The sequence below is a fragment of the Caulobacter sp. Root1472 genome (genome assembly GCF_001426985.1).
Lineage (GTDB): Bacteria > Pseudomonadota > Alphaproteobacteria > Caulobacterales > Caulobacteraceae > Caulobacter > Caulobacter rhizosphaerae.
On record NZ_LMFX01000045.1, the window covers coordinates 52206 to 165511 of the forward strand.

Sequence of the window (113306 nt, forward strand, 5' to 3'; positions counted from 1 at the left end):
AGTTGCTCAGGCGGGTTCGCGTGAAGTCGAAGACGATCGTGTCGCCGCTTCGGCGGGCCACGGCCACGTCGTCGTCGGTCAGCGGGAAGGTCGTGACGCCCGCCGGGCCGGCCGTAGGCTTGCCCTCGGGCGCTAGGCTGCAACTGGTGATCTCCGAGGCGCCCTTGGTCGAGGCCAGGTAGTCGAAGCCCGTCACCCGCTCGCCCTCGACCGTCGCCGACAGGTCGTGGGTCACCGGGCCCTTGGTCGCCGAGCACCGCCAGGTCTCGGCGCCGGCGATGGCGGGCGCGGCGGCCAGGGCGAGGCCGAGAAGGGCGGGAACGAAGGTAGGGTAGGGCATTCGTGTCCTCAGCTTATCCCGGTCGCGACGCCAGGCGAGGCCAAGCTTACGCCGCCGCGATCGCGCCCGGCAGGTACAGCCGCATCGGCCGCACCTCGTAGGCCCCTCCGGGATTGGCCACGCCCAGCTCGCGGGCGATGTCGAGGGCCTCATCCATGTCGGCGACGTCCAGCGTGTAGAAGCCCAGGAACTGCTCCTTGGTCTCGGCATAGGGGCCGTCGACCACGAAGGGAGCCTCGGTCTTGACCAGGGTCTTGGCGGCCGTGGTGCCCTGCAGCCGGCCCGACGGTCCCATCTTGCCCTCGGCGACCAGGCGATCATGGACGACCGACAGCCGACCCATGACCGCGGCGTCCTGTTCCGGGGTCCAGCCCAGGACCTCGGTCTCGTTGTTATAGCACAGCAGCATGTACAGCATTCGCGGCCTTCCCCGGCGTGATCGGCGAGGCAGAGATAAGGCAGGGCGGCGCGCGAAGGAAGACCGGTGTTTTCCGGAACAGCGATACTTTGGGGAAAACCTACCCCCGCCGCCGGGCCGCCTCGGCCAGATAGTCCTCCAGATTGGTCCAGCCGTCGCTGTCGCGGTCCAGCGCGCCGTCGGCCTTGCGCGGGTTCAGGCCGTGGGCCTTTTCCCAGGCGTCGGGCATGCCGTCGCCATCGGTGTCGACCGCCGCGACGCCCGGCGGCAGGGCCGGCCAGCCGCCGACCTGGGCCTGGCTGTCGATCAGCCGGCCGGTCCGGTCGCGCACCCCGGCCACGATCCGGGCGTCGACGCTGTCGCGGAACACGCTGGCCCCGGCGTGGGCCAGCACCTGCTCATAGGCCGAAGCCGCTGGATCGGTCTTGACCGGCGCCACCGCGATCGGCGCGGCCTGACGATAGCCCGGCGCCTGCAGCCCGCTGACCAGGCTCCACGGATCGGCGGGCGCGACGCCGTTCATGCTGTTGCCGGCGAAGAAGGCCTTGGCCAGGCTGTTGCTTTCGTTGAAGGCGATGGGCTTTTCGCTGTCGGGGCCCATGACATAGGCGTTGTCGACGAAGCTGTAGGCCGCCAGGGCCGCCTTGTCGGCGTCGTAGCCGGCGTGGCCCTTGCCCCAGTTGTAGAAGACGTTGGAGCGGAACTCGAAGAAGGCCCCGACCGGGTCCTTGTCCGGCCCCTCATAGTTGCCCGGGCGGGGCATGCGGGCCAGGTGGTTGGCCCACAGGTTGTGGTGGAAGCTGATCTTCGAACCGTTCCCGCCGCGGATCAGGCTGCCATAGCCGTGGTCGCCCTTGGCGTGGATCGAATGGCGCAGGCTCTCGGCGATGATCGACCACTGAACGGTCAGATCGTAGAACCCCTGGCCTGGCGCGTCGTAGCGGGCGCTGGCCGACAGGGTCTCGTCCACCGACCAACTGGCCGAGACGTGGTCGAGGATGATCCGTCGGCCGGAATTGATCCAGATCGCGTCGCCTTCGGTCCTGCTCTCGTCGCCCAGGCGCGAGCGGATGAAGCGGATGACCACGTCGTCGGCGGCCACCACCAGGGTGTGGTCGCGCAGGGTGATCCCACCGCCTGGGGCGGTCTGGCCGGCGAGGGTGATCCGGCCGTTGGCGATCTTCAGCTCTCGCTTCAACGGGATCGTGCCCGCGACCTCGAAGACCACCGTGCGCGGTCCGTTGGCCTCGACAGCGGCGCGTAGCGAGCCGGGACCGGAGTCCTGGAGGTTGGTCACCTTGATCACCGTCCCGCCGCGCCCGCCCGCCGACAGCCGTCCCGCGCCCTCGGCCCCGGGAAAGGCCAGGACCTCGCGCGGGGCGGCCTGGGCCAGGGGCGCGGCGGCGGCCAAGGCGGCGGCCAGGACGGCGGTGGTGCGGATCATCGTGTTTCCCCCTTTTTCGCCGCTCATCCCCGGCGAATGCCGGACCTAGATCCCATGGCGGTGTGGATGACCTGGACGCGCTCAACGCCTTTGGCGTCAGCGCCGTCGCCATTCCATCTGGGTCCCGGCATTCGCTGGGATGAGCGGATGTTGGAGGGCATCATCCCCCGTCCAAAAATCTCTGTCCACCGGTGTCATCGCCGTACGGCAAGGCTTCGCGCGCATCGTCGAGCGACAACCCGCTCAAGCCTTGATGATTAATCAGGCAAGGATTGCCGCCAAACCGCGCATTTCCCGCCCCGGCGGGCCGCCAAACCGTCCACAGGGCGCGGCAGATTGTCCGGCCCCCGTTCTGAAAGCTGGCGGCGGTGTCATGCTCGCCCGTCTGGCGAATGATTCGGCTGTTCCGGGTCCCGCCGCCGGTTTCGGGGGAAACCACCATGGCAGGACCTTTGGCGAGCGACGACGCCAGCCTCCGCCCAGAACGCATCCTGGAGCTCAGCGAGCGCCTCAGCGCCGTGGCCGGCGAGAAGATCGGCGAGATCGCCTATGTCAACCGCTCGGCCAAGATGCTGGCGATCAACGCCCTGATCGTCGCCGCCCGGGCCGGCGAGGCGGGGCGCGGCTTCGCGATCGTCGCCGAGGAGTTCAAGACCATCTCCACCCAGATCGATGTGGTGGCCGCCGCCCTGGAGAGCCAGGTGCGGGCCGACCTCGACGAGCTGACCGCGATCGGCGGCGCGATCCTGGGCCATCTGCGCGGCCAGCGCCTGGTCGACCTGGCCCTGAACGCCATCGAGATCATCGACCGTAACCTCTATGAGCGCACCTGCGACGTGCGCTGGTGGGCCACCGACAGCGCCGTGGTCGACTGCGTGGCCGCCCCTTCGCGCGAGGCCGCCACCTACGCCAGCCAGCGGCTGAAGGTGATTCTCGACGCCTACACCGTCTATCTGGACCTGTGGATCGCCGACCCCTCGGGCCGGGTGATCGCCAACGGCCGCCCCGACCGCTATCCGGCCGCCCGCAACACCTCGGTGGCCGACGCGCCCTGGTTCCGCGACGCCCTGCGCACCAAGTCGGGCGACGACTTCACGGTCTGCGACATCCAGCGGGTCAAGGCCCTGAACGACGCCCCGGTCGCCACCTACGCCACGGCCATCCGCGAGGGCGGCCAGGCCAACGGGCGAGTGCTGGGTGTGCTGGGCGTGCATTTCGACTGGAAGCCCCAGGCCCAGGCGGTGGTCGACGGCGTGCGCCTGACCGACGAGGAAAAGACCCGCTCGCGGGTGCTGCTGCTGGACCAGAACCACAGGGTGCTGGCCAGTTCGGACGGTAAGGGCGTGCTGGAGGAGACCTTCCAACTCGACACCTCGGGCGGCGACATGGCCAGCTACGCCGACGGAGCCCGCACCATCGGCTACGCCCTGACGCCGGGTTACGAGACCTATCGGGGCCTGGGCTGGTACGGCTGCCTGGTCCAGACGGCGGAGGCGGAGAAGGTCTCCGCCACCTTTCGCGCGGGGGTGAAGGCGGCTTGACCTATATTCCCTCTCCCTCTGGGAGAGGGCGACTAAGCCTCCCAGAACCGGAACGCCTGGTAACCCGCGCCGATGTCCGGCCGCGACACGCCGAACAGGTCGGTGATCGTCAGCACCACGCGAAACAGGGCGTGGTTGACGCCGGGGATGAAGAAGATCGCCAGGAACAGGCCGATGAACACCAGGCCGCCGACCTTCATCGCCTGCTGCTGGACCGCTGGCGGCAGGTAGGGGCGGATCACGCCGAAGCCGTCCAGGCCCGGCAGGGGCAGCAGGTTCAGCACCAGGGCGAAGCCCTGCAGGAAGGCCAGGAAGGCGGCGGCGCGCGACAGTGGGCTGGTCTCGACGCCGAACGCCCGGTCGGCGGCCAGGCAGACGGCCAGGCCGACCAGCACCGCCAGGGTGCCCAGCGGCCCGGCCAGCGAGGCCAGGGCCCGGCCGCGCCGGCTGCGCATCAGGTCGTCGCGCAGATAGACCGCCCCGCCGGGAAAGCCGATCCCGCCCATCGCCAGCACCACCAGCGGCAGGATCAGGCTGGTCCCCAGGTCGGTGTATTTCAGCGGGTCCAGGGTCAGGTAGCCCTTCTGGGCGATGGTGTGGTCGCCGGCCTTGTAGGCCACATAGGCGTGGGCGAACTCGTGCACCACCACGCTGAGGATCCAGCCCACCACCACGAAGGCGAAGGTCAGCACGCCGGGCGGCTGGTCCATCCGCGCCAGGGCGAAGGTCAGGGCGGCGAAGATCCCCGTCAGGATCAGGGCGTTGGCGCTGATCGGGGCGGGCTTGGACGGACGGATGTCGGTGATGGCCATGCGACCTTGTACGCGGAGAGCCCGGCGCCGCCCAAGCCTTCTCTCCTCGTCCGTGCGCGGGGAGGATCACAGCCGGTCGCGCAGGGCGTACCAGCTCAGCCCGGCCACGGTCAGCGGCCAGCGCAGCAGCCGGCCGCCCGGGAACGGCGGGACGGGCAGGCGGGCCAGCAGGTCGAGGCCTTGGCGGTCGCCCAGGGCGGCGTCGGCCAGCAGCTTGCCGAACCAGGGGGCCAGCACCACCCCCTGGCCCGAATAGCCGGCGGCGATCCGCACGCCGGGGGCCAGTTCGCGGACGAACGGGGCGCGGTGAACGGTGATGCCCAGGGTCCCGCCCCAGGCGTGGGTCACCTCGACGCCGGCCAGGTCCGGATAGACCTTCAGCATGTGCCGCCGCACGAAGGCCTTCAGGTCCGGCGGGAAACCCGGCCGGTAGTTCTCGCCGCCGCCGAAGATCAGCCGGCCGTCGGGGCTCTTGCGGAAGTAGTTGATCACGAACCGGCTGTCGGCCACGGCGGCGCCCGAGCGGATGATGCTGTCCGCCCGGGTCCCCAGCGGCTCGGTGGCCAGGATGAAGTTGTTGATCGGCATCACCCGGGCCCGCGCCGTCCCACCCACGAGCTCGTCCAGATAGCCGTCGCCGGTCAGGATCAACTGGTCGCAGGTCACGCGGCCCTCGCCGGTGTCCACCACGATCGAGCCGCCGTCACGCCGCCAGGCCGTGGCGCGGCTGTGCTCGAAGATCATGGCCCCCGCCGCCATCGCCGCCCGCGCCATGCCCAGGGCCAGGTTCAGAGGATGAAGGTGGCCGCCGCCGCGATCGACCAGGCCGCCGTGATAGACGTCGGTTCCCAGCTCGTCCGCCAGCTCGGCCTCGCCGACCAGGGCCAACTGGTCGTAGCCGTAGCGGCTCTGCATGAAGTCGACATGGGCTGCGTCCTGCGCCTCGCCGCCCTTGCGGTGGCGGGCGTGGATCATGCCAGGGCGGAAGTCGCAGGCGATCTGGTGCTGGGCGATCAGGGCCAGCAGGTGGGCGCGGGCGTCCTGGCTCATTGTCCACAGGCGCAGGGCGTCGTCGCGGCCGACCGCCTTCTCCAGCCAGGCCTGATCGTTGCGCTGGCCGACATGGACCTGGCCGCCGTTGCGTCCCGACCCGCCGGACCCGACCTGGGCGGCCTCGAGGACGACGACGCGGACGCCGCGCCTGGCCAGCTCCAGCGCCGCGCCCAGGCCGGTGTAGCCCGCGCCGACGATGCAGACGTCGGCGCGGGTGTGGTCGCTCAGGGCGGGGAGCGTCGGGAAGGGCGTGGCGGTCTGGGCGTACCAGGAGGTCGCGGGGTGGCCGGTGTTCATCTCACCCTCTCCCATGGGGAGAGGGAGGGGCCCGCCGCGCAGCGGTGGGAGGGTGAGGGGGTGGTGAGGTCGACGGCGTGCCGGCGCGCCGGCCGGCGGCGTAACCCCTCATCCTCCCACGCCTGCGGCGCGGGCCCCTCCTTCTCCCTCTGGGAGAAGGTGAAGCAAACGTCCCTAGACATTCAGCAGCAGGAACTCCCGCTCCCACGGGCTGATCGTGCGCATGAAGGTCTCGTACTCGGCCTGTTTCACCGTGGCGTAGGCGCTGCAGAAGGTGGAGCCCAGGATCTCGACCAGGGGCTTGGCCGCCTCGAACAGCGACACCGACTCCAGCAGGCTGCGGGGCAGTTCGATGCCGCGCACACTGGCGTCGGTGTCGACCGGGGCGGTGGGCGACAGGTTCTGGGTCATGCCCAGATAGCCGGCGGCCAAGGTCGCGGCGATGGCCAGGTAGGGATTGGCGTCTGACGACGGGATGCGGTTCTCCAGCCGCCGGTTGGCCGGGTCGGACGGCGGCACGCGCAGGCCGCAGGTGCGGTTGTCGTAGCCCCACTGGGTGTTGACCGGCGCGCCGGAGTCGCGGGCGATCCGTCGGTAGCTGTTCACATAGGGGGCCAGGATCGCCATGATCGCCGGCAGGTAGCGCTGCTGGCCGGCGATGAAGGCGTAGAACAGCGGCGTGGCGTCGCCGGTCTTGGGGTCGGAGAACAGGTTCTCGCCGTCGATTCCCAGGATCGACTGATGGATGTGCATGGCGCTGCCGGGCTCGGCGGCCATCGGCTTGGCCATGAAGGTGGCGTAGATCTCGTGCTCCAGCGCCACCTCGCGGATGGTGCGCTTGAACATGAACACCTGGTCGGCCAGCTCCAGCGGATTGCCGTGCCGCAGGTTGATCTCCATCTGGGCCACGCCGCTCTCGTGGATCAGGGTGTCGATCTCCAGGCCCTGGCGCTCGGAGTACTCGTACATGTCCTCGAACAGGGCGTCGAACTCGTTGACCGCCGCGATCGAATAGCCCTGGCGGCCGGTTTCCGGCCGGCCCGACCGCCCGATCGGCGGCTTCAGCGGGTAGTCGGGGTCGGTGTTCTTGTCGACCAGGTAGAACTCGATCTCCGGGGCCACCACCGGGTCCCAGCCCTTCTCGCGATAGAGGGCCATCACCCGGCGCAGCACCTGGCGCGGGCTCTCCTCGACCGGCCGGCCGTCGGGGTGGAAGGCGTCGTGGATCACCTGGGCGGTCGGGTCCTGGGCCCAGGGCACCACGGCCAGGGTGGCCAGGTCCGGGGTCAGGAAGATGTCGGTGTCGGACTGCACCGCATTGACTGCCCCCTCGAACTCGGGGAAGTCGCCCGTGATGGTCTGGTAGAACACCGCCAGCGGCAGGTTCATCGACGGCGCGCCCAGGAACTTGCGCACCGGCATGATCTTGCCCCGCGCCACCCCGGCCAGGTCGGGCACGACGCACTCGATCTCCTCGATGTTCTGCCGCGCGAACCAGTCCTTGGCGTCCTCGAGCGACGCGACCCCGCGGGTCGTCTTGGGGGCGGGCTTGGATTTCTTTTCTTTGTACTTCATGGGGCGCTCCTCGCGCTTTTCGAAGTGTAGTCTCTTGAGCTTCGGCGACAATCTCACCCGAGGGGCGGCGGACGGGTGGGCGTCAGGAGGTGTTTCTGCTACTCTTTGGCATGGCCGAGCCCGAACCTACGATTTTCGACGCCATAGACGACGAGGCCGACCGCCTTGCCGAGGCCGCCGCCGACGCCGACGCTGAAGCTGGTCGAGTGGTTCCCCACGCCCGGGTTCGAGAATGGCTCAAGACGCTCGGCACACCGGACCAGCAGCCCGTTCCGTATTCGTGGCGGAAGTAGTTTGGACCGATCGCGCGCTGGCCCACGTTGAGGCCATCGTCACCTACATCGTGAACCAGCACAGTCCTTTGGCGGCGCAACGCCTCGGCCAACGCCTGTTGACGGCGGGCGACACGCTGGAAACTTCGCCCGACAGAGGTCGCCCAATTGCACGCGGCCGTCGTGAACTGACGGTGATCGCACCCTATTTGATCCGCTACAGGCTTAAGGGCGACAGGGTCATCATCCTTGAAGTTCGCCATGGCATGCGGCGACCAAACCTTTAAGCCATCAGGCGTCACGCCGCCGCCTCCGGCTTCAGCGCCCTAAGCACCGGCTCCGCCTCGTCCAGCGACTTGCGGATGATCCCCACCAGTTCATCAATCTGAGCGTGGGTGATGATCAGCGGCGGGCAGCAGACGATGCTGTCGCGGATGGCGCGGACCATCAGGCCGTTGCTGATGCACAGATCCCGCACGATCGGCCCCGCCTCGCCCTCCTTGTCGAGGAAGCGGTGGTTGGTCCCCTTCTCGCGCACGATCTCGACCGCGCCGATCAGGCCCAGCGACCGGGTCTCGCCGACCAGGGGGTGGTCGTTCAGCGAGGCCAGGGCCTTGGCCAGGTAGGGGCCGGTGTCGTCGCGGGTGCGCTCGACCAGACTCTCGCGCTCGATGATTTCCAGGTTCTTCAGGGCCACCGCCGCGGCCGTCGGGTGGCCCGAATAGGTGAAGCCGTGGATGAAGTCGCCGCCCTTCTCGCGCAGCTCGGCGACGATGTGGTCGGCCACGCCGACGGCGCTGATCGGCAGGTAGCCGGACGACAGGCCCTTGGCCATGGCGATCATGTCCGGCTTGATCCCGTAATGCTGGTGGCCGAACCACTGGCCCAGCCGCCCGAAGCCGCAGATCACCTCGTCGCAGACCAGCAGGATCCCGTACTTGCGGCACAGGGCCTCGACCGCCGGCCAGTAGCCGTCCGGCGGGATGATCACCCCGCCCGCCCCCTGCACCGGCTCGCCGATGAAGGCGGCGACATTCTGGGGGCCGACCTCCAGGATCTTGTCCTCGATCTCCTTCACGGCCCGGTCGCGGAAGGCGGCGGGATCCTCGCCGAAGCCTTCGCCGAACGGATAGGGCTGCATGACGTGGTGCACGCCGGGGATCGGCAGGTCGCCCTGCGCATGCATGTGCTTCATGCCGCCCAGCGAGACCCCGGCCACGGTCGAGCCGTGATAGGCGTTCCAGCGGCTGATGAAGGCCGTGCGGCTTGGCTCCCCTTTGAGCTTCCAATAGTGGCGGGCCAGGCGGAAGACCGTGTCGTTGGCCTCCGAGCCCGACGAATTGTAGAAGACGTGGGTCAGATGGCCGCCCATCTTTTCGGCGATCTTGGCGGCCAGCTTCACGGGCGGCGGCGTCGCGGTCTTGAAGAAGGTGTTGTAGTAGGGCAGCTCCAGCATCTGGTCGTAGGCGGCCTGGGCCAGCTCCTCGCGGCCGTAGCCGACATTGACGCACCACAGGCCGGCCATGCCGTCCAGGATCTGGCGCCCCTCGCCGTCATGGATGTAGACGCCGTCGGCTCGGGTGATGATCCGGCTGCCGCCCAGCTCGTGGATGACCTTGTGGTCGGCCTGGGCCGGCAGGTGGTGGGCCAGGTCCAGGCGCTTGAGCTCGGCGATGTCGTGGTTGCGGATCGGGACGGTCATCTGGGGCTCCTGGTCTTTTCTTGTTTTCAAAGTCCGCTCATCCCGACGTTCGCCGGGATGAGCGGAACGAGGGGTTGGCTCCGCAGCGCCCGGCCGAACAGCTGGAAGAACGCCTGGCTCTGCGGGTTGCGCTCGGTCTTCCATTCGGGATGCCACTGGACCGCCAGGACCGGTGCGCCGTTGACCGTCGCCGACACCGCCTCGACCACGCCGTCGGGCGCGCGGGCCTCGACGGCGAGGCCTTCGCCCAGCCGGTCGACGCCCTGGTAGTGCACGGAATTGACGGTCGCGGCCTGGGCGCTGAACGCGGTGGCCAGCACCCCGCCGGGGGCCAGGTCGACGCGGTGCTCGTGGTCGAACAGGCCGTCGAAGTCGACCTCGTCGGGGGCGTGGTGGGGGATCAGTTCATCAGCCGCCGCCATGTCCCGCCGCAGCGTGCCGCCGAACGCGACATTGATCTCCTGGAAGCCGCGGCAGACGCCGAACACCGGCCGGCCCAGGTCGAGCATGGCCCGGATCAGGTCGGCGGTCATGGCGTCGCGCGCCGCGTCGAACGGACCGGCAGCGTCGGGAACGGCCTCGCCGTAGCGGGCGGGGTCGAGGTTGGACGGGCTGCCGGTCAGCATCAGGCCGTCCAACCGCGCGGCGACCTCCGAGGCCTTCATCAGCTCGGGCATCGACGGCACCAGCAGGGCCGCGGCGTCGGCATATTGCATGGCGCTGGCCACATAGCGGTTCATCACCGCCTGGGCCGGCTCGACCCCGACGGTGCGGGTGCAACAGATGATGCCGGCGACGGGTCTCATCCCGTGCCTCCTGTGGACCGCAGTCCCTCCCCCTGTGGGGGAGGCGATCGCGTAGCGATCGGTGGGGGGAGTTGTCGGATCGAAGATCGTAGACCCGGCCGGCTGCCGATCACGCCCCCCTCCGTCGCCCTGCGGGCGACACCTCCCCCACAGGGGGAGGGACTTGGCCTGCGCAGCCGCCAGGTGGGGGCAAGGGCGTGAGCCACGAAAATCACGACAGCAGCACCGCCGGCGAACAGGCATGCCAGCCCAGCCACACCGCCTCGCCCAGCTTGAAGTCCTCCTGGTCCCAGCGGGTCAGGTTCTGGCGGACGACCTTGATCCGGCGGCCGCTCTGGATCTCCACCTCGTAGACGCTCTGACCGCCCAGATAGGCCTCGTGGCGGATCACCCCGGCCACGGCGTTCTGGCCGACCGGGCAGTCGCCCATGTTGGGCGGGGCGGCGCCGTCGGGACGCTTGTGCAACTCGATCTTCTCGGGCCGCAGCGCCGCCCAGACCGTGCCGCCACGCGCGCCGGTGACGCCATGGTCCAGGAAGATGTCGCAGTCCAGGTCCGGCGACCTGACTACCGCGTGGCTGGGCTCGTCGACGGCCAGCACGCCCTCGAACAGGTTCACGCTGCCGATGAAATCGGCCACGAAGCGGCTGTTGGGGAACTCGTAGAGGTCGTTGGGCGCGGCCACCTGCTGCAGCAGGCCCCGGTTCATCACCGCGCAGCGGCTGGCCAGGGCCAGGGCCTCGTCCTGGTCGTGGGTGACCATGATGAAGGTGATCCCGACCTTCTCCTGAAGCGTCGACAGCTCGGTGCGCATCTGGTCGCGCAGCTTGGCGTCCAGGGCCGACAGCGGCTCGTCCAGCAACAGCACGCGGGGGCGTTTCACCAGTGCTCGCGCCAGGGCGACCCGCTGCCGCTGGCCGCCCGACAGCTGGTCGGGCTTGCGCTGGGCCAGGCCGTGCAACTGGACCAGGTCCAGCGCCTCCTCCACCCGCCGGTCGCGCTCGGCCTTGCTCACCCGGTCGACCTTCAGGCCGTAGGCGACGTTGTCGGCCACGCTCATGTGCGGGAACACGGCGTAGGACTGGAACACCATGTTCACCGGCCGCTTGTTGGGCGGCACGGTCGAGACGTCCTGGCCGTCGATCAGGATCCGGCCTTCGGTTGGCGTCTCGAACCCGGCCAGCATTCGCAGCAGGGTGGTCTTGCCGCAGCCCGATGGCCCCAGCAGCGAGAAGAACTCGCCCTCCTGGATCGACAGGGAGACGTTGTCGACCGCCACCATCTTGCCGAAGCGCTTGGTGACGTTCTCGAAGGTGATGATGGGTTGGTTGGTCACCTGAATTCCCCCGAGCATCTCGCCATAGAGCTGCTCCCCCTGTGGGGGAGCTGTCGCGGAGCGACTGAGGGGGGAGCGAAAGGCGCCGCCAACTCCCCCCTCCGGCCCTTCGGGCCACCTCCCCCACAGGGGGAGGACCTATTCCACACGCCCATTACGCCTTGTCCCCATGCCCGGCCACGCCCGCGGGGTCTCCCTGCAGCTTCAGTGCCACCGCCGTCAGGATCACGGTCAGCACGATCAGGATCGTCGAGGCGGCGTTGACCTCCGGCGTCACCGAGAAGCGGACCATCGAATAGACCTTGACCGGGAAGGTCACTGTGTCCGGGCCGGCGGTGAAGAAGGTGATGACGAAATCGTCCAGGCTGAGGGTGAAGGCCAGCAGGGCGCCGGCCACCAAGGACGGAGCCATGTGCGGCAGGATCACGTCCCAGATCGTCCGCCACTCGCCGGCCCCCAGGTCGCGGGCCGCCTCCTCCATCTCGCGGTTGAAGCTGGCCATCCGGGCGCGGACCACCACCGCCACGAACGGGAACGAGAACGACACGTGGGCGATGGTGATGGCCCCGAGATTCAGCGGCCAGGGCAGGCCCACGGGCCAGGGCAGGACCTTGGCGAAGAACACCAGCATGGCCACGCCCATGCAGATCTCGGGCACCACGATCGGCAGGGCCAGGGCTCCGTCCAGCACCGTCTTGCCGGGGAAGCGGAACCGCCACAGCACCAGGGCGACCATGGCCCCCAGGGCGACGCTCAGCACCGTGCACAGGGCGGCGATCGTCAGGCTGTTGACGAAGGCCTCGATCAGCGACGAGTCGTTGAAGGCCTTGTCGTAATATTTGAGCGTGAAGCCCTTCCAGACGATGTTGCGCCGGCTGTCGTTGAAGCTGAAGGCCATCAGGGCGATCAGCGGCGCGTAGAGAAAGACGCCGACGGCCGCCAGCCAGGCCTGCATCTGCCAGCGGCGGAGGTATTCGAGGGGACCGGGGGGCGATTTGCGGGTCATCGACCGGCCCCGCGGATGGATTGATAGGGTTGGGGACAGGCACATGTGCCTGTCCCCGTCCGTTGCACGGCGTCAACGAAGCTCATGCCGTCGCCCCTTTCCGGCCCTTGCTCACCAGCGCCTGCACGGCGATGGCGACAAACGTCAGGTACATCAGCAGGAACGACAGGGCCGCGCCGAAGGGCCAGTCGTTGGCGCGCTTGAACTGGCGCTCGATGACGTTGGCGATCATCTGGCTGTCGGGGCCGCCCAGCAGGTCGGGGGTCAGATAGGCGCCCAAGGCGGGGATGAAGGTGATCAGCACGCCGGAGGCGATGCCCGGCAGGGCCAGCGGCACGACCACCTTGAACAGGGTGCGCATGTGGCCCGCGCCCAGGTCGAGGCTGGCCTCCAGCAGCGACTTGTCCAGCCGGTCCAGCGCCGAATACAGCGGCAGCACCATGAACGGCAGGTGGACATAGACCAGGCCGACGATCACCGCGAAATTGGTGTGCATCATCTCCAGCGGCTGGAACGGCTGCAGCGGCATGACCTTGGCGGCCAGGTTCCATCCCGCCTCCAGGCCCTTGTTGATGTAGCCCTCGTTGCGCAGCACGGCGATCAGGGCGTAGGTGCGGATCAGGAGGTTCGTCCAGAACGGCAGCATGATCAGCAGCAGCAGCCAGGTCTTGGCCCTCTGCGAGGCGAAGGTGATGGCCAGGGCGACGGGGAAGCCGACCACCAGGCACAGGCCGGTGGTCAGGGCCGCCACCCCGGCCGACTTCAGGAAGATCTTCAGGTACAGCGGCTCGATCGCCCGGGCGTAGTTCTTGAACGTGCCGGTGATGGCGATCTGGGTCAGGCCCTCGTTGTGGCCGAAGCTGTAGGCCCAGACGATGGCCAGCGGGATCAGGAAGAACAGCACCAGCCACACCAGCGGCGCACTGAGCGCCGTGGCGAAGACGGCTTTCGCCTGTTTCCAGCTCTGCTCCATGGCGTGGCTCCGTTTCCCCAAAGATCCTCCCCCTCTGGGGGAGGTGGCCCAGAGGGCCGGAGGGGGAGCGGCGTCGGCCGCAAACCCCCTCAGTCGCTCCGCGACAGCTCCCCCAGAGGGGGAGCATCGCCTGTGCCAGCCGCCCCTAAGCCGCCCGCACGCGGGTGATGACTTCCTCGTAGAGACTGGCCTTCTCGGCCCCCTCGAACGCCCCGTACTCGCACTTGGACATGATGTCCGCCGGCGGGAAGATCACCTTGTTGTCGCGATAGGCCGGCGGCATCAGCGCCTTGGCCGCGGCGTTGGGGGTCGGGTAGAGGATCGTCTTGGAGATCGCGGCCCCGGCCTGGGCGTCCAGCAGGTAGTTGATGAACTTGTGGGCGTTGTCCGGCCGCGGCGCGCCTTGGGGGATGCACAGGGTGTCGGAATTGATCAGCGACCCCTCCTTGGGAATCACGAAGTCGATGTCGGGATCGTCCTTCATCACCTGGGCGATGTCGCCGTTGTACTCCAGCACCAGGTCGACATCGCCGGCCACCAGCATGTCCTGGCCGTTGTCGTCGTGGAACGCCTTCACATAGGGCTTCTGGCGGATCAGCATCTGCTCGATCTTGGTGACCAGGTCCGGCGGGATGTTGTTGACGCTGTGGCCCAGGTACTTGGCGGCCAGGCGCACCAGGTCGGCGCTTTCCGACAGCAGGGCGATGCGGCCGTTGTACTGGGCGCTGTCGAACAGGTACTTCCAGCTGTCGGGCACGCCCTGCACCTTGGACTTGCGATAGCCGATGCCCAGCACCAGCCAGGTATAGGGCATCGAGAACCGGCGGCCTGGGTCGTAGTCGGGGTTCACGAAGGCCGGGTCGACGTTCTTGAAGTTGGGGATCTTGCCGTGGTCCAGGGTCTCCAGCATGCCCGCCTGGCTCATGCGGGTGACGAACTCGTTGGACGGCACGATCACGTCGTAGCCGGCGTTGCCGGCCTTCAGCTTGGCGAACAGTTCGTCGTTGGTGGCGAACAGGCTCATATTGACGTCGACGCCCGTGGCCTTCTTGAAGTCGCCCAGGGTCGTCTCGCCGATATAGGTGTCCCAGTTGTAGAAGTTCAGCTTTGGCTCTTCGCCGTTGGCCGACTTGGCGGCCGAGCCCTCGGGCTTCTGGCCGCAGGCGGTGAAGCTGATGCCGATGGCCGCGGCGCCCATGGCCGTCAGCAGCGAGCGGCGGGTCCCGAGAATACGGTTGGTGCTCATGGTGTCTCCCCTCGAATTTGTGTGATCTTGCCTAGCGAGAAATCCAGTTCGGTAGCGAAACGTCGACGCCGATGTTGGCGGCGATGGTCAGTCCAACCCAGGCGACGACGGCGACAAGCGCGACAATCGGAACCGCGACAACAAGACGAGCGCGTAGGGTCGGCGACGTTCCCATGTTCCAAATCCTAGACCTGATCTTCAATCCTCGAAAACTTTACTCCACACAGCCGGCCAGATGCCGACCCAAGTCCTGGTTCGAGCGCCCCGCCATCAGGCGTTGCGCAGATACCAGTCATAATCCAGCGCCGTGACCACCTCGGCGAAGCGCGCCTGCTCGGTGCGCTTGACCGAGACGAACATCTCCACGAACCGATCGCCCAGATAGTCGCGCAGCACGTCAGAGGCCTCGAACAGATTGACCGCCGTATACCAGTCGGTGGGCAGGCGGACCTTCTCCTTGGCCGCCGCCGCATAGCCGTCGCCGACCACCGCCGGGCCGGGGTCGATCTGGTGGCTGATCCCGTGGTGGGCGCAGGCCAGCAGCGCGGCCAGCACCAGGTACGGATTGGCGTCGGCCCCGGCCACCCGATGCTCGACATGGCGGGTCGGCGGCGGGCCGGCGGGCACCCGCAACGACACCGTGCGGTTGTTGACGCCCCAGGTCGGGGCCACCGGCGCGTAGCTGTTGGCCTTGAAGCGGCGATAGGAATTGGCGTTGGGCGCCAGGATCGCCATGCAGTCGGCCATCAGCGCCTTCATGCCGCCGATCGCATGCTTGAGCAGGTCTGAACCTTCCGGGTCGTCGGCGGCGCAGAGGTTGTTCCCGGCCGCGTCGTTGAAGCTGACATGGACGTGGAAGCCGTTGCCGGCCTGGTCGGCCCAGGGCTTGGCCATGAAGGTGGCCTCGCAGCCATGGCGCAGGGCTACCCCCTTGGCGGCCCGCTTGTAGCGCAGGGCGTCGTCGGCGGCCTCCAGGGCGTCGGGCTTGTGCTTGAGAGTCAGCTCCACCTGGCCCGGGGCGAACTCCGAGATCGCCCCCTCCAACGGCACGCCCAGCACGTCGCAGACGTCCCACAGCTCGCGCAGGAACGGCGAGATCGCCTCCAGCTCCGGCAGGCCATAGACCTGGATCCCCTGTGGCCGCTCGCCGGTCTGCAGCGACCGGGCGGGCAGCAGCTCGCCGCCGGGGCCGCGATGCTGGTCGACCAGGTAGTATTCCAGCTCGCAGGCCGCGACCGGCGTCAAGCCGTCGGCGGCGAAGCGGTCCAGCACGCGCTTAAGCACATGGCGGGGGTCCAGGTCGTTGGCCGTCCCGTCCAGCTCGTACAGCGACAGCATCACCTGGGCCATGTCCGGCCCCAGCCACGGCGCCAGGGTCAGGGTCCCCGGCACGGGCCGGGCGCGGCGGTCGGCGTCGCCGTCCTCCCAGACCAGGCCCGTGTCCTCGCAGTCGGCGCCTTGCGTGTCGACCACCAGGATCGAGCCGGGCAGGAAGCGGCCGTAGTCGTAGATCGCCTGCAGCTCGTGGACCCGCAACCGCTTGCCGCGCGGCACGCCGGTCATGCTGGTGAAGAACACGTCGACATACTTCACCTGCGGATGGGCGGCGAGGAAGTCGCGGCACTCCTGGGGATCGGCGACCGAAGGGAGCGTCATGGGCGCACTCCTCCCTTTCTTGAACCCTCTCCCWYKGGGAGAGGGTCTCAAGATGCGAAACGCTCATGCCGCTAACCCCTCCAGCGCCCCGGCGAACCCGTCCACGGCGGCGATCAGTCGGTCGATCGCCGCGTCTTCCGTCACCGGCGAAACCAGCATCATGGTGTGGAAGGGCGCGATCAGCACCCCTCGGTTGATCAGCCACAGATGAAGCGCATGCAACAGCCGGGCGTCCAGCGCCTCGCGCATGGCGGCGGCGTCTTTCGGCGGGGAGGGGGCGAACACCAGCTCGACCCGCGCCCCGACATGGACCACCGACCACGGCAGGTCGCGGGCGGCGATCACGCCGCGCAGGCCGGTCATCAGCCGCTCGGCCCCGGCCAGCATCCGCGCGTAGGCGGCGTCGGTCATCACCTCCGACAGCATGGCGCGCATGGCGGCGATGGCCAGCGCATTGCCGGACAGGGTGGTGCCGATCCCCGACTGGCCGGGCCCGGTCCGAGCGGCGGCGGCGTCCATGTGTTCGGAGAGTTCAGCGGTGACGCCCCAGACCGCGGCCGGCACGCCGCCGGCGATGGCCTTGCCGACCACCAGCATGTCCGGCTCCAGACCATGGGCGCGGGCGTAGCCGCCAGGAGCGGTGGAGAGGGTGTGGGTCTCGTCGATGATCAGCAGGGTCCCGGCCCGGCGGGTCAGGTCGCGCAGGGTGTCCAGGAACCCCGGCTGCGGCAGGATCATCCCGCAATTGGTCATGGCCGGCTCGGCCAGGACAGCGGCCACGTCGCCCGGCGCCAGGGCCGCGGCCAGGGCCTCGGGGTCATTGAACGGCACGACGCGGGTGGTGGCCGTCAGGTCGTGGACCTGGCCCAGCAGGCCGGGCTTCATGACCGGGACGCCGTCCTTCAGCGCCACGAACGCGTCGTCGACCATGCCGTGGTAGCCGCCGTCGAACACCAGGATCACCGGCCGGCCGGTCACCGCCCGCGCCCAGCGGATGGCGGCGCGGTTGGCATCGCTGGCCGTGGTCGCCATCTGCCACAGCGGCAGGCCGAAGCGCTCGGCCAGCAGCCGGCCCACGATCACCGCGCCGGCGGTGGGCAACATGAAGCCGGTCCCGCGCTTGGCCTGGTCGGCGATGGCGCGAGCGACCGCCTCCTGGCCGTGGCCGAACATGGCTGGCGTGTCGGCCAGGCAGAAGTCGTCGTAGAGCCGGCTGTCGACATCGGTGACCTGGGCCCCGACGCCCTGGGCGGCGAAGACCGGACACGGGCTGGCCCAGTCGGTCATCCAGTGCATCGGCGCCCCGCCCCGCCAGACCTCGGCCGACTGGCGCGACAGGGCCAGGGAGCGTGGATGCTCGGCGCTGAAGCGGCGGGTTTCGTCCCGGATCAGGTCGGAGAGAGTGGGGGCGTGGGCGGGGTTGGAGGTCATGCTACCCCTGCCCCAACAAACCCTATTTCAACCGTCATCCCGGGCCTTGCGCCCGGGACCCCTCGTTCAGCTGACGGTGAAGCGAAATGGCGCGCTGGCGCGCCACCCATCCGCACCTGCGGCGGACGGAGGGGTCCCGGGCACAAGGCCCGGGATGACGAGGTTGAAAGGGAATGGGCGGTGAAAAACCTCATCCCACCCCGCCAAAGCACAGGTACTTGGTCTCCAGGTACTCGTCCAAGCCCTCCGAAGACCCCTCGCGGCCCAGGCCCGAGTCCTTGACGCCGCCGAACGGGGCCACCTCGGTGGAGATGATGCCTTCGTTGATCCCGACCATCCCCGCCTCGATAGCCTCGGCCACCCGCCAACAGCGGGCGACGTCGCGGCTGTAGAAGTAGGAGGCCAGGCCGAATGGCGTGGCGTTGGCCAGGTCGATGGCGTCCTGTTCGGTGTCGAACTTCACGATCGGCGCGACGGGGCCGAAGATCTCCTCCTGGAACAGGCGCATGTCGGGCGTGGCGCCGGTCAGCACGGTGGGCTGCCAGAACAGGCCGCCGAGTTCGTGACGGTCGCCGCCGACCGTGGCCGTCGCGCCCTGCTCAACGGCCTCACGCACCAGCTTTTCGACCTTGGCGATGGCCTTGTCGTTGATCAGCGGGCCGATGGTCACGCCCTCGCCCGTGCCCGGACCGACCTTCAAGGCCGCGACCTTCTCGGTCAGCCTCGCCACGAAGGCGTCATGGATGCCGACCTGCACCAGCAGCCGGTTGGCGCAGACGCAGGTCTGGCCGGTGTTGCGGTACTTGCTGGCGATCGCCCCGTCGACGGCGGCCTCGAGGTCGGCGTCGTCGAAGACGATGAACGGCGCGTTGCCGCCCAGCTCCAGGCTGAGCTTCTTCATCGTGCCCGCGCACTGGGCGTAGAGCGTCTTGCCCACTGGGGTCGAGCCGGTGAACGACAGCTTGCGCACCCTGGCGTCGTCGCACAGGGCCTTGCCGATGCCGGCGCTGTCCTTGCCGGTGACCACGTTCAGCACGCCGGCCGGCACGCCCGCCTCGACCGCCAACCGCGCGACGGCCAGGGCGCACAGCGGGGTCTCGGCCGCCGGCTTGACCACCACGGTGCAGCCGCTGGCCAGGGCCGGCCCGACCTTGCGGGTGATCATGGCGATCGGGAAGTTCCACGGCGCGATGGCCGCGCAGACCCCGACCGGCTGCTTGATCGACACCAGGCGTTTCCCTGGTAATGGGCTGGGGATCGCATGACCGTAGGCCCGCTTGGCCTCCTCGGCGAACCAGTCGATGAACGCCGCGCCGTACGACACCTCGCCCCGCGACTCGGCCAGCGGCTTGCCCTGCTCGGCGGTCATCAGCCGGGCCAGGGCCTCGGCATGCAGCAGCATCAGGTCCGACCACTTGCGCAGGATCGCCCCGCGCTCCTTGGCGCTGCGGGCGGCCCAGGCCGGGAAGGCGCGGTGGGCGGCCTCGATGGCCACCTTGGTCTCCGACGCCCCCAGGTCGGCCACCTCGGCGATCACCGACCCGTCGGCCGGGTTCAGCACCTGGAAGGTGGTCTCGCTCTCGATCCACAGGCCGTCGATGAAGGCGGCGGTTTCGACAAGTTCCAGAGTCTTGAAGGTCATTGGGACATCACCTCAGCGTCACGGACACCGACTTCAGGTCGGCGTACTTGTGCAACGCGTGAAGGCTGCGGTCGCGGCCGAAGCCCGACTGCTTGAAGCCCCCGAACGGCATGGTGATGTCGCAGGCGTCCCAGCCGTTGATCCAGACCAGACCCGCCTTCAGCCGCCGGGCGCAGGTCAGGGCGCGGTTGATGTCCGACGTCCACAGGCCGGCGGCCAGGCCGTAGACGGTGTCGTTGGCCAGGCCGATCGCCTCGTCCGGGTCCTTGAAGGTCTGCACGCCCAGCACCGGGCCGAACACCTCCTCGCGGGCCAGGGTGTGGTCGGGCGCAAGCCGGTCGAAGATGGTGGGCTCGACATAGAAGCCGCCGGTCTCCTGGCGCACCCGCGATCCGCCCAGTAGGCGGCGCGCGCCCTGGCTGTCGGCGGTGGCGATATAGTCCAGGGCGGTGTTCATCTGCCGCTCGCTGACCATGGCCCCGAAGCTGGTCTCCGGATCCAGCGGGTCGCCGGGGACCATCGTCTTCGCCACAGCGACCACCTTCTCGAGGAAGGCGTCCTTGATCGAGTCCTGCACCAGCAGGCGCGAGGCCGCGGTGCAGACCTCGCCCTGGTTATAGAACACGCCCCAGGCGGCGGCCGAGGCGGCGGCGTCCAGGTCCGGACAGTCGGCGAAGACGATCTGGGGCGACTTGCCGCCCAGTTCCAGCGACACGCGCTTGAGGTTCGAGCGGGCCGAATATTCCATCAGTCGCCGGCCCACCGGGCCCGAGCCGGTGAAGGCGATCATGTCGACGTCCATCGACAGGGCCAGGGCCTCGCCGGCCACCCCGCCCAGGCCGGGGACCACGTTCAGCACGCCCGGCGGCAGCCCGGCCTCCAGGGCCAGCTCGCCCAGCTTCAGGGCGGTCAGCGGCGACTGCTCGGCGGGCTTGAGGACGACGGAATTGCCCATGGCCAGGGCCGGGGCCACCTTCCACATCGCCATGTGCAGCGGGAAGTTCCACGGCACGATGGCGCCGATCACGCCCAGCGGCTCGTGCACGGCCCAGCTCAGCCGGTCGATCGGCGAGGTCCCGACCTCGCCATAGATCTTGTCCAGGGCCTCGGCGTACCAGCGGGTGGTGCCGATCGCCAAGGGGATGTCGACGGCGCGGGCGTCGCGGATCGGCTTGCCGGTGTCGACGCTCTCCAGCAGGGCCAGTTGCTCGGCGTCGCGCTCCATCAGCTCGGCCAGCTTGAACAGCACCGCCTTCTTGGCGCGCGGGCCCTGGTCGCGCCAGCGGCCGTCCTCGAAGGCGGCGCGGGCGCCGGCCACGGCGCGGTCGACGTCCTCGCTTTGGCAGGCGGCGACCTGGTTCAGCACCGTTCCATCGCGCGGCGAGACGTTGTGGAAGGTCATGCCCGACGCCGCCTCGACCAGCGCGCCGTCGATCACCGCCCGGCCGGGCAGGGCCAGGGTCTTGAGAACGTCGATCGGGCTGGCGGCGGTCAAGGGAGAGCTCTCGGTGAATTGTGATCACAGTTTGCGGTGGCGGGGCGGCTGTCAAGGTGGGGCGGGTTGACGCCAAGAGCGTTTGACGAGGTTGCGTCTTTCGCGCTCACCGCCCCCTCCGCGCTCGTCATCCTCGGACTTGTTCCGAGGACCCCTGGTTCAGCCTTGCTGCCGAAAACAGAACGCGCGCGGCGTTCGCGGCGCCCCCTCTCCGGAGGACAGCGCGGCGGCGCCAGGGGTCCTCGGAACAAGTCCGAGGATGACGGACGTTGGGGATAACAGCTCAAAAGGGAGCTCACCGCCCCGCCTCCACCGCCATGCGCATCTTGTCCATGCCCTCCGACAGGTCGGCCGCGATGGCCCGGCGGGCGGCTTCGGCGTCGCGGGTCTTCAGGGCCTCCATGGCCTCGGCGTGGCGGTCGGCGACCAGGCCGTCGGCGCCAACCCGGCCGAACACCACCCGCATGAACGGCCCGATCTGCAGCCACAGCCCACCGGCCATGGCCAGCAGCACCTCGGCCTCGGCCCGCGCGTAGAGGGCGAAATGGAAGTCGTGGTTGGCGGTCATGTAGGCGTCGACGTCGCCCAGCCGCAGGGCGTCGTCGACGGCGGCGTCCAGCTCGCGCAGGCGCTTGAGCAGGGCGGCGTCGGCGTGGGGCGCGGCGCGGGCGGCCAGTTCGGGCTCGATCCACAACCGGGCCTGGGCCAGTTGATCCAGCCGGTCGGCGGTCAGGGACGGCACGCTCAGGCGCTTGTTGGCGGGGTTGATTTCGAGCGCCCGCTCGGCTGACAGCCGCCGCACCGCGTCGCGCACCGGCATCGGCGACACCCCCAGCTCGGCCGCCAGGCTGCGCAGGGACACCCCGACGCCGGGCGCGATACGGCCGGTGATCAACGCCTGGCGAATGGCCTCGTAGACCTGGTCGTGGACGGCCAGGCTGTCGGCGAGGGGCTTGCGGGTTTGCGTGCTCATGCCTCTCCCCCTTTTAAATCCACTCATCCCGGCTTTCGCCGGGATGAGTGGAGGCAGGGCTGGACAGGAGACCTCCAATTGCGATCACAATGCAAGCCTGATCCGGAGTTCTCCCATGGCCGACATCCGCGCCAACGACCTCGACGCCTTCTGGATGCCGTTCACCCCCAACCGGCGGTTCAAGGCCCAGCCGCGGATGCTGGCCCGCGCCGAGGGCATGCACTACGCCACGCCCGAGGGCCGCCAGGTACTGGACGCCACCTCGGGCCTGTGGTGCGTCAACGCCGGCCACAACCGCCCCAGGATCGTCGAGGCCATCCGCCGCCAGGCCGGCGAGATGGACTATGCGCCCAGCTTCAACATGGGCCATCCCGCCGCCTTCGCCTTCGCCAGCCGCATCGCCCAGATCACCCCGCCGGGCCTGGACCGGATCTTCTTCACCGGCTCGGGCTCGGAGTCGGTCGACACCGCCCTGAAGATCGCCCTGGCCTATCATCGGGCCCGCGGCAAGGGGACCAAGACCCGGCTGATCGGCCGCGAGCGCGGCTATCATGGCGTCGGCTTCGGCGGCATCTCAGTGGGGGGCATCCCCAAGAACCGGATGTATTTCGGCTCGCTGCTGACCGGCGTCGACCACCTGCCCCATACGCACGGCGTGGCCGGCAACCTGTTCAGCCAGGGCCTGCCCAAGAACGGCGCCGAGCTGGCCGACGCGCTCGAAGGGATCGTCGCCCTGCACGACGCCAGCAACATCGCCGCGGTGATCGTCGAGCCGGTGGCCGGCTCGACCGGGGTGCTGGTCCCGCCCGAGGGCTACCTGCAGCGCCTGCGGGCGATCTGCGACCGGCACGACATCCTGCTGATTTTCGACGAGGTGATCACCGGCTTCGGCCGGGTGGGCGCGGCCTTTGCGGCCGAGCGGTTCGGGGTGACGCCGGACATGATCTGCATGGCCAAGGGCCTGACCAACGCCGCCGTGCCGGCCGGGGCGGTGGCGGCGTCGGAAGGCGTCTACCAGGCGATGATGGACGGCGCCGACGCCCCGATCGAGCTCTTCCACGGCTACACCTATTCGGCCCACCCCCTGGCCTGCGCGGCGGGGATGGCGGCGCTGGAGGTCTACCAGGAGGAGGGGCTGTTCGCCCGGGCGCTGGAGATGGAGCCCTACTGGCGCGCGGCGGTGCATTCGCTGAAGGACGCCCGCCATGTGGTCGACATCCGCGACTTCGGCCTGATCGCCGGGATCGAGCTTGAGCCAAGGCCGGGCGCGCCCACCGCCCGGGCGCTGGCGGCCTTCGAGACGGCCTTCGACCAGGGTTTGCTGATCCGCGTGACCGGCGACATCATCGCCCTGTCGCCGCCGCTGATCATCGAGAAAAGCCAGGTGGACCAGGTGGTGGAGACCATCCGGGCGGTGCTGAGCGGTGTGGATTAACCCTGGACGCCGCCGCGCGCCGGCTCCCGGAGGCGGCGGGATCGACCGTTGACATCCCCAGCCCCCCGTCCTCCCATCCGCCCATGACCACCGCCACCACCGAGCCCTCCGGCAGCGTCGCCACCGCCCTGGCCCACGGCTGGCGGCTGCTGGACCTGGATCCGCGGGGGGCGGTGGAGCAGGCGATGGCGATCCTGGAGGCCGTGCCGCGTCACGCCGAAGCCACCCTGATCCTGGCCGCGGGCTTGCGGCTGTCCGGCGACGTCGCCCAGGCCTTGCGGGTGGTCGAGCCGCTGTCGCGGGCCTTCGCTCAGTCGCCGCCGATCCAGCTGGAGCACGGCCGGATCCTGGCCGCCGACGGCCACACCCAGGCCGCCGTGGCCGCGTTCAAGCGGGCCGTCGCCGCCGATCCCGACCTGGCCGAGGCTTGGCGCGGCCTGGCCGAGGCGTTGGAGCTGCTCGGCGACGAGACCGGCGCCCAGGCCGCCCGGGCTCGGCAGATCAAGGGCGGGGTCCGCGACCCGGTGCTGATGACCGCCGCCGCCGCCCTGGTCGACGGCGAGCCGGGCAGGGCCGAGACGGTGCTGCGCGAGCTGATGGCCGTTCGTCCCGCCGAGCCGGCGGCGATCCGCATGCTAGCCGAGGCCGTGGCCCGGCAGGGCCGCGAGGTGGAGGCCGAGGCCCTGCTGCAGGACTGCCTGAAGCTGGCCCCCGCCTTCACCGGCGCCCGCTACAACCTGGCCACCCTGCACTACCGCCTGGGGCGGTCGACGGAGGCCCTGGCCCAGCTGGACAGACTGCTGGCCGACGAGCCGCGCCATCCAGGCTACCTGAACCTGAAGGCCGCCTGCCTGGCGCGGATCGGCGAATATGCCCAAGCCATCGCCATCTACGAGGACGTGCTGGCCCGCCATCCGCAGCAGCCCAAGGGCTGGATGAGCTATGGCCACGCCTTGAAGACCGTGGGCCGCTCGGCCGACTGCGCGGCGGCCTACCGCAAGGCCGTCGATCAGGCTCCGTCCCTGGGCGAGGCCTGGTGGAGCCTGGCCAACATGAAGACCTATCGCTTCAGTGAGGCCGACCTGGCGGCCATGGAGGCGCAGCTGGCCCGGGAAGACCTGGCCCACGACGACCGCCTGCATCTGGACTACGCCCTGGGGAAGGCCCACGAGGACACCGGCCGCTACGCCGAATCGTTCGCCCATTACGCCCGCGGCGCGACCCTGCGTCGGGCTCAGGTCCCCTACGACCCGGCGGTGATGACCCGCCACGTGGCGCGCTGCAAGACGGTGCTGACGGCGCAGCTGTTCGCGTCGCGGGCCGGGCAGGGCTGCCCCGCGCCCGACCCGATCTTCGTGCTGGGCCTGCCGCGCGCCGGCTCGACCCTCGTCGAGCAGATCCTGGCCAGCCACTCGACGGTGGAGGGCACGATGGAGCTGCCCGACGTCACCGCCATGGCCCGGCGGCTGAAGGACGAGTCGCCCTATCCCGAGGTGCTGGCCACGCTGAGTCCGGAGGATCTCAGGGCGCTGGGCGAAGAGTTCCTCGAGCGCACCCGGGTGCAGCGCAAGACCGACCGGCCGCTGTTCATCGACAAGATGCCCAACAACTGGGCCCATGTCGGGCTGATCGCCCTGATGCTGCCGAACGCCAAGATCATCGACGCGCGGCGCCATCCCCTGGGCTGCTGCTTCTCGGGGTTCAAGCAGCACTTCGCCCGGGGCCAGAACTTCAGCTACGGCCTGGAGGACATCGGCCGCTACTACGCCGACTATGTGGAACTGATGGCCCATGTCGACGCCGTCCTGCCGGGACGCGTGCACAGGGTGATTTACGAATCGATGATCGAGGATCCGGAGCGGGAGATCCGCGCCCTGCTGTCCTATTGCGGCCTACCGTTCGAAGAATCGTGCCTGAATTTCCACGAAAACGACCGCGCCGTGCGCACCGCAAGCTCAGAACAGGTCCGTCGTCCCATCTTCAAGGACGCGGTCGAGCATTGGCAAAACTACGAATCATGGCTGGACCCGCTGAAGACCGCCCTGGGACCTGTCCTGTCCAGTTATCCCGCCGCGCCTGAATTTTGATCAGCCGCTCAGAACCCTGCCATTTCTGCAACAGTCGGCCGAATTGACGCGCGTTTGAATTTTGCGCCTTGCCGGCTCAAATCAGCCAGAAGAGCATCGTTCTCCGAACAGTTCGGGGAGCCGATATGACGTCCACAACGCGTAACAAGACCGCCCTTTCGAAAGGCGGCCTGCTGACCACCGCGCTTCTCGCCTCGACCATGCTGACGGCGGTCGCCGCGCAGGCTCAGGCCCAGACCGCCCCCCAGGGCGCGGTCGCCCTGGACGAGGTGGTGGTCACCGCGCAGAAGCGCTCGGAAAACCTGCAGGACGTACCCGTCAGCATCCAGGCGCTCGGCCAGGCCAAGCTGGACCAACTGCACGTCGCCAGCTTCACCGACTATGTGAAATACCTGCCCAGCATCTCGTTCCAGACCACCTCGCCGGGCTTCTCCAACGTCTATTTCCGCGGCGTGGCCAGCGGCGGCGACGGCAACCACTCCGGCTCGCTGCCCAGCGTCGGCGTCTATCTGGACGAGCAGCCCGTCACCACCATCCAGGGCGCGCTGGACATCCACATCTACGACATCGCCCGGGTCGAGGCGCTGTCGGGGCCGCAGGGCACGCTGTACGGCGCCAGCTCCCAGGCCGGCACCCTGCGGATCATCACCAACAAGCCCAGCACCGCCGGCTTCAGCGCCGGCTACGACCTGGAAGCCAACACCATCGCCCATGGCGACCAGGGCTACACGGCCGAGGGCTTCGTCAACCAGCCGCTCAGCGACAAGGTCGCCGTGCGCCTGGTGGGCTGGGCCGAGCACCAGGGCGGCTATATCGACAACGTCGCTGGCTCGCGCACCTATCCCACCTCGGGGATCACGGTCACCAACGCCGACCGGGTCAAGAAGGACTACAACGACGTCGACCTCTATGGCGGCCGGGCGGCGATGAAGATCGAAGCCGGCGACAACTGGGTGATCACGCCTCAGGTCATGGGCCAGATCGAGAAGGTCGGCGGGGTGTTCGCCGAGGATCGCAGCCTGGGCGCGCTGAAGGTCGCTCACTACTATCCTGAGAATTCCAAGGACAAGTGGTGGCAGGCGGCCATGACCGTCGAGGGCAAGGTCAGCAACCTCGACGTGGTCTATGCCGGCTCTTACCTCGACCGCGACGTCGACACCCGCCAGGACTACACCGACTACTCGTTCTTCTACGACACCCTGGCCGGCTACGGCGCCTACTGGACCGACGACGCGGGCAATCCGGTCGATCCGTCGCAGTACATCATCGGCCACGACGCCTACATGAAGGCCAGCCACGAGCTGCGCGTCTCGACCCCGCAGGAAAACCGCTTCCGCGTCGTCGGCGGCCTGTTCTACCAGCGCCAGACCCACGGCATCACCCAGAACTATCGGATCGACGACATCGGCGACTCGATCTCGGTGCCGGGCTATCCGGGCACGATCTGGCTGACCAAGCAGAAGCGTATCGACCGCGACAGCGCCGCCTTTGGCGAGGTGGCGTTCGACATCACCGACAAGCTGACCGTGACCGGCGGCATCCGCTTCTTCAAGTCCGACAACAGCCTCAAGGGCTTCTACGGCTACGGGGCGGGCTACGGCTCGACGGGGGAGAAGGCCTGCTTCACCGGCCCCGAAATCGAGGGTTCGCCCTGCACGAACCTCGACAAGCGGGTCAAGGAGAAGGGCGACAGCAAGAAGATCAACCTCACCTACAAGATCGATCCCGACAAGCTGGTCTATGTCACCTATTCCGAGGGGTTCCGGCCGGGCGGCATCAACCGGCGCGGCACCCTGCCGCCCTACCAGTCCGACTTCCTGAAGAACTACGAGTTCGGCTGGAAAACCACCTGGGCCGACAACCGCTTCCGCTGGAACGGCGCGGTGTTCCACGAGACCTGGAACGACTTCCAGTTCTCGATCGTCGGGGCCAACGGCCTGACCGAGATCAAGAACGCCGTCTCGGCCGAGATCAACGGCGCCGAGACCGACTTCAGCTTCGCGGTAATGCACGGCCTGACCTTGAACGGGGCGGCGACCTATATCGACGCCAAGCTGAAGGGGACCTATTGCGGCAAGGTCGACCCGGCCACGGGCCAGCCGATCACCGACTGTCCGGTCGATCTGGATGAGTATCCCGAGCGCGCGCCGGACGGCCAGAGCCTGCCGGTCACGCCCAAGTTCAAGGCCAACCTGAACGCCCGCTACGAGTTCGACCTGGGCGGCTACGACGCCTTCGTCCAGGGCGGGATCGTCGGCCAGTCCGGCGCCTGGGCCGATCTGCGCACCTACGCCCGCGAGGTGCTGGGCAAGCAGGCCGGCTATATCACCACCGACCTGTCGGCCGGCCTGGGCCGCGACAGCTGGACCTTCTCGGCCTATGTCGTGAACCTCAACGACAGCCGGGCCAGCCTGACGCGCAGCACCGAGTGCGTCGAATCCGTCTGCGGCGCGGAGGTCTATTCCGTGCCGCTGCGGCCCCGCACCATCGGGGTGAAGTTCGGGCAGAAGTTCTGATCGCGAACAGGGACAGTTTTGGGGACATGCTCATGGGCATGTCCCCATTCAATCATCGGCTCATCCCGGCGAATGCCGGGACCCAGATCCCATGACACTGAGGTCGATTGGAAGAGCTCAGCGCTCCTGGCGTCAGCTTCAAGGCCATTCCATCTGGGTCCCGGCATTCGCCGGAATGAGCGGCGTCTGAGGGCATGGACGAACCTCCGTTCCCGTGAAAGCCTGACCGCATGACGACGGCCCGACAGAAGGTCCCGATCCCCAGGATCACGGCGCCCCGCGCCCTGGGCTTCTGGATGTGCACGGCCCTGGTGGTCGGCAACATGATCGGCTCGGGGGTGTTCATGCTGCCCGCGTCCCTGGCCCCCTACGGCTGGAACGCGGTGTTCGGCTGGCTGCTGACCATCGGCGGGGCCCTCTGCCTGGCCGTGGTGTTCGCGGGGCTGGCGCGAGAGTTCCCCAAGGCCGGCGGGCCCTACGCCTACACCCAGGAGGCCTTTGGGCCGCTGGTCGGGTTCATGGTCGCCTGGAGCTACTGGATCTCGCTGTGGGTCGGCAACGCGGCCATCGCCACGGGGGCGGTCAGCTACCTGTCGGCGATCTTCCCGGCCATCGCCCGGGTCCCGGGCATGCATCTGCTGATCACCCTGGGCGCGGTCTGGCTGCTGGTCGGGGTCAACATCGCCGGCGCCCGCCTGGCCGGCGGGGTCCAGGTGGCGACCACCGTGCTGAAGCTGCTGCCGCTGGTGGCGGTGGCCGGCCTGGCCTTCTGGGTGATCGGCCGCGACCACGGGGCCAGCCTGACGCCGTTCCGCGCGTCGGACATCCATCCGGGCGGGATCACCGCCGCCGGGGCCTTGACCCTATGGGCGCTGCTGGGCCTGGAATCGGCCACCGTGCCGGCCGGCAAGGTGGTCGACCCGGTCCGCACCATCCCCCGCGCCACCCTGGTGGGCACGGTGTTCACGGGCGTGATCTACCTGCTGGTCTGCTCGGCGGTGGTGCTGCTGACCCCAGCCGACGCGCTGAAGGTCTCCAACGCCCCGCTGGCCGACTTCGTCAGCCTCCACTGGGGCGGCGGCGCCGGCAAGGTCCTGGCCCTGTTCGCGGCGATCAGCGCCTTCGGAGCCTTGAACGGCTGGGTGCTGCTGCAGGGCGAGATGCCCTACGCCATGGCCCGGGGCGGGGTGTTTCCGGCCTTCCTGGCCAAGGAGTCGGCGAACGGCGCGCCGGTTCGCGCCCACCTGTTGTCGGCCGGCTTCCTGACCGTGCTGGTGCTGATGAACTACGCCAAGTCGATGGCCGATCTCTTCACCTTCATCGCCCTGGTGGCCACCACGGCCTCGCTGTTCGCCTACCTGGCCTGCGCCCTGGCGGCGCTGAAGCTGCAGGCCACGCGGCGCATCGCCCCGACCACGGCCCTGACCGTGATCGCCATCCTGGCCGGCCTCTATTCGGTCTGGACCCTGGTGGGGGCGGGCGGCCAGGCGGTGCTGCTGGGCCTCGGCCTGCTGGTCGTCGGGGCGCCGTTCTACTGGCTGACGCGGGGCGGGTCCTTTACCTCCAACCCTCCCGGCGAAGGCCGGGAGCGGCGGATCAAGAGTTAAGCGATCATCTCCGGATCGTTCCGCCGCAGCCAGGCCGAGGCGTAGCTGCAGAGCGGCACGATCTTCATGCCCTCGCTGCGGGCGGTCTGGGCCACCTGCCGCATCAGGCGTCCGGCGGCGCCGGTGCCGCGCAGGGCGGGGTCGGCCTCGACATGGGGGATGACCAGCCGATGGCCGCTGCGCTGGTAGTCGGCGAAGGCGATGCGCCCGTCGACCTCCAGTTCGTAGCGGCTCTTGGCGGGGTTGTGGCTGAAGGCGTCGGTCATGACTCGCATATGGGCTGGACGGCGCGCCGCGCCAGGCGCGTTAGTGGACTCTTGGGGGCTAACGCGCGAGCGAGGTGGGCGATGCGAACTCTCTTGGTGTTTGTGGCGTTCGGAACCCTGGCGGCGGCCGCGGCCGCCTGTGGCCAGAAATCAGAGACCCAGACGTCCGGGACCGGGGCGGCGGCGGGGCCGAAGGCCGCGACCGCGGTGTCGGACACCGTGGCTCCGGCCGCCGCAACGCCCGCGCCGACGGGCTGGCCCAAGCGCAAGCCGGGCCTGTGGACCCAGACCATGACCCTGCAGGCCCAGGGCTTCACGCGCAGCTTCCGTTTCTGCGTCGACGCGACCAGCGACCAGAAGATGGGGCTGGACAGCCAGGGCGACGACAAGCGTTGCCAGCGCAGGTCGATGACGCGCGGGGGCGATGGAAGCTGGACGGTCGTCTCGGCCTGCGACATGGGCCCGGCCGGCAAGATCGACAGCACCATCCATGTCGCGGGCGATTTCGACACCCGCTACGTGATGGAGGTCGCCAGCACCACGACGGGCGCCGCCCAGCCGGCGATGAACGGCGAGCACAAGATGTCGATGACCGCCGAATGGTCCGGCGCCTGCCCGGCCGGCTGGAGCGGCGGCGACGTCGAGATGCCGGGCGGCCGGCGGATCAACCTGCTGACCAAGGCCGTCCCGGGCCAGTAGGGCGCGCCCTAAACCAGCTCCACCGCCATCGCCGTGGCCTCGCCGCCGCCGATGCACAGCGAGGCCAGCCCCTTCTTGCCGCCACGCGCTTGCAATGCCGCGATCAGGGTGCAGAGGATGCGTGCGCCCGAGGCGCCGATCGGGTGGCCCAGGGCGCAGGCGCCGCCGTTGACGTTCAGCTTGTCGTCCGGGATGCCCAACTCCTGCTGGGCGATCATGGCGACCACGGCGAAGGCCTCGTTGACCTCGAACAGGTCGACGTCGGCGACCGACCAGCCGGCCTTGCTCAGCGCCTTCTTCATCGCCGGCACGGGAGCGGTGGTGAACAGGGCCGGTTCGTGGGCGTGGGCGGCGTGGGCGACGACACGGGCGACAATCGGCAGGCCCAGGCGCTGGGCGACGCTTTGCCGGGTCATGACCAGGGCGGCCGCGCCGTCGCTGATCGAGGACGAGTTGGCCGCCGTGATCCCGCCGTCGCGGGCGAAGGCCGGGCGCAGGGTGGGGATCTTGGCCGCGTCGGCCTTCAGCGGCTGCTCGTCCTGGCTGATCGTTTCGACGCCCTTGCGGGTGGTGACGCTCACCGGGGTGATCTCGGCGGCGAAGGCGCCGGAAGTCACCGCCTTCTGCGCCTTGGCCAGGCCCTTGACCGCATAGTCGTCCATGGCCTCGCGGCTGAACTGGTAGGTGGCGGCGCTGTCCTCGGCGAAAGCGCCCATCAGCTTGCCCGGCGTGTAGGCGTCCTCCAGCCCGTCCAGGTACATGGAGTCCAGCATCTGGTCGTGGCCGATGCGCGCGCCCGAGCGGTGCTTGGTCAGCAGGTAGGGCGCGTTGGTCATGCTCTCCATGCCGCCGGCCACGATGATCTCGGCGCTGCCGGCCGCCAGGGCGTCATGGGCCATGATCGCCGCCTGCATGCCGCTGCCGCACATCTTGTTGACCGTCGTCGCCTCGACCGACTTGGGCAGGCCGGCCCCGATCGCCGCCTGGCGGGCGGGGGCCTGGCCGAGGCCGGCGGGCAGCACGCAGCCCATGAAGATCTGCTCGACCTGGTCGCCGGAGACGCCCGCCCGCTCGATCGCCGCCTTCACCGCCGTCGCCCCCAGTTCGGTGGCCTTGGCGCCCGCCAACGCGCCCTGGAAGCCGCCCATGGGCGTGCGGGCGAACGAGACGATGACGATCGGATCGCCGGAAGACTTGAAGGCCTCGGACATGCTGGAGCTCCACCCATTTTGTGTTCTGGGAATTTCGCGGCGGAATAAACCCTCTTCGGCGCGGCGGGTGCAAGGGTGTTCCGCAAAAAGCGGGCGACGGAGGAATGCAGACATTTCCGCCGCCGCCACGCAGTGCGCAACCGAGAGAGTCAATTGCTATAGAAAACCTACTCCTGTGGGTCTGCAAAAGCAACCCTTGCATTCCCTCGCGTAAGGCTTCACCCTCGCGGAATGGGCCGCACCGCCGACTACACCAATGAACGCTGCGCCATCGCCGCCACCCTCGAGGTCGTCGGCGATCCGTGGACCCTGCTGATCCTGCGCGACGCCTTCCAGGGCGTGAAGCGGTTCGAGCAGTGGCAGGAGCGGCTGGGCGTGGCGCGCAACGTCCTGGCCGCCCGCCTCAAGAGCCTGGTGGCCAACGGGGTGCTGGAGCCGCGTCGCTATTCGGAACGCCCGCCACGCCAGGAATATGTGCTGACGCCCAAGGGGCGCGCCCTGTCGCCGGTGCTGCTGACCATGGCCGAGTGGGGCGACCAGCACGTCTACGGCCTGGGCAAGGGGCCGGTGCACTTCGTCCACAAGACCTGCGGCTGCGACTTCCATCCCAAGCTGGCCTGCGAGGCGTGCGGCCAGATCGTCGACGGCCGCGACCTGGGCCGGGTGGTGCATGAGGAACAGGCCCTGACGGTCGGCCAGGCCCTGGAGGCCTCGGCCAAGATCGCCGCCGAGTGAGCTTTCGCTTCCACGTCCATCGCGCCAAGCCGGCCTACCGGCTGGTGACGGCGGAGGGGGCGGGTTTTCCGGCCGGCGCCGATCCGGAAGACTGGCGCTTCACCCGTGTGCGTGAGCGCGCCGACACCAATCCCGACGTGGCGCGGCTGGTCGACGAAACCGGCTCCTGCCTGTTCAGGATCGGGCTGAGATTCAGTGAGGTAGTTTGATCCACAGGTTTTGACAACTCTGTCGGAACCCCGACCCAAACTTTGCGTTTTGAGCCCTCGAGCGCGTCGCGCTCGGGCGGGGGCGCCCGGGGTTCAGTGGGGTTGGCGTTGGTGGAAGCGACGGGGCGAACGGGCGTGGCCGCCCCCGCCAGAAGCGTGAGCAAGCGGACATTGGACGTGCTGGGCGCGATCTTCGTCCTGCTGTTCTTCCTCCCTGTCGGCCTGGTGATGCTTGTCGGGATCCGCTGCTGCCGGCCCGGCCCCATCTTCGTCCGCGAGGAGACCCTCGGGCTGAACGGCCGCACCTTCGGACGCTGGCGGCTATATCGGCCGGCGCAGGACGAGAGTCTGTTCGATCAGGTGCTCTGGCGGGCGGGACTGGGCGACCTGCCATCGGCCGTCAACGTCATCGACGGCGACATGTCGCTGATCGGGCCCAGGCCGCAGTCGCCCGGGCAGGACGCCTATCTGCGCAAGGGGCGGCCGGACTACGGACGGCGCCTTGAGGCGCGGCCCGGAATGATCTGGCCGCGCGGCGCCGAGGGCGAGCCGTCGTGGAGCGCCGAGCTGGACTATGTCGCTCGATGGTCGGTGCTCGCGGACCTGAGGGTGGCGGCCCTCTACGCGGTCCAGGGATTGTTCCGCGAGGAACAGGGCGTCGATTAGATCAGTGGGCGAGGATCGCCAGGCCAACGATCAGACCGGCCCACAAACCAAGATTGCCCAGGATCACGCTCAGCCGGGTCAGCGAGACGTGGCGCTCTTGGCGGTGCTTGTAAGTGTAGGCTGCGGTGGTCATGGTCCTCTAACTCCGAATTCTACAATCCCGTCAAAAAATCGACGCGGACATACAGTAGATACGTATGCATGCCACAAAAGTTTCGCATGTCACTCGCTCAATGGGCGATTTCGCGTCTTGAGCCATGATTATTTTGCCGCATGTCCTTCACGGAGCGCCAATTTTTATCAGTGGTGTCAAATAACCGTGCCCGACGACCGAATTCTTCATCTTCAAGACGTTGATCGGCGCAAAGCACGTCAGGCGTGCATTCTGATCGGCAAGGCGCAAACGAGCATAAGGATTCGGCGTGCCGCTTGGCCGTCGACCTTTAGGTCGCCGCCCGTTCGGTCGCCGCGATGAACCCGCCGCCCAGGACCCGCTCGGGATCGGCGGGGTCGTACAGCACGCAGGCTTGGCCGGGAGCGACGCCTTCTTCCAGCCCGTCGAACACCAGGCGCGGTTCGCCTTGCTCCAGGACTAGGCGGCCTGGAACGGGTTCGCGGGTCGAGCGCACGCGGGCCAGCACCGGCGCGCCGGCGGCGGCGGCGGCCTCAAGGCTGTCCTCGACGCCTAGCCAGTTGCCTTCCTTCAGCGACAGGGCCCGGGTCAGCAGCGCCTCGCGCGGGCCAACGATGACCTGGCGCTTGTCGGCGTCGATCCGGACCACGAACAGCGGGTCGCCGACGGCGATGTTCAGGCCCCGCCGCTGGCCGATGGTGTAGCGGGTCACGCCCTCGTGGCGGCCCAGCACGCGGCCGTCCAGGTGCACCATGTCGCCTGGCAGGGCGCCCTGCGGCCGGATCCGGTCGATCACCGTGGTGTACTTGCCCTCCGGCACGAAGCAGATGTCCTGGCTGTCGGGCTTGTCGGCGATGGCCAAGCCCAGCTCGGCGGCCACCTGGCGCACGGTCGGCTTGTCCATGCCGCCCAGGGGGAAGCGCAGGAAGTCCAGCTGCTCGGCCGTGGTGGCGAACAGGAAATAGCTCTGGTCCTTGGCCGGGTCGGCGGCGCGACGCAGCTGCGGGCGGTTGCCGCCGCCGGCCATGGACCGCTGCACGTAGTGCCCGGTGGCCATGGCTTCGGCGCCCAGGTCACGGGCCACGTCCAGCAGGTCGCGAAACTTGACGGTCTGGTTGCAGCGCACGCACGGGATCGGCGTCTCGCCGCGCAGATAGGCGTCGGCGAAGTCCTCGATCACCTGTTCCTTGAAGCGGCTTTCGTAATCGAGCACGTAGTGCGGGATGCCGATCCGCTCGGCCGCCATGCGCGCGTCCAGGATGTCCTGGCCCGCGCAGCAGGCGCCCTTGCGCGAGATCGCCGCGCCGTGGTCGTAGAGCTGCAGGGTGACGCCCACCACGTCGTAGCCGGCCTTGGCCAGCAGGGCGGCGGTGACGGTGGAGTCGACGCCGCCGGACATCGCCGCGACGATCCGCGTCCCGACCGGCAGGCCCACGGCCTCGCGCGCCTGCTCGACCGCCCGGTCAAGGGCGGAGGTGTCGGGGGCAAAGAGAGCGGTGTCGGCGTCCATCGCGGCCATATAGCGGTTCGGGGCCGGTTTTGCGAGGTTTGGGGTGTCGCGGCCGGGGACAGGCGCATGCGCCTGTCCCGAAAGGCGCCTACCTCAGCACGTTCAGCAGCGACGAGTTCTGCAGGCTCGAGAACACCTGGGCCGAAGCCTGGACGGCCAGCTTGGCCGACTCCAGGCGGGTGATCGCCTCGGCCATGTCGACGTCGGTGATGCCGCCGACCATGGTGCTCAGGGTGTCGGCCTGGTCCGACAGCTCGGTCTGGGCGGTCTCGAAGCGTTTCTGGTTCAGGCCGTTCTGCGCCTGGGCGGTGGTCAAGCCGGTCTTCACCGCGTCGAAGGTGGGCAGCAGGCCGCCCAGGAAGTTGCTCTGGGCCTGGGTCAGCTTGCCGGTGAAGGGACCGTTGGCGTCGACATAGGCCTGGACTTGCTTGAAGGCGTTGTAGACGCCCGTGCCCAGCTGGTCGGCCAGCTGGCCGGTGTCGACCGAGGTAGTGTCGTCGATGCGGTTGCTGGTGATGTACTGGTCGTTCTGGAACAGCGAGGCCGTGCTGGCCGCCGCGGTCAGGTCGGCCATGCTGGTGGCGGTGGTCGGCTGGGTGTCCGACTTGGCGCCGGCGAACACGTAGCGGCCGTTGAACTTGCTGTTAAGGCCCTGGACCACGTCGCCGAACGCGCCGTTCATCTGCTGCATCAGGGTCTCGGCGCTGCCGGCGGCGATGGCGTTGGCGATGGCGTCGCGGGCGTCCTGGGTGGCGTCGGAGACCTGGCCGATGCCGATGTCCTGAACGTCCAGCCGGTTGGAGACCAGGGTCGTCTGGTCCCGGAAGCCGGCCACCTTGGCCTGGGCGGTCTTCATGGCCGTCAGGACCTCGGCGTTCTTGGCGTAGCCTTTCAGGTCGTTGGCGTTCTTCTGGCTGGAAACCTGTTCGCCGGCGACGTTCTGCAGCACCTGCGCGCGCATCAGGTTGCTGGTCATCACGCCGAAGTTGCCGGAGGTGGAGACGCGGGTCATGGCTTAACCTCAAACGATATTGGTGAGGACATCGAACATGTCCTTCGTCGCCTGGATCAGGCGGGCGGAGGCGTTGAACGCCTGCTGGTAGGTGGTCAGGTTGACCAGTTCCTCGTCGAGATTGACGCCCTCCTGCGACTGGCGCTGGGCGTCGACCTCGGTCTTGACGGAGTCGGCCGCTTCCTTGCGGCTGGTGGCTGCGGCCGCCTTGCGGGCGATCGAGCCGCTGAAGTCCGCGCCGTAGTTCAGCACGGTCTTGCTCGAGCCGGCGGTGTCGCCGGCGTTGGCGAAGGCGGCGGTGACGTCGCCGGCCTTGGCCAGGGCCAGGGCGCCGCGGCCGTCGCCGGTCGCCAGGGCCGCGACGCCGGCCGCTACCGTCAGGTCCAGCTTGGCGAACGGCAGCTTGGACGGGTTGGCGTCCATCGCCGGGTCCACCTTGAACAGGCCCCCGCGCGTGCTGCGCTCGCTCATGCCGACGCCGAACAGCTGGCTCAGCGACGGACCGCCGACGCCGCGCTGGGTGGTGTCCTCGACCACCGACAGATTGACCGGGGTGGCGGTGTTGGAGGTGAAGGCCAGCTCGCCCTTCGAACCCAGCGAGAAGGAGCCATAGAGGCCGATGCCGGAATTACGCGAGTTCAGGGCGTCGATGGTTTCCTGCATCGTGCCGGTCCCGGTCGGGATCGCCACCTGGATGTCGCGGATGCGGCTTCCTTCGCTGTCGGTCAGCCGCAGGGTGATGGTCTGGCCGGGCGTGAAGCCGCTGGGGTCGCTGGCGACCATGCCGGTCTCGTAGGGGGAGTAGCCGTCCGAGCGGATGATGTCGTTGAGGCCGAAGAACTGGGAAAAGCCCTTGCCGGCCTTCGTCGAGGGCGTGGTGGCGTCATCGACGATGGCGACGCCGTTGGTGGCGGTCGTGGTGTTCAAGCTCAGTTGGCCGTTGGCGAAGGCCGCCGTGGCCGTGCCGCCCAGGGCGGTGTTCAGCTGGGTCAGGAAATTGGTGTTGGTGAAGGCGGGCCCAGCGGCGCCGTTGACGGTCATGGTCCCGGCGCCGAAGTTGACATCGACGCGCTGGACGATGGCGCCGGCGGCGTTGGTGATGGCGATCGTCGTCTTGCCGGTGAAGTTGGCGAAGGCGGTGTTGGCGTCCAGGCCGGTGTCCTTGCCGGTCAGGCTGTTGGGCGCGGGAACCGAGCTGGCGGCGTTGGAGGCGCGGTTCAGTTCCTCGGCGGCCCGGCTGACGAACTCGCCCAGCTGGTCGGAGAGGTTGGGCAGCTCCTTGTTGCGCAGCTCGAGCAGCCCCTGGATCTCGCCGTTGGTGACCGCCAGCGGCATGACCTGGCCGCCGCTGTTGGCGGTGACGACGGTCAGATAGCCGTTGGCCGGCCCGGACTGGTTGTAGGCGACGGTGGCGGGGCCGTTGCCGGCCAGGGTCACGCCCTCGGCCGAGCGGACCATGACCCCGCCGTTGGAGCGGTCGCTGACCTGGATGTTCATGTAGGTGGACAGCTCGTTGATCAGTCCGCTCTGGACGTTCTCGGAGCCGGTGCCGTCGGCGCCCGCCATCTTGGCGCGGGTGATGTCGACATTCAGGGCGTCGATCTGCTTGAGCAGGTCGTTGACGCGGTCGACGTCGGCGCCGATGCGGTTGTCGGTGTCCTTGATCTGGCTCGACAGCGACGAGGTGATGCGCTTGCTCTCGCCCAGGAAGTCCTCGACCTTGGTGATGGCGCTGCTGCGCAGCAGGGTCGAGGATGGATCATCCGCGGCCATGGAGAAGGCGGCGTAGACGTCGTCCAGGGTGGCGAAGAAGTTGGTCTTGGCGCTGGGGTCGCCGAACAGCTTCTGGGCGTTGTCCATGGCGGTGGCGACCGCGCCGGTGCGGCCGGCGTCGGAGGCGCCGTTCAGGCTGGCGGCGGCCATGAATTTGTCGGTGGCCCGCTTGATGGCGTCGATATTGACGCCCACGCCCATGCCGTTCGACACCAGGTTGGACTGGGCGATCGTCTTGCGGACATAGCCGGCGGTATTGATGTTGGCGACGTTGTCGGAGGTGACGCGCAGGCCCGTCTGGGCCGCCATCATCCCCGAAGTCGCCACGTTCAAGATGGTGTTCAACGACATAGTCTATTCTCCGGCCTGCTCGGCAAACCACGAACGGCGCGACGCGACCTTGCCCGGCGAAAACTGCCGGGCGTTGCGGGGTTCGACCCCCTCGGCGATGTGCAAGCCATTGAAAATCATGGCAATTCGTTCCTGACGTCGAGCGAGCGACAGAAAGCCATGCGCAAGGACGGCGCCAACCGGGGGTGGGGCGCGACGACGCGGCAAGCCTGGCCCTTTGCGCCCCGTCCAGCCCGGCAAAAAGCGCCGTAGTCGGCCTGTCCAGAGGTGTAAATGCAAGATTAACATCAATTAAAACAATATGTTGTGACGAAATTTCGAGTTGGCCCGGCGGTTGCTCAGGGAAGTCCGGATCAAGGCGTGTCCTCTTCGGGCCGCCATCCTCCGTGGACCTGACCGACGCATGACCGCGATCGCCGCTCCCGCTTCCGTCCTGCCTGCCGCCCCGGCCCCCGCCGGCGGCTATGACAAGGACGCGGCCGAAGGCTTCGGCGCGCTGCTGGCCGCAAACGCCAACGCCTCGAACGACAAGGCGACCAGCGAGAAGGGCTCCACGCGGGACGCCCGCGACGCGGACAAGAGCGCCGACCGGGCGCAGGGCGGCAAGGCCTCCAGCGCCAAGGCCGCCGACCGCGCCGCCGACGCCAAGGCCGACAAGGTCGCCGACGCCGCCGAGAAGGTCTCGGACGGCAAGGCGCCCGCCAAGCCCGCCGACGCCCAGGTGACCGACAAGACCTCGAACGCCCAGCCTGCCGACGGCAAGGCCGGCAGCAAGGACCAGGCCGTCGCCGACGCGCCGGCGGCCGTCGACACCGCCGCCGGCCAAGCCGACGCCGCCGCCCAAGCCGCGGCGGCCTTGATCGCCGCCATGCAGGCGCCCGTGGTCGAAACGCCCAAGGCCGTGGCGGAAGCCGCCGCGACCGTCCTGACTGCTCCGGTCGTCCAGGCGTCCCAGAACGCCGAGACCGAGACCGCTGCGGCGCCGGCCGTCGTCCAGGACGCCCAGGCGCTGGCGCTTCCCGCCGCCGCCCTGGCGACCGACGCCCCGGAGTCCGCCCCGGTCCTCGATCTGCCGCAGACGCCGGAGGCCTCGGCCGCCGAACTGGCCGCGGTCGCGGCTGCGGCCGCCAAGTCCAAGGCCGGCTCGGCCGCTCCGGCCGCTGCGGCCGCCAAGGCTGACGCGACGCCGACCGTCGCGACACCGGCTGCTCCGGTCGCTGAGGCCGCCGCCGCCGCCCTGGCGCCGAACCCCGCCGAACCCGCCCCTATCCAGGCCGCCGCCGCCCAAGCCGCCGCGCCGGAAGTCGCGTCGGTGACCGCCAAGGTGGTCAAGCCGGCCGAACCGAAGACCGCCGCTTCCACGACGGCGACCGCCGTCGCGGCGGCCGTGGCCGACGCCGCCGCCGAGCCCGCCCACGGCCAGGTCGCCGCTGCGGCCCACGCGGCGACTACGGGTGAAGGCCCGACGGGCGACGGCGCCCAGGACCAGGCCGGCGCCAAGGGCTCGCCCCTGAAGGACGCCGCGCCGGTCGCGACCGCCGCCGACACTTCCGTTCCGGTCCAGACCTTCGTCGCGCCGGGTACGGCGGCGGCTCCGGCCCCCGTGGTCGCGGCCCAACTGCCCAAGGCGGGGCCCGAGACGGTCAACCACCTGACCACCGAGATCGCCAGCAAGGCGGTGGTCGGCAAGACCAGCCGCTTCGACGTCGTGCTGCAGCCGGAAGGCCTGGGCCGCGTCGACGTGCGCATCGAGATCGCCAAGGACGGCAAGCTGACCGCCGCCCTGAACTTCGACAACCCGGCCGCCGCCGCCGACATGCGCGGCAAGTCGGGCGAACTGCGCCAGGCCCTGGCCGCCGCCGGCTTCAACGTCGCCGACAACGCCCTGAGCTTCGACAGCTCAAGCCAGAACCAGGGCGGCCAGAGCCAGAACGCCTTCTTCAATTTCCAGGACGGCGAGAACGGCCGTCAGGCTTTCCACGGCCGCGCCTTCCGATCGGCGCTGGGCGAGGAAATCCCCACCCTGTCCCCGTCCGCCCTGCTGCCCGGCCTTCGCGTCGCCGACAGCAGCGGCGTCGACGTCAGAATCTAGGAGAGCCCGCCATGGTCACGGCCACCACCGCCACCGGCAACGCCACCACCGACAAGATCAACAACTCGCGGAACTCGCTCGCCAACAACGAGCAGACGTTCCTGAAGCTGCTGACCACCCAGCTGAAGAACCAGGATCCGCTGTCGCCCACCGACACGACCCAGATGACCAGCCAGATCACCCAGATGACCGGCGTCGAGCAGCAACTGGTCACCAACGACCTGCTGACGGCCCTGGTGGGCATGAACACCAGCGGCGGCATCAGCGAGGGCGTCAACCTGATGGGCAAGCAGGTCACCGCCGAGACCGACAAGTCGGTGCTCAAGAGCGGCGAGGCCAGCTGGAGCTACACCCAGAGCCGCGCGGCCACAGGGGTCAAGGTCGAGGTCATCGACAAGTTCGGCAAGACGATCGCCACGGTCCTGCCCGACGACATGTCGAGCGGCGACCATACCTTCAAGTGGGACGGCAAGAGCGCCGACGGGACCAAGCAGCCCGACGGCGGCGAATACACCATCAAGGTGACCGCCACCGACGCCCAGGGCACGAACATCACCACGACGGCCAAGGGACGCATCGACGGCGTCGTCACCAAGGTCACCAACGAAAGCGGCGTCAACATGGTCTGGATCGGCGAAACCAAGGTGCCGCTCGACTCCGTGATCGGCGTCACCAACCCCACCACGACGACCACGTAACGGCCGTCACGCACCAGATGAACGGGCGTCAGAACGACGCCGTCGCGGTCTCCCCCAGCGCCACGCTGGCTCCCGAGACCCAAACGCAAACCGCGCTGAGCCTTCAAACCCATTCGTTTTTGAACTTCATCGCAGGATCGCAGTCATGAGCATCAACAGCGCCATGCTCGCCGGGGTTTCCGGCCTGATCTCCAACTCGTCGGCCCTGGCCGCGATTTCGGACAACATCGCCAACGTCAACACGGTCGGCTACAAGCGCAGCTCGGCCAACTTCTCGACCCTGGTCACCGCCCAGAGCAAGAACGCCACCTACAGCGCCGGCGGCGTGAAGGCCACGACGCACCAGTTCATCAGCCAGCAGGGCCTGACCCAAGCCACGACGTCCAACCTGGACCTGTCGATCGCCGGATCGGGCTTCTTCGTCGGCACCGAGAAGCCGGAAGGCCTGACCGCCACCGACACCCGCTCGTTCACCCGCGCCGGCTCGTTCCAGCTGGACAACCTGGGTTACCTGAAGAACGACGCCGGCCTCTATCTGCAGGGCTGGCTGGCCGATCCGGTGACCGGCACCATCACGCCCGACCCGTCGGACCTGACCCAGCTGTCGTCGATCAATGTCGGCACGGTCGGCGGCACCGCCGAGAAGACCACCCGGGTCGGCGTCAACGCCAACCTGCGCTCGGAACAAGCCGTCGCGGCCGCGGCCAACGCGGTGGCCAGCAAGGGCACCCTGACCGACAGCGGCGGCGGCACCGGCGCCTATTCGGTCTATTACAGCCCGACCGGCACGGGGAACCAGTACTCGGTCGAGGTCCGCAAGAACGGCGTGTCGGTCGCGACCGGCGTCAACACCTACGACCCGACGACGGGCGCCCTGCTGACCACGACCCTGCCGGGCACGTCGCCGAACGTCACGGTCGCGCCGGGCGTCACCCTGACCCAGACCCAACTGGGCGTGAACACCAAGGCCGACGCCATCGCCAGCGGCGCCTACGACCCGACGACCCGCTCGATGTCGGACTACGCCGAGGACCCGACCACGGGCGTCAAGCCGGACTTCGAGATTCAGATCCCGGTCTCGGACTCCAAGGGCGGCCAACGCACCGTCACCCTGTCGCTGCTGAAGGGCCCGGGCCCCAACGAATGGTTCGCCGAACTGCGCGCCAAGCCGGGCGACCTGGACAACAACACCAACGGGCTGATCAGCTCGGGCAAGATCACCTTCACCACCGACGGCAAGCTGAACTCGGTCGGCAACCTGTTCGGCGGCGTGACCCCGACGGCGATCAATATCGGCGCGTCCGATCCGCTGGCCACCGGTACGACTCCGCGTTGGGCCGACGGCCTGGGCATCGATTCCCAGGACATCCAGATCGACCTGGCCAGCGCCGCCGGCGGCCTGACCCAGTACAACAGCCAATCGGTGGTCCAGTCGGTCAACACCAACGGCACCGCCTTCGGCAACCTGACCAATATCGAGGTGGACGACCAGGGCTATGTCTCGGCGATCTTCGACAACGGCGTGACCCGTCGGATCGCACAGGTTGCGATCGCCACGTTCTCGAACCCCAACGGATTGAAGGGCGTGAACGGAAATGCATATCGCGTCACCAACGAAAGCGGCACCTATAGCCTGAAGACTCCGGGCCAGGGGGGCGCGGGCGTGATTGCTCCGTCCACGCTGGAAGCTTCGACGGTCGACTTGTCGACGGAGTTCACCGGGTTGATCACGACGCAGAGAGCCTATTCGGCTTCGTCGAAGATCATCACCACCGCCGACCAGATGCTAGAAGAGCTTCTGAGCATTAAACGGTAATTACAGGTCTTAACTGACCTTAATTGTCCTGTGTCACATTGATACATCACGGGAGTAGGGAGAAAGCCTCGTGTTTCAGTCTTTCTTTACTATTGGAATTAAGCGCCTGTTATTTCCCGGCGCGTATATTCCTCTCCAACAGTGATGGTTGTGGGAAAGGCGTAAAGCCATGTTGCAGCAGCAGCGCACGAACAGCCGGGGTGAGAAGTACGTGATCGGTCCGACCGGCGCGCCGCTGACTCTCTCCGACTTGCCGCCTCCGGAAACCCAGCGTTGGGTGATCCGGCGCAAGGCCGAAGTGGTGGCCGCCGTCCGCGGTGGTCTCCTCTCGCTCGACGAGGCGTGCGATCGGTACAAGTTGACCAACGAGGAGTTTCTCGCGTGGCAACAGTCGATCGATCGTCACGGCCTGGCGGGTCTGCGGACCACTCGGCTTCAGCAGTACCGCTAGTCAGCGGGCCGGAAGTCCATGTCGTACGGGGGTTTTGAGCCCTCGGCGACCTGTCGAACAGTTCAGCGGCCGCGTCCCCCAGGGACGCGGCCGCGACCTTTTGGCGCCCCTGGGACCCCCTTGGAGGGGCCCTTTGTAAACGACCCGTTTACCTTGCACTGGGTAAATCCTGCCTAGCGACGGCGTGCTCCGGCGCGCAGCGGCGGGCGTCCTCTAGGGGGACGCTTTTCAGGGGTAGGGCGTAGGTTGGATAAGTTCCTCAGCGCGATTCAAAGGTTTGGCGTCGGCCGTCTGGCCGCCCTGATCGGCGTCGCCGCGGGCGCGATCGCCGTGATCGCCGCCGTGATGATGATGATGAGCAAGCAGCCCAACGAGCTGCTGCTGTCCAATGTCGACCCCAAGGAATCCGCCGCCGCCACCCAGGCGCTGGACACCGCCGGCATCAAGTACGAGACCAAGAGCGACGGCTCGACGATCTATGTCGCCCGCGACAAGGTCAACGCCGCGCGCCAGCTGATCTTCACCAAGGGCTTGGTGACGTCCGGCTCGGTCGGCTACGAGATCTTCGACACCGGCAACGCGCTGGGCCAGACCGACTTCGTCCAGCAGCTGAACCGCCAGCGCGCCCTGCAGGGCGAGCTGGAGCGCACCATCCAGGGCTGGGACGGCGTGCGCGCCGCCCGCGTCCACCTGGTGATCCCCAAGCGGCAGCTGTTCGAGGAAGACGCCGAGAAGCCGACCGCCGCCGTCACCATCAGCACCGGCCGCGAGCCGTCCGCCGACATGGTCCGCGCTGTCCAGAACCTGGTGGCCGGTTCGGTCGCCGGCATGAAGCCCGACGCCGTCAACGTCATCGACCAGCACGGCAAGACCCTGTCGGCCGGCAACGACGAGAGCCTGGCCGGCAAGCTGGCCCAGGACGCCAAGAGCGAGGCCGAGGCCCGCATCGCCAAGACCGTCAAGGACATGATCGACGGCGTGCTGGGCCCGGGCAAGGCGCGCGTCAACGTCACCGCCGACCTCGACCTGAACCGTGTCACCACCCAGGAGCGCAAGTTCGATCCGGACGGCCAGGTCATCCGCTCGGAAAGCACCAACGCCAACAATTCCAGCGAGACCAAGAACGACGACACCGGCGGCGTCACCTCGACCCAGAACATCCCCGGCCAGACCCCGAACGGCTTCCAGCCGCTGGGCGCCAAGCAGGACAGCAACGAGAGCGTCACCAACTACGAGATCTCGGAAAGCACCACGACCACCGTCCAGGAGCCGGGCAAGGTCCGCAAGGTCGCCATCGCCGTGGCCGTGGACGGCGTCACCGCCCCTCCCGGCAAGGACGGCAAGCCGGGCGCCTACACTCCGCGCTCCGCCGCCGAAATGGCGCAGCTGGAACAACTGGTGAAGACCGCCGTCGGCTTCGACCAGACCCGTGGTGACCAGGTCTCGGTGGTCAATGTCCGCTTCCCGCAACCCGAGGACCAGGGTCTGGGCAAGGCTGGCCTGATGGACGGCATCGACAAGAACGACCTGATGCGCTTCGCCGAACTGGGCGTGCTGGCCGTCGTGGCCCTGCTGATCCTGCTGTTCGCGGTGCGCCCGTTCCTGAAGAGCCTGATGAGCCCGCCGCCGACCCCGCTGGGCCTGGCGCTGAACACGCCGCAGATCACCCGCATGGTCACCCTGTCGGACGGCACGACCCAGGAAGTGGTCGTCGACCAGACGGGCGAGCCGATCGCCATCGCCGGTCCCGCCGACATGGATCAACGCATCGACATCGCCAAGATCGAAGGCCAGGTGAAGGCCTCGTCGATCAAGCGGGTCTCGGAGTTCGTCGAAAAGCACCCCGACGAGTCCGTCGCGATCCTCCGCTCCTGGCTGCACGAGTCGGAGTAGGCGATGAAGAGCTCCGTCAACGACGTCAAGAAGCTGGCCGGTCCCGAGAAGGCCGCGATCGTGCTGCTCGCCCTGGGCGAAGAGCACACCGCGATCTGGGAAGCCCTGGACGACGAGGAAATCAAGGAAGTCTCCCAGGCTATGGCCGGCCTGGGCACGGTCTCGGCCTCGGTCGTGGAAGAGCTGCTGGTCGAGTTCGTCTCGGGCATGAGCTCGACCGGCGCGATCATGGGCTCCTACGAGCAGACCCAGCGCCTGCTGTCGGCCTTCATGCCGCCGGAGAAGGTCGACCAGTTGATGGAAGAGATCCGCGGTCCCGCGGGTCGGACCATGTGGGACAAGCTGGGCAACGTGAACGAGGCCGTCCTCGCCAACTATCTGAAGAACGAATATCCGCAGACCGTCGCCGTGGTGCTGTCCAAGGTGAAGAGCGACCACGCCGCCCGGGTCCTGGCCTCGCTGCCGGAAGACTTCGCCCTGGAATGCGTCACCCGCATGCTGCGGATGGAGCCGGTGCAGCGCGAGATCCTCGACAAGATCGAGCAGACCCTGCGCACCGAATTCATGTCGAACCTGGCGCGCACCTCCAAGCGCGACAGCCACGAGATGATGGCCGAGATCTTCAACAACTTCGACCGCCAGACCGAGGCCCGCTTCATCGCGGCGCTGGAAGAGCGCAACCGCGAGGCCGCCGAGCGCATCCGCGCCCTGATGTTCGTGTTCGAGGATCTGTCCAAGCTGGATCCGGGCGGCGTCCAGACCCTGCTGCGCGCCACCGGCAAGGAGCAGCTGGCCCTGGCCCTGAAGGGCGCCTCGGACAAGCTGCGCGAGATGTTCTTCTCGAACATGTCGGAGCGCGCTTCGAAGATCATGCGCGAGGACATGGAGAGCATGGGTCCGGTCCGCCTGAAGGACGTCGACCAGGCCCAGGTCGCCATGGTGCAGGTCGCCAAGGACTTGGCCGCCAAGGGCGAGATCATGCTGGCCGGCGCCGGCGCCGAAGACGAACTGATCTACTAGGGAGATGGCTGAATGACCGACATCGCCCACAAGCGCTTCACCTTCGACACCGTGTTCGACGACCACGGCGGCATGAGCGCGCCGCCGAGGGTGAAGAAGAACTTCACCCTGGAAGAGCTGGAAGAGGCCAAGGCGCAGGCTTACGCCGCCGGCGAGCAGTCGGCGGTGGCCCAGGCCGAGCGCGAGGCCGCCATGGCCCTGAACACCGTCGGCCAGGCGATTCACAGCGCCTTCTCGACCCTGGCCGCCGTGGCCCACGAGCATCGTGAAGGCTCGGCGATGCTGGCCCTGGCCTGCGGCCGGGCCATCGCCGACGCCGCCCTGGACCAGTTCCCCGAGGCCCCGACCCAGGCGGCCCTGGTGGCCCTGGCCCGCGAGGTCGAGGCCAGCCCGAAGCTGACCGTCCGCGTCGCCCCTCATCTGGTCGAGCGCACCCAGGCCGCTCTGGAACAGACCGCCCAGGCCATCGGCTTCCCCGGCCAGATCATCGCCCGGGCCGACGCCGTGCCCCCCGCCGCCTTCCTCCTCGACTGGGGTGACGGGCGCGCGGCCTTCAATCCCGCCGACGCGGCCGCCCGCGTCACCCAAGCCCTCGAAGCCGCCATCGCGGCCGAGGGTCTCCACGCTGAACCTCTTGCGCCTAGCGAAGGCTGACCGCCATGTCCGAAGACAACCTCACCCTCGACGAATTCGGCGGCAGCATGCTGGCCTCCGAAATGCCGGTCGAACTCAGCGACAAGATCGCGTCGGACCTGGCGCCGGTCTTCGACGTGCCGGTCAACATTTCCGCCGTGCTGGGCCGGGCCCACATGTCGGTGGCGCAACTGCTGCAGCTGTCGGCCGGCTCGATCCTGGAGCTGGACCGCAAGGTCGGCGAGGCGATCGACATCTATGTGAACAACCGCCTGGTGGCCCGCGGCGAGGTCGTCGTCGTCGACGAGCGCCTGGGCGTGACCATGACGGAAATCATCAAGGACGGCGACGCCGCCGGCTGATCGCCGCGAGTGGCGCTCCCGAGCGTCGAGTGAAGCTTAAACGGTTTGAATACGGGGCACGTAAGGCCCCAACGGAGAGAAAACGATGCGCCTCCTGGTCGTCGGAAAACTGAACGGACAGCTCTCGGTCGCCGTGAAGATGGCGATGAACACCGGGGCCAAGGTCTCGCACGTCGAGACCACCGAGGCGGCGACCCACGCGCTGCGGGCCGGGCAGGGGGCGGACCTGCTGATGGTCGAGTACACGCTCGACATCGCCGGCCTGATCGCCACCAACGAGTCCGAGCGGATCCGGGTGCCGGTGGTGGCCTGCGGCGTCGACGCCGACCCGATGCGGGCCGCCGCCGCCATCAAGGCCGGGGCCAAGGAATTCATCCCGCTGCCGCCCGACGCCGAGCTGATCGCCGCGGTCCTGGCCGCCGTCACCGACGACAACCGCCCGATGATCGTCCGCGACCCGGCCATGGAGAACGTCATCCGCCTGGCCGACCAGGTGGCCCCGTCGGAAGCCTCGATCCTGATCACCGGCGAGAGCGGCTCGGGCAAGGAGGTGATGGCCCGCTACGTCCACGCCAAGTCGCGCCGGGCCAAGGCGCCGTTCATCAGCGTCAACTGCGCCGCCATCCCCGAGAACCTGCTGGAAAGCGAGCTGTTCGGCCACGAGAAGGGCGCCTTCACCGGCGCCGTGGCCCGCCGGGTCGGCAAGTTCGAGGAAGCCAACGGCGGCACCCTACTGCTGGACGAAATCAGCGAGATGGACGCCCGCCTGCAGGCCAAGCTGCTGCGCGCCATCCAGGAGCGCGAGATCGACCGGGTCGGCGGCTCCAAGCCGGTCAAGGTCGACATCCGCATCCTGGCCACCTCCAACCGCGACCTGGCCGCGGCGGTGAAGGACGGCACGTTCCGCGAGGACCTGCTCTATCGCCTGAACGTCGTGAACCTGCGCCTGCCGCCGCTGCGCGAGCGCCCGGCCGACGTGATCACCCTGTGCGAGCACTTCGTGAAGAAGTACTCGGCCGCCAATGGCGTCGCCGAAAAGCCGATCTCGGCCGAGGCCAAGCGCCGGCTGATCGCCCACCGCTGGCCGGGCAACGTCCGCGAGCTGGAGAACGCCATGCACCGCGCGGTGCTGCTGTCGCCGGGCTCCGAGATCGAGGAGTTCGCCATCCGCCTGCCGGACGGCCAGCCCCTGGCCCCGGCGCCGGACGTGGCGGTGGCTCGCGGCGCCCAGATGGCCGCCGACGCCGTGTCGCGCACCTTCGTCGGCTCCACGGTGGCCGAGGTCGAGCAGCAGCTGATCATCGACACCCTGGAGCACTGCCTGGGCAACCGCACCCACGCGGCCAACATCCTGGGCATCTCGATCCGCACCCTGCGCAACAAGCTCAAGGAATATTCGGACGCGGGCGTCTCGGTGCCGCCGCCCCAAGGCGGCGTCGCCGCCGCCTGATCTGGAAAACCGTGTTCGGCGCCCGCGACCATCGGTCCGGCGCCGGACATGGCTAATTTCGGTTAAGACCCTGGCGGGTTCGCGCAAATCGCTTCATGCGCGATTCCTGCCAAGCTAACGGATCGAAGAACCTGAATGGCTGACGCCGCCGCCCCCAAGGCCGCAACCTCGATCCCCAGCGCCAAGTCGCTGTGGGAAGGGATCCTGCGCGGCGAAATGGGACTGGCCCTGGGCGTCGTGGGCATCATCGTCCTGCTGATCATCCCAGTGCCGGCGATCATGCTGGACCTGCTGCTGGCCATCTCGCTGACCGGCGCGGTGCTGATCCTGATGACCGCGGTGCTGATCAAGAAGCCGCTGGAATTCACCTCGTTCCCGACCGTCCTGCTGGTCGCCACCCTCTATCGCCTCGGCCTGAACGTGGCCTCCACGCGCCTGATCCTCGGCCACGGCCAGGAAGGTTCGCACGGGGCGGGCGCGGTGATCGCCGCCTTCGGCAACCTGATGATGCAGGGCAATTTCGTCATCGGGGTGATCGTCTTCATCATCCTGGTGGTGGTGAACTTCATGGTCGTGACCAAGGGTTCGGGCCGGATCGCCGAGGTGGCGGCCCGCTTCACCCTGGACGCCATGCCCGGCAAGCAGATGGCCATCGACGCCGACCTGTCGACCGGCCTGATCGACCAGGACACCGCCAAGCAGCGCCGCAAGGACCTGGAACAGGAATCGACCTTCTTCGGCGCTATGGACGGCGCCAGCAAGTTCGTGAAGGGCGACGCCGTCGCCGGCTTGATCATCACCGCCATCAATATCATCGGCGGCATCCTGATCGGCGTCGTCCAGCACAAGATGCCGATCGGCGAGGCGTCGGCTTCCTACACCATCATGACCATCGGCGACGGCCTGGTCAGTCAGATCCCGGCCCTGATCATCTCGATCGCCGCCGGCATGGTCGTGTCCAAGGCCGGCGTCGAGGGCAGCGCCAACAAGGCCCTGACGACCCAGCTGGCGATGAACCCGGTCGCCCTGGGCATGGTCTCGGCCTCTTCGGGCGTCATCGCCCTGATCCCGGGCATGCCGATCCTGCCGTTCGCGGCCCTGGCCGTGGGCTCGGGCTTCCTGGCCTATCGGCGCGCTCAGCAGGCCAAGGAGCCGCAACCGCTGGATCCCGCCGCCCTTGCGGCCCTGGCCGAAGCTTCCGCCGAGCCCGAGGAGGAGCCGATCAGCGCCTCCCTGGCCATCGACGACGTCAAGATCGAGCTGGGCTACGGCCTGCTGACCCTGATCAACGACCTGGACGGCCGCAAGCTGACCGACCAGATCCGCGCCCTGCGCAAGACCCTGGCCACCGAGTTCGGCTTCGTCATGCCGCCGGTCCGCATCCTGGACAACATGCGCCTGGCCAACCAGGGCTACGCGATCCGCATCAAGGAGATGGAAGCCGGGGCCGGCGAGGTCCGCCTGGGCTGCCTGATGGCCATGGACCCGCGCGGCGGCCAGGTCGAGCTGCCCGGCGAGCACGTGCGCGAACCCGCCTTCGGCCTGCCCGCCACCTGGGTGGAGGACGCCATGCGCGAGGAGGCCACCTTCCGCGGCTACACCATCGTCGATCCCGCCACGGTGCTGACCACGCACCTGACCGAGATCCTCAAGGAGAACATGGCGGACCTGCTTTCCTACGCCGAGGTGCAGAAGCTGCTGAAGGAACTGCCCGAGGGCCAGAAGAAGCTGGTCGACGACCTGATTCCCTCGGTGGTCAGCGCCACGACGATCCAGCGCGTGCTGCAGGCCCTGCTGAAGGAGCGGGTCTCGATCCGCGACCTGCCGCAGATCCTGGAAGGCATCGGCGAGGCCGCGCCGCACACCGCCTCGGTCATCCAACTGGTCGAACAGGTCCGCGCCCGCCTCGGCCGCCAGCTGTGCTGGGCCAACCGCGGCGACGACGGGGCCCTGCCGATCATCACCCTGTCGGCCGAGTGGGAGCAGGCCTTCGCCGAGGCCCTGGTCGGTCCGGGCGAGGACAAGCAACTGGCCTTGGCGCCCTCGCGCCTGCAGGACTTCATCCGCGGCGTGCGCGACGCCTTCGACCGCGCCGCCATGTCCGGCGACAGCGCCGTGCTGCTGACCAGCCCGGGCGTTCGGCCCTATGTCCGTTCGATCATCGAGCGCTTCCGCGGCCAGACCGTGGTGATGAGCCAGAACGAGATCCACCCGCGTGCGCGGCTGCGCACCGTGGGCATGGTCTGAGGCTTCGCCCGGAAAAAGCCGGCAAGCGCCCAGAAATGGTCACGTCCTGTTACCGACTATTTCGGAACCGTTGCCGATAGGTCGCGTTCGGTTTGGCAAGGCGGGGGCCTTCACGACGGAGCGCTACAGATGAAAACCAAGATCGCCATGTTCGCCGCCGCCGCGACTCTTTCGCTGGCCGGCGCCGCTTTCGCCCAGACGACGGGGTCCACCTCGACTCCGGCCACCGGCGCCACGACGCCGTCCGGCCAGACCATGCCGTCGGCCCAGACGACCCCGTCTGGCACGACCTCGGCCACCCCGGCCACGCCCGCCTCGCCGTCGACCGGCACGTCGGCGTCTCCGGCCACGCCGGCCAGCCCGGCCACGGGCGCGGCCGCCTCGACCGGCGCGACCGGCACCGCGGGCACGGCTGGCACGACGGCGGCTGACGCCGACGCGGCGGGCACGCCGTCCTCGGCCAATGTCGCCCTGGACCTGAAGGTCGGCTCCGAAGTCAAGGATCCCTCCGGCGCGGTCGTCGGCACCATCGCCGGCACGACGGCCGGCGCCGACGGCTCGACCAATGTGGTCGTGACCAGCGGCGACAAGAAGTTCGCCCTGCCCAAGGCCAGCTTCAGCGCCGCCGCCACCGGCGGTCTGCAGACCACGGCCACCAAGGCGCAGATCGACGCCACCCTGGCCGGCGCCAAGCCGCAATAACCATCCGGCGTCATCGGAACGACGAGGAGCCCGCTCGGCATTGCCGAGCGGGCTTCGCGCTGCTAGCGATGGGCCAGTACCCGGCGGAGCTCCCGCTGACATGAGGGGTGTCGGATGGCTCCGGCCAGAAATTCCAAGGCGCGTGGTTCGAACGGGCTGTTCTGGGACCTGTTGACGTTCGACCGTCTCGTCACGGGGCCGGTGATTCACCTGATCTATTGGGCGGGGCTGGGCGTGGTGGCCCTGTTCGCCTTCTCGGTGGTTGGCGCCGCCGTCGGCCTGGCGCTGAAGGAGCCGGGCCTGCAGTCGCTGCTGCTGGCCTTCCCGGTGCTGATCGCGGGCCTGCTGGTCGCCGCCGCCATGGTGCTGCTGTGGCGCGCCTTCTGCGAGTTCTACGTCGCCATCTTCCGGATCAGCGAAGACCTGCGCGCCCTGCGCCAGGCCAGCGACGCCGATCACGCCGTGGCCGCCGCCACGCGTCCGCCGGCGCAGAAGCCGGTCGGCTGACGTCGGCGTCCCCTGCGACCGAATAACGCGGTTTACGAAAATTCGTCACAAAGCTTGAGGGCGAGGTTCTTCCTCGGCGTCTAAGCGGCAGGAGGCCCGTCTAGCCTCCCGCCCGGAGACGCATTTTGGCCGCCGATCAAGAACCTCACCTCGTCGATGTCCATGTGGGCGCGCGCATCCGCATGCGCCGCAAGTCCATGGGCCTGAGCCAGACCCAACTGGCCGACAGCGTGGGGATCACCTTCCAGCAACTGCAGAAGTACGAACGTGGGACCAACCGCGTCAGCGCCTCCAAGCTCTATGGCATGGCCGTGACGCTGCAAACCTCGGTGGCCTGGTTCTTCGAAGGCATGCCGCCCGAGGCGGACGGCGCGGGCGACCAACGGACCCAGGCCGTGCGCCGCTTCCTGGCGACCGAAGAGGGCGTGGAGCTGGCCTCCCTGGTGCCGCAGTTGCCGATGGCCCAGCGCCGACAGATTCTGGCCCTGGCCAAGACGTTGAGCTCCGAGGGCGACGACGAGACGGCGGCGGCGCCCTAACGTCTGAAGGCTTCGGCCAGGGCGACGGCGCCAGCCTTGGGCCGGCCGGCGTTGTCGAAGATGGCCGGGGCGTCGGCGGCGTTCTCGGCGGTCAGCCACGAATCGCGGTCGCGCAGGCCCCAGACGGTGAAGGCGAAGCGCTGCCGCTCGGGCAGGGCCATGAAGGCCTCGGCGGCTTCAGCGTAGACGGCCGCCTGGCGGCGCTGCAGCTCGGCGCGGGACAGCAGCTTGTTCTCGGCGCGGGTCAGCGACACGTCCAGTTCCGAAATGTGGATCGGCAGGCCCAGGCTGGCCAGTTCGCGGATCATTCGGGTGATCTCGCCCGGCGGGACGTCGGCCGCCACGTGCATCTGGGTGCCCAGGCCGGTCAGCGGCGCGCCCGAGGCCAGCAGGCGCTCGGCCAAGTTCAGATAGGTGGCGCGCTTTCGGGGGAAGTATTCGAGATTGTAGTCGTTCAGCAGCAGGGCCGCGTCGGGGTCCGCCTCGCGCGCCGTGCGATAGGCCAGGGCGATGTGGTCGAAGGCGCCCAGGCGCTGGGCCCACAGGCTGTCGCGCCAGCCGTCGCCGTCCTCGGCCACCGCCTCGTTGATCACGTCCCAGCCGACCACCTGGCCACGATAGCGGCCGGCGACCGCGAGGATGTAGTTGCGATAGGCGTCGGTGAAGCCGATGCGGTTTTCGTCCAGCCGCGCGAAGGCTTCCGGCGCCTGGGCGTACCAGACCAGGGTGTGGCCCAGCAGGCCCATGCCGTGGGCGCGGGCGAAGGCGGCGATGCGATCGGGGGCGTCGAAGCGGAAGGACCCGTCCGGCTGGACGATGTACTCCATCTTCATCTGCCACTCGGGCGTCAGCTGGCTGACCTCGCGGGCCAGCAGGGCGGCCAGGGCGGGATCGTCCAGGTGCAGGGCCTGGACGCAGGCGCCGACGCGGAACGGGGCCAGGGTCTTCAGCGGCGGCAGGGGCGCGGGTTGGCTCTTGGCGGCCTGGGGACCGCAGGCGGACAGGGCCAGGGCGCCGGTCAGCACCGCGCGACGGTGCAGGCCCCCTCCGGCCCTCCGGGCCACCTCCCCCAGAGGGGGAGGATCATAGATGCTCCCCCCTTGGGGGAGCTGTCGCGAAGCGACTGAGGGGGGCTTGTCGCGCCTACCGCCCACCGACGGCCGCCCGGCGCAGGCCCAGTTCGTCGAGGGCGGCGATCTCCAGCTTGCCCGCCAGCTTGGCCTTGGCCACCTTGGCGGCCTCGGCGACGTGCTCGTACTTCTTGAGGTTCTCGAAGGCCAGGGACAGGGCGTCGCGGGCGCCGGCCTCCTCGATCAGGATTTGGTCGATCTCCAGCAGAGCCTGGTCGCGGCGGATCTTGCTGCCCTGGCGGAAGCCGATCATGTACCAGCCGGCCTCGACGTCGCCCTGGGCCTGCATGGCTTCAGCCTCGGACGCGGCGTCCAGGGCGGCGACCTTCATCTCGGCGGTCTGGCGGCGCTCGACGATGTCGGCCAGGCGCTTCTGCAGGGTCTCGACCTCGTGGTTCGAGATGCGGATCAGGGAGTCGGCCCATTTGGTCATGTCCGGTTTCCCATCTAGGCGGCGTCACTCTGCAGGATGTGAGCGAGGTAGCCGAAGCTGTCGTCGAGGCTGGTGGCCTCGTCGGGGCTCTGGCTGAGGAAGGCCTCGACGGCCGGGTTGAGGCGGATGGCGCGGTCGATGATCGGATCGGCCCCGGCGCGGTAGGCGCCGATGCGGATCAGCTCTTCCATGTTCGAATAGGCCGCCAGGCTCTGGCGGGCGGCCTTGACCACCTCGCGCTCCTCCAGCGTCTGGCAGCCGGGCATGGTCCGGCTGATGGACTTCAAGACGTTGATCGCGGGAAAGCGGCCGCGCTCAGCGATGGCCCGCTCCATGACGATGTGGCCGTCCAGGATGCCGCGGGCGGCGTCGGCGATCGGCTCGTTGTGGTCGTCGCCGTCGACCAGCACGGTGAACAGGGCGGTGATCGGGGCGGCCGTGGTGCCGTCGGGACGGATCGGGCCGGGGCCGGCGCGCTCGAGCAGCTTGGGCAACTCGGTGAAGACGGTGGGGGTGTAGCCCTTTGTGGTCGGCGGCTCGCCGGCGGCCAGGCCGATCTCGCGCTGGGCCATGGCGAAGCGGGTCACCGAGTCCATCAGGCAGAGCACTTCCTGGTCCTGGTCGCGCAGGAACTCGGCGACGGCCAGGGTCATGTAGGCGGCCTGGCGGCGGGTCAGGGCGGGTTCGTCCGAGGTGGCGACCACGACGATGGCGCGCTTGAGGCCTTCCTCGCCCAGGGTCTCCTCGATGAACTCGCGGACCTCGCGGCCCCGTTCGCCGATCAGCCCGACCACGACGGCGTCGCAGGTCGCCTCCTTGGCCAGCATCGACAGCAGCACCGATTTGCCCACGCCCGAACCGGCGAAGATGCCGAGACGCTGGCCACGGCAGGTGGTGGTGAAGACGTTCATCGACCGCACGCCCAGGTCCAGGCGCTCGCCCACACGGCCGCGGGCGTGGGCCGGCGGGGGCGGGGTTTTCAGGGGGTAGGGGACCTCGCCTTGCGGAAGAGGTCCAAGGCCGTCGATCGGTTCGCCGAACGCGTTGATGATGCGGCCCAGCCAGGCCTTGGTCGGGCGGACCACGGCGCCCTCGGGCATGATCTTGATCACCGCGCCGGGGGCCACGCCCTCGACGGGGCCGAACGGCATCAGCAGGGCGCGGGTTTCGCGGAAGCCGACCACCTCGGCGGGCAGCACCGGCAGACCCAGGCGCTCGATCTCGACCCGGGCGCCGACGGCCAGCCGGGTCAGCCCGCCGCGAGCCTCGATCAGGAGGCCGTTCACGGCGGCGACGCGACCGAAGATGGTCAGCGGATCGATACGTTCGACGGCGGCGATCAGGCTACGCAAGCAGGGCTCCCGAAGGCTCGAGGCTCAAGCTTTGGGCCTCGCGCGTTAATGGGGAGTGAAGTAGACCGACATGGTTAATCGGCCCTTGAGGATTGTGGTTAGGATGCGGCCTGCGTCCTTATGTCTTGATCCCTTTTGATCTGCTCATCCCGCCGGGATGAGCGGGTTCTAGGGTTAAGGCTTGGCTGTCAGGTTGGCCTTGAAGAAGGCCGTGACCGCCGCGTTGAAGTCCTTGTGGAACGCCGCCCGGTCGAAGCCGGGGTCGCTGTTGCACAGGAAGGCCAGGTTCTTGCGCGCATAGGCGTTGCAGGGCGTCAGGAAGTCGAAGTGCCGGGCCTTGGCCACGACATGGTAGTCGGCGTTCGGCAGGGACGCGTGGACGGCGCTGGCGTGGAACGGATCGGGCAGGATCTCGTCGTCCTCGGCCCGCCACAGTTGGACCGGCTGGCGCAGGCCCTTCAGGGTCTCGGCCTTGAAGGCGTAGCCCAGGGCGGGAGCGGCCGAGACCACGGCCTTGATCCGCGCGTCATGGACCCAGCCGGCGAAGGCGCCCGACGACGGCGGCGCGCGCAGCATCAGCTGGCAGTCATAGTGCGTGGGATGGTCCCGGCAGTGCGGCTGGAGGCGCGCGCCGTCCAACTCGCCGCCGGCCGCGGCCAGCACCGTGAAACCGCCCGACGAGAAGCCGAAGGCGCCGACCCGATCGGCGTCCAGGTGGTCGTGGTCCTCCCAGTCCTTGAGCATGTAGTCGATCAGCACGTGGATCTGCCGAGGGCGGTTGGCCATGTCGGTGGCGCGGCTCTGGTCCTCGTAGTTGTCGCCGGTATGGGTCAGGGCGGCGACGACGAAGCCGGCCTTGGCCAGGGCGATGGCGGTGTCGTAGTGGCCGCCGAACCAGCCGCCGTTGCCGTGCGACATCACCACCAGCGGCAGGCGGTCTCCGGCGATCGGCGCGTCGGCGGCCACCGGCAGGTCGTCCATGCCCCGCGCTGGCGCGGTGGCGGGCGTGTCGGTCGGATACCAGATCCCGACCTTGATCGGCGCGCCCGACCCATCGGGGACCATGACGACCTTGAAGCCGACGTCTGTCGTCATGCCGCGGACGGCGGGCGCGGCGGATTGGGCCTGGGCGGCGAGGGCCGGGGCGCTCAGCAGGGCGGTGAGCGCCAGGGCGAGGACGGCGAACGATGGTCGCATCGATGAACTCCGAGGATGGCGAATGTCTCGGCGATGCCTCGGTCAGCGGCCGTCCGCCAGCGCCGTTGCGCGAACGGGCGAACGGGTTCGCGAACCGGCGAACCGACGCTATACGGGAGGCATGACCTCCAAGGCCGCGCTTCTCGGTTCACCTCGCGACTGGGCGATCGACTTCGCCGTGGCGACCGGGGTGGGGGCGTTCCTGGGCGTGGTCGGTCCGTACGGCAGCTTCTTCAATGGTCCTCTCGGCGTTCGCCTGGCCTATTGGATCGGGGTGACCTGGATCGGGGCGGCGGTCTTCGGCCTGGCCGTGCGCCTGTCGCTGGCCGGGGGGCGACGCCTGAACGTGCCGGCGTGGTTCATGGCGGCGGTGGCGGCCCTGCTGGGCGCGGCGGCGCAGGCGGCGATCGTCGCTCAGGTGGCGGTGGCGCTCTGGCCTCACCTGAAGCGCTTCACGCCGTTCATCTGGTACATCCAGTGCCTGGCGATCTCGATCCCCCTGGTGGTCGCCTACCTGCTGATGCGGCCGCGCCTGTTGGGACCGGCCGACGCGCCTCCGGCGCCGATCTCGCCCCAACTGCCCGAACCCGGGCCTGCAGCCGAGGTCACGGGCGCGCCGGTGCTCTGCCTGCGCATGGAGGACCACTATGTGCGGGTCCACACGCTGGGCGGTTCGCGCCTGGTGGCCGGGCCGTTCGAGCGGGTGATCGACGGCATGGCCCAGGAGGGCCTGCGCGTGCATCGCTCGTGGTGGGTGGCGCGGGCGGCGGTGACTGGGGTCATCGCCGACGGCCGCAACCTGCGCCTGGCCCTGCGGGGCGACCTCAGCGCGCCGGTTTCCCGCGCCTCCGTGGCCAGGCTTCGCGAGGCCGGCTGGCTGGAGGCGGAGCCCTCTGGCGGAAACTAGCGAAACCGTCCGCGGCGGGAGGTCGCGGGCTCGCCACGGCGACGCTCATGGCGGCGCTCCCACCCCGCGGCCAAGGCTGTAAACTTCTCGCGACAGAACGCCGCAATCTCGCCTTACAGGTGAACGGCCGAAGCCGGCGTGCGGCCGAGGCGAGCGTTAACCAATCCCTTTACAGGGCGGGATTTTCGCGCTTTTGGCCGAAAAGGAATCGTCTTGACGGACCGTCCACAGGCCCCTGCGACCTTTGCGCCAAATGAGTCGCTCACCGCTTGCACCCGATTCGCAAATCAGATTAACCATTTCTCCAACGGGAACATTCACCATTAACCTGTCTTAAATTAACTGTCCGGCAGAGTGCAGGACGGGTTTCACCGGCGGTATTCCGCCTAGCTGTCGAATAATGCCGCCCGAGGGCGGGGAGGGCTGCATGCGCGTACTGTTGATCGAGGATGACAGCGCCACCGCGCAGACCATCGAGCTGATGCTGAAGTCTGAAGGCTTCAACGTCTACACGACGGATCTTGGCGAAGAAGGCGTGGATCTGGGCAAGATCTATGACTACGATCTCATCCTGCTGGACCTGAATCTGCCCGACATGAGCGGTCTGGATGTTCTGCGCACCCTGCGGGTGGCGAAGGTGAACACCCCGATCATGATCCTGTCGGGCAGCGCCGAAATCGACACGAAGGTGAAGACCTTCTCGGGCGGCGCCGACGACTACATGACCAAGCCGTTCCACAAGGACGAGATGATCGCCCGCATCCACGCGGTGGTCCGTCGTTCGAAGGGTCACGCCCAGTCGGTGATCAAGACCGGCGACATCATCGTCAACCTCGACGCCAAGACCGTCGAAGTGAACGGCAACCGCGTGCATCTGACCGGCAAGGAATATCAGATGCTGGAGCTGCTCTCCCTGCGCAAGGGCACGACCCTGACCAAGGAGATGTTCCTCAACCACCTGTACGGCGGCATGGACGAGCCGGAGCTGAAGATCATCGACGTCTTCATCTGCAAGCTGCGCAAGAAGCTGGCGGCTTCGGCCCAGGGCAAGCACCACATCGAGACCGTCTGGGGCCGCGGCTATGTGCTGCGCGACCCGAACGAGCAGGTCAACGCCGCGTAATCACGCGAGGCCGGTGACCCAAAAATAGAACGCCCGCCTCCCCGGAGGCGGGCGTTTTCTTTTGTAGGAACAGGGTGTTAACCCTGTCCGTGACAAATCGCCCGAAGCACCGAATAGTCCTTGCTCGAACATGGCCTCATCCGCCATTTTCCGGCGCGACGTTTGCTGGGGGGCTTCCCAGCCGTGTCACTCATACGCGGCATCGCTACCAGTCGGGGGCTTGATGCAGGAATTCGATCCGAGACGGCCGACCCTGCGTCTGGCCCCTAAGGTCTTCACCGCGATCGCCGGCCTGGCCGCCCTGGGCCTGGCGTGGAAGCTGACCGCGCCGGACGCGCCGGTGCAGGTGGTCAAGGCGCCGCTCGACGCCAGCGCCCTGGCCGCCCTGCAGCACGCCGCCTTCGCCAGCGCTGAAGCCCAGCCGGGCTTCGAGCGTCCGGAATCGATCCCCGTCCAGGTGCGTCCCGGCGAGACCCTGGAAAACGCCGTGCTGCGCACCGGCATCGCCCCCAACGACGCCCGCCAGGTGGTGGCCGCCCTGCAGGGCGCGATCGACACCGTCAACATCAAGGCCGGCATGGCCTTCGAGGCCGCCATCGCCGAGCGCCGCAACGGCCGCGCGGGCTCGGCCCGGCTGATCGGCCTGTCGATGCGCACCGGCCCGTCCTCCACCCTGACCGTCTCGCGCACCTTCGACGGCGCGATGAAGCTGCGCGAGCTGGAGGAAAAGGTCACCGACGAGACCAAGGTGGCCTGCGGCGAGATGAAGGGGTCGTTCTACGAGAGCGTCGCCGACGTGGGCGGCACTCCGGCGGTGATCAGCGAGGCGGCCAAGCTGTTCGCGCACAAGATCGACTTCTCGCGCGACATCAAGGAAGGCGACCGCTTCTGCCTGGTGTTCGATCGCAAGGTCACCGAGAGCGGCCGCACGGTCGAGGCGGGCGACCTGGAATACGCCGAGGTCAAGGGCCAGAAGTTCTACGCCTTCGAGCGTAACGGCGAAGACGGCAAGCCGCAGTTCTTCGACGAGCTGGGCAAGAACATCAAAGGCTTCCTGCTGCGCACTCCGGTCGACGGGGCCCGCATCACCTCCACCTTCGGCCAGCGCAAGCACCCGGTGCTGGGCTATACCCGCGCCCACAAGGGCGTGGACTTCGGGGCCGGCCAGGGCACCCCGATCCTGGCGGCCGGCGACGGCGTCGTGCTGGAGGCCCGCCGCTGGAGCGGCTACGGCAACTGGCTGCGCATCCGCCATTCGGGCCAGTGGGACACCGGCTACGGCCACATCTCGCGCTACGCCCCCGGCATCCGTCCCGGTGTCCACGTGCGCCAGGGCCAGGTCGTGGCCTATGTCGGCTCCACCGGCCTGGCGACCGGGCCGCACCTGCACTACGAGGTCTGGCTGAATGGCCAGCGGGTCAACCCGATCGGCGCCAAGGTGCCCCAGGGCACCATCCTGGCGGGCGCCGAGCTGTCGCGCTTCAAGGCCCAGCGCGCCCACATCGACACCCTGCTGGCGCAAGGCGGCGACGCGGTCGAGGACAAGACGGCCCCGAAGCTGGCCATGGCCAGCCTGGACAAGACCAAGGGACCGACGCTGCGGTAATTAGGGCTTTCCCTCCCCTTTATGGGGAGGGGGGACCAGCGAAGCTGGTGGGTGGGGCCCGCTGACTCTAAAAGCCCTGCACCGAACCCCACCCGTCGGCTTCGCCGCCACCCTCTCCACAAGGGGAGGGAAATCGAGTTTTCCATGACCTTCCTGACCCCCCTCCGTCGCGAGTGGCTGGGCCAGCCGCGCGCCGACCTGCTGTCGGGCACGGTCGTGGCCCTGGCCCTGATCCCTGAGGCCCTGGCCTTTTCGTTCATCGCCGGGGTCGATCCGGCCGTGGGCCTGTACGCCTCGTTCGTGATCGCCATGACCATCGCCTTCGTCGGCGGCCGGCCGGCGATGATCTCGGCCGCCACCGGCGCGATGTCGCTGCTGATGGGCGGTTTGGTCCGCGACCACGGGATCGAGTTCCTGTTCGCCGCCAGCCTGCTGACCGGCCTGATCCAGGTGGCGATCGGCGTGCTGCGCCTGGGCCGCTACGTGCGGTTCGTCTCCAAGTCGGTGATGAGCGGTTTCGTCAATTCGCTAGGCATCCTGATCTTCCTGGCCCAGCTGCCTCAGCTGATGCATGGCGACTGGCGGACCTTCGCCATGGTCGGCGCCGGGCTGGCGATCATCTATCTGTTTCCGAGACTGACCCGGGCCGTGCCCTCGCCCCTGGTGGCCATCCTGCTGTTGAGCGCCGTGGCGATCGCCTTCAAGGTGGACGTGACCACCGTCGGCGACCTGGGCAAGCTGCCGACGACCCTGCCGGGGTTCCACATCCCCGCCGTGCCCCTGACCTGGGAGACCCTGCGGATCATCGGCCCGGTGTCCCTGACCCTGGCCTTCGTCGGCCTGCTGGAGAGCCTGCTGACCGCCAACCTGCTGGACGACCTCACCGACACCCCGTCGGACAAGGATCGCGAGACGCGCGGCCAGGGAATCGCCAACATCGTCTCGCCGCTGCTGGGCGGCATGGCCGGCTGCGCTATGATCGGCCAGTCGATGATCAACGTCACCTCCGGCGGCCGCGGCCGGCTGTCGACCTTCTGGGCCGGGCTGTTCCTGCTGATCCTGATCCTGGTGCTGCGCGACTGGGTGGCCCGGATCCCGATGGCGGCCCTGGTGGCGGTGATGATCATGGTGTCGATCAAGACCTTCGACTGGAATTCGGTGACGAAGCTCCGCTCCACCCCGGTGCAGTCGACGATCGTCATGCTGGCGGTCACCGGGACGGTGCTGGCCACCCACGACCTGTCCAAGGGCGTGGTGCTGGGCGTGGTGCTCAGCGTCGTGTTCTTCGCCAGGAAGGTCGGCAAGGTGCTGTCCGTGCGCGAGATCCCGGCCGAAGACGAGACCGTGCGGCGGTACGCGGTCAGCGGCCAGATCTTCTTCGTCTCGGCCGACCTGTTCGCCGCGGCGTTCGAGTTCCACGGCAAGCCGCGCCGCGTCGAGATCGACCTCACGGGGGCCCACCTCTGGGACCTGACCGCCGTCGCCGCAGTCGACAAGGTCGTGTTCCGCTACCGCCGGCAGGGCGCGGAGGTCGAGGTCATCGGCATGAACCAGGCCGCCGCGACGCTGGTCGAGCGGGTGGGGCGTCATGACAAGACCCACTTGCCGGAGGGGGTGGGACATTAGGGGCAAGGACACGCCGCAAGGGCACGTCGCCGGCCACCGAGCTTGACCATCGCCCCGCCGCGTCCCATCCCAGGGCGATGAAAGCCTTCCCGCCGCTGAAGCCCGACTCCGAGGACATGCTGCACCTGGACGCCCTGCGCATCGTCGGGGCGCTGATGATCGTGGTCTTCCACTTCAACCGCTACATCAACCTGGATGGGCGCTGGCCGGTAGCGGACGACATGATCAAGGGCTTCAGCCTGATCGTGGACCTATTCTTCCTGATCTCCGGCTATGTGATGGCGGCGATCTATACCGGCCGGCTGACCAGCTGGAGCAAGTACGGGACCTTCCTGAAGAAGCGGGTGGCGCGGCTGGGGCCGCTGCACTGGGCGACCATGCTGGTGTTCATCGGCGTCTGGGCAGCCGGGGTGATGGGCTGGGGCGGCGACGTCGATCCCAAGCGCTACGATCTCTCCTGCATCGCGCCCAACGTCCTGTTCGTCCACGCCTGGCATACCTGCCACAGCCAGACCTGGAACTTCGTTAGCTGGGCGATCAGCGGCGAGATGGGCCTGTACCTGGCCCTGCCGCTGCTGTTCTGGATCACGGCGCGGGGGCGGGTCGTCACGGCCCTGGTGGCGGTGGCCAGCTTCGTGCTGCTGCTGCTCAACCCCGACGGCGAGATGCCCTTCCACCAGTGGACCTGGAACTTCGGGGTGCTGCGGGCCGTGCCGGGCTTCCTGCTGGGTATGCTGGCGTTCCAGCTGCGCGCGCCGCTGGGCAAGCTGCCGTTCGCGCGCTTCTGGATGTGGGGGCTGTTGGCGGTGTTCCTGGTCGCCTCGACCTTGCGGATCGAGCGCACCCTGCTGCTGCTGATCGTCTACGCCCTGGGCCTGGCCGGCGTCGCCGCCGACGCGGCCGGCCCGCAGGGCGGGATCAGCCGCCGCCTAGCCCCCTGGGCCCAGCTGAGCTTCAGCCTCTACCTGCTGCACCCGATCGCCCTGAAGATGGGGATCAACTGGGTCGGGGTGGCCGCCTGGGGCCTGAACGGCGACGCCCTGCGGCTTTGGGTGCTGTTCTGGGTTCTGGCCCTGATCCCGCTGGCCTATCTGTCGCTGGTGCTGTTCGAGCGCCCGGCGCGGGACTGGATCAGCGGGCTGGGCCAGAAGAGGGCGCGCGCCCATTGAGAGCAGGGGGCAAGCGCCCTATCCCCGCTGCATCAGCACCGTCGGGGCCTCGCGATAGGTGGTCCGCGCCACCTCCAGGAAGCCCATCTTCGCAGCCAGGTTCAGGGAGGCGGTGTTGTCCGGGTCGATGATGCAGACCACCGGCGCGTCGCCCCATTGATCGCGGGCCCAGGACAGGGCGCCGGCGATCGCCTCGCTGGCGAAGCCCTGGCCGTGGGCCCAGGAGCACAGGGCCCAGCCCATTTCCGGGACGCCGTCGATCGAGGGCTGGATGCCGCGGTGGAAGTCGGCGAAGCCGATCTCGCCGACATAGCGCCCGGTCGCCGTCTCGCGCGCGCCCCAGTAGCCATAGCCCAGCACCGCCCACAGGCCGCGGGCCCGCAGCAGGCGCTGCCAGCTCTCCTCCGGCGTCGAGGTGCGGCCGCCGATGTGGCGGGTGACCATCGGGTCGCTCCACATCGCCGCGCTGTCCTCGAAATCGGACGCCTGGGGCGGGCTCAGGGTCAGGCGGGCGGTGGTCAGGGTCGGGGGAATCATCGGCGTTCCGGAAGTTGGCGCGCCAGCCTATACCGGGCCGCGTCGCCCGCCAGGGACCAGAGATCATGACCGCGCCGCAAGACGCCATCGCCGCCCGCCGCAAGCTGACCAACCGGCTGATCGCCGGCAAGGACGCCCGCCGCCTGGCGCCGTTCTTCGCGCCGGACATCAAGGTGATCGTCGGCGACGGCTCGCTGATCCTGGGGGCGCGCGACGTCCTGGAGGCCTTCGCCAGCCAGTTCGCCGATCCCGCCTTCGTGGCCTATGTCCGCACGACCGAGCGCATCGACCTGGACGCCGCCGGCCAGCGGGCCGCCGAGCACGGGACCTGGGTCGGCACGACGCGCGGCGCGGCCGACACGAGCGGGACTTACCTGGCGACTTGGCGCAAGGTCACCGGCCAGTGGGTGATCGAGAACGAGCTGTTCGTGACCTTGAGCTGAATGGGCGACGCGCCCACGGGCACGTCCATCCAGAACAGGGCCGTGGAAGGAATGCGTGTCCTCGTTTTCGCGCAAGATGACGGGAAATTAATGCCGGCGCCGTTGCCGAGCCGCGAAAGCCCCTCTACCCCTTTGCGTTCAAATTTCGAGGGAAGGGGCCCCGCCTTGCAAAACCGCCGTCAGATGCTGCTGTCCACCGTCGCCGTCGGCCTAGCCGCCGCGACCCCGGGCCTCGCCCTGGCTCAGGCCGCGCCGGCCTCCGGCGAGAGCGCCAAGCTCAACGCCCTGTTCGACGCCATCATGGCCAAGCAGTTGCGGCAGTCGCCCGAGTCGGCCACGGGCCTGGGCCTGGACGTCGGCGACCTAGCCTGGACCAAGTCGCAGCTGGGCGACCGCTCGTTCGCCGCCATCGCCGCCGGAATCGCCCAGACCAAGCAGCAACTGGCCGACCTGCGGGCCATCGACCGCAAGCAACTGTCCGGCATGGACGTGATCAACTACGACACCGTCGAGTTCACCCTGGCCGTGCAGGATGAGGGCAACAGCAAGTTCACCTACGCCGGTGGCGGTTCGGGCGCGCCCTATGTGCTCAGCCAGCTGACGGGCTCCTACCAGTCCTATCCCGACTTCCTCGACACCCAGCATTCGATCGAGACCAAGGCCGACGCCGACGCCTATCTGTCGCGCATGGAAGCCTTCGCCCGGCTGATGGACCAGGAGGCCGCGATCGCCCAGCGCGACTACGCCGACGGCGTGATCCCGCCTGACTTCATCATCGACAAGGCCCTGGTCCAGATGAAGGCCTTCGCCGGCACGCCCACCGCCGAGGCGCCGCTGGTGCTGTCGGTGGCCCGCCGGACCAAGGACAAGAACATCCCCGGCGACTGGGCCGGCGAGGCGAGCAAGATCTACGAGAACTCGGTGCTGCCCGCCCTGAAGCGCCAGATCGCCCTGCTGGAGAGCGTCCGCCCCAAGGCCACGCACGACGCCGGCGTCTGGCGCCTGAAAGACGGCGGCGACTACTACGCCGTGTCGCTGAAGAACTACACGACCTCGACCCTGACCCCCGACGAGATCCACCAGCTGGGCCTGGACCTGGTGAAGTCGATCTCGGTCCAGGCCGACAAGCTGTTCAAGAGCATCGGCATGACCAAGGGCACGGTCGGCGAGCGGATGGCCGAGCTGGGCAAGGACATCTACGAGAACACCGACGCGGCCAAGGAACAGCTGATCAAGGACCTGAACGTCAAGGCGGCCTGGATCCAGAAGCAGTTGCCGGCCTATTTCGGCGCCCTGCCCAAGGCTTCGCTGGAGATCCGCCGCGTGCCCAAGGCCATTGAGGCCGGCGCGCCGGGCGGCTACTACAACTCGCCCTCGCTGGACGGCAAGCGTCCGGGGATCTACTGGATCAACCTGCGCGACACCAAGGAGCAGGCCAAGTACACCCTGACCACCCTGACGGTGCACGAGGGCGTTCCCGGCCACCACCTGCAGCTGTCGCTGTCGAACGAAGCCCAGGGCCTGCCCCTGCTGCGCAAGACGATCGGCAATTCGGGCTACGCCGAGGGCTGGGCGCTCTATTCCGAAGAGCTGGCCGTCGAGATGGGCATCTACAAGGACGATCCGCGCGGCCACATCGGCATGCTGCACGACGCCCTGTTCCGGGCCGTCCGCCTCGTGGTCGACAGCGGCATGCACTACAAGAAGTGGACCCGCGAGCAGGCCGTGAAGTACATGGCCGAGACCATGGGCGACGAGGAAAGCGGCACGATCACCGAGATCGAACGCTATGTCGTCTGGCCGGGCCAGGCCTGCAGCTACATGATCGGCAAGATCACCTGGCTGCGGGCCCGCGAGCGGGCCAGGAAGGCTCTGGGCAAGAAATTCGACATCCGCCAGTTCCACGACGCCGGCCTGCTGGCGGGCATGACCCCGCTGACCGTGCTGGACCGCGTCATCGACGACTATATCGCCAAGACCAAGGCGGGGAAGTAAGAAGAGAGCGCTTTCCCTCCCCTCTATGGGGAGGGTGGCCCCGAAGGGGTCGGGTGGGGTTCGGTGCAGAGCCTGGCTGAGTCCAGGGGCCCCCACCCACCAGCTTCGCTGGTCCCCCTCCCCATGAAAGGGGAGGGAAGGGCGGCGGCTCTACCCCCAACCCTCCGACACGCCAGCCCGGCGCGCCGCCGGCGTGACCGAACCGATCTTCAGCGCCGGCTGCGGCTGGTCGGTGGGCTTGCCGAACAGCCAGCCCTGGGCGAAGTCGACGCCGGCCTTGCGGACCAGGTCCTCGATCTCGACGGTCTCGACCATCTCGGCCACGGTGCGGATCTTCAGGTCGCGGCACAGCTCGACCAGCCGCCGCACCATGGCCCCTTCGCGACCGTTGCCGGCCAGTTCGCGGACATAGCGGCCGTCGATCTTGACGATGTCCAGGCTCAGTTCCTGCAGATAGGCGAACGACGAGGCCCCGGCCCCGAAATCGTCCAGGCAGACCAGGGAGCCCAGGGACCGCAGGGCCTGGATGTGCTGGTTGGCGCGCGGCAGGTCGTCGATGGCGCTGGTCTCGGTGATCTCGAAGATCAGCCGGCCCTTGGCCACATCGGCCTTGGCCAGCAGCCGGCCGATGTGGTCGACGAAGCCCTCGTCGACGATGGTGCGGCCCGAGACGTTGATCGCCAGCTTCAGCGTCCCCGAACGGTCGGAAGCCAGCCGCTTGACCGCCATCTCGGCGATCGCGTGGTCAAGCTCGGCGATCAGGTCGAACTCCTCGGCCATGCGGATCAGCTGGAACGGGCTGCCGCCGTCCTCGAAGCGCACCAGGGCCTCGTGGTGGTGGGCGGCGCCGGTCTTCAGGTCGACCACCGGCTGGTAGGCCAGGGTGAAGCGGCGTTGGCTGACCGCCACGCCCAGCGCCCCGGCCCGCGACAGGGTGCGCTTGACCGACCGGTTCATCGCCTCGGACAGGCTCAGCGGCGGCGTGTCCTTCAGGCCTTCGCGCAGGAAATCGTCGAGAGCGTAGCGCAGGGCCTTGAGACCTCGCGAGGGCGCCAGGCCCGCGTCGAACGGCACGACCTGGGCGCTGGCCTGGACCTCGGTGGCGCGGGTCAGGCGCTGGGCCATGTCGTCAGCGTGGTCGGCCTTGGCGCGGACCAGGGCGAAGCGGTCGGGCGACAGGCGGGTGGCCATGCCGCCGGCGTGCGACTCGGCCCGCACGGCGCCGGCCAGTTTCAGGTCGAGGGCGCGGGCCTCGGGCTGGGACAGCCGTTGGCGCATGACGTCCAGGTCCGAGAAGTCGACCATGGCCAGCTCGAGCTCCAGCCCGGTGACGCGCGCCGCCTCGAACAGGCCGCGGGCGATGTGCTCGAAGCTCTCGCGGTTGCGCAGGCCTTCGTCGTCAAGCTGGCCCGCGGGCGCGTTGGCCGGCGTGACCGAGACCGAGATCCGGCCGCGGTTTTCGGGCAGGGCGCGCAGGGTCAGGTTCACATGACGCGGCGGTTCGCCGGCCAGGCGCACCGTGACCGGACCGCGCCTCTGGCCGTCGTCGATCACCTGGGTGACGGCGTCGATCAGCGGGCGGTCGACGGCGGCGAACAGGGCAGGCCAGGCCTGGCCCGTCAGGGCCCGCTCGTCCCGGCCCATCAGCCGCTGGGCCGCGCCGAGCGCCAGGGTCACCCGGCCGTTCTCGACTTCCAGCAGAAGGTCAGCGCTGGCGAAGGCCAGTCCCAATAGGCGGCGCGGATCGATCGACAAGACGGAAATCCCCCCGGAAGAAGCGCAGGATCGCCGGCCGGCGTTAAGGACGCGTTTCAGTCGAGCGGGGTTCGGGTTCCCGGCAGTCTTCTTCGATGGGTTCATGGCGATGCGACCGATCTTGACGCATGCGCTCTCTACGATAAGAACATGTTGCGAACATGGAACAAAACATGTACGCATTAATCATTCCACAGGCGGGTGGGCGCGGCGGTCGCGAACCTCCGATCCGACAGTCGGAATCATGGAATAAGGGCGGACCAACAATGAGCAACCAGGCGGCTTTGAAACTCGTGGGCAAGGAAGACGGCGACAAGCAACGCGCCCTCGAGGCGGCGCTGGCCCAGATCGATCGGGCGTTCGGCAAGGGCTCGGTGATGAAGCTGGGCGAGAAGGGCAAGGTCGAGATGGAATCGATTTCCACCGGCTCGCTCGGCCTGGACATCGCGCTCGGCATCGGCGGCCTGCCCAAGGGGCGGGTGATCGAGATCTACGGTCCGGAAAGCTCGGGCAAGACCACCCTGGCCCTGCACGTGGTGGCCGAGTGCCAGAAGGCCGGCGGCACCGCCGCCTTCGTCGACGCCGAGCACGCCCTGGACCCGGGCTACGCCTTCAAGCTGGGCGTCAATCTCGACAACCTGCTGGTCTCGCAGCCCGACAACGGCGAGCAGGCCCTGGAGATCACCGACACCCTGGTGCGCTCGGGCGCGGTCGACATCGTGGTCGTGGACTCCGTCGCGGCCCTGACGCCCAAGGCCGAGATCGAGGGCGAGATGGGCGACAGCCTGCCGGGCCTGCAGGCCCGCCTGATGAGCCAGGCGCTGCGCAAGCTGACGGCCTCGATCAACAAGGCCAACACCATCGTCATCTTCATCAACCAGATCCGTCACAAGATCGGGGTGATGTACGGCAGCCCGGAAACCACCACCGGCGGCAACGCCCTGAAGTTCTACGCCTCGGTCCGCCTGGACATCCGCCGCACCGGTTCGATCAAGAACCGCGACGAGATCGTCGGCAACAATGTTCGGGTCAAGGTGGTCAAGAACAAGGTGGCCCCGCCGTTCCGCGAGGTCGAGTTCGACATCATGTACGGCGAGGGCATCTCCAAGCTGGGCGAGATCATCGACCTGGGCGTCAAGGCCGGGATCATCGACAAGGCCGGCTCGTGGTTCTCGTACAACAGCCAGCGCATCGGCCAGGGTCGCGACAATGTCCGCGAGTTCCTCAAGGCCAACAAGGACCTGGCCGCCGAGATCGAGGCCGCCGTGCGCCAGTCTTCCCGGAAGATCGAGGAAGAGCTGCTGGTCGGCGGTCCGGACGACGACGGCGACGAATAAGACTTCCCCGGTTCAGGCTCCCCCTAGGGCGTCTGGATCGGTCGAAGGTTTCGCGGCCGCCGCCCGCAGCGGGCGACCCCGCCTCATAGCCCGCCGCGCACACCGCCTCGGCAGGCCGCGATCCCCGGACGCCTGGACCCCATGCCAGGCGTCCGATTTCGTTTCTCCTCCCCCTCTGGGGGAGGCGGCCCGCAGGGCCGGAGGGGGCTGCGGAGCCGGCCACCCAAGTCCTTCCCCTGTGGGGGAGGGGGCGGCGAAGCCGACGGAGGGGGGCGTGGTCGGCCGACGACCATGATCCGGATCGACGATCCCGCGACTTCCCCGACCCGCCGCTTCGCGACCGCAGTCTTCGACGGGGCTGACCCAGCGCCTCCAACACGCTTCCTCGCCCGGTGACCACCAAGGCGATTTCCACATCGCTTGAAACCGCGCTATGCAGCCCCGACCTCCGGTTCGACCGGACCCAGTACGAACACCCGAGACGCCGATGCCCAGCCTCAACGAGATCCGCAGCACCTTCCTGAACTATTTCGGCGCGGCCGATCACGCCATCGTCCCGTCGGCGCCGCTGGTGCCGCAGAACGATCCGACCCTGCTGTTCGTCAACGCCGGCATGGTGCCGTTCAAGAACGTGTTCACGGGCGCCGAGAGCCCGCCGCATCCGCGCGCGACCTCGTCGCAGAAGTGCGTCCGGGCCGGCGGCAAGCACAACGACCTGGACAATGTCGGCTATACCGCCCGTCACCACACCTTCTTCGAGATGCTGGGCAATTTCTCGTTCGGCGACTACTTCAAGGAACAGGCGATCACCCACGCCTGGACGCTGCTGACCCGCGACTTCGCCCTGCCCAAGGACAAGCTGCTGGTCACCGTCTACCACACCGACGACGAGGCCGCCGACCTCTGGAAGAAGATCGCGGGGCTGGACGACAGCCGCATCATCCGCATCCCAACCAACGACAATTTCTGGTCGATGGGCGACACCGGCCCCTGCGGCCCGTGCTCGGAGATCTTCTTCGACCACGGCGAAGGCATCGCCGGCGGCCCTCCCGGCAGCCCCGATGAAGACGGCGACCGCTTCATCGAGATCTGGAACCTGGTGTTCATGCAGTTCGAGCAGATGGCCGGGGGCGAGCGCGTCTCGCTGCCCAAGCCGTCGATCGACACCGGCATGGGCCTGGAACGCGTCGCCGCCGTCCTGCAAGGCGTGCACGACAACTACGACATCGACCTGTTCAAGGCGCTGATCGCCGCCAGCGTCGAGCTGACCGGCGTCAAGGCCCAAGGCGACCAGGCTCCGTCGCACCGGGTGATCGCCGACCACCTGCGCTCGTCCTCGTTCCTGCTGGCCGACGGCGTCACCCCTTCGAACGAAGGCCGCGGCTACGTCCTGCGCCGGATCATGCGCCGGGCCATGCGCCACGCCTATCTGCTGGGCGCTCAAGAGCCCCTGATGCACCGCCTGGCTCCGACCCTGGTGGCCGAGATGGGCCAGGCCTATCCCGAGCTGCGCCGCGCCGAGGCCTCGATCGTCGAGACCCTGCGCCAGGAGGAGGAGCGCTTCCGCGTCACCCTGGGCCGCGGCATGGGCCTTCTCGACGAGGCCACCGCCAACCTGGCCGCCGGCGGCGTGCTGGACGGCGAGACCGCCTTCAAGCTCTACGATACCTATGGCTTCCCGCTGGACCTGACCCAGGACGCCGTGCGCGCCAAGGGCATCACGGTCGACACCGACGGCTTCGACGTGGCCATGGACCGCCAGCGCCAGATGGCCCGCGCCAACTGGGCCGGCTCGGGCCAGCAGGGCGCGGCGGCCGCCTGGTTCCCGATCCGCGAGGCCAACGGCCCGACCAACTTCGTCGGTTACGACACCACCGAGACCACCGGAACCGTCAAGGCCATCGTGCTGGACGGCGCGCCCGTCGAAGCCGCGCCGGCCGGCGCCACGGTCGACGTCCTACTGGACCGCACCAGCTTCTACGCCGAAAGCGGCGGCCAAGCCGGCGACACTGGTGTGATCGAGGCCGGCGGCGTCGAAAGCCGCGTGGTCGACACCCAGAAGCAGGCCGGCGACCTGCACGTCCACCGCGTCGAACTGGCCGGCCCGCTGAAGGTCGGCGACCCGATCGTGGCCTCGGTGGACGCGGCCAAGCGCACCACCACCCGCGCCAACCACTCGGCCGCCCACCTGGTGCACGCCGCCCTGCACCACGTGCTGGGCCCACACGTCGCCCAGAAGGGCCAGATGGTCGACGGCGACCGCATGCGCTTCGACTTCAGCCACGGCGGCCCGCTGACGGCCGACGAGATCGAGCGCATCGAGGCCGAGGTCAATGCGGTGATCCGCCAGAACGTCCCGGCCCAGACCAAGGAGATGGCCCCGCAGGAGGCCATCGAGGCCGGCGCCGTGGCGCTGTTTGGCGAGAAGTACGGCGACAGCGTCCGGGTGCTCACCCTGGGCGAGTCCCTGACCGAGGCCGGCAAGGCCTATTCGGTCGAGCTGTGCGGCGGCACCCACGTGGCTCGCACCGGCGACATCGCCCTGTTCAAGATCGTCTCCGAGCAGGGCGTGGCCGCCGGCGTGCGCCGCATCGAGGCCCTGACCGGCGAGGCGGCCCGCCGCTTCCTGCTGGACCAGGCCGGCGTCGCCAAGGCCCTGGCCGACCAGTTCAAGACCCCGGTCGCCGAGGTCCTGGCCCGCGTCGACGCCCTGGTCGCCGAGCGCAAGGCCCTGGAAAAGCAGCTGGCCGAGGCCAAGAAGCAACTGGCCCTGGGCGGCGGCTCGGGCGGCGCGGCGTCGGGTCCCGAAGACGTGAACGGTACGGCCCTGATCGCCCGCGTCCTGGACGGCGTCGGCGGCAAGGAGCTGCGCGGCGTGGCCGAGGAGTTCAAGAAGCAGCTGACCTCGGGCGTCGTGGCCCTGGTCGGCACGACCGACGGCAAGGCCGCCGTGACCGTCGCCGTGACCGCCGACCTGGTCGGCCGCTTCAGCGCCGCGGACCTGGCCAAGGCCGCCGTGATCGCCATGGGCGGTCAGGGCGCCGGCGGCAAGCCCGACTTCGCCCAGGGCGGCGCCCCGGACGCGAGCAAGGCTCAGGACGGCCTGGACGCCATCAAGGCGGCCCTGGCCGGCTGATCGATCCGCGTCTCTCCCCCTCAGGACGGTTCGGCTCGCCGCCGAACCGTCCTTTTAATTTGAGCCGATCGCATCGCGACGACCGACAGTCAGCGCGTTCGCCGACAGCCTTTGAGCCGCCACGACAGGTAGAAGGTCTGGACGACCAGCGCCTCTTGACTCTCGACGCCAGCTATCACTTAATTCTGTCATGACAGAAACGAATGACAGATCTCTTCCTCTTGCCGTGGAGCAGATCGTGCTCCGCTGGGGAGATCTTGGAGGGCAGTGGGGGGTGAACCGTTCGGTGGCCCAGATCCAGGCCCTGCTGTTTCTGAGCGACAAACCGCTCACGGCGGAGGATATCGCCACGACCCTCGGCCTGGCGCGCTCCAACGTCTCCAACAGCCTCAAGGAATTGCAGGCCTGGAAACTGATCCACAGGGTCCCGGTGCTGGGAGACCGACGCGACCACTATCAGGCCGAGACCGATCTCTGGCAGATGGCCACCAGGGTCGCTCAGGGCCGCAAGGCGCGTGAGATCGACCCCATGGTGGGGGCCATCAACGACGCCGTGGCGGCGGTCGACGCGCAAGGCTCCGGCGTCAGTCCGGAGGTCAGGGCGCGGCTGAAGCGCATGCATGCCTTCGTGAACACCGTCGACGGTTGGTATCAGCAGATGCTCGACGTTCCCCCCGATACCCTGATGCGACTGATCCGCATGGGGTCCAAGGTCGTCGGTCTCCTGAAGTTCGTCGGCGGCAAGGACCGCGGCGACTGATAAAAAATTTGTCGATCAATTTCTCTTCATACAGAAAGAACCGATCAAAATGAACGGGAATGCGAAGCAGCAAACACCGCAGGCCTCGGGCGCCCGGCGACGCCTGAATCGCCGCGTTCTGTCCGGGTTCGCGTTGGCGCTCGTCATCGCCCTCAGCGCCTTCCTGCTCTTGTCGGCCTCGCGCTCCGGATCGGTCTGGTTCGCCAGTCTCTGGTTCCTGGCCCTGCTGCCCGCCGTGCTCTGCGCGCTGATCTGTTACATCGGCGACCCTGATCGGACCCGCTCCTCGACCTTCTACTGGCTGGTCCCTCCTGGGCTCTGCGCCATGGTCTGCGTGGCCTCGATCTTCGTGCTGCACGAGGGCGTCATCTGCCTGGTGATGCTGTCGCCGGTCTGGCTGGCCAGCGGTTGGGCCGGGGCCTTCGCGATGCGCTCCCAGCGCGAGCGCCGAGGTCGCGCCCTCGAGTCCAGCTTTCTGATCATCCCGCTGGTGGCGGCGATGGTGGAGGCGCAGATGCCCATTCCGCACGAGACGGTCACGCTGACCCGCAGCGTCCTGGTGAAGGCGGCCCCGGAGGAGATCTGGCCCTATGCCGTCTCCAGTCGCGACATCGGCGCCGACGAGGGGCGCTGGACCATAACGCACAACATCATCGGCATGCCGCGCCCGCGAGACTCCGTGATGGCGGGAGCCGGCGTGGGTGCGGTGCGGACAGCCTACTGGGGCGACAACGTCAATTTCCAGGAACGCATCGTCGCCTGGGAGCCGGGGCGCAAGGTGGGATGGCGCTTCAGTTTCACCAACAGCACGGTCCAGGATTACACCGACAAGCACATCTCGCCGGACGGCGCGTTCCTGAAGATCGACTCCGGCGACTACGTCCTGCGCCCCGTTTCCGCCGATACGACGGAACTGACCCTGACGACCCGCTACGTCGCCAAGACCCACGTCAATCCTTACGCCAAGCTGTGGGGCGAACTCCTGATGGGCGACGTGGAGGATAACGTGCTGGCGATCATCAAGGACCGAGCGGAGCGCGCCTCCGCGGTGGCCGGCTAGTCTTGGTTCGCCGCTTGATCGCCTGGCGCGCCTAAGCTCGCCCGCGTCGCTGAGCGATAGGCCCTCGGCGTGGTTCCGACGTCATCCCGGAAGGCGCGGTTGAACGGGCCGAGGGAGGCGAAGCCGCAGGCGAAGGCGATCTCCAGGATTGAGCGTCGTTCGTCCGGATCGGCGAGCACCTGTTTGGCCCGCGCGATCCGGTGGTGGTTGATCCAGCGGTTGAAGTTCGGAAAACCGAGCGCCGTGCTGATGCACTGGGAAACCCGGTGCTCGGGCTCGCCCAGCCGCGCGGCGATGTCACCGATCTTGAGCTCGGGCCGACTGTCGATGCCCTCGTCGATCAACAGACGTCGAAGGCGTTCGGCCAGACGCGCATCGTCCTCGGTCGGCGCGCGGCGGGGCGTCGCGGCGGTCCGGGCGGCCAGCGGGTGGCCCTGTCGAAACCGCACCGCGACCAGGAGGGCCGCGAGGCCCACGACGGCGCAGGCGCTCTTGGCCAGGTCGTCGCGCAGGGCCTCGTCGGGCCCTTCGCCGACGGCCCGCAGCCCCATGACCGAGACCGCCACCAGGACGGCGTAGATCGTGACGAAGGCGAACCGGAACCCCTTTTCGGCGCCCGGCAGGTCTCGTCCATGGCGATGAAAGGGTTCGACGAAGGTCAGCAGCAGCGCGGTCGAGCCGCTGAGGGCGTAGGCGTTGTCGGCCACGCGCCCGATCAGTCCGCCCGCCGGAGCCAGGACCGACAGGGCCCCGCTCAGCGCCACGATCAGGCCGACGAGGCGAGCCCATCGGGCATCGCGCTCGGCCGGATCGAACAGGGCGCGGGTCACCAGCCAGGCCCAGCCGCAGGCTCCGACGCCGATCACGGAGAAAGCCGTCGCGGCGCGGCCTTCGAGGAGGCGCCCGAGGATGTAGCAGGCGAACGAGACTGTCGCGATGACCGCATGAACCCGCAGCCGGTCGCGCGGCCACCCCGGCCGAAGGCCTTTCCCCGCCGCCGCGATCGAACTGCCGGATGTGGTCGCCGATGGCATATGCTCCCCCTCCCGACGAAATTGCCCCTCCACACCCGACCCTGTCCACCGGCGCAGGCGTGGTCGACAAAATATCTCTAGCCGAATTCCAAATCGGCGAGACCCGCCGCCCGCGTCGCCGCCATCCCTGACATCGGCCTCAGCCTTGAGGTCGCATCAGGAGGCGCCATGTCGATCCCATTCTCGTCACCGTTCCCGGTAAGCGTCGGGGCGACCGCTCTGCGCTGGGCGGGCGTCCTCTGGTTCATCGTCGCCGCCGTCGGCCAGATCGCCTTCATCGGCTTCATCCTCGCCTTCTACGGGGTGCGCACCGCGACTGGCGACTTCGCCCGCTGGAACGACAAGCCCCTGATCGACGGCTACATAAAGGGCGACGACGCGGGCAACATCGTCTTCGCCGCCCACGTCCTGCTGGCCTCGGTCGTGACGCTCGGCGGTCTGATGCAGATGATCCCCGCTCTGCGACGCAAATGGCCCAAGCTGCATCGCTGGACCGGGCGGACCTTCCTGGTCGTCGCCATCTTCATGGCGCTTAGCGGTGTCTGGCTGGCGGTCGTCAGGGGGACTTACCTTTCGGTGATCTCGGCCGTCGCCATCCTGATCAACGGCCTTCTGATCCTGATCTTCGCTGGCCTGGCCTGGCGGCATGCGATCAAGCGCAGGTTCGAACAGCACCGGCGCTGGGCCATGCGCACCTTCATGGTGGTCAGCGGGGTCTGGTTCCTGCGGGTCGGCCTGATGGGATGGATCGTCGTCAACCGAGGACCGGTGGGCATGACGAACGACATGTCGGGGCCCGCCGACGTCGTCCTGACCTTCGGCAGCTACCTGATCCCGCTGGCCTTCCTGGAGCTGTACGGCGCGGCCGAGCGGAGCGGTGACGGCTTGCGCAAGGCGTTGACGGCGGCTCTGATCGTGGCCGCTTCGGCGTTCACGGCGACCGGCGTCTTCGGAACGATCGCCTTCATGTGGAGACCCTATGTCTAGGGATCATCACCGCCGATCCTCCAGGATCATCGCCGCGCCCTTCTCGGCGATCATCACCGTGGGGGCGTTGGTGTTGCCGGAGGTGATGGCAGGCATCACCGAGGCGTCCACCACGCGCAGGCCGTGGAGGCCGCGCACCCTCAGGCGATCGTCCACCACCGCCAGCGGGTCGTCGGCGGCGCCCATGGCCGCCGTGCCGACGGGATGGAAGATCGTCGTGGCCAGGACCTTGGCCGCCGCCAGCAGGTCTTCATCGGCCTCGATCGCCGCGCCGGGCCGGAACTCCTGCGGCGCGTAGCGGGCCAGGGCGGGCTGGCTGGCGATCCGGCGGGCCCAGCGCAATGAGGCGACGGCGACGTCGCGATCCTCCTGGGTGTCCAGATAGTTGGGATCGATCCGGGGCGGATCGGTCAGGCCAGGTCCCGACAGGCCGACGCTTCCCCGGCTGGTGGGCCGCAGGTTGCAGACGCTGGCGGTGAAGGCGCCGAACCGGTGCAGGCCCTCGCCCCAGCGGTCCAGGCTCAGCGGCTGGACGTGGAACTGCAGGTTCGGCGTGGCCCGGCTCGGGTCCGAGCGGCAGAACATTCCCAGTTGCGAGGGCGCCATCGTCAGGGGGCCGGACCGCCGCAGCGCATAGTCGACCCCCATGCCCATGCGCCGGGTCAGGTTGGCGTAGTCGGTGTTGAGAGTGCGCACGCCGGAGACCTTGTAGACCGGCCGGATCTGCAGGTGGTCCTGCAGGTTGGCGCCGATCCCGGGCAGGGCGTGCCGCACGGCGACGCCGGCGCGCCGCAGGGCCTCCGGTTCCCCGATCCCCGAGCGCTGCAGGATCAGCGGCGAGCCGATCGCGCCCGCCGCCAGGATCAGCTCGCCGCTGACCCGGGCGGTCAGGACCTGGCCGCCGCGCACGGCGCGCAGGCCCGTCACCCGTCGTCCGTCCAGTTCGATCCGCTGGACCTCGACCTTGGTCTCCAGCCGCAGGTTGCGCCGCGCCAGCACCGGCTTGAGGAAGGCCGAGGCGGTGCTCCATCGCCGGCCCGCCCGCTGGTTGACCTGGAAATAGGAGGAGCCCGAATTGTCGCCGCCGTTGAAATCCTCGACCGGCGGAATCCCCGCCTGCGCCGCGGCCTGGCGGATCGCGTCCAGGATGTCCCAGCGCACCCGGGGGTGTTCCACGCGGTATTCGCCGCCCGAGCGGTGATGGTCGCCCTTCGGGGCGATGTGGTCCTCGTGGCGCAGGAAGAACGGCAGGACGTCGGCCCATCCCCAGCCCACGAGCCCCTTCTGTCGCCAATTGTCATAGTCCTGGGCCTGGCCGCGCATGTAGATCATGGCGTTGATCGACGAGGAGCCGCCGATCACCTTGCCGCGCGGATAGGCCAGGACCCGGCCGTCTAGCCCAGGCTGGCCGACGGTCTCCAGCAGCCAGTCGGCGCGCGGATGGCCGATGGCGAACAGGTAGCCGACGGGGATGTGGAACCAGATCCAGTCGTCGCGGTCGCCGGCCTCGAGCACCAGGACCTTGATCGAAGGATCGGCCGACAGGCGGTTGGCCAGCACGCAGCCCGCCGAGCCGGCGCCCACCACCACGTAGTCGTAGGCGCCCAGATCGATCTCGTCCGCCATTCCGCCGGACCCTCCTTTCGTCGCGCCTTCGTCGGCGGTCGAGGGCCCAGGCTGAGGCAAGCGCGTCGCCTTGGGAAGCCTTGGGCTCTGGCCGTCGCTTCCGGCGATATCGTCCAGCGCCCCGCCCGGTCGCTGGTCAATGTAACGTATTGTAAAAACCGACATTCGACCTCTGGTCGATCTGAGGCGCATGGCCTTTAACTCCGTCCCGCAATAGGCGGGGATCGGAGCGATGGGCTGGTCGGAGGCGGGAAGGCGGGGGCTGGAACGGGCGGCGGGCGGGGTCGCCATCCTCAACCCGCTGGTCGGCGAGATCGCCGAGGCGCTGCTGGACCTGGGCGGGGCGGCCCATCGCGACCTCGTCGTGGCCCATATCGCCAAGCGCCGAGGGGTGTATCGGCCGTCCGAGGCGATGCGGCGCGAACTGGACGAGGCCTTCGCCGCCTATTGCCTGGACGCCAGCCACCCGCGGGCCGCCAACCTGTTGCACCGGCCCTATGGTCCGCACAGCCGGCGCTGGGCCCTGACCGACCATGCCTATGGCATGTTGCGCGGCCAGGCGACGGCCGGGACCCGTTGAAGATGGAGCCGACGCTGCGGATCATGGCCGATCGGCTCGGCCTGGACGCCGCGATCCGGCGGCCGCGTCTGCTGGTGGTCGCCGCCCTGCTGAGCCTGGCGCTGTGGAGCCTGGTCTTCTGGGGGCTGTCATGGCTGGTCGGGCAGGTGGTCCGCGGCTAGACTGAACGCCGAGGATGTCGGGGTTTTCCATGCGTATGTTGTCGACGACCCTGGTCGCGGGCCTGCTGCTGAGCGCCTGCGCCACGCCGCCCCAGGTGGCGCGCGAAGGCGACCTGGCGGTGTTGCGGGGCCAGGCCGTCGCCACCGAAGCGGGGTCGGCCGCGCCCTCCGACGCCGACCAGGCCCTGGTCCAGGCGATCCGGGCCCGGGTGGCCAGCCGGATCGGCGACGTCGGCGCGGTGGAGGGGGGCGCCCTGCCGGCCCGCTATCGGCTGCAGGTCACCGTCGGGACCTCCCCGGCCGGGGTCGGGATCTCCACCGCCGTCGGCCTGCAGGTCGGCGTCGCGCCGTGGCGCAGCGCCCCGACCCGGCTGCGCCCCTGGTCGCGGCGGGGACCGGTCCGCACGGCCGCCCTGGCGGTGCTGGACCTGTCGAGCGGCAAGGTCGTCGCCTGGGCGACGGTCCGCACCTCGGGCGACGACCCTGCCGACCTGGCCGACCGCCTGGTGGCGGCGCTGAAACCCGCGGACGCGTAGGACGGCGCCCGTCCTCGACAAGCTCAGGATGAGGACGAATCCGACGGCGGTTCAGGAGAATCCTCATCCGCCCCGTAAGCTATCCCCAGCTTCTCCCCCCGAAACGCCGCCCATCTCGAATACCGATGTTCACTGGAACGCCGGGGCGCGCTATCGAAGGGAAACACAGCTGAGGAAGCCCCCGATGTCGCGGTCCATGATTTCCGCCCTGGTCGCCGCCTGCGCGCTGGCTATGTCCGCCGCGCCCGGCGCCGCCCAGGTTCCGGCCAACTTGACGGCGGCCCTGGCCGATCCCGCCAGGCCGGCGGCCGACACCGCCCGGGACGCGGCCCGACACCCGGCCGAACTACTGGCCCTGGCCAACATCAAGCCGGGCGGCAAGGTGGCCGACTTCATCATCGGCGGCGGCTATTTCACCCGCATCCTGTCGGCGGCGGTGGGACCGATCGGAACGGTCTACGCCTACCAGCCAGCTGAGTTCATCAAGTTCCAGGCCAAGTACGGCGAGGACCTGAAGACGGTCGCGGCGGCCTACAAGAACGTCACGCCGCTGGACGGCAGCCTGATCGGCCTGGACCTGCCCGACGGCCTGGACGCGGTGATCACCGTCCAGAACTACCACGACCTGCACCTCAAGCCCTTCCCGGCCGACACGGCCGCCAAGGTCAACGCCGAGGTGTTCAAGTCGCTGAAGCCGGGCGGGGTGTTCCTGGTCGTCGACCACTACGCCGCCGACGGTTCAGGCCTGTCGGCCCCCGACACCCTGCACCGCGTTGACGTCGAGGCCGTGAAGTCCGAGGTCCAGGCCGCGGGCTTCAAGCTGGCCGCCGAGAGCCCGCTGCTGCGCAATCCCGCCGACCCGCGCACCGCCAGCGTCTTCGACCCCGCCATCCGCGGCAAGACCGACCAGTTCGTGCTCAAGTTCGTGAAGCCTTAAGGGAGGGGAGGAGGGGACACGCCCCCGCCGCCAGCCGCGCCGGACAGAGAGCGCGACGCGCGAGGGCGTGTCCCTTCAACGGTCCTCCCCCTGTGGGGGAGGCGATCGCGGAGCGATCGGTGGGGGAGTTTTAGGATCTCCGATCCGGGATCCGGCCATCGGCCGATTACTCCCCTCCGTCGCCCTTTGGGCGACACCTCCCCCACAGGGGGAGGATCTTGGAGCCGCTTATCCTTCGACAAGCTCAGGATGAGGTTTTCCACGCGCCAGGCCTGCCATGGTCCTCATCCTGAGCCTGTCGAAGGACGAGGACCACGCACGGCGTCGACCTAGGCCGGCATTTCCGGCAGCCGCAGCGTGAACGTCGCGCCGGCGCCGGGCGTGCTGAGGCAGCTGACCCCGCCGCCGTGCCGGGTGGCGGCGGCCTGGACGAAGGCCAGGCCCAGCCCCGCGCCGCCGGCGGCTTCGGCGCCCGGCCGGTCGAAGCGCTGGAAGGGACGGAAGGCCAGGGCGGCCTCCTCGACGGTCAGGCCCGGCCCCTGGTCGGTGATCGACAGGTCGACATAGGTGCGGCCGCCGTCCAGCACCGTGGCCGCGCGCACCACGATGGTCGAACCGTCGGGGCCGTACTTCACCGCGTTGCCGATCAGGTTGACCAGGGCGCGGGCCAGCACGCCGCGGTCGCCGAGCGCCATCATCGGGCCGTCGCAGCCCTCCTGGCGGATCTCGATATGGCGCTGGCGGCACTGGGGCCACAGCTCATCGATCGCCTCGACCGCCACGTCGCACAGGTCGACCGGCTCCATCGCCGTCTGGGTGACCTCGGCCCGGGCCAGTTGCACGAAGCCGTCAGCCAGGGCCAGGGTGCGGCGGGCATAGGCGGCCAGGCGCTCGGACGTCTCGGACGGCAGGCCGGGCGTCGTCGCCAGCAGGGCCAGGATCGAGGTCTGCGGCGAGCGCATGTCGTGGGTCAGCAGCTGCAGCGCCTGCTCGCGCTGGCGCATGGCGGCGGTCAGGGGCGTGATGTCGGCCAGGCGCACGATCCACCCCGCCCCATCCCCCGCCTCGTCGCGCCGGAACACGGTCTGGATCTGGAAGGCGCGGCCGTCGGCCAGGTGCAGGTCGATCGGATGACCGCTGTCGCCCTCGGCCGGCCAGCTGGCCGGAAAGGTGCGGCCCAGGGGCTCCAGGGCGTTGAGGACATCGGCCAGGCCGCCGCCCTCCAGCACCTGGGCGCGGTCGGCCAGCAGCGCCCGGGCGGCGGCGTTGGCGGCGATCACCCGGCGCGCGGCGTCGGCCACCAGGGTGGCGTCGGGCAGGCTGAACAGGGCGTCGGCCGAGAACCGCCGCAGGTCGTCGATCCGCGTGATGGCCGCCCCGAGGCTGAGGGCCTGGCGGGCGACGAGGTCGCTTTCGAACTCGGCCTCGGCGTGAACGGCGTCGGCGGGCGTCACGGCGCGCAGGCGGTCCAGCTGATGGCCCAGCACATCATTGACCCGTCCCAGCCGGCCCCAGCCCCAGACCAGCGAGACCAGGCCCATACCGAGGATCGGGGCCGCCGGCGACAGCCACAGGTGGGCGCTTGAGAACAGGGCGGCGCTGGTTGCGACCGCGACGGCCAGCAGCACGACCAGCAGCAGCAGGCTGGTCCGGGGCGGCAGCACCAGCAGCCCGGCCAGCAGCAACCACAGCAGGCTGAGGGCGAAGACCAGGCGTACGCCCAGGCCGGCCGGCTTGATCATCATCCCGCTGCGCAGCCCGTCCAGCACGCTGGCCTGCAACTGCACGCCGGTCATGCTGGCGGCGTCGGGCGTGACCGGCGTCGGGAAGGCCGGCCCCAGGCCCGGCGCGGTCAGGCCGACGAACACCGTCCGGCCCGCGATCATCTCGCGCGGCGCCTCGCCGGCCAGCACGCTGGAGAAGGCAATCTGGCGATAGCGGTCCGGCGGCCCCGCGAACGGGATCAGCAGGGTCGGGGCGTCGCCGCGCGTGGCGTCGGGCGCGTCGAACGGCTTGGTGGCGCGGTGGACCACGGTCATCAGGTCAGGCGCGAGGTCGGGTCCGTTGGCCTCGAACGGGGCCATGCGGCGCACCAGGCCGTCGCGGTCGAACCGCACGTGGACCAGGCCGACCGCCGCCGCGCCGCCGGCGATGGCCGGCATGGGCGCGACAAGGGTCGGCGGCGCGCCGTCCTGCGCCGGCGGTTCCAGGAACTGCGGCAGGTAGACCTTGCCCGAACGGGCGACCGCGGCGGCCAGGGCGTCGTCGGCGGCGGGGTCCTGGGACGGTTGGCTGAACAGCACGTCATAGACGATCGCCTTGGCCCCGGCCTGGGTGAGCCGGTCGATCATCTGGGCGTGGCGCGCGCGGTTCCACGGCCAGGCGCCCAGCTCGCGCAGGCTGCGTTCGTCGACACCGACGATCAGGATCGACGGATCGACGGGACGCTCGGAGGCGCGCACCAGCCGGTCGTAGAGGATGTTGTCCAGCCGCGTGGTCAGCGAACTGACGGTCAGGCCGGTCAGGGCCAAGCCGGTCAGGGCGGCGACCACCAGCCAGCGCAGCAGGCGCCGTCGCGGCGATCGCGGCGGCCGGGGCCTCAGCCGCCGAAAGGGCGCCAGGCGCGACAGGCTGGGAAAGGCGGTCAAGGCCTAGCGTCCGATCGTCAGCGATTGCAGCGGCGCGACCTTCTCGGTGACCACGCCGTTCTTCACTCGCGTGGCGCTGACCCGCCAACTGTAGAGCCCCGGCGGCAGGTCGGTCAGGGTCAGTTGCGGTTCGACCAGGCCCGGCTGGTCGACGATCGGCGCGGTCGGCTGCGTCCCGGCGAACAGCTGGAAGCGGAAGCTGCGCACGCCGCCGCCCGCCGCGCTCCAGCGGAACAGGAAGTTGCGATGCTTGCCGCTGGCCTCGGCGACGGGCGGAGCGCCCGCCTCCAGCACGTCCAGGTCGCGGTCGAAGCTGTAGTCGGCGGGCGCGCCCTCCAGGCCGGCCGGATCCAGAGCGGTGACGCGGACGAAATAGACGCCGTCCTCCAGCGGTCCGAAGTCGGCGGCGGCTTCAGCCTGGGTCGCCTCGGCGAACAGGTCGACGAAGCCCGCGTCGCGCGACAGCAGCAGCCGGTAGCCCGCGGCGCCGGCCTGGGGATGCACGGCGAAGTGCACGGTGCGGTCGGTCTGGTTCTGGTCGGCCGCGTTCAGCGTCGGGGCGGGCAGCAGGGCGACCGGCGCGCCGACCCCGGCCCCGCCGGGCGTTACCGTGACGCCGAAGCCGGCCGGAACGGGCGGGCCCAGCGGCGGCGCCTCGCCAGGACCCACGCCGACCGCGCCCTTCAGGACCTCGGTCTGGGCCCGCCCCTCCGTCGCCGCCACCCGGAACTCTGTGCCGCGCACCGCCGAGATCGACACCGGGGTGCGCACCTCGAAGCGGGCGTTGGGATTGGGGTCGGGCGTGGCCTGGATCGCGCTGCGGCCCTCGTCCAGCCTGAACACCCGCTGCGGGGCGTTGGTCAGCACCACGTTGCGCAGCCGCACCACGCGCATGGCGGTGTTGGAGGGCAGGGTGACGCGGGAGGCGTCCTCCATCTCGAACGTGGCGAAGGCGCCCGGACCGGTGATCACCCGCTGGCCTTCCCGGAGCGTCATGCCCTTCTCGGCGGGAACGCGCCGGCCGTCGGTCTCGATCTCGACCTTGCCGCTGAAGGCGCTGAGCCGGGCGTCTATCGGCTGGGTCTTGAGCAGGTCGGCCTGGATGGTCAGGGTCTTGCCCACCGGCATGGCGCGCGGCCGGCTGATCTGGTTGGCGCGCTGCACATGGCGGTAGTCGTTGGCCTTGCGCAGATAGGCGCGGCCCAGGTCGAACAGGGTGTCGCCGCGCCGGACGACGTAGCGGACCGGCGGGTCGGCCGGAGCGGCGGCGGGCTTGGCCGGCCTTGCGGCGGCCCGCGGCGCGCACAGGGCGGGGCCGGACGCCAGGGCCAGGACGGCGGCCAGGGCGTACAGCGACGGTCGAAGGATCATTCAGCGGCTCCGGACGCGGCCCCAAGGTCTGTGGCGGCCTCGGGCTCGCAGACTTCCAGCCGGTAGCCGAACCCATAGACCGTCGTCAGTCTAAAGCCGTTCGCCGGGCGCAGGTGAAGCTTCGATCTTAGACGCGAGACGTGGGCGTCCAGGGTGCGGGTCTCCAGGTCGGGCCGCTGGCCCCAGACCCGGCGCAGCAGGTACTCGCGCGACAGCGGCCGGGCCAGGTTGTTGAACAGCAGGGCGGCCAACTGGAATTCCTTGGGCGTCAGGGTCTCGACGGTGTCGCCCCAGCTGACGGTCTGGGCGCCGGGATCCAGGCGGTAGGGGCCGTGCTGCTCGACCTGGGGGATGGCGGCCGGGCGATAGGCCCGCCGGGCCAGGGCGTTGACCCGGGCCAGCAGCACCTGCGGCTGCAGCGGCTTGACGATGTAGTCGTCGGCCCCGGCGTTCAGCCCCTCGACTAGGTCGGCCTCGACCGAGCGGCTGGTCAGCAGCAGCACCGGCGGCGACGGGCTCAGCAGCTCGCCGACCCGGCGCAGGGTCTCGATGCCGCTGAGTTCGGGCATGTTCCAGTCGAGGATCAGCAGGTCGAAGGTCTGGCGGCGCAGTTCGGCCAGCAGGCGCTCGGGGCGGGTGAAGCTGGTGCAGTCATAGCCCGCCGGCCCCAGAAGGGCGGCGACCAGCGCATTGTGGCTGTCGTCGTCGTCGAGCAGGGCGACTTTCATAGGCTCACTTACAACCAAGGTAACTCGCGCGCCCCGCGGGGGTGGGCGCGGGGCGCGCGGCGGCGGGGCGCTGTCCGGGGGGAAGGATCAAGGCGACCATCCGCATTGGCAAGCGTACCGTGCAGACGCCCCCTCGGCTCCCGGCTGTATGGCCAAATTTACAATGGTTTACAGTCTGTTTCCCTTTCGGTTCCGCGGGTCCTGGGCCTTGGCGGGACCCGCGGAATCCGGAGGCTACCCGCCAAACGAACGGCCGCCGCCGCCGAAGCCGCCGCGCGAGATCACCGCGCTGCGGCTCTGGACCCGGGTCGGGGCGCGCATCTCCGGGGCGTTGAAGCTGTCGGTGCGCACACGGGTGCGGCCGGTGACATAGTCGCGCGACAGCGGATAGCCCGAGCCGCCGTAATAGGTCCCCTCGCGGTCGCGGTACATCGGCGCGCCGTAGTAGCGGCCGCCCATGTTGTTCAGCGCCTGGCCGACGATGAAGCCGGTCAGCAGGGGGGTGAAGAAGCTGCCGCCGTTGCTGTCGCTGCGCGGCACGCACTGGGAGACGCCGTAGCGCTCCTCGCAGGTCTGCTGGTCGCTGAACTTGGGGGCGTTGGCGGCGCTGTCCTTCTGGGCCTGGGCGTAGGCCGTGTCGCACTGCTCGGCGGTCATGTCGCCGGACTTCTTGCAGTCGTCGAGCGAGGCGTAGGTCTTGGCGTCGACCTCGCTGGAGGCGGCCGGCGGGTCGTCCCACTGGGTGGCCGTGCCGGGATCGTCGCAGGCGCTGACCGAGATCGCCGTGCCGGCCATCAGGCCGGTCAGGACCAGGCCGCTGGAGCGCAGGCGGCGGCGGGGCGAGGGAGCTTGAACGGTCATGGCGCGCCTCAGGCCGTCATGCAGGCGGCGTTCAGCACGCCGACCGCCAGGGAGATGCTCAGCAGATAGACGCCAGCGGCGATCTCGCCCTTCTCGATCCGGGCGGCGACGTCCTTCATGGCCACGGTGCGCACCAGGGTGAAGGCGGCGATCTGGATCACGCCGGCCAGGGCGGCCCAAGCGCAGAACTCGACCAGCGACACGGTGTTGCTGAGCGCCGAGGCCAGGGGCAGCACGTAACCGACCAGCGCTCCGCCCAGGGCCAGGGCCGCGGCGACGTTGCCCTCGCGGATCAGCTTGGCCTCGTTATAGGGCGTCACCCACTGGTAGATCAGCTTGAAGACGACGGTGAACAGGCCGGCGACCACGAAGGCCACCAGGAACGCCAGGGCGTTGCCGCCAAATCCATGCAGATCACTCATGTCTTTCCCCCAAAAAGCATTTTCGAGCGAAGTGGTTTCCGGTTCGCGTGAAGAAAATGCGTTAAAATGAAACTTGCCCCTTAGGCCCGGAATTCGCCGACGCTCAAGGCCACGCCGACCATGATTTCGAACGACATCTCGCGCTGGCGCGTGTCCTCGTTCTCGTTTTCCTGCTGGATGGCCAGCAGCAGCTCGCGGCCATCGCCCGGCAGATCGCGGGAGAACAGCATGCAGGTCTGGAAGATCCGCCGATCCGGGATCCCGTCGCGGTCGTCGTGGACATCTTCCCAGAAGCTGACCGGCTCCTGGCTTTCAGCCTCGTCGCCGAACCAGTCGCGCCGGTATTCCGGCAGGCCCGGACCGGTGAAGGTGCGCGCTCGCAGCCGCTTGGCCCAGGCCTCCTCGTCGGCCCGGCCGCCCGGATAGGCGCTGTCCCACGGAATGAAGAGCGTGACGTCGGTGACGCGCTGGCCGTCGCGGTCTTCGGACACGGCCTGAAACATGATGTTGTCGTCGGTATAGAACCTGTGGACGAAGCCGCCCTCGCGCAGCTCGACCAGGCCCTGGGCGGTGATTTCCAGCGTGTCGGTGTCGAGCGCGAACTTCAGGTCGTCGCCCAGCCTTCGCCAGGCCAGGGTGTCCAACCAGACCGTGCGGCCCAGGGTGACGTTGCGAATCGCCGGCAGGGCCGAGGCGGGCGCGGCGTCCTTGCGGCCGAAGAGCTTGCTGAACATGAACGACCCGCTGCGAAACTCGCGTCACATGTACGACGTCATTCCCGCTCACAAAAGGGGGAAGGGGATTACCAACTTGTCATGGGCGCACGTAAGGTTGCGCTCTCGACGACTGGCGTTCGTTCGCCCATCTAGTATGAAACAGCCTCGATAGAGGCTTGGCCGAAGGAGACACCGCTCGATGACGACCCCCGCCTGGACTGTTCGCTCGCTGAAGACGGCGCTTTCCGACGGCTTCAGCGACGCCATGACGGCCCGCGTGGTCGAGGGCGCCGACCCGATCCTGCTGGTGACCATGCACGATCACGGCGACCTGGAGATCTTCGTCAGCGTCAGCGACCAGCAGATCGCCGCCTCGGTGCTGCTGTGGCCGGTCGACGAGCAGAAGGACCGTCACGCCTTCAACGAGTTCCTGCTCAAGGCGCAGAAGCTGGTGCCGCTGTCGAACTTCGGCATCAGCGCGGTCAACGGCCGCGACTATTACGAGCTGTTCGGCGAGCTGTCGCCCAGCTCGTCGCTGGACGACATCCTGGTCGAGCTGCGGGTCCTGGCGGAGAACGCCATTGAGGCCGCGTCCGACCTGCGCTCGTCCTTCACCCCCGCCGCCTAAAGCCCGCGACTCGGAGACCCCACATGTCCATCTGGAACAAGCTGTTCACCCTGGGTCGCGCCGGCGCGCACGAGGCCACCGCGGCCGTCGTCGACGCCAACGCCCTGCGCATCCTCGACCAGGAGATCCGCGACGCCGACACCGCCCAGGGCAAGGCCCGCGACGACATGGCCACGCTCGTCGCCCGCCGCCGTATCCTGGAGAAGGAAGTCGCCGGCTTCCGCGATCAGGTCACCAAGTACGAGGCCTCGGCCCGCGCCGCCGTCCAGAAGGGCGACATGGACCTGGCCCGCCAGGTGGCCCAGCGCATCGCCGACCTCGAGCAGGACATCGCGCTGAAGGAGCCGCAGATCGGCGACATGCGCACGGCCGAGGACCAACTGCACACCGCCATCACCGCCACCGACCGCCGCATCGAGACCCTGCGTCGCGAGGTCGAGGTCGTGAAGGTCAACGAAAGCGTCCAGAAGGCCCAGGCCGCCGTCTCGGCGCGCGGGGCCGGCGCGGGCGCCTCGCTCGGCTCGGCCGCCGACAGCCTGGCCCGCATCAAGGAACGCCAGATGATCCGCGGCGAGCGGATCAAGGCGGCCGGCGAGCTGGAAGACCGCCGCACCGGCGCCGATCTCGACGAAAAGCTGCGCCTGGCCGGCATCCTGCCCGGCCAGTCCAGCGCCGATGACATCCTGGCCCGCCTGGCGCCCGCCCAGCCCACGCTGCAGATCGAGCAGAAGCCCGGCGACGGCGGCAAGACCGAGTAGTGCGCCGCCTGAAGCTGACGCCGCGTCCCGACTGGCAGGCCAAGGCCGAGGCGGTCGGGTTCGTCTATCACCACACCGAAGGCCAGGCCTATTGGGACGAGTCCACGGCCTACGCCTTCACCCTCGGCCAGGTGGAGCAGGACCTGGAGCCGGCCGCGGCCGAGCTCCACGACCTGTGCCTGGACCTGGTCGACGAGGTCGCCGGCAGCCAGGAACTGATGGAGCGGCTGGCGATCCCGCCCGAGCACCGCGACTTCGTGGCCGCCTCCTGGCGCGCCAAGTCGCCGTCGCTCTATGGCCGCTTCGACTTCGGCTATGACGGCAAGGCCAAGCCCAAGCTCTACGAATACAACGCCGACACCCCGACCAGCGTGTTCGAGGCGGCCACCTTCCAGTGGCTGTGGCTGGAGGAGCTGATCGCCAACGGAACCTTCCCCGCCGGCGCCGATCAGTTCAACAGCCTGTTCGAAGCCCTGCGCGACCGGTTCAAGGTCCTGTTCCCGACCGGCGGCTTCGTCCACTTCGCCAGCGACGAGGACGCGGTCGAGGACCGCCAGACCGTGCGCTTCCTCGAGGACCTGGCCCTGCAGGCCGGCGTCGAGCCCAAGTTCGTGGCCATGGACAACATCGGCCTGAACGCGGAGGGCCAGTTCGTCGACCTGGAGGGCTTCGTCCTGCAGGCGGCGTTCAAGCTCTATCCGTGGGAGTTCATGCTGCGCGAGCCCTACGCCGCCCACCTGAACACGGCCCAGGTGCGCTGGATCGAGCCGCCGTGGAAGGCGATCCTGTCCAACAAGGGCGTCCTGCCGCTGCTGTGGGAACGCCATCGCGGCCACCCCAACCTGCTGGAGGCCTATTTCGAGGGCGATCCGGCGGCCAGCGCGCTGGGCGGGCGCTTCGTGCGCAAGCCGCTGTTCTCGCGCGAAGGGGCCAATGTCGAGGTGGTCGGGGGTGACGAGCCTGTCCTCGACCAGGGCTATGGCGCGGAAGGCGCGATCGTCCAGGCCTACCACCCGCCGCCGGACTTCGACGGCAAGCGGCCGGTGGTCGGCGCGTGGATGGTCGGCAACGAACCGGCCGGCATCGGCGTCCGCGAGGACGACAGCGTCGTCACCAAGAACCTGGCCCGGTTCGTGCCGCACGTGATCGAGGGGTAATATATTTGCCGCACACCAGGTACATGGAGATTAGATTTGGCTCGGAGCTCGATAACTCCTTCACCGAGAGTAGCCAATTTATCATCTGCTCAGATGAAAGATGCTATCTTAAAAATAGATCGCAGAATTGCGGACCTAGATTTATTTAATCCCGATGCGATTTCAGATCCCATCGATCAGCGCCCTAGAGAATAAATTAGACGCGGCTCTCGTAGCAATTTTTGGAAACGATACCGTTGAATATAACCGGTATAAAGGGGTTTTAAATAATATTGATACCGCTTCTGTAAGCTATACGCGAGAAACGCCTATAAGTGAAGTTCGCGAGGGTTTGAGGCGGGGTGCGGCGGCTGCCAGAAAAAATCTGGCTGCTATACGAGCGGGCTTCATCGAGGACCTGGAAGATTCTGGACAAAGCGATGCTGGAAAGGCGCTTCGAGCCTACGACGGATTGGAAATCCACGCCTCCATTCAAAGAGCTGCCGGACAATTATATCGCGATGGTCACTATGCCAACGCTGTAGAAGCTTCGGTGAAGGCTCTCAATATGTTGGTTCGTCTTCACAGCGGCGTGGAAGACAAGGACGGATCTGCACTTATGGAGTTCGTTTTTAGTCCCAAAAATCCCGTTTTGAAATTCAACCCCTTGCTGGATCAATCGGATTCAGATGAACAAAGAGGGTTTATGATGTTGTTCTCTGGTGCCGTCGCCGGTCTAAGAAACCCTCGTGCACATCGATTTGTGCAAGATGATCCCGAGCGAGCGTTGGAATTTATCGCCTTTGTTAGCTTGCTGGCTAAGCTAGCCGACAAATCTGCTTCGTAGTTATTCAGCCGCCCCGGATGGGGTCGCGCCTTAAAGCCTTGGTGGATCGGAGCTCTGGCGTCTGGCCGTGTCAAGGACGACGCGGAGCGTCGCCGCGACGCGGCCGCCAGAGGCGGTCCTTGACACGGCCAGACGCCAGAGCAGGCTCGCCATCAAGGTTTCAAGGCGCGGCCTCGCCGCTGGCGGATGACGTCAGGAGAGCTGCCGGACGGCGCCCCTTCTTGAACCCTCTCCCGGAGGGGAGAGGGAGGGACCCGCGCGAAGCGTGGGAGGGAGAGGGGTGACGCCCTGACCGGTTTCACCCTGAACGCCCTGCCGGCGCGCCGTCGACCTCGGTAGCCCCTCACCCTCCCGCCGCTGCGCGGCGGGCCCCGCCCTCTCTCTCTGGGAGAGGGTTTTGAAGGTCCATGCTCGGCGGATAGCGAACAAAGCCCGGTGATTTCAACACCTTGAACTTTTTCGACCCGATTTGATCCTCACCCTCCCAAACCACCCGTATCCTGATCTCACCTCGTTGCATGGAAAGAGCGCATGGCCAGCGACCGATGCGGCGGCGGGGGGCGATCGAGCGGGAAGCTTTGTCGGCGGTCCTTCTGGACCAAACCTCGCGTCTCTGGAGCCGGTCGGGCCTGGAACACAAAAACGACGTGGCGCGAGGGCTGATTGAGCAACAGGCGGGCGGTGACGCGCTCGCGGTCCGGGACCGGGGTTCGTTGACCTGGCCCGCCCGTCGGAGGCTTCAAGGCGGCGAGGCTCCAACAGGGCTCAGCGCCGCTGCGCTTCCGGATAACGACCGCGCGGAGCGATCGGGCTTCGTCGAAACGGTACACAAACTCAAACACTCCGGACGATGTCCGGCGCTCCGCGTCCCTTTCCATCAGCTCGGCGAGAGATCGCGTGAGGACGAGACCGTGCCCATCAGATCCTCCCCCTGTGGGGGAGGTGTCGGCGAAGCCGACGGAGGGGGGAGTGATCGGCCGATGGCTGCAACCCGGATCGCCGACCCCAAAACGCCCCCCACCGATCGCTGCGCGATCGCCTCCCCCACGGGGGAGGATCATCGACAAGCGGTCCGTAGGGGGCAAGTGGGCCGTGCCCCATGGCCCAAACCCTTGCCCGTCACGCCGGTTTGCATCACTGGTGATCCAATGAGTCAGCCGGTCACGATCGAACTGGGCGAGGGCGGCGCGCATGACGCCCGGGCGCTGCGCCACGCCTTCGGATGCTTCACCACCGGGGTGACGGTGATCACCACGGTGTGCGAGGACGGTCGCCGCGTGGGGCTGACGGCCAATTCGTTCACCTCGGTGTCGCTGGATCCGCCCCTGGCCCTGGTCTGCGTCGATCTCAATTCGCGCAGCCTGCCGATCCTGGACGCGGCCGGGCGGTTCACGGTCAATGTGCTGCACGCCGACCAGCAGCTGATGGCCCGCCAGTTCGTGCAGAAGGACGGCGACCGGTTCGCCGGCATCGACACCGAGACCTGGGACACCGGCGCGCCGATCCTCCCCGACTGCATGGCCAATTTCGAATGCGTGACCCACCAGGTCTTCGACGCCGGCGACCACCGGGTCTATGTCGGGCGGGTGGTCAAGCTGCGCTACGATCCGGACCACGAGCCGCTGGTCTATCTGCAGGGCCGCTTCCGCCGCGTGCACGTGGAGGCATAGCCGGCATGGCGGCCGGATAGGGGAGCGGGACGATGCGGATTAGGATCGGAGCCTGCGCCTTGGTCGCCCCCATGCTGATCGGACTTGCCCTGAGCGCCACCGCCTTCGCCCAGCCCCTGGACGCCGCCGAGATGGCCGCCGTCGGCCAGTACGGGCAGCGCGCCGCGCCGCTGACCGTGTTCGAGCGGGCCGGCGTCCTGCGGATCGACGGTCGGGGCCGCAAGGACGCCAAGCTGACGCCCCTGGGGCGCAACCGCTATCGGATCGAAGGCGGCGGCGAACTGGTGCTGGAGCCGGTCGCCGTGCGCCTGGACGGCGTCCGCCTGCTGCGCCACGACTTCGGGGCCGAGGTCGAGGCCGGTGTCCGCGCGGCCGTCCGCGCCGACCCCGCCGCCCTGCGCGCCCGCGCCCTGGCCGCCAAGCCGCCGGTCGAGACCACCGAGCATCGGCCCGCCGACCTGGTGGACCTGTCGACCCTCGATCCGACCCTCCGCCTGGACATCCGCTACGCCGGCTCCGACAACTTCATGGGCCTGCCGCTGTACGAGCGCCCCGCCGCCTACCTGCAGCGCCCGGCCGCCGTGGCCCTGGCGCGGGCCGCCCAGGCGCTGAAGGCCAAGGGCTACGGCCTGCTGGTCCACGACGCCTACCGGCCCTGGTTCGTGACCTGGATGTTCTGGGAGGCGACGCCGCCCGAGGACCACATGTTCGTGGCCGACCCTGCCCAGGGTTCGCGACACAACCGCGGCTGCGCGGTCGACCTGACGCTCTACGACCTGAAGACCGGCAAGCCGGTCGAGATGCCCAGCCGCTACGACGAGATGTCGGGCCGCTCCTACGCCGACTTCATCGGCGGCACGACCAGGCAGAGGGCCATGCGCTCGCTGCTGCGCGAGGCCATGGTCGCCCAGGGCTTCGAGATCTATCCCGAGGAGTGGTGGCACTTCGACTACAAGGACTGGCGCCACTACGGAATCGGGACGAAGACCTTCAGCGAACTGGCGGCGGCGCGATGAGGGCCATCAGCTTCAGGGCGTCGGTGGTCGCCGCGCCAAACCGAGTGTTGTCGAACACGCACCAACTTTCGACGGCTTCGGGCTCGCCGGCGATCCGCTTGGCCAGGGGTTCCAGCCGGCCGTCGTCATACGGTGTCGCGTACATCGCCGGCGAGCCGTGCAGGCGGTGATAGACCAGTTGGCTCCAGCCGCCGGGCCGGGCGGCGGCGGGGACCACGGCGGGGTCGGCGGCGATCCGCGCGACCTCGAAATCCTGCAGCAGCGCCTGCGCCGGCGCCTCGAACCAGGTCGCATGGCGAGGCTCCAGCACCGTCGCGGCGGTCGTCGCCTTGCGCCAGGCGGCGAGGAAGCGCTCCACGGTCCCGGCGTCGAACCTCAGGCTCGGCGGCAGCTGGATCAGCAGCGGGCCGAGCTTGTCGCCCAGGCCGCCGCACTCGTCGAGGAACTGGGCCAGCGGCTCGCCGCAGTCGACCAATCGGCGCTCGTGGGTGATCGTCCGGGGGAGCTTCACCGCGAACCGGAACCTCGCCGGCGTCGAGGCGGCCCAGCGCTCGTAGGTCTTGCGCTGGTGGGGGCGGTAGAACGACGAGTTGATCTCGACGCTATTGAACACGGCGGCGTAGCGCTCCAGGCCGGAGCCTTCGACGGGAAAGATGTCGAGCGTTCGCGGAAAACCCCAGCCGGCCGTGCCGATGCGGATGTCGTGAGCCATGCGGAGGGAGCGTGCGGGAGCGGAAGCGGTTCACCGCTCCCGCCGGCTTCAGGCGCGCGGTCGCCAGGCCAGGATGTCGGCGCTGCGCTCGACGCCGACCCGGGAGCAGGCCGGCTTCAGCGCGCACGCCCCGCAGCGTGGCGCGTGGTGAGAGCACAGCAACTGACCCAGGCCCTTCATCAGCCAGTGCAACTCGTACAGGTCCTCCGCGGTCCAGCGGTCGGGGACCATGTCCATCAGGGCGCGATAGGCATGGGCGGTGTCATAGCTGGCGGGGATCAGGCCGTAGCGAGCGGCGACGCGGTGAACATGGGTGTCGACCACCAGGGCCCGCATGTTCAGCGGACTGAAGTTCAGCACCGAGGCGGCGACCTTGACCCCGACGCCCGGCAGGCCCTGCAGCCACCAGCGGGCGCTGTCCAGCTCCAGCTCGGCCAGGTGGTCCAGCGACAGCGTCCAGCCGCTGCGCACCTGGATCAGCCGCAGGGCGTGGGGTAGGTGACGCGCCTTCTCCTCGGGAAAGGTGACGTCCTTGATCAGTTCCTGGACCTCGGCGTCGGGCGTCTCGGCCAGGTCCTCCCAGGTGGCGAAGCGCTCCTTCAGCCGGTGATAGACCGCCCAGGAGACCGCGTCCTTGGTCCGTCCGCTGATCGACGACTTGACCAGTTGCGACACCGGATCCAGCCGCTTGGTCGGCCGCTGGGGTCCGAAGGTCTTGAGCAGCCCGTCGCGCAGGGCTTCGAGCGGCGAGGTCGAAAGGTCGAGGGACAGCTGCATGGCGATTCTCGCTCCGGAACAGAACAAGAACATAGTGAACGCGAAAGGGCTTGTCGAGTTATCCCCAGCCTGTTGACAGGCGTCGGCCTAACGGCGGCCCCAAAGCGCGGTGACGCGCCGGCGCAGGCGATCGAAGGCCACCCGGACCGGCGTGGGCGCCAGGGTCGGGGCCGGGCGCTCCTCGGCGGGCAGCTCGACCTGGGCGAAGCGGGCGATCAGGTCGCGCAGCTCCGGCTCCTGCACCGCCAGCGCCGCCTCGACCGGCGACATCCACCGCAGCGTCCGCTGGCCCTTCTCCGGCCAGGTCGCGTGCTCGCCGGTGACTTCCATCGGATAGACGTCGACCGTCACCGGCCGCGCCGCGCCGCTCTTGAGCCGCTTCAGGTAGGGATAGTCGCCGACCGGCGTGTCGACGATCCGGCCGTCCAGCCCGGCTTCCTCATAGGCTTCCTGGGCGGCGGCCTGATGGTCGAGCTTGCCCTTCATGGGCCAGCCCTTGGGGATCACCCAGCGGCGGGTCTCGCGCGATGAGACCAGCAGGACCTGCAAGCCCGCGATCGGATCGGCGCGCCAGGGCAGGGCGGCGACCTGGCGGCGCCGTGTTCCGGACTTGCGTCCCGCCTGCTTGCCGCCCGCCGCGTCGCTCACTTCATCCAGAACCCGAGATAATAGAACGCCGCCGCGACGAGACCGGCCGCGGGCAAGGTGACGATCCAGGCGGTCACGATGCTCTTGGCCACGCCCCAGCGGACGGCCGAAACCCGACGCGACGCGCCGACGCCGACAATAGCGCCCGTGATCGTGTGAGTCGTCGAGACCGGAACGCCGATATGGGTCGCCAGGAACAATGTAATCGCGCCGCCGGTCTCGGCGCAGAAGCCCTGCATGGGTGTCAGGCGGGTGATCTTGCTGCCCATGGTGTGCACAATGCGCCAACCGCCAAAGAGGGTGCCGAGCGCCATCGCGGTCTGGCACGACAACACCACCCACAGGGGGATCGTGCCGGGGGCGTGGGTGGCGCCGTGGGCGAACAGCAGGGCGGCGATGATGCCCATGGTCTTCTGGGCGTCGTTGCCGCCGTGACCCAGGGAATAGGCCGCCGCCGAAACGAACTGCAGCTTGCGGAACACCCGGTCGGCGAAGAACGGCGAGCTTTTCAGGAAGGTCCAGGAGACGATCAGCACCAGCACCAACGCCAGGACGAAGCCCATCAGCGGCGAGACCACGATGCCGGCCGCGGTCTTGCCCAGTCCCGCCCATTGCACCGCGCCGAAGCTGCCGACGCGCGCGACCGAAGCCCCGACCAGGCCGCCGATCAGGGCGTGCGAGCTGGACGAGGGGATGCCGGCCCACCAGGTGATCAGGTTCCAGCTGATCGCGCCCATCAGGGCGGCGAAGATCAGGCGGTCGCTGATGATGTGCGGGTCGATGATGCCGGCCCCCACCATCTTGGCGACGCTGGTGCCGAAGAAGATGAAGGCGATGAAGTTGAAGAACGCCGCCCACAGCACCGCCCACTTGGCCGACAGCACGCGGGTCGAGACGATGGTGGCGATCGAGTTGGCGGCGTCGTGCAGGCCGTTGAGGAAGTCGAAGCCCAGGGCCACGACCACCAGCACGACCAGGATCAGGAAGGTCGGATCCACTAGACCTGCTCGACCACGATGCCGCTGATGCGGTTGGCGACGTCCTCGAAGCGGTCGACCACCTTTTCCAGGTGGCTGTAGATGTCGACGCCGACGATGAAGGCCATGGGGTCGCCGCCCTTCTGGGCCAGGAACAGCGCCTTGCGGCCCTGGTCGTACATCTGGTCGGCCTGCTCCTCGATCTGGGTGACGCGGACGGCCAGCTCGGTCAGGCGCTGGGCGTTCTTGCGCATGTCGGGCAGCAGGGCGACGGCCTCGACCGTCAGCTCCGCGGCCTGGACGATGATCGCCGCCATCTCGCGCATCTGCGGCTCGAAGGTCCTCACCTCGAACAGGCTGACCACCTTGGCGGTCTTACGCATCTGGTCGATGGCGTCGTCCAGCGAGGTGGTCAGGTCCTGGATGTCGCTGCGGTCGAACGGGGTGATGAAGCTGCGGCGGACCGCGCCCATCACCTGGCGGGTGATCTCGTCGGCCTCTTCCTCGTGCTGGTAGACGCGGGCGCTGGCGGCCTCGACGCCGTCGCCGCCCTGCATCAGGTCCTGCAGCGCCTTGGCCCCGGCCACCAGGGTGGCGGCATGCTGCGCGAACAGCTCGAAGAAGCGGTCTTCCTTGGGCATGACGGCCCGGAACAAGCCCAGCATGGTCGCTTCATCCTCTGTTCGAAGCGTGGAGAGTTTTCGGACGATCCTGGTACTGGACAACGCCCGACGGGGCGGAGCGGAACCACGGAAGCCGGCCGCGTTCAAGCTTTCAATGACGGTTTTATGACAACCACACCCTCTGGTCGTTGTTCCAACCCTTTGGCACTGTGCGCCCGCGTCAGTTCGGGAGCAGCGGCATGTCGACCAGTCTGAAGGTGAACGGCCAGGTCCACACGGTGGAGGCCGAGCCCGACACGCCCCTGCTGTGGGTGCTGCGCGACGAACTGGGCCTGGTCGGGACCAAGTACGGCTGCGGCGTGGCCCAGTGCGGGGCGTGCACGGTGCACATCGACGGCGTGGCCATGCGCTCCTGCGTCACCTCGCTGGCCCGGGTGGGCGGCAAGGCGGTGACCACCATCGAGGGCGTCGGGGCCAATCCGGTCGGCGCCAAGGTGCAGGAGGCGTGGAAGGCGATCGACGTGCCGCAGTGCGGCTACTGCCAGGCCGGCCAGATCATGTCGGCCACGGCCCTGCTGGCCGCCGCGCCCAAGCCGACTGACGACGAGATCGACACGGCGATGAACGGCAATCTCTGCCGCTGCGCCACCTACATCCGCATCCGCAAGGCCATCAAGGCGGCGTCCGGCCAGGTGGAGGCGTGAACATGACCGCGATCCTGGAAAACCCCGCCCGCCGCCTGTTCCTCAAGACCGGCGCCGCGGCCGGCGGCGGCCTGCTGCTGTCATTCAGCCTGCCGGGCCTGGTGCGAGCCCAGGGCGAGGCCAGCGCCAACCCGTTCAGCGCCTTCGTCCGCATCGGGCCGGACGGCGTGGTGACCATCGCGGCCAAGCGGCCGGAGATCGGGCAGGGGATCAAGACCTCGATGCCGATGCTGATCGCCGAGGAACTGGACGTCGATTGGTCGGCCGTCCGCATCGAACAGGCCCCGGTCGACGCCAAGGTGTTTGGCGAGCAGTCGGCCGGCGGCAGCACCTCCACCCCGGACGACTGGGAGCCGATGCGCCAGGTCGGGGCGGTGGGCCGGGCCCTGCTGATCCAGGCCGCCGCCCAGCGCTGGGGCGTCCCGGCGGCCGGCCTGGCGACCGAGCCGGGCTTCGTGATCGACAGGGCCGGCCAGCGCCGGCTGTCCTATGGCGAACTGGCCCAGGCCGCGGCCGGCCTGGCCGCGCCGGACCCCAAGACCCTGGTCCTGAAGGATCCCAAGGCCTACCGGATCATCGGCAAGCCGCAGCCACAGTCCGACACGGCCGCTATCGTGGTGGGCAAGCCGCTGTATGGCATCGACGTGCGCGTGCCGGGCATGCTGTACGCCACCTTCCTCAAGGCCCCGGTGTTCGCGGCCAAGGTGGCCAGGGTCGACCTGGCGCCGGCCAAGGCGGTCAAGGGCGTGCGCCACGCCTTTGTGGTCGACGGCGGGACCGAGCTGGAGGGGCTGCTCGCCGGCGTCGTGGTGGTGGCCGACAGCTGGTGGGCGGCGCGCAAGGGGCGCAATGCGCTGGAGGTCACCTGGGCCGACCATCCAACCAGCGCCCAGAGCAGCGCGGGCTTCGTCGCCAAGGCCGCCGAACTGCACGGCCAGCCGCCGCATCGCAATCTCAAGACGGTCAGCGACGTCGACGCGGCCCTGAAGGGCGCGGCCAAGGTGGTCAGGGCCGACTACAGCTATCCCTTCAACGCCCACGCCACGCTGGAGCCGCAGAACTGCACGGCCAGCTTCAAGGACGGCAAGGTCGAGATCTGGGCCCCTGCCCAGAACCCCGAGGATGGGCGCGAACTGGTCGCCAAGACCCTGGGGATCAGGCCCGAGGACATCACCATCCATTTCACCCGCAGCGGCGGCGGTTTCGGCCGGCGGCTGATGAACGACTTCATGGTCGAGGCGGCGTGGATCTCCAAGACCGTCGGGGCGCCGGTCAAGCTGCTGTGGACCCGCGAGGACGACATGCAGCACGACTTCTACCGTCCCGCCGGCTTCCACCGGCTGACGGCGGGGCTGGACGCGCAGGGCGGGCTGACGGCTTGGCGCAACCACTTCGTCACCTTCGGCGAGGGCGAGAGGTTCGCCCGCGCGGCCAATATCGGCGGCACGCAGTTTCCGTACGGGGCGGTCGAGAACTACGTCCAGGACGTTTCGGTCATGCCGCTGGGCGTGCCGACCGGTTGGCTGCGGGCGCCGGGCAACAACGCCTACGGCTTCGTGTTCCAGGGCTTCACGGACGAGGTCGCCCATGCGGCCGGCGCCGATCCGGTGGAGTTCCGCCGCAAGCTGCTGGGCGAACCCAGGCTGATCGGCGAGCCGGGCAAGGGCGACAGCTTCCATACCGGCCGGATGCGCGCCGTGCTCGACCGGGCGGCCGAGGCGTCCGGCTGGGGCCGGAAGACCCCCAAGGGCGTCGGCCTGGGCGTGGCTTGCCACTACAGCCATCGCGGCTATGTGGCGGTGGTCGTTGAGGTGGCGGTTACGGACGGAAGCCTGACGGTTCGCAAGGCGTGGGCGGCGGCCGATGTCGGCCGCCAGATCGTCAATCCGAACGGCGCCGAGCAGCAGGTGCAGGGCTCGGTGCTCGACGGGATCGGCAGCGCGCTGGGCCAGGCGATCACCATCGAGAACGGCGCGGTGGTCCAGAGCAATTTCGGCGATTTTCCGGTGTTGCGCCTGGCCGACGCGCCGGACGTCGAGGTCCACTTCGTGACCAGCGACAACCCGCCGACCGGCCTGGGCGAGCCGGCCCTGCCGCCGGCTCCCGCCGCCCTGGTCAACGCCATTTTCGCCGCGACGGGCAAGCGCATCCGAACCCTGCCGATCGGCGATCAACTGGCTTAGCGGCCTGGGTTTCTGCGAGGCGCGGCATAGCGTCCCATGGCCAAGTTCGAGGCCGCTCCGCACCGTCCGACGGGGCGGTCCTTAACCTTCTCAGGCCAGGATGGGTTCTCGAACGGGGACCATCGCGTCATGGGGCAGCATGTCGAAACCTTGGTGATCGGGGCCGGGCCGGCCGGCCTGACCGCCGCCTATGTCCTGGCCAAGGCGGGACGCGACGTCGCCGTCCTGGAAATGGATCCCCACGCGGTCGGCGGCTCCAGCCGCACGATCGACCATCACGGCTTCAAGATCGACCTGAACGGCGGCGCCTACGCCTCGACCTCGCCTGCCGTGCTGGCCCTGTGGTCCGAACTGCTGCCGGACGGCTTTGTCGAGCAGCCTCGGACGGCGCGGATCTACCACCGCGAGCGGTTCTATGCCTATCCGCTGAAGGCGCTTGAAGCTCTGGGCCTTCTGGGGCTGCGCGGCGCGGCGGCCTGCCTGGCCTCGTTCGGCCTGGCCAAGATCCGTCCGATCAAGGCGCCCAGGACCTTCGGCGATGAGATCCGCAACCGTTTCGGCGCCCGGCTGTCCTCGACGCTGTTCCTGCCCTTCGCCGAAAAGGTGTCGGGCCTGATCCGCGACCAGATGCCGGCCGGCCGCGCGGGCGCCGCCAGGCCGGCGGCTAGCCTGCGCTATCCGCGCCTGGGCGGCGGCTCGATCTGGCGGACCTGCGCGGACCAGATTGCGGCCTTCGGCGGCGAAGTCGCCCTGGGCCGTCGAGTCGAGACCCTGAAGTTCGATCCGATCACCCGGTCGTGGGCCGTGACGATCCTGCGCGACGACGGCGCCCACGAGGTCCGCACCGCCGACCACGTGGTCTCGACCGCGCCGCTGCGCGAGCTGATGGCCATGCTGCGGCCGGCGCCGATCAGCCTGTTCCACGCCGGCGAGCTGATGTACCGCGACCAGATCACGGTCGCCCTGGTGGGCCGCACCCGCAAGCCGCTGCGCGAGGCGGCGATCGACGTCCACGACACCGACCTGCAGGTCGGCCGGGTGCAGAACTACCGCGCCTGGTCGCCGGACATGGCGCCGGAAGGCGAGGCGGCCAGCTGCCTGGGCCTGGACTATTTTTGCTTCGAGGGCGACGGCCTGTGGACGGCCAGCGACGCCGACCTGGTGGCCCTGGCTTGGCGCGAGGCCGCGGTGATGGGGCTGATGGACCCCACCGCCGTCAGCGATGCGCGCGTCGTGCGCCAGCGAAAGGTGCTGCCGATCGAGGACGAGGACTGCGCCGAGCACCGGGCGATGATCCGCCTGGAGCTGAAGATGCAGTTCCCCAGCCTGCACCTGGCCGGCCGCAACGGCCTGCACCGCGACGGCGCCCGTGACCAGGCCACGCTCAGCGGCCTGATGACCGCCGAGAACATCCTGACGGGCGAAACCGCTCACGACGTGTGGGAGGTTTCCGCGCCGGCGCCCGCCGCAGGCCGCCGGGCGGCGTAGGAGACGGCTCGGCGCAGCCGGTGCGTGCACGGGTCGAACAAGCCAACTTCCGGCGATCGCGATCCCCCGTCCGACACGCATAGAATGGCGATGATCGACATCGCCGCTTCCCATTGGCGGGGATTTGTCGGAGTTTTCGATTTACCGTCGAATCGGGAAAATCGGTTCCCACACGGCGGCTTGGCGAGATCTTCGCGGCGCACGTCCGGCTTCGGCCCTTGACAACGTTGTCACGGTTGAGGTGGATGGCGCGTCCCGCAACGTCGGACAGGGAGTGAAACAACATGGCAGGTATGGGGGCGTCGATGACGCCGAGTTCGGGGCCCGCGCCCAAGGCGGGAGGCAGTCTAGTCCTGGCCGTCGTCTATGTGACGGCGCTCTTCTTCATCTGGGCGCTGGTCACCAACCTGCTCGACCCGCTGCTGAAGACCATGAAGACGGTCTTCACCCTGAGCCCCGTCGAGGCGAACCTGACCGGCTTCGCCTTCTTCATCGCCTATGGCGTCATGTCGATGCCCTCGGCGGCCTTCCTGTCGAAGTTCGGCTACGCCAAGTCGGTGATCGTGGGCCTCAGCGGCATCGTCGCCGGCTGTTTCGTCGCCATCGCCGCGGCCAAGCTGCACGTGTTTGGCATCTTCCTAGTCGGGCTGTTCGTGATGGCCTCGGGCGTCACCCTGCTGCAGGTGGCCGCCAACCCGCTGATCGCCTCGATGGGCAAGCCGGAGGGCGCGTCCTTCCGCCTGAACCTGTCCCAGGCGTTCAACTCGCTGGGCGCGGCCTGCGGCCTGTGGTTCGGCGCCAACTTCCTGCTCAAGGGCGACATCTTCAAGCATGGCATCGAGATCACGCCGGCCCTGCGCGAACAGGCCCTGGGCTTCGTCTCGAACGTCTACCTGGCGATCGGCGTGGGCCTGACCCTGTTCATCATCGCCATCTTCCTGGTCCGCCACAAGATCACCGAAGCCGCGCCGAAGACCGGCCACCTGGTGAGCCCGTTCTCGGCCCTGGCCTCGAAGTGGGCCAATCTGGGCGCGATCGGCATCTTCCTCTATGTCGGCGCCGAGGTGGCGATCTCGCTGAACCTGCTGCTGTTCATCGAACAGAGCCATGTCCTGAACATCCCGGCCGAGCAGGCCGGCAAGCTGACCACCTTCTACATGGTGTTCGCGATGATCGGCCGTTTCGCCGGCTCGGCCCTGCTGAAGTCGGTCAAGGACTATGTGCTGTTGATGCTGGTCGCCCTGGGCGCCATCGCGCTCTGCGTGGTGGTGATCGTCACCAAGGACATGACCCCGACCGCCCATGCCGGCACGCTGAACCTGATCCTGGCCCAGGCCCCGATGACCAGCGGCCTGATCCCGGCCTTCGCGGCCCTGCTGATCGGCCTGTTCAACTCGATCATGTTCCCGACGATCTTCACCCTGACCCTGCAACGGTCCTCGGCGCCGACTTCGGCGACGTCGGGCCTGCTGTGCATGGCCATCGTGGGCGGCGCCTTCCTGCCGCTGATCTTCGCCAAGATCGAGGAGATGACCGGTTCGAAGTCGCTGGCCTTCGTCGCGCCGCTGATCTGCTACGTCTACGTCCTGTGGTTCTCGTTCGCGGCGCGTGGCGCCAAGGTTCACGAGATCCAGGAAGAGGTGGTCGCCGCCCACTAGGGCCAGGCCGCCACGAAAACGGAAGAGCCCGGGCGCGCTGCGTCCGGGCTTTTTCATGTCGCCAATTTAAGAATGAGAATGACTTGCGGCTATTAGGTGTCGGGCAGTCGACCTAAGCGCGTTACTTGAGCGGAAAGGCTCTGAAACGGGAACGTCCTCCCGACGCCAAGTGTTTGTGATCCGCCGACTTCGGCGACCAAGCATTCAGGGAGAGACACCATGGCGACCTCCGCCAAGAGCTCATCGACCAAGGCCAAGTCCGCCAAGCCTCGTCGCACGCGCCGCACCGGTCGCCGCGATCCGTTGGCGATCACCCTTCTGAAGAAGGACCACCGCGAGGTCGAAGGCTGGTTCGACGAATATGAACAGCTGGAGGAGGAGCCCGAGAAGCTGGCGCTCTTCAACAAGATCGCGCTGGCGCTCAAGGTCCACACCCGGATCGAGGAGGAGATCTTCTATCCGGAGGAGCGCGGCGAGATCGAGGACGACATGCTGGACGAGGCCTATGTCGAGCATGACGGCGCCAAGAAGCTGATCGCCGAGATCGAGGCGATGCAGCCCAGCGACGAATTCTACGACGCCAAGGTCAAGGTGCTGGGCGAGTACATCAAGCACCACGTCAAGGAAGAGGAGCAGCCCGGCGGCATCTTCGCCCAGGCCAAGAAGGGCGACGAGGATCTCGAGGCTATGGGCGAACGCCTGAAGGCCCGCAAGGAAGAGCTGATGGCCGAACTCGGCGGAAAACAGCCGAACTGATGTCCCGGGGGAGGGCTGTCGGCCTTCCCCCTTTTTCGGAGTGCTCATGGCCGAGGCGCTTGATCCGATCCTGCCACCGGACATAGACGAACTGACGCGGGCGGTCCTGGAGGCCGCCTGCGCGCGCGAACTGACCCTGGCGACGGCGGAAAGCTGCACCGGAGGCCTGCTGGCCTCGCTGCTGACCGACGTGCCGGGATGCTCGCACGCGTTCGACCGGGGGTTCGTGGTCTATACCGACGACGCCAAGATCGCGTTGCTCGACGTGCCGCCGTCGCTCCTGCCGCACGGCGGCTCGGTCTCGCAGCCGACGGCGATCGCCATGGCGGACGGGGCGATCAAGCGATCGAAGGCGGACGTGGCGGTGTCGATCACCGGCTGGGCCGAGGAGGTCGGCGATCCCGAGCGGCCGGGCGGCCTGGTCCACTTCGCCTGCGCGCGCCGCGGCGGCTATACCCACCATCGCCAGGCCCAGTTCGGCGACATCGGCCGTGGACCGCTGCGGATCGAGTGCCTGCGCGTGGCGCTGAAGATGCTGCAGCAGGCGGTGGCGCTCTGATCAGCGGCCATGAAAAAGCGCCTCCGGCCGGGCCGAAGGCGCTTTTCTATTCCGAACGTGTGGGGTGTCAGAGCGCTCGGCGGCCGGTGAAGGCGTGGTAGATCGCCAGGACGACGACCGCGCCGATGACGGCGACCAGCAGGCTGTAGAGGTTCAGGCCGGTGACGCCGGCGGAACCGAACTGGTTGAACAGGAACCCGCCCACCACGGCGCCGACGATCCCGAGCACCAGGTCCACCACCAGGCTGCCGCCGCTGCGGCTGACGAGCTTACTGGCGATGAAGCCGGCCACGAGGCCGAGCACGATCCACGCAAGAATAGACATGTACGCCTCCTTGGCATCAAAAGGCGTGCGAGCTGCGCGCCGATGCTAAATAAAAGCGTTCGTCAAGACTTTCGTTCCGACACGCTTGCGTGTTCGGGCGGGGAAGCGTCGCGAAAACTTTCAGTCCGTTCGCGCGTTGCTTCCGACCGTGCTTAGCGCGGCTTGCCGATGCGGGCCTGAACAGCCTCGACCAGCTTCTGCGCCGGCGCGCGGCCCAGCAGGATGAAGGCGCCGGAACCGATGATGGCGCCGATGAGGAAGGACAGGCTCATGGAAATCCCTGGGATGCTGGAAGCTGCGGCCGGCTCCTTTTAAGACGGGCGCCGCCTCCTTGGCCATGTGACACGCCGCCGCCGGGCGCCGCCTTGCGCGATTTGGCTGATCCAGATGCAGTGAACCGGCGTCGATGAATTCTGGTGGGGCGTTTCCACCTGGCGGCGCCACAAGCTGGGGCAAGACGGCCCGCGCGATATGATCCCGGCGGGCCTCATGACGTTACGCTGAAAGGTCCCCAGTCGGGTCTTTGAGAGGTTGCAGATGGCCCAGTCCCAGAGTCCTCCGTCCTCGCCGTTCAAGGCGAAAGCCGGCCGCTTCATCGGCAGTTTCGGCGTCCAGGTGCTGGTCGCCATGGCGGTCGGCCTGGGGCTGGGGCTGCTGGCCCGGTCGCTGGGGCCGGCCGAGGGGCAGCCGGGGTATGGCCTGGCCGAGACCCTGCATCAGGTGGGCGCGATCTTCGTCCAGCTGCTGCGGGTGCTGGTGCCGCCGCTGGTGTTCACCGCGATCGTCGCCAGCATCGCCAACCTGCGCGAGCTGCAGAACGCCGCGCGGCTGGTCTGGCGCACCCTGCTGTGGTTTGCGATCACCGCCCTGATCGCCGTGGCCATCGGCATCGCGCTGGGCCTGGTCCTGCGGCCCGGCGACCACGCCGTGGTCGACCTGGCGACCGCCCACGCCCCACGCACCACCGGTTCGTGGCTCGACTTCCTGACGGGCCTGGTCCCCTCCAACATCCTGGGCCTGCAGGCCTCGACCAAGATCGTCGACGGCGCGGCCACGACGACGGCTTCGTTCAACGTGCTGCAGATCCTGGTCCTGGCCCTGGTGGCCGGGGTGGCGGCGATCAAGGTCGGGCCGGCCGGCGAAGGCTTCCTGGCCTTCAACGCCTCGGCCCTGGCGGTCGTGCGCAAGGTGCTGTGGTGGGTGATCCGCCTGACGCCGATCGGCACCGTCGGCCTGCTGGGCAACGCCGTGGCCCAGTACGGCTGGACCACCCTGGGCCAGCTGGGCGCCTTCGTCGGCGCGATCTATCTCGGCCTGGGTCTGGTGCTCTTCGTGGTCTATCCGACGATCCTGGCGCTGAACGGCCTGAACCCGCTGCGGTTCTTCGCCGGCGCCTGGCCCGCCATCCAGCTGGGCTTCGTCTCGCGGTCGTCGATCGGGACTCTGCCGGTGACCGAGGCCCTGACCGAGACCCGCCTGGGCGTTCCGCGCGCCTACGCCGCCTTCGCCGTGCCGCTGGGTGCAACCACCAAGATGGACGGCTGCGCGGCGATCTATCCGGCGGTGGCCGCCATCTTCATCGCCCAGTTTTACCATCTGCCGCTGCAACTGACCGACTATGGCCTGATCGTCTTCGTGTCGGTGCTGGGTTCCGCCGCGACGGCGGGCCTGACCGGGGCGGTGGTGATGCTGACCCTGACCCTGTCAACGCTGGGCCTGCCGCTGGAAGGCGTGGGCCTGCTGCTCGCCATCGACCCGATCCTCGACATGGGCCGCACGGCGGTCAATGTCGCCGGCCAGGCCCTGGTGCCGACCATCGTCGCCAAGCGTGAAGGCATCCTGGACGAGGCGGTCTTCAACGCTCCGCCGCGCGAGGTTGGGGCGGACGAGGCGGTTCCGGCTTAACTCCAAATCCGCTCATCCCAGCATTCGTCGGGATGAGCGGATCTATTTGTTGGTTTCGGACTGCAAGGGCGCGGGTTTCGGAGCCGGGGGCGGCGTGTTGGCCGCGACCCGCCACACGGTGTCGCCGACATCGTCGGCCACCAGCAACGCGCCGAACTTGTCGACCGCCACGCCGACGGGTCGTCCCAAGGCCTGGCCCTTGGCGTCGAGGAAGCCGGTCAGGAACGGCTCGGCGGGACCGGACGGCTTGCCATTCGCGAACGGCACGAAGACCACCCGATAGCCGCTGACCGGCTTGCGGTTCCATGAACCGTGCTGGCCGATGAAGGCGCCGCCCTTGTAGCGCGGCGGGAAGGCGGCGGCGTCATAGAAGGTCAGGCCCAGGGAGGCGGTGTGGGCGCCCAGGGCGTAGTCCGGCTTGATCGCCTTGGCCACAAGGTCGGGGCGCTGGGGCTTCACGCGCGTATCCACAGTCTGGCCGTAGTAGCTGTAGGGCCAGCCGTAGAAGCCGCCGTCCCGGACCGAGGTCATGTAGTCGGGGACCAGGTCGTTGCCGATCTCGTCGCGCTCGTTGACGCTGGTCCACAGGGCGCGGCTCTGCGGTTGCCAGCCCATGCCGTTGGGGTTGCGAAGCCCCGAAGCGAAGACCCGGCTGGCGCCGGTGGCCGGATCGATCTCCAGGATCGCGGCGCGGCGTTCCTCGGCGGCCATGCCGTTCTCGCCGACATTGCTGTTGGAGCCGACGGTCACGTACAGCTTCCCGCCATCCGGGCTGGCGATCACGTTCTTGGTCCAGTGATGGTTGATCGGCCCCGCCGGCAAGTCGGCGATCTTGCGGGGCGGAGCGGTGATCCGGGTTTGGCCGGCCTGATAAGGGAAGGCCAGCAGGGCGTCGCTGTCGGCGACATAGAAGGTGTCGCCCACCAGGGCCATGCCGAACGGCGAATGCAGGCCCGACAGGAAGGTCGTGCGGACCTCCAGCGTTCCGTCATCGTCGGCGTCGCGCACCAGGGTGATGCGGTTGGCCGAGGGCGGGGTCGCGCCGGCTCGCTTCATGATGATCTTCTGGAACCAGCCCTTGAGGCCCTTGCCATCCTCGGGCTTGGGCGGGGCGTTGGTCTCGGCGATCAGGACGTCGCCATTGGGCAGTACATAGAGCCAGCGGGGATGGTCCAGGCCGCGGACCAGGGCGGTGGCCACGAAGCCGGGCGCGGCGTCCGGCGTCTGGCCGCCGGCCCAGCCGACCGCCGGGGCGATCTTCATCACCGGGATCGTCTGCTTCCTGGCGGCGGGCAGGGCGGGATTGGGGCCGTAGCCCTGCTCGGGCGGCAAGGCCGGTCCGGCGCCGCAGGCCGCCAGCAGCAAGGCGACGGGAGCGGCGATCAGCACGGCATGATGGGCTTTGGGCATTGTCGGCCTCGCTCCCTTCATAGAGTGGGGTAAACGCGGGACCAGGCGTCAAGCTCCGGCTTGGCTGTCGTCCTCAGACCGGCGCGTGTTCGTCGATCCAGCGGCGGAAGAAGCCGGCGTCAGGCAGGCCCGCCTGGTTGGCGGCGACCTTGCCGTCCTTGAACAGGAACAGGGCGGGAATGCCGCGCACGCCGTAGGCCTGGGCCAAGGCGGGCTCGGCGTCGACATCGACCTTCACGAAGCGGGCGCGGGGCTCCAGCTCGGCGGCCGAGCGGGCGAAGATCGGGGCGATCGCCTTGCACGGTCCGCACCAGGCCGCCCAGAAGTCGGCGACGATCGGGATCTGGCTGCTCACGACGTGCTTGCGGAAGCGGGCGGTGGTCAGGTCCACCGGCCGGCCGGTGAACAGCGGCTGGGCGCAGCGGCCGCACTTGGCCGCCTTGGCGTCGCGCTGGACCGGCAGGCGATTGGTGGCGTCGCAGTGCGGGCAGACGATGTTGACGGTCTCGGCCATGGCGGTATCTCAACGAGCGCGGCGGGCGTTCGGTTCTATCGCGCCCCCGGCGTCCGAGGCGGCATGAGGTGGGCCGCTTCCTGGTTGCCGGCAGACAGGCCCAGCCAAATCCTGTTTGGCGACCGTCGTGGTCAGGCCAATTGCGCCGCCGCAAGCCCGATCGAACCGGTCAGATCAGGGAACGGCGCGCCAGCTCGCTGCGGCGGGCGGCGACCTCGCTGCGGGCTTGCTGCATGGCGTCGATCTCGGTGGCGGTCAGCAGGTTGTCGATCACCCGGCCCAGGTGCTCGCGCATGGCGTTGCGGGCGGTCTTGGGATCGCGGGCCTTCAGGGCGCTGAGGATTTCCTGGTGGTCGTCGATCAGCGGCCGCACGCCCACCTGGCGCGCGCGCTCCAGCATCGCCCGGCATAGCGGCGACTTGTAGCGCAGGTCCCACAGGTTCTCGATCACGGTGACCAGGGCGCTGTTGCAGGTGGCCCGGGCGATGGCGACGTGGAACCGGCGGTCGGCCAGATCGCCGCGCACGTCGTGTTCGTTCTCCTCGACCATGTCGTCGAGGATCTTCTCGAGGTCGATCAGCTCCTGATCGGTGATGGTGGTGGCGGCCAGGGCGCAGGACTCGCCCTCGATCAGGCGACGGGCCTCGGTCAGCTCGAAGGCGCCGATGTCCAGTTCGGGCGCGGGAACCTCGGCGGGCGCGGCTTCGGTGACATAGACGCCCGAGCCATGGCGGGCCTCGACCAGGCCGCGGATTTCCAGCGCGATCATCGCCTCGCGCACCGTGGGCCGGCTGACCCTGAATTCCTCGGCCAGGTCCCGCTCGGAGGGCAGGCGATGCCCGGGCTGGAACGCGCCCTCGCGGATCGATTCGGCGATCGCATTGGCGACCTGCTGGTACAGTTTACGGGTTTCTGCGGTCGACGTGGTCATGGAACTTTCCCGCCCGCGCGCGTCGGCGGGCCGTCGTCAGCCTAGAGCATGGAGGCGAAAGACGCCATGACGCACTGGCGCCTCTGCAAGATATGTCCTATGGATTGGTCAGGCCACTTACGCTCAGAAGGCAGACCAACACTCCATGCTCAAGATCATCGACGCCAAGGTCATCGTCACCTGCCCCGGGCGGAACTTCGTCACCCTGAAGATCACCACCTCGGACGGCGTCACCGGTGTCGGCGACGCTACGCTCAATGGACGGGAACTGGCGGTGGTCAGCTATCTGCGCGACCATATGATCCCCTGCCTGATCGGCCGCGACGCCCACCGGATCGAGGACATCTGGCAGTTCTTCTATCGCGGCTCGTACTGGCGCGGCGGCCCGGTGGCCATGAGCGCCCTGGCCGCGGTCGACATGGCCCTGTGGGACATCAAGGGCAAGGTCGCCGGCCTGCCGGTCTACCAGATGCTGGGCGGCGCCTGCCGCGAGGGCGTCACGGTCTATGGCCACGCCAACGGCGAGACCATCGAGGACACCATCGCCGAGGCGGTGAAGTACAAGGGTCTGGGCTACAAGGCCATCCGCCTGCAGACCGGCGTGCCGGGCCTGGCCAGCACCTACGGGGTGTCGGGCGACAAGATGTTCTACGAGCCGGCCGACGCCGACCTGCCCACCGAGAACGTCTGGTCGACGGCCAAGTATCTCAACCATGCGCCCAAGCTGTTCGAAAAGGCCCGCGAGGTGCTGGGCTGGGACGTCCACCTGCTGCACGACGTCCACCATCGCCTGACGCCGATCGAAGCGGCCCGGCTGGGCAAGGATCTGGAGCCCTACCGCCTGTTCTGGCTGGAGGACGCCGTGCCGGCCGAGAACCAGGCCGGCTTCCGCCTGATGCGCCAGCACACCACCACCCCGCTGGCGGTCGGCGAGATCTTCAGCCACGTCTGGGACGCCAACATCCTGATCCAGGAACAGCTGATCGACTACCTGCGGGCCACGGTGCTGCACGCCGGCGGCATCACCAACCTGAAGAAGATCGCCGCCTTCGCCGATCTGCACCACGTCAAGACGGGCTGCCACGGCGCCACGGACCTGTCGCCGATCACCATGGCCGCGGCCCTGCATTTCGACATGTCGATCCCCAACTTCGGCCTGCAGGAGTACATGCGCCACACGCCGGAGACCGACGCGGTCTTCCCGCACGGCTACACCTTCAAGGACGGCATGCTGCATCCGGGCGAGCGGCCGGGCCTGGGCGTCGACATCGACGAGGCCCTGGCCGAGCAATATCCCTACAAGCGCGCCTACCTGCCGGTGAACCGGCTGGAGGACGGGACAATGTTCAACTGGTGACGTGTTTCCTCCGCGCCGTCTGATGGCGGCGCGGAGATCATCCGCAAGCGGTGATGGAAGAGATCACTTCACCCGCGTGAGGATCAAGGTCTGGTCCGGCGGACCCGGCCGGCCGTCGATGTCCTGTTCGACCAGCAGGGTGTCGGGGTCGGTGCGGGTGACCTTCATCGACTGATGGCGCGAGCCCTGCTCGCCGTGGGTGGTGACGGTCACCGCGCTCTGGCCGACGCGCTGGACGCTGATCTTCACCAGGTTCAGGTTGACCACGGCCTGGGTCGGCGGCCCGTCGAGCACGGCGTGGGCGAACTGCAGGGCGGCGACGCCGGCCTCGTCGACCTCGACCAGGGTCCAGGCTAGGGCCTTGCCGTCGTCGATGGTGACGTCCAGCTCGCCGCTCAGCGGCGGCGGGCCGGTCAGGGTGGCGTTGAATTTCGAGCGCGGCAGGTCGATCGCCCAGCGTCCGGTCACGCCCATCGGCCCGCTGAAGGGCTGGGCGCTGGCGACGACAGGCAGGGCGACGACCAGGAGGGCGGCGCCGACCAGGGCGGTGAAGGCGCGGGCGCGCTTGGTCATGGGGTCGGCTCCGGGATCAGCGCCCGGCGAGTCCGGGCGAACGCTGTGACGCCAGGTAATCTGGCCCCGCGCGCCCGCCCGATCAAGGAGGCCGCCTCTGTCGTCTCCGACCGAACCCTTAGAACGGCGAGAACTTCTCGACCAGCGACTGGCCGGCCGGGGTCTTCTGGACGCGGCTGATGTCGCCGCGGCCGCCGTAGCTGATGCGCGCTTCGGCGATCTGGGTGTGCTTGATGGTGTTGGCCGACGAGATGTCTTCCGGCCGCACGATGCCGGCGACGGTCAGTTGCCGCACTTCGGCGTTGGTGCGCACTTCCTGGGTGCCCTGGATCACCAGGTTGCCGTTGGGCATCACGCCCGAGACGACGGCGGCGATGGTCAGGCTGATCTTTTCCGAACGATTCACCGAACCGGCGCCGGCGTTGGACGTGCCCGACTTGGTGTTGATCATGTTGGACGGGTCGAAGCCGCCCGGCAGAACCTTCCCCAGGCTGGACTCCAGGCCCAGGAAGTTCGGCACGCCCAGCGAGCTGTTGGAGGCGCGCGAGGTGGCGGTCTGGTTCTTGGTGGTGGCGCTGTCGTCGATGTCGATGTTGACGGTCAGGATGTCGCCGACCTTGCTGGCGCGCTGGTCGTTGAAGAAGGTGCGCGCGCCCGTGCGCCACAGCGAATTGGCCGAGGCCGGCTGGGGGGAGGCGACATATTGCTGGGTCATCGGCGCCAGCTGGGCCGGATAGCCGACGGGCGCCAGTTCCGGACCCTTCACCGCTTCCTTGACGGTCGAGCAGGCGGCGAGCGGGGCGAGCAGCAGGAGGGCGGCGAGGGCGGGGCGCATCAGGGGTGACCTTCTCAGCGAGCGGCGTAGCGCAGCGTGTTGTTACGGTTGGCCTTCAGGCGCATCGCCTGCGGGCCGACGGCGGTCGAGCCGGGTCCGGTGACCACGGTCTCGATGATCTTCTTGCTGGCGGTGTTCTGGACCATCAGGCTCTCGCCGATGGCTCCCGCCGACATCGCCTTGCCTTGCAAGGTCAGCGCCACGCCGTCGTCTTCATAGGTGACTGCGACAATATCGCCCGCCTTGATCACCTGCGGGGTCGAGACGTCGCGCAGGCTGGCGGCCGCGCCCTGGCGCAGGGGGCGTTTGACGGTCATGCCGATCAGGTCGTCGGCGTCGCGCGGCGCGTCCGAGGGGCCGGCCGCGGCCTTGATCCAAACCAGGTCTTCGGGCTGGACCAGTTCGCCGGTCGCCAGGCTGCGGGCGTAGGCAAGAACTTCCACATTGCCGCGCGAGGCGCCGGCCACGCCGCTGTCCGAACCCTGTCGGACGATGATCCGGCGCACGCCGGCGGCGTTGGTCCAGTCCAGGCCCGCCCGGCGGGCGGCGATCTGCACCGCGCCGGCCTCGAGCACGGCCGAGGGACCCACGCGGTTGGCCACGACCACGTCCGAGGCCGCGCCGGCCCCGTCGAACAGCTCGCCTAGGGTGATGCGGCCGTCGGCGTCGGTGGTGTCGGACCGCAGCGAGACCGCCTGGCCGGCCAGGGCCGGGGTGGCGATCAGCAGGGCGGCGAGGGCGGGAACGAACGCTTTCATCGGCTTATGACCTCAGGTTCGACGTGGCTTGGAGCATCTGGTCGGCCGTGGTGATGACCTTGGAGTTCATCTCGTAGGCGCGCTGGGCGACGATCAGGGCGGTGATTTCGCTGACCGAGTCGACGTTGCTGGCCTCGGTGTAGTTCTGCAGCAGCGTGCCGAAGCCCGGCTGGCCGGGGGCGGCGATGTTGGCCGCGCCCGAGGCCGCGGTTTCCATGAACATGTTGTCGCCGATGGCTTCCAGGCCGCCTTCGTTCATGAAGTTGGCCAGTTCGATCTGGCCGACCGTCTGCGGGGTCGGGTCGCCGTCGAGCTTGACCTGCACCAGGCCGGTCTTGCTGATCGTGGTCGAGACGGCGTTCTGCGGGATCGTGATGCCCGGCTGGACGGTGTAGCCGTCCTCGGTGACGATCTGGCCCTGGTCGTTGGTCGAGAAGTTGCCGGCCCGGGTGTAGGCGGTCTCGCCCGAGGGCAGCAGGATTTGCAGGAAGCCCTTGCCCTGGATGGCCACGTCGAACTCGTTGTTCGTCATGGTCGGGGTGCCCTGCTCGTGGATGCGATAGACCGACCCGGCCTTTACGCCGCCGCCGATCTGCACGCCCGTCGGCACCACGTTGCCGTCGCTGGACGACTGCGAGCCGGCCCGCTCGATGGTCTGGTAGATCAGGTCCTGGAACTCGGCCCGCTGGCGCTTGAAGCCGACGGTGTTCATGTTGGCGATGTTGTTGGAGATGACCTCGACGTTCA

At 68.6% G+C, this 113306-nt stretch carries 104 protein-coding genes and 1 pseudogene (2 of these 105 cut by a window edge); 54 read left to right on the forward strand and 51 right to left on the reverse strand.

The window, feature by feature from the left end; all coding sequences use genetic code 11:
• The 4 genes from ASD47_RS21685 to ASD47_RS27090 form a co-directional block, all read right to left on the reverse strand.
• Window positions 1–340: the 5' portion of a hypothetical protein gene (locus tag ASD47_RS21685; RefSeq protein ID WP_056761196.1), read on the reverse strand. 83 nt of this gene lie to the left of the window's left edge; only the first 340 of its 423 coding nucleotides appear in the window; the start codon lies at window positions 338–340; the stop codon falls past the left edge of the window.
• Between the two features lie 46 nt (window positions 341–386).
• Window positions 387–758 (reverse strand): YciI family protein, encoded by a 372-nt coding sequence (locus ASD47_RS21690; protein ID WP_056761199.1) that lies wholly within the window; start codon window positions 756–758, stop codon window positions 387–389.
• A 100-nt stretch (window positions 759–858) separates the two neighbouring features.
• Window positions 859–2202 carry a pectate lyase gene (locus ASD47_RS21695; protein WP_156402373.1) on the reverse strand — a complete coding sequence of 448 codons (1344 nt, stop codon included), beginning with the start codon at window positions 2200–2202 and terminating at the stop codon, window positions 859–861.
• Window positions 2203–2362: 160 nt separating this feature from the next.
• A complete protein-coding gene (locus ASD47_RS27090) occupies window positions 2363–2644 on the reverse strand; it encodes a hypothetical protein (RefSeq protein WP_162251697.1) in 282 nt (93 codons plus the stop codon).
• Between ASD47_RS27090 and ASD47_RS21700 the strand changes: the two genes are divergently transcribed.
• A complete protein-coding gene (locus tag ASD47_RS21700) occupies window positions 2643–3743 on the forward strand; it encodes a methyl-accepting chemotaxis protein (protein WP_369800328.1) in 1101 nt (366 codons plus the stop codon). The genes ASD47_RS27090 and ASD47_RS21700 overlap by 2 nt on opposite strands.
• A gap of 32 nt (window positions 3744–3775) precedes the next feature.
• Here the strand turns inward: ASD47_RS21700 and ASD47_RS21705 are convergent, their stop codons facing one another.
• Together ASD47_RS21705 and ASD47_RS21710 are read right to left on the reverse strand one after the other, a co-directional pair.
• The gene (locus tag ASD47_RS21705; protein ID WP_056761205.1) at window positions 3776–4555 is read right to left on the reverse strand and encodes a site-2 protease family protein; all 780 of its coding nucleotides are present in this window, start codon (window positions 4553–4555) and stop codon (window positions 3776–3778) included.
• Window positions 4556–4621: 66 nt separating this feature from the next.
• Window positions 4622–5905: an FAD-binding oxidoreductase gene (locus ASD47_RS21710; protein ID WP_082564744.1), complete on the reverse strand. Its 1284-nt coding sequence runs from the start codon at window positions 5903–5905 to the stop codon at window positions 4622–4624.
• Between the two features lies 1 nt (window position 5906).
• Between ASD47_RS21710 and ASD47_RS28335 the strand changes: the two are divergent.
• Window positions 5907–5969: pseudogene (locus tag ASD47_RS28335) on the forward strand (hypothetical protein); the annotation flags it as partial.
• A 110-nt stretch (window positions 5970–6079) separates the two neighbouring features.
• On the opposite strand, the gene ASD47_RS21715 reads toward ASD47_RS28335, so the two are convergent.
• Window positions 6080–7480, reverse strand: a complete 1401-nt coding sequence (locus ASD47_RS21715) for a glutamine synthetase family protein (protein WP_056761209.1) — start codon at window positions 7478–7480, stop codon at window positions 6080–6082.
• A 232-nt stretch (window positions 7481–7712) separates the two neighbouring features.
• Here ASD47_RS21715 and ASD47_RS26320 point away from each other — a divergent pair, with 232 nt between their 5' ends.
• A complete protein-coding gene (locus ASD47_RS26320) occupies window positions 7713–8039 on the forward strand; it encodes a type II toxin-antitoxin system RelE/ParE family toxin (protein WP_082564746.1) in 327 nt (108 codons plus the stop codon).
• Between the two features lie 11 nt (window positions 8040–8050).
• On the opposite strand, the gene ASD47_RS21720 is transcribed toward ASD47_RS26320, so the two are convergent.
• The 11 genes from ASD47_RS21720 to ASD47_RS21770 all read right to left on the reverse strand — a co-directional run bounded on the left by ASD47_RS21720 (window position 8051) and on the right by ASD47_RS21770 (window position 22018).
• The gene (locus ASD47_RS21720; protein WP_056761212.1) at window positions 8051–9454 is read right to left on the reverse strand and encodes an aspartate aminotransferase family protein; all 1404 of its coding nucleotides are present in this window, start codon (window positions 9452–9454) and stop codon (window positions 8051–8053) included.
• A gap of 26 nt (window positions 9455–9480) precedes the next feature.
• Entirely contained in the window at window positions 9481–10260 is a 780-nt protein-coding gene (locus ASD47_RS21725; protein WP_056761215.1) for a gamma-glutamyl-gamma-aminobutyrate hydrolase family protein, read from the reverse strand.
• Window positions 10261–10471: 211 nt separating this feature from the next.
• On the reverse strand, window positions 10472–11542 hold the full coding sequence (locus tag ASD47_RS21730; RefSeq protein ID WP_235526091.1) for an ABC transporter ATP-binding protein: 1071 nt from the start codon (window positions 11540–11542) through the stop codon (window positions 10472–10474).
• Between the two features lie 208 nt (window positions 11543–11750).
• Window positions 11751–12647, reverse strand: coding sequence for an ABC transporter permease (locus ASD47_RS21735; RefSeq protein WP_369800329.1), 897 nt, complete (start codon window positions 12645–12647; stop codon window positions 11751–11753).
• Between the two features lie 37 nt (window positions 12648–12684).
• Window positions 12685–13575, reverse strand: a complete 891-nt coding sequence (locus ASD47_RS21740) for an ABC transporter permease (protein ID WP_056761223.1) — start codon at window positions 13573–13575, stop codon at window positions 12685–12687.
• A gap of 145 nt (window positions 13576–13720) precedes the next feature.
• Complete coding sequence (locus ASD47_RS21745; protein ID WP_056761226.1) at window positions 13721–14821, reverse strand: PotD/PotF family extracellular solute-binding protein; 1101 nt, start codon at window positions 14819–14821, stop codon at window positions 13721–13723.
• A gap of 270 nt (window positions 14822–15091) precedes the next feature.
• Window positions 15092–16477 carry a glutamine synthetase family protein gene (locus tag ASD47_RS21750; protein WP_056761229.1) on the reverse strand — a complete coding sequence of 462 codons (1386 nt, stop codon included), beginning with the start codon at window positions 16475–16477 and terminating at the stop codon, window positions 15092–15094.
• 63 nt (window positions 16478–16540) lie between these two features.
• A complete protein-coding gene (locus ASD47_RS21755) occupies window positions 16541–17908 on the reverse strand; it encodes an aspartate aminotransferase family protein (RefSeq protein ID WP_056761233.1) in 1368 nt (455 codons plus the stop codon).
• Window positions 17909–18098: 190 nt separating this feature from the next.
• On the reverse strand, window positions 18099–19550 hold the full coding sequence (locus ASD47_RS21760; RefSeq protein WP_056761236.1) for an NAD-dependent succinate-semialdehyde dehydrogenase: 1452 nt from the start codon (window positions 19548–19550) through the stop codon (window positions 18099–18101).
• 7 nt (window positions 19551–19557) lie between these two features.
• Window positions 19558–21045 carry an aldehyde dehydrogenase gene (locus ASD47_RS21765; protein ID WP_056761239.1) on the reverse strand — a complete coding sequence of 496 codons (1488 nt, stop codon included), beginning with the start codon at window positions 21043–21045 and terminating at the stop codon, window positions 19558–19560.
• Between the two features lie 295 nt (window positions 21046–21340).
• The gene (locus tag ASD47_RS21770; protein WP_056761242.1) at window positions 21341–22018 is read right to left on the reverse strand and encodes a GntR family transcriptional regulator; all 678 of its coding nucleotides are present in this window, start codon (window positions 22016–22018) and stop codon (window positions 21341–21343) included.
• 115 nt (window positions 22019–22133) lie between these two features.
• On the opposite strand from ASD47_RS21770, the gene ASD47_RS21775 reads away from it, so the two are divergent.
• The 4 genes from ASD47_RS21775 to ASD47_RS21790 all read left to right on the forward strand — a co-directional run bounded on the left by ASD47_RS21775 (window position 22134) and on the right by ASD47_RS21790 (window position 29663).
• Window positions 22134–23453 (forward strand): aspartate aminotransferase family protein, encoded by a 1320-nt coding sequence (locus ASD47_RS21775; RefSeq protein ID WP_056761245.1) that lies wholly within the window; start codon window positions 22134–22136, stop codon window positions 23451–23453.
• 83 nt (window positions 23454–23536) lie between these two features.
• On the forward strand, window positions 23537–25540 hold the full coding sequence (locus ASD47_RS21780) for a sulfotransferase (RefSeq protein WP_056761248.1): 2004 nt from the start codon (window positions 23537–23539) through the stop codon (window positions 25538–25540).
• Window positions 25541–25665: 125 nt separating this feature from the next.
• Window positions 25666–28056 (forward strand): TonB-dependent receptor, encoded by a 2391-nt coding sequence (locus tag ASD47_RS21785; protein ID WP_056761251.1) that lies wholly within the window; start codon window positions 25666–25668, stop codon window positions 28054–28056.
• Window positions 28057–28286: 230 nt separating this feature from the next.
• Entirely contained in the window at window positions 28287–29663 is a 1377-nt protein-coding gene (locus ASD47_RS21790) for an amino acid permease (RefSeq protein ID WP_056761256.1), read from the forward strand.
• Here the strand turns inward: ASD47_RS21790 and ASD47_RS21795 are convergent.
• The gene (locus ASD47_RS21795) at window positions 29660–29929 is read right to left on the reverse strand and encodes a GNAT family N-acetyltransferase (RefSeq protein ID WP_056761260.1); all 270 of its coding nucleotides are present in this window, start codon (window positions 29927–29929) and stop codon (window positions 29660–29662) included. The two genes, ASD47_RS21790 and ASD47_RS21795, sit on opposite strands and share 4 nt — an antisense overlap.
• Window positions 29930–30010: 81 nt before the next feature.
• On the opposite strand from ASD47_RS21795, the gene ASD47_RS21800 reads away from it, so the two are divergent.
• Complete coding sequence (locus tag ASD47_RS21800) at window positions 30011–30628, forward strand: DUF3617 family protein (RefSeq protein ID WP_056761262.1); 618 nt, start codon at window positions 30011–30013, stop codon at window positions 30626–30628.
• Window positions 30629–30636: 8 nt separating this feature from the next.
• Here the strand turns inward: ASD47_RS21800 and ASD47_RS21805 are convergent, their stop codons facing one another.
• A complete protein-coding gene (locus tag ASD47_RS21805; protein ID WP_056761265.1) occupies window positions 30637–31839 on the reverse strand; it encodes an acetyl-CoA C-acyltransferase in 1203 nt (400 codons plus the stop codon).
• Between the two features lie 231 nt (window positions 31840–32070).
• Between ASD47_RS21805 and ASD47_RS21810 the strand changes: the two genes are divergently transcribed.
• The 3 genes from ASD47_RS21810 to ASD47_RS21820 all read left to right on the forward strand — a co-directional run bounded on the left by ASD47_RS21810 (window position 32071) and on the right by ASD47_RS21820 (window position 33449).
• On the forward strand, window positions 32071–32574 hold the full coding sequence (locus ASD47_RS21810) for a helix-turn-helix domain-containing protein (protein WP_056761269.1): 504 nt from the start codon (window positions 32071–32073) through the stop codon (window positions 32572–32574).
• Window positions 32571–32783, forward strand: coding sequence for a hypothetical protein (locus ASD47_RS21815; protein ID WP_056761271.1), 213 nt, complete (start codon window positions 32571–32573; stop codon window positions 32781–32783). The genes ASD47_RS21810 and ASD47_RS21815 overlap by 4 nt, the downstream gene beginning before the upstream one ends.
• 156 nt (window positions 32784–32939) lie before the next feature.
• Complete coding sequence (locus ASD47_RS21820) at window positions 32940–33449, forward strand: sugar transferase (RefSeq protein ID WP_235526072.1); 510 nt, start codon at window positions 32940–32942, stop codon at window positions 33447–33449.
• Between the two features lies 1 nt (window position 33450).
• Here ASD47_RS21820 and ASD47_RS27990 read toward each other — a convergent pair whose 3' ends face one another.
• The 4 genes from ASD47_RS27990 to flgK form a co-directional block, all read right to left on the reverse strand.
• Window positions 33451–33582, reverse strand: coding sequence for a hypothetical protein (locus ASD47_RS27990; protein ID WP_255355534.1), 132 nt, complete (start codon window positions 33580–33582; stop codon window positions 33451–33453).
• A gap of 310 nt (window positions 33583–33892) precedes the next feature.
• Window positions 33893–35101 carry a tRNA 2-thiouridine(34) synthase MnmA gene (gene mnmA, locus ASD47_RS21825; RefSeq protein WP_056761277.1) on the reverse strand — a complete coding sequence of 403 codons (1209 nt, stop codon included), beginning with the start codon at window positions 35099–35101 and terminating at the stop codon, window positions 33893–33895.
• 79 nt (window positions 35102–35180) lie between these two features.
• Entirely contained in the window at window positions 35181–36104 is a 924-nt protein-coding gene (locus tag ASD47_RS21830) for a flagellin (protein WP_056761280.1), read from the reverse strand.
• Window positions 36105–36113: 9 nt separating this feature from the next.
• Entirely contained in the window at window positions 36114–38228 is a 2115-nt protein-coding gene (gene flgK / locus ASD47_RS21835) for a flagellar hook-associated protein FlgK (protein WP_056761281.1), read from the reverse strand.
• A gap of 403 nt (window positions 38229–38631) precedes the next feature.
• Here flgK and ASD47_RS21840 point away from each other — a divergent pair, with 403 nt between their 5' ends.
• The 13 genes from ASD47_RS21840 to ASD47_RS21900 all read left to right on the forward strand — a co-directional run bounded on the left by ASD47_RS21840 (window position 38632) and on the right by ASD47_RS21900 (window position 52638).
• A complete protein-coding gene (locus tag ASD47_RS21840; protein ID WP_056761284.1) occupies window positions 38632–40320 on the forward strand; it encodes a flagellar hook-length control protein FliK in 1689 nt (562 codons plus the stop codon).
• 11 nt (window positions 40321–40331) lie between these two features.
• Entirely contained in the window at window positions 40332–41018 is a 687-nt protein-coding gene (locus ASD47_RS21845) for a flagellar hook assembly protein FlgD (RefSeq protein WP_056761288.1), read from the forward strand.
• Between the two features lie 145 nt (window positions 41019–41163).
• Window positions 41164–42834 carry a flagellar hook protein FlgE gene (flgE, locus tag ASD47_RS21850; protein ID WP_056761290.1) on the forward strand — a complete coding sequence of 557 codons (1671 nt, stop codon included), beginning with the start codon at window positions 41164–41166 and terminating at the stop codon, window positions 42832–42834.
• Between the two features lie 169 nt (window positions 42835–43003).
• Complete coding sequence (gene sciP, locus ASD47_RS21855) at window positions 43004–43285, forward strand: CtrA inhibitor SciP (RefSeq protein ID WP_007675208.1); 282 nt, start codon at window positions 43004–43006, stop codon at window positions 43283–43285.
• 246 nt (window positions 43286–43531) lie between these two features.
• Window positions 43532–45178, forward strand: coding sequence for a flagellar basal-body MS-ring/collar protein FliF (gene fliF / locus ASD47_RS21860; RefSeq protein ID WP_056761295.1), 1647 nt, complete (start codon window positions 43532–43534; stop codon window positions 45176–45178).
• A 3-nt stretch (window positions 45179–45181) separates the two neighbouring features.
• The gene (gene fliG / locus ASD47_RS21865; RefSeq protein ID WP_056761298.1) at window positions 45182–46198 is read left to right on the forward strand and encodes a flagellar motor switch protein FliG; all 1017 of its coding nucleotides are present in this window, start codon (window positions 45182–45184) and stop codon (window positions 46196–46198) included.
• A gap of 12 nt (window positions 46199–46210) precedes the next feature.
• On the forward strand, window positions 46211–46852 hold the full coding sequence (locus ASD47_RS21870; protein ID WP_056761301.1) for a flagellar assembly protein FliH: 642 nt from the start codon (window positions 46211–46213) through the stop codon (window positions 46850–46852).
• Window positions 46853–46857: 5 nt separating this feature from the next.
• Window positions 46858–47193 (forward strand): flagellar motor switch protein FliN, encoded by a 336-nt coding sequence (gene fliN, locus ASD47_RS21875; RefSeq protein WP_035072446.1) that lies wholly within the window; start codon window positions 46858–46860, stop codon window positions 47191–47193.
• Window positions 47194–47278: 85 nt separating this feature from the next.
• Complete coding sequence (locus ASD47_RS21880) at window positions 47279–48643, forward strand: sigma-54-dependent Fis family transcriptional regulator (protein ID WP_056761304.1); 1365 nt, start codon at window positions 47279–47281, stop codon at window positions 48641–48643.
• A gap of 135 nt (window positions 48644–48778) precedes the next feature.
• Complete coding sequence (gene flhA, locus ASD47_RS21885; protein ID WP_056761308.1) at window positions 48779–50890, forward strand: flagellar biosynthesis protein FlhA; 2112 nt, start codon at window positions 48779–48781, stop codon at window positions 50888–50890.
• Between the two features lie 129 nt (window positions 50891–51019).
• Window positions 51020–51592 (forward strand): hypothetical protein, encoded by a 573-nt coding sequence (locus ASD47_RS21890; RefSeq protein ID WP_056761311.1) that lies wholly within the window; start codon window positions 51020–51022, stop codon window positions 51590–51592.
• Window positions 51593–51706: 114 nt separating this feature from the next.
• Entirely contained in the window at window positions 51707–52099 is a 393-nt protein-coding gene (locus ASD47_RS21895; protein ID WP_056761313.1) for a DUF4282 domain-containing protein, read from the forward strand.
• 125 nt (window positions 52100–52224) lie between these two features.
• The gene (locus tag ASD47_RS21900; protein WP_056761316.1) at window positions 52225–52638 is read left to right on the forward strand and encodes a helix-turn-helix domain-containing protein; all 414 of its coding nucleotides are present in this window, start codon (window positions 52225–52227) and stop codon (window positions 52636–52638) included.
• Here the strand turns inward: ASD47_RS21900 and ASD47_RS21905 are convergent.
• From ASD47_RS21905 to ASD47_RS21920, 4 genes are all read right to left on the reverse strand, one after another.
• Window positions 52635–53702 carry an endo-1,4-beta-xylanase gene (locus ASD47_RS21905; protein WP_369800331.1) on the reverse strand — a complete coding sequence of 356 codons (1068 nt, stop codon included), beginning with the start codon at window positions 53700–53702 and terminating at the stop codon, window positions 52635–52637. The two genes, ASD47_RS21900 and ASD47_RS21905, sit on opposite strands and share 4 nt — an antisense overlap.
• A 79-nt stretch (window positions 53703–53781) precedes the next feature.
• On the reverse strand, window positions 53782–54201 hold the full coding sequence (locus ASD47_RS21910; RefSeq protein WP_056761321.1) for a hypothetical protein: 420 nt from the start codon (window positions 54199–54201) through the stop codon (window positions 53782–53784).
• A 14-nt stretch (window positions 54202–54215) separates the two neighbouring features.
• Complete coding sequence (gene fliI, locus ASD47_RS21915; RefSeq protein WP_056761324.1) at window positions 54216–55553, reverse strand: flagellar protein export ATPase FliI; 1338 nt, start codon at window positions 55551–55553, stop codon at window positions 54216–54218.
• A 174-nt stretch (window positions 55554–55727) separates the two neighbouring features.
• Window positions 55728–56750, reverse strand: coding sequence for a dienelactone hydrolase (locus ASD47_RS21920; RefSeq protein ID WP_156402374.1), 1023 nt, complete (start codon window positions 56748–56750; stop codon window positions 55728–55730).
• A gap of 121 nt (window positions 56751–56871) precedes the next feature.
• Between ASD47_RS21920 and ASD47_RS21925 the strand changes: the two genes are divergently transcribed.
• From ASD47_RS21925 to ASD47_RS21945, 5 genes are all read left to right on the forward strand, one after another.
• On the forward strand, window positions 56872–57657 hold the full coding sequence (locus tag ASD47_RS21925) for a LytTR family DNA-binding domain-containing protein (protein WP_056761328.1): 786 nt from the start codon (window positions 56872–56874) through the stop codon (window positions 57655–57657).
• A gap of 427 nt (window positions 57658–58084) precedes the next feature.
• Window positions 58085–58780, forward strand: a complete 696-nt coding sequence (gene ctrA, locus ASD47_RS21930; protein WP_029914069.1) for a response regulator transcription factor CtrA — start codon at window positions 58085–58087, stop codon at window positions 58778–58780.
• A 223-nt stretch (window positions 58781–59003) separates the two neighbouring features.
• Window positions 59004–60386, forward strand: a complete 1383-nt coding sequence (locus ASD47_RS21935) for a peptidoglycan DD-metalloendopeptidase family protein (protein WP_056761330.1) — start codon at window positions 59004–59006, stop codon at window positions 60384–60386.
• A 144-nt stretch (window positions 60387–60530) separates the two neighbouring features.
• On the forward strand, window positions 60531–62012 hold the full coding sequence (locus ASD47_RS21940) for a SulP family inorganic anion transporter (RefSeq protein WP_056761333.1): 1482 nt from the start codon (window positions 60531–60533) through the stop codon (window positions 62010–62012).
• A 77-nt stretch (window positions 62013–62089) separates the two neighbouring features.
• On the forward strand, window positions 62090–63181 hold the full coding sequence (locus ASD47_RS21945) for an acyltransferase (RefSeq protein ID WP_056761337.1): 1092 nt from the start codon (window positions 62090–62092) through the stop codon (window positions 63179–63181).
• Between the two features lie 18 nt (window positions 63182–63199).
• Here ASD47_RS21945 and ASD47_RS21950 read toward each other — a convergent pair whose 3' ends face one another.
• The gene (locus ASD47_RS21950; RefSeq protein ID WP_056761340.1) at window positions 63200–63718 is read right to left on the reverse strand and encodes a GNAT family N-acetyltransferase; all 519 of its coding nucleotides are present in this window, start codon (window positions 63716–63718) and stop codon (window positions 63200–63202) included.
• Window positions 63719–63783: 65 nt separating this feature from the next.
• Here ASD47_RS21950 and ASD47_RS21955 point away from each other — a divergent pair, with 65 nt between their 5' ends.
• Both ASD47_RS21955 and ASD47_RS21960 read left to right on the forward strand, forming a co-directional pair.
• Complete coding sequence (locus ASD47_RS21955) at window positions 63784–64161, forward strand: DUF4440 domain-containing protein (RefSeq protein ID WP_056761343.1); 378 nt, start codon at window positions 63784–63786, stop codon at window positions 64159–64161.
• Between the two features lie 165 nt (window positions 64162–64326).
• A complete protein-coding gene (locus ASD47_RS21960; RefSeq protein WP_056761345.1) occupies window positions 64327–66156 on the forward strand; it encodes a DUF885 family protein in 1830 nt (609 codons plus the stop codon).
• Window positions 66157–66306: 150 nt separating this feature from the next.
• Here the strand turns inward: ASD47_RS21960 and ASD47_RS21965 are convergent, their stop codons facing one another.
• The gene (locus ASD47_RS21965) at window positions 66307–67911 is read right to left on the reverse strand and encodes an EAL domain-containing protein (RefSeq protein ID WP_156402375.1); all 1605 of its coding nucleotides are present in this window, start codon (window positions 67909–67911) and stop codon (window positions 66307–66309) included.
• Window positions 67912–68177: 266 nt separating this feature from the next.
• On the opposite strand from ASD47_RS21965, the gene recA reads away from it, so the two are divergent.
• The 4 genes from recA to ASD47_RS21985 all read left to right on the forward strand — a co-directional run bounded on the left by recA (window position 68178) and on the right by ASD47_RS21985 (window position 74204).
• On the forward strand, window positions 68178–69248 hold the full coding sequence (recA, locus tag ASD47_RS21970; RefSeq protein ID WP_056761347.1) for a recombinase RecA: 1071 nt from the start codon (window positions 68178–68180) through the stop codon (window positions 69246–69248).
• Between the two features lie 487 nt (window positions 69249–69735).
• Window positions 69736–72384: an alanine--tRNA ligase gene (gene alaS / locus ASD47_RS21975; protein ID WP_056761350.1), complete on the forward strand. Its 2649-nt coding sequence runs from the start codon at window positions 69736–69738 to the stop codon at window positions 72382–72384.
• A 190-nt stretch (window positions 72385–72574) separates the two neighbouring features.
• On the forward strand, window positions 72575–73144 hold the full coding sequence (locus tag ASD47_RS21980; RefSeq protein WP_056761354.1) for a GbsR/MarR family transcriptional regulator: 570 nt from the start codon (window positions 72575–72577) through the stop codon (window positions 73142–73144).
• A 133-nt stretch (window positions 73145–73277) separates the two neighbouring features.
• The gene (locus ASD47_RS21985; RefSeq protein WP_200945290.1) at window positions 73278–74204 is read left to right on the forward strand and encodes an SRPBCC family protein; all 927 of its coding nucleotides are present in this window, start codon (window positions 73278–73280) and stop codon (window positions 74202–74204) included.
• Here the strand turns inward: ASD47_RS21985 and ASD47_RS21990 are convergent.
• Window positions 74201–75070, reverse strand: coding sequence for an AraC family transcriptional regulator (locus ASD47_RS21990; protein ID WP_162251699.1), 870 nt, complete (start codon window positions 75068–75070; stop codon window positions 74201–74203). The two genes, ASD47_RS21985 and ASD47_RS21990, sit on opposite strands and share 4 nt — an antisense overlap.
• A gap of 336 nt (window positions 75071–75406) precedes the next feature.
• Between ASD47_RS21990 and ASD47_RS21995 the strand changes: the two genes are divergently transcribed.
• Window positions 75407–76225 (forward strand): DUF2306 domain-containing protein, encoded by an 819-nt coding sequence (locus tag ASD47_RS21995; protein ID WP_056761359.1) that lies wholly within the window; start codon window positions 75407–75409, stop codon window positions 76223–76225.
• A 6-nt stretch (window positions 76226–76231) separates the two neighbouring features.
• Here ASD47_RS21995 and ASD47_RS22000 read toward each other — a convergent pair whose 3' ends face one another.
• Window positions 76232–77851, reverse strand: coding sequence for a GMC family oxidoreductase (locus ASD47_RS22000; protein WP_056761361.1), 1620 nt, complete (start codon window positions 77849–77851; stop codon window positions 76232–76234).
• A gap of 232 nt (window positions 77852–78083) precedes the next feature.
• Between ASD47_RS22000 and ASD47_RS22005 the strand changes: the two genes are divergently transcribed.
• The 4 genes from ASD47_RS22005 (at window position 78084) to ASD47_RS22015 (ending at window position 80065) form a co-directional block, all read left to right on the forward strand.
• Window positions 78084–78431 carry a hypothetical protein gene (locus ASD47_RS22005; protein ID WP_056761364.1) on the forward strand — a complete coding sequence of 116 codons (348 nt, stop codon included), beginning with the start codon at window positions 78084–78086 and terminating at the stop codon, window positions 78429–78431.
• Window positions 78432–78433: 2 nt separating this feature from the next.
• A complete protein-coding gene (locus ASD47_RS26830) occupies window positions 78434–78592 on the forward strand; it encodes a hypothetical protein (protein ID WP_156402376.1) in 159 nt (52 codons plus the stop codon).
• Window positions 78593–78621: 29 nt separating this feature from the next.
• Window positions 78622–79128, forward strand: coding sequence for a hypothetical protein (locus ASD47_RS26835; protein WP_156402377.1), 507 nt, complete (start codon window positions 78622–78624; stop codon window positions 79126–79128).
• A gap of 184 nt (window positions 79129–79312) precedes the next feature.
• Window positions 79313–80065, forward strand: coding sequence for a class I SAM-dependent methyltransferase (locus ASD47_RS22015; protein WP_056761370.1), 753 nt, complete (start codon window positions 79313–79315; stop codon window positions 80063–80065).
• A gap of 329 nt (window positions 80066–80394) precedes the next feature.
• Here ASD47_RS22015 and ASD47_RS22020 read toward each other — a convergent pair whose 3' ends face one another.
• The 6 genes from ASD47_RS22020 to ASD47_RS22045 all read right to left on the reverse strand — a co-directional run bounded on the left by ASD47_RS22020 (window position 80395) and on the right by ASD47_RS22045 (window position 86829).
• Window positions 80395–82713: a CHASE2 and HATPase_c domain-containing protein gene (locus tag ASD47_RS22020; protein ID WP_235526078.1), complete on the reverse strand. Its 2319-nt coding sequence runs from the start codon at window positions 82711–82713 to the stop codon at window positions 80395–80397.
• Window positions 82714–82716: 3 nt separating this feature from the next.
• Window positions 82717–84084: a FecR domain-containing protein gene (locus ASD47_RS22025; RefSeq protein WP_056761373.1), complete on the reverse strand. Its 1368-nt coding sequence runs from the start codon at window positions 84082–84084 to the stop codon at window positions 82717–82719.
• Window positions 84081–84812 carry a response regulator transcription factor gene (locus ASD47_RS22030; protein ID WP_056761376.1) on the reverse strand — a complete coding sequence of 244 codons (732 nt, stop codon included), beginning with the start codon at window positions 84810–84812 and terminating at the stop codon, window positions 84081–84083. Before ASD47_RS22030 ends, ASD47_RS22025 begins: the two co-directional genes overlap by 4 nt.
• A gap of 234 nt (window positions 84813–85046) precedes the next feature.
• A complete protein-coding gene (locus ASD47_RS22035) occupies window positions 85047–85673 on the reverse strand; it encodes a DUF1190 domain-containing protein (protein WP_056761380.1) in 627 nt (208 codons plus the stop codon).
• Between the two features lie 8 nt (window positions 85674–85681).
• Entirely contained in the window at window positions 85682–86095 is a 414-nt protein-coding gene (locus ASD47_RS22040) for a DUF350 domain-containing protein (protein ID WP_056761383.1), read from the reverse strand.
• A gap of 80 nt (window positions 86096–86175) precedes the next feature.
• Window positions 86176–86829 carry a DUF2491 family protein gene (locus tag ASD47_RS22045; protein WP_056761386.1) on the reverse strand — a complete coding sequence of 218 codons (654 nt, stop codon included), beginning with the start codon at window positions 86827–86829 and terminating at the stop codon, window positions 86176–86178.
• Window positions 86830–87010: 181 nt separating this feature from the next.
• On the opposite strand from ASD47_RS22045, the gene ASD47_RS22050 reads away from it, so the two are divergent.
• The 6 genes from ASD47_RS22050 (at window position 87011) to ASD47_RS26335 (ending at window position 92866) form a co-directional block, all read left to right on the forward strand.
• Complete coding sequence (locus ASD47_RS22050; RefSeq protein WP_056761389.1) at window positions 87011–87439, forward strand: YjfI family protein; 429 nt, start codon at window positions 87011–87013, stop codon at window positions 87437–87439.
• A gap of 23 nt (window positions 87440–87462) precedes the next feature.
• The gene (locus tag ASD47_RS22055; protein ID WP_056761391.1) at window positions 87463–88197 is read left to right on the forward strand and encodes a PspA/IM30 family protein; all 735 of its coding nucleotides are present in this window, start codon (window positions 87463–87465) and stop codon (window positions 88195–88197) included.
• The gene (locus ASD47_RS22060; RefSeq protein ID WP_056761394.1) at window positions 88197–89354 is read left to right on the forward strand and encodes a glutathionylspermidine synthase family protein; all 1158 of its coding nucleotides are present in this window, start codon (window positions 88197–88199) and stop codon (window positions 89352–89354) included. The genes ASD47_RS22055 and ASD47_RS22060 overlap by 1 nt, the downstream gene beginning before the upstream one ends.
• Before the next feature lie 154 nt (window positions 89355–89508).
• Window positions 89509–90180, forward strand: coding sequence for a TIGR02391 family protein (locus ASD47_RS26330; protein WP_082564750.1), 672 nt, complete (start codon window positions 89509–89511; stop codon window positions 90178–90180).
• Window positions 90181–91328: 1148 nt separating this feature from the next.
• Window positions 91329–91850 (forward strand): flavin reductase family protein, encoded by a 522-nt coding sequence (locus ASD47_RS22065; protein WP_056761397.1) that lies wholly within the window; start codon window positions 91329–91331, stop codon window positions 91848–91850.
• A gap of 32 nt (window positions 91851–91882) precedes the next feature.
• Window positions 91883–92866 (forward strand): M15 family metallopeptidase, encoded by a 984-nt coding sequence (locus ASD47_RS26335; RefSeq protein WP_082564751.1) that lies wholly within the window; start codon window positions 91883–91885, stop codon window positions 92864–92866.
• Here the strand turns inward: ASD47_RS26335 and ASD47_RS22075 are convergent.
• The 5 genes from ASD47_RS22075 to ASD47_RS22095 form a co-directional block, all read right to left on the reverse strand.
• Entirely contained in the window at window positions 92841–93578 is a 738-nt protein-coding gene (locus ASD47_RS22075) for a DUF72 domain-containing protein (protein WP_056761400.1), read from the reverse strand. The genes ASD47_RS26335 and ASD47_RS22075 overlap by 26 nt on opposite strands.
• Window positions 93579–93626: 48 nt before the next feature.
• Window positions 93627–94355 (reverse strand): endonuclease III, encoded by a 729-nt coding sequence (gene nth, locus ASD47_RS22080; protein WP_056761405.1) that lies wholly within the window; start codon window positions 94353–94355, stop codon window positions 93627–93629.
• An 87-nt stretch (window positions 94356–94442) separates the two neighbouring features.
• Window positions 94443–95003, reverse strand: a complete 561-nt coding sequence (locus ASD47_RS22085; protein ID WP_056761408.1) for an NUDIX hydrolase — start codon at window positions 95001–95003, stop codon at window positions 94443–94445.
• Complete coding sequence (locus ASD47_RS22090) at window positions 95000–96001, reverse strand: inorganic phosphate transporter (RefSeq protein ID WP_056761411.1); 1002 nt, start codon at window positions 95999–96001, stop codon at window positions 95000–95002. The genes ASD47_RS22085 and ASD47_RS22090 overlap by 4 nt, the downstream gene beginning before the upstream one ends.
• On the reverse strand, window positions 96001–96645 hold the full coding sequence (locus ASD47_RS22095; protein ID WP_056761412.1) for a DUF47 domain-containing protein: 645 nt from the start codon (window positions 96643–96645) through the stop codon (window positions 96001–96003). Before ASD47_RS22095 ends, ASD47_RS22090 begins: the two co-directional genes overlap by 1 nt.
• Before the next feature lie 197 nt (window positions 96646–96842).
• Between ASD47_RS22095 and ASD47_RS22100 the strand changes: the two genes are divergently transcribed.
• The 6 genes from ASD47_RS22100 to ASD47_RS22125 all read left to right on the forward strand — a co-directional run bounded on the left by ASD47_RS22100 (window position 96843) and on the right by ASD47_RS22125 (window position 103951).
• Complete coding sequence (locus tag ASD47_RS22100; protein WP_056761415.1) at window positions 96843–97307, forward strand: (2Fe-2S)-binding protein; 465 nt, start codon at window positions 96843–96845, stop codon at window positions 97305–97307.
• 2 nt (window positions 97308–97309) lie between these two features.
• Complete coding sequence (locus ASD47_RS22105; protein ID WP_056761418.1) at window positions 97310–99490, forward strand: xanthine dehydrogenase family protein molybdopterin-binding subunit; 2181 nt, start codon at window positions 97310–97312, stop codon at window positions 99488–99490.
• Between the two features lie 129 nt (window positions 99491–99619).
• On the forward strand, window positions 99620–100978 hold the full coding sequence (locus ASD47_RS22110; protein ID WP_056761421.1) for an FAD-dependent oxidoreductase: 1359 nt from the start codon (window positions 99620–99622) through the stop codon (window positions 100976–100978).
• 305 nt (window positions 100979–101283) lie between these two features.
• The gene (locus ASD47_RS22115) at window positions 101284–102636 is read left to right on the forward strand and encodes a sugar MFS transporter (RefSeq protein ID WP_056761686.1); all 1353 of its coding nucleotides are present in this window, start codon (window positions 101284–101286) and stop codon (window positions 102634–102636) included.
• A 219-nt stretch (window positions 102637–102855) separates the two neighbouring features.
• The gene (locus ASD47_RS22120) at window positions 102856–103392 is read left to right on the forward strand and encodes a hemerythrin domain-containing protein (protein WP_056761424.1); all 537 of its coding nucleotides are present in this window, start codon (window positions 102856–102858) and stop codon (window positions 103390–103392) included.
• Window positions 103393–103438: 46 nt separating this feature from the next.
• The gene (locus ASD47_RS22125) at window positions 103439–103951 is read left to right on the forward strand and encodes a CinA family protein (protein ID WP_056761428.1); all 513 of its coding nucleotides are present in this window, start codon (window positions 103439–103441) and stop codon (window positions 103949–103951) included.
• Window positions 103952–104018: 67 nt separating this feature from the next.
• On the opposite strand, the gene ASD47_RS22130 is transcribed toward ASD47_RS22125, so the two are convergent.
• Window positions 104019–104276, reverse strand: a complete 258-nt coding sequence (locus ASD47_RS22130) for a GlsB/YeaQ/YmgE family stress response membrane protein (protein WP_035081411.1) — start codon at window positions 104274–104276, stop codon at window positions 104019–104021.
• Window positions 104277–104813: 537 nt separating this feature from the next.
• Here ASD47_RS22130 and ASD47_RS22135 point away from each other — a divergent pair.
• Window positions 104814–106181 carry a dicarboxylate/amino acid:cation symporter gene (locus ASD47_RS22135; RefSeq protein WP_056761431.1) on the forward strand — a complete coding sequence of 456 codons (1368 nt, stop codon included), beginning with the start codon at window positions 104814–104816 and terminating at the stop codon, window positions 106179–106181.
• Between the two features lie 42 nt (window positions 106182–106223).
• Here ASD47_RS22135 and ASD47_RS22140 read toward each other — a convergent pair whose 3' ends face one another.
• The 3 genes from ASD47_RS22140 to ASD47_RS22150 all read right to left on the reverse strand — a co-directional run bounded on the left by ASD47_RS22140 (window position 106224) and on the right by ASD47_RS22150 (window position 109036).
• On the reverse strand, window positions 106224–107591 hold the full coding sequence (locus tag ASD47_RS22140) for a sorbosone dehydrogenase family protein (RefSeq protein WP_056761435.1): 1368 nt from the start codon (window positions 107589–107591) through the stop codon (window positions 106224–106226).
• A 73-nt stretch (window positions 107592–107664) separates the two neighbouring features.
• Window positions 107665–108105, reverse strand: a complete 441-nt coding sequence (gene trxC / locus ASD47_RS22145) for a thioredoxin TrxC (protein ID WP_056761438.1) — start codon at window positions 108103–108105, stop codon at window positions 107665–107667.
• Between the two features lie 169 nt (window positions 108106–108274).
• Window positions 108275–109036: a FadR/GntR family transcriptional regulator gene (locus tag ASD47_RS22150; protein ID WP_056761441.1), complete on the reverse strand. Its 762-nt coding sequence runs from the start codon at window positions 109034–109036 to the stop codon at window positions 108275–108277.
• Between the two features lie 145 nt (window positions 109037–109181).
• Here ASD47_RS22150 and manD point away from each other — a divergent pair, with 145 nt between their 5' ends.
• On the forward strand, window positions 109182–110393 hold the full coding sequence (gene manD / locus ASD47_RS22155) for a D-mannonate dehydratase ManD (protein WP_056761442.1): 1212 nt from the start codon (window positions 109182–109184) through the stop codon (window positions 110391–110393).
• Window positions 110394–110456: 63 nt separating this feature from the next.
• On the opposite strand, the gene ASD47_RS22160 is transcribed toward manD, so the two are convergent.
• The 4 genes from ASD47_RS22160 to flgG form a co-directional block, all read right to left on the reverse strand.
• Window positions 110457–110966 carry a hypothetical protein gene (locus ASD47_RS22160; RefSeq protein WP_056761444.1) on the reverse strand — a complete coding sequence of 170 codons (510 nt, stop codon included), beginning with the start codon at window positions 110964–110966 and terminating at the stop codon, window positions 110457–110459.
• A 118-nt stretch (window positions 110967–111084) separates the two neighbouring features.
• Complete coding sequence (flgH, locus tag ASD47_RS22165; RefSeq protein ID WP_056761446.1) at window positions 111085–111804, reverse strand: flagellar basal body L-ring protein FlgH; 720 nt, start codon at window positions 111802–111804, stop codon at window positions 111085–111087.
• An 11-nt stretch (window positions 111805–111815) separates the two neighbouring features.
• A complete protein-coding gene (gene flgA / locus ASD47_RS22170) occupies window positions 111816–112559 on the reverse strand; it encodes a flagellar basal body P-ring formation chaperone FlgA (RefSeq protein ID WP_056761449.1) in 744 nt (247 codons plus the stop codon).
• A 4-nt stretch (window positions 112560–112563) separates the two neighbouring features.
• A protein-coding gene (gene flgG / locus ASD47_RS22175) for a flagellar basal-body rod protein FlgG (RefSeq protein WP_056761452.1) crosses the window boundary here: on the reverse strand, window positions 112564–113306 show its 3' portion. It continues 46 nt past the right edge of the window; only the last 743 of its 789 coding nucleotides appear in the window; the start codon falls outside the window, past its right edge; it ends in the stop codon at window positions 112564–112566.

Bases quoted from the DNA above. Each gene is read 5' to 3' on its own strand.
- ASD47_RS21690 (WP_056761199.1), bottom strand. From the start codon at position 758: ATGCTGTACATGCTGCTGTGCTATAACAACGAGACCGAGGTCCTGGGC.
- ASD47_RS21695 (WP_156402373.1), bottom strand. From the start codon at position 2,202: ATGATCCGCACCACCGCCGTCCTGGCCGCCGCCTTGGCCGCCGCCGCG.
- ASD47_RS21700 (WP_369800328.1), top strand. From the start codon at position 2,643: ATGGCAGGACCTTTGGCGAGCGACGACGCCAGCCTCCGCCCAGAACGC.
- ASD47_RS27090 (WP_162251697.1), bottom strand. From the start codon at position 2,644: ATGGTGGTTTCCCCCGAAACCGGCGGCGGGACCCGGAACAGCCGAATC.
- ASD47_RS21705 (WP_056761205.1), bottom strand. From the start codon at position 4,555: ATGGCCATCACCGACATCCGTCCGTCCAAGCCCGCCCCGATCAGCGCC.
- ASD47_RS21710 (WP_082564744.1), bottom strand. From the start codon at position 5,905: ATGAACACCGGCCACCCCGCGACCTCCTGGTACGCCCAGACCGCCACG.
- ASD47_RS21715 (WP_056761209.1), bottom strand. From the start codon at position 7,480: ATGAAGTACAAAGAAAAGAAATCCAAGCCCGCCCCCAAGACGACCCGC.
- ASD47_RS26320 (WP_082564746.1), top strand. From the start codon at position 7,713: ATGGCTCAAGACGCTCGGCACACCGGACCAGCAGCCCGTTCCGTATTC.
- ASD47_RS21720 (WP_056761212.1), bottom strand. From the start codon at position 9,454: ATGACCGTCCCGATCCGCAACCACGACATCGCCGAGCTCAAGCGCCTG.
- ASD47_RS21725 (WP_056761215.1), bottom strand. From the start codon at position 10,260: ATGAGACCCGTCGCCGGCATCATCTGTTGCACCCGCACCGTCGGGGTC.
- ASD47_RS21730 (WP_235526091.1), bottom strand. From the start codon at position 11,542: ATGGTGGCGGTCGACAACGTCTCCCTGTCGATCCAGGAGGGCGAGTTC.
- ASD47_RS21735 (WP_369800329.1), bottom strand. From the start codon at position 12,647: ATGTGCCTGTCCCCAACCCTATCAATCCATCCGCGGGGCCGGTCGATG.
- ASD47_RS21740 (WP_056761223.1), bottom strand. From the start codon at position 13,575: ATGGAGCAGAGCTGGAAACAGGCGAAAGCCGTCTTCGCCACGGCGCTC.
- ASD47_RS21745 (WP_056761226.1), bottom strand. From the start codon at position 14,821: ATGAGCACCAACCGTATTCTCGGGACCCGCCGCTCGCTGCTGACGGCC.
- ASD47_RS21750 (WP_056761229.1), bottom strand. From the start codon at position 16,477: ATGACGCTCCCTTCGGTCGCCGATCCCCAGGAGTGCCGCGACTTCCTC.
- ASD47_RS21755 (WP_056761233.1), bottom strand. From the start codon at position 17,908: ATGACCTCCAACCCCGCCCACGCCCCCACTCTCTCCGACCTGATCCGG.
- ASD47_RS21760 (WP_056761236.1), bottom strand. From the start codon at position 19,550: ATGACCTTCAAGACTCTGGAACTTGTCGAAACCGCCGCCTTCATCGAC.
- ASD47_RS21770 (WP_056761242.1), bottom strand. From the start codon at position 22,018: ATGAGCACGCAAACCCGCAAGCCCCTCGCCGACAGCCTGGCCGTCCAC.
- ASD47_RS21775 (WP_056761245.1), top strand. From the start codon at position 22,134: ATGGCCGACATCCGCGCCAACGACCTCGACGCCTTCTGGATGCCGTTC.
- ASD47_RS21780 (WP_056761248.1), top strand. From the start codon at position 23,537: ATGACCACCGCCACCACCGAGCCCTCCGGCAGCGTCGCCACCGCCCTG.
- ASD47_RS21785 (WP_056761251.1), top strand. From the start codon at position 25,666: ATGACGTCCACAACGCGTAACAAGACCGCCCTTTCGAAAGGCGGCCTG.
- ASD47_RS21790 (WP_056761256.1), top strand. From the start codon at position 28,287: ATGACGACGGCCCGACAGAAGGTCCCGATCCCCAGGATCACGGCGCCC.
- ASD47_RS21795 (WP_056761260.1), bottom strand. From the start codon at position 29,929: ATGACCGACGCCTTCAGCCACAACCCCGCCAAGAGCCGCTACGAACTG.
- ASD47_RS21800 (WP_056761262.1), top strand. From the start codon at position 30,011: ATGCGAACTCTCTTGGTGTTTGTGGCGTTCGGAACCCTGGCGGCGGCC.
- ASD47_RS21805 (WP_056761265.1), bottom strand. From the start codon at position 31,839: ATGTCCGAGGCCTTCAAGTCTTCCGGCGATCCGATCGTCATCGTCTCG.
- ASD47_RS21810 (WP_056761269.1), top strand. From the start codon at position 32,071: ATGGGCCGCACCGCCGACTACACCAATGAACGCTGCGCCATCGCCGCC.
- ASD47_RS27990 (WP_255355534.1), bottom strand. From the start codon at position 33,582: ATGACCACCGCAGCCTACACTTACAAGCACCGCCAAGAGCGCCACGTC.
- mnmA (WP_056761277.1), bottom strand. From the start codon at position 35,101: ATGGCCGCGATGGACGCCGACACCGCTCTCTTTGCCCCCGACACCTCC.
- ASD47_RS21830 (WP_056761280.1), bottom strand. From the start codon at position 36,104: ATGACCCGCGTCTCCACCTCCGGCAACTTCGGCGTGATGACCAGCAAC.
- flgK (WP_056761281.1), bottom strand. From the start codon at position 38,228: ATGTCGTTGAACACCATCTTGAACGTGGCGACTTCGGGGATGATGGCG.
- ASD47_RS21840 (WP_056761284.1), top strand. From the start codon at position 38,632: ATGACCGCGATCGCCGCTCCCGCTTCCGTCCTGCCTGCCGCCCCGGCC.
- ASD47_RS21845 (WP_056761288.1), top strand. From the start codon at position 40,332: ATGGTCACGGCCACCACCGCCACCGGCAACGCCACCACCGACAAGATC.
- flgE (WP_056761290.1), top strand. From the start codon at position 41,164: ATGAGCATCAACAGCGCCATGCTCGCCGGGGTTTCCGGCCTGATCTCC.
- sciP (WP_007675208.1), top strand. From the start codon at position 43,004: ATGTTGCAGCAGCAGCGCACGAACAGCCGGGGTGAGAAGTACGTGATC.
- fliG (WP_056761298.1), top strand. From the start codon at position 45,182: ATGAAGAGCTCCGTCAACGACGTCAAGAAGCTGGCCGGTCCCGAGAAG.
- ASD47_RS21870 (WP_056761301.1), top strand. From the start codon at position 46,211: ATGACCGACATCGCCCACAAGCGCTTCACCTTCGACACCGTGTTCGAC.
- fliN (WP_035072446.1), top strand. From the start codon at position 46,858: ATGTCCGAAGACAACCTCACCCTCGACGAATTCGGCGGCAGCATGCTG.
- ASD47_RS21880 (WP_056761304.1), top strand. From the start codon at position 47,279: ATGCGCCTCCTGGTCGTCGGAAAACTGAACGGACAGCTCTCGGTCGCC.
- flhA (WP_056761308.1), top strand. From the start codon at position 48,779: ATGGCTGACGCCGCCGCCCCCAAGGCCGCAACCTCGATCCCCAGCGCC.
- ASD47_RS21890 (WP_056761311.1), top strand. From the start codon at position 51,020: ATGAAAACCAAGATCGCCATGTTCGCCGCCGCCGCGACTCTTTCGCTG.
- ASD47_RS21895 (WP_056761313.1), top strand. From the start codon at position 51,707: ATGGCTCCGGCCAGAAATTCCAAGGCGCGTGGTTCGAACGGGCTGTTC.
- ASD47_RS21910 (WP_056761321.1), bottom strand. From the start codon at position 54,201: ATGACCAAATGGGCCGACTCCCTGATCCGCATCTCGAACCACGAGGTC.
- ASD47_RS21920 (WP_156402374.1), bottom strand. From the start codon at position 56,750: ATGCGACCATCGTTCGCCGTCCTCGCCCTGGCGCTCACCGCCCTGCTG.
- ASD47_RS21925 (WP_056761328.1), top strand. From the start codon at position 56,872: ATGACCTCCAAGGCCGCGCTTCTCGGTTCACCTCGCGACTGGGCGATC.
- ctrA (WP_029914069.1), top strand. From the start codon at position 58,085: ATGCGCGTACTGTTGATCGAGGATGACAGCGCCACCGCGCAGACCATC.
- ASD47_RS21935 (WP_056761330.1), top strand. From the start codon at position 59,004: ATGCAGGAATTCGATCCGAGACGGCCGACCCTGCGTCTGGCCCCTAAG.
- ASD47_RS21940 (WP_056761333.1), top strand. From the start codon at position 60,531: ATGACCTTCCTGACCCCCCTCCGTCGCGAGTGGCTGGGCCAGCCGCGC.
- ASD47_RS21945 (WP_056761337.1), top strand. From the start codon at position 62,090: ATGAAAGCCTTCCCGCCGCTGAAGCCCGACTCCGAGGACATGCTGCAC.
- ASD47_RS21950 (WP_056761340.1), bottom strand. From the start codon at position 63,718: ATGATTCCCCCGACCCTGACCACCGCCCGCCTGACCCTGAGCCCGCCC.
- ASD47_RS21955 (WP_056761343.1), top strand. From the start codon at position 63,784: ATGACCGCGCCGCAAGACGCCATCGCCGCCCGCCGCAAGCTGACCAAC.
- recA (WP_056761347.1), top strand. From the start codon at position 68,178: ATGAGCAACCAGGCGGCTTTGAAACTCGTGGGCAAGGAAGACGGCGAC.
- alaS (WP_056761350.1), top strand. From the start codon at position 69,736: ATGCCCAGCCTCAACGAGATCCGCAGCACCTTCCTGAACTATTTCGGC.
- ASD47_RS21980 (WP_056761354.1), top strand. From the start codon at position 72,575: ATGACAGAAACGAATGACAGATCTCTTCCTCTTGCCGTGGAGCAGATC.
- ASD47_RS21995 (WP_056761359.1), top strand. From the start codon at position 75,407: ATGTCGATCCCATTCTCGTCACCGTTCCCGGTAAGCGTCGGGGCGACC.
- ASD47_RS22000 (WP_056761361.1), bottom strand. From the start codon at position 77,851: ATGGCGGACGAGATCGATCTGGGCGCCTACGACTACGTGGTGGTGGGC.
- ASD47_RS22005 (WP_056761364.1), top strand. From the start codon at position 78,084: ATGGGCTGGTCGGAGGCGGGAAGGCGGGGGCTGGAACGGGCGGCGGGC.
- ASD47_RS26830 (WP_156402376.1), top strand. From the start codon at position 78,434: ATGGAGCCGACGCTGCGGATCATGGCCGATCGGCTCGGCCTGGACGCC.
- ASD47_RS26835 (WP_156402377.1), top strand. From the start codon at position 78,622: ATGCGTATGTTGTCGACGACCCTGGTCGCGGGCCTGCTGCTGAGCGCC.
- ASD47_RS22015 (WP_056761370.1), top strand. From the start codon at position 79,313: ATGTCGCGGTCCATGATTTCCGCCCTGGTCGCCGCCTGCGCGCTGGCT.
- ASD47_RS22025 (WP_056761373.1), bottom strand. From the start codon at position 84,084: ATGATCCTTCGACCGTCGCTGTACGCCCTGGCCGCCGTCCTGGCCCTG.
- ASD47_RS22030 (WP_056761376.1), bottom strand. From the start codon at position 84,812: ATGAAAGTCGCCCTGCTCGACGACGACGACAGCCACAATGCGCTGGTC.
- ASD47_RS22035 (WP_056761380.1), bottom strand. From the start codon at position 85,673: ATGACCGTTCAAGCTCCCTCGCCCCGCCGCCGCCTGCGCTCCAGCGGC.
- ASD47_RS22040 (WP_056761383.1), bottom strand. From the start codon at position 86,095: ATGAGTGATCTGCATGGATTTGGCGGCAACGCCCTGGCGTTCCTGGTG.
- ASD47_RS22045 (WP_056761386.1), bottom strand. From the start codon at position 86,829: ATGTTCAGCAAGCTCTTCGGCCGCAAGGACGCCGCGCCCGCCTCGGCC.
- ASD47_RS22050 (WP_056761389.1), top strand. From the start codon at position 87,011: ATGACGACCCCCGCCTGGACTGTTCGCTCGCTGAAGACGGCGCTTTCC.
- ASD47_RS22055 (WP_056761391.1), top strand. From the start codon at position 87,463: ATGTCCATCTGGAACAAGCTGTTCACCCTGGGTCGCGCCGGCGCGCAC.
- ASD47_RS26330 (WP_082564750.1), top strand. From the start codon at position 89,509: ATGCGATTTCAGATCCCATCGATCAGCGCCCTAGAGAATAAATTAGAC.
- ASD47_RS22065 (WP_056761397.1), top strand. From the start codon at position 91,329: ATGAGTCAGCCGGTCACGATCGAACTGGGCGAGGGCGGCGCGCATGAC.
- ASD47_RS26335 (WP_082564751.1), top strand. From the start codon at position 91,883: ATGCGGATTAGGATCGGAGCCTGCGCCTTGGTCGCCCCCATGCTGATC.
- ASD47_RS22075 (WP_056761400.1), bottom strand. From the start codon at position 93,578: ATGGCTCACGACATCCGCATCGGCACGGCCGGCTGGGGTTTTCCGCGA.
- nth (WP_056761405.1), bottom strand. From the start codon at position 94,355: ATGCAGCTGTCCCTCGACCTTTCGACCTCGCCGCTCGAAGCCCTGCGC.
- ASD47_RS22095 (WP_056761412.1), bottom strand. From the start codon at position 96,645: ATGCTGGGCTTGTTCCGGGCCGTCATGCCCAAGGAAGACCGCTTCTTC.
- ASD47_RS22100 (WP_056761415.1), top strand. From the start codon at position 96,843: ATGTCGACCAGTCTGAAGGTGAACGGCCAGGTCCACACGGTGGAGGCC.
- ASD47_RS22105 (WP_056761418.1), top strand. From the start codon at position 97,310: ATGACCGCGATCCTGGAAAACCCCGCCCGCCGCCTGTTCCTCAAGACC.
- ASD47_RS22110 (WP_056761421.1), top strand. From the start codon at position 99,620: ATGGGGCAGCATGTCGAAACCTTGGTGATCGGGGCCGGGCCGGCCGGC.
- ASD47_RS22115 (WP_056761686.1), top strand. From the start codon at position 101,284: ATGACGCCGAGTTCGGGGCCCGCGCCCAAGGCGGGAGGCAGTCTAGTC.
- ASD47_RS22120 (WP_056761424.1), top strand. From the start codon at position 102,856: ATGGCGACCTCCGCCAAGAGCTCATCGACCAAGGCCAAGTCCGCCAAG.
- ASD47_RS22125 (WP_056761428.1), top strand. From the start codon at position 103,439: ATGGCCGAGGCGCTTGATCCGATCCTGCCACCGGACATAGACGAACTG.
- ASD47_RS22130 (WP_035081411.1), bottom strand. From the start codon at position 104,276: ATGTCTATTCTTGCGTGGATCGTGCTCGGCCTCGTGGCCGGCTTCATC.
- ASD47_RS22135 (WP_056761431.1), top strand. From the start codon at position 104,814: ATGGCCCAGTCCCAGAGTCCTCCGTCCTCGCCGTTCAAGGCGAAAGCC.
- ASD47_RS22140 (WP_056761435.1), bottom strand. From the start codon at position 107,591: ATGCCCAAAGCCCATCATGCCGTGCTGATCGCCGCTCCCGTCGCCTTG.
- trxC (WP_056761438.1), bottom strand. From the start codon at position 108,105: ATGGCCGAGACCGTCAACATCGTCTGCCCGCACTGCGACGCCACCAAT.
- ASD47_RS22150 (WP_056761441.1), bottom strand. From the start codon at position 109,036: ATGACCACGTCGACCGCAGAAACCCGTAAACTGTACCAGCAGGTCGCC.
- manD (WP_056761442.1), top strand. From the start codon at position 109,182: ATGCTCAAGATCATCGACGCCAAGGTCATCGTCACCTGCCCCGGGCGG.
- ASD47_RS22160 (WP_056761444.1), bottom strand. From the start codon at position 110,966: ATGACCAAGCGCGCCCGCGCCTTCACCGCCCTGGTCGGCGCCGCCCTC.
- flgA (WP_056761449.1), bottom strand. From the start codon at position 112,559: ATGAAAGCGTTCGTTCCCGCCCTCGCCGCCCTGCTGATCGCCACCCCG.